Below are 82,207 nucleotides of genomic sequence, written 5' to 3'. Positions count from 1 at the left end.
GAAACACCCGGTCCCATCCCGAACCCGGAAGTTAAGCCCTTCAGCGCCGATGGTACTGCATGGGAGACCGTGTGGGAGAGTAGGACGCCGCCGGACACATATTGTAGAAAGGCCCCGCCGTTACCGGCGGGGCCTTTCTCATTTCAGCAGATGATGACACTCGGACCTTTTGGCGGTGCGGTCATCGACCGGGGGCGCGTGCACGCGATGCCGCAGTCGCGAGGTTATGGCCGCGCGCACGGGCGGCTCGCCGGCTGTCACGCCGTCGGGGCCCGGCGGCGCTGGAGCGAGTTGCGAACCATGTCCTGTCGCAAGTGCCTTCCGCTGCACGGGTCGCGTTGTTATGCCGTGCCGTTTGGCTAGCCCTGGGCCGGGCCAGTCCTGTGGTCTGGGGGTAGGACAGCAAACCGCACTGGGATGGGCCTACGTCCGCTTCTAGACCAGCGACACCGACGCGCCGCGGACCTGGCTTTCTGCGTGGTTGCAGCCACCATCGCGGGCGCACCGCCTAGAGCGGCCAATCGTCCGGCGTCCGCGTCGACAGAACTGCGGGATGCGACGCCTAGCTGGTGGGGTCGTCCTGGGTCAGGGCCTTCGCGTAGTTGGAGAGGGAGCGGTTGTAGCGGGGGAGGTGGTGGGACAGGGCGCCCAACGCCTGGCCCGCCGCCTCGCGTTCGCGGCCGACGTCGGTGAGCGCGAGTGCGAGGAACGCGGTGACGGCGTCGTCGAGCTCGTCCGAGCCGGCCTCGCGCTCCGCGGTCAGGAGGGCGACGCTCTCCTCGGCCCGGCCGAGATTGCGGAGCGTGCTGGCGTACTGGATCACGGCCTGCCTGCGCCGCGCTTCGGGGAGGCCGGCGGCGAAGGCCCGCTGGTAGTGGTCGGCGGCCTCCGCCTCGTTGCCGGTCGAGTCGTGCGCGGACGCCAGCTCGTACTCGCCGACGGCGTCGCCGGGCGGAAGCTCGGCGGTCAGGGCTTGGACCTTCCGGAGGAAGTCGGCGGGCTCGTGGTCGTCGAAGGCGCCCCAGAGGCCGGCCATGCGCTGTTCCCAATCGGGCGCTGGATCGATCATGGTGGCCAGGATAGGTCACCCGTCCCGTTCCGGCGGCTCCAGGTCGAGCCAGAGCTCCGCCGGATGGCGGATCAACGTGACGGTGTTCCAGACGACCTCGTGCGGTGCGTGATGCAGCCGGGCATCCGGGAAGCGGCGGGTCAGTTCGCGCAGGACGGTGGTCAGCTCCAGGCGGGCCAGCGGCGCGCCCAGGCACACGTGGGGGCCGGCTCCGAAGGCGAGGTGGGGGTTCCGGGCGCGCCCAAGGTCGATGCGCTCGGGGTCTTCGAACACGGCCGGATCGCGGTTGGCGCGGTCGGTCGCCGGAATCACCAGGTCGCCCTCGCGCAGCCGGACGCCCCCGAGTTCCACCTCGCGGACGGCCCGACGCGGCTGCGCGGATTCGAACGCGGTGCCGGGGGTGGTGCGCAGCAGTTCCTCGACCGCGCCGGGGATGCGATCGGGATGGGCCGCGAGAAGGCGGTAGAGGGTCTCGCCACCGTCCTGCCGGGTGGTGAGCAGCCGGAAGAGGAAGCCCGCGATCGCGGCGGCCGTCGTCTCCCATCCCGCGATGACGACGCTCGCCGCCAGGAGCGCCGCCTCCTCCAGGGCCGTCCGCCGGCCGACGGCGTTGGCGGCGATCACGGAGAGGAGGCCGCCCTCCTCGGAGCCGGGTTCCGCGTCCGCCATGAGTCCGCCGAGGCGCTCGGCCATGTAGCCGCTCATCTCCAGCACCGCGCGCTCGTTCTCGGCGGCGCGGTCCTCGCCCGTGGACAGGAACATGTCGCCCCACCTCCTGAACAGCGGCAGGTCGTCGTCCGGCAGATTCATCACGCTGCCGATGACGCCGAGAGTGAGGGGCAGGGCGAGTTGCTCGTTGACCTCGACCGGGCCGCCCGCCCGGGCGAGCGAGTCGAGCAGCCCGGTGGTGAGCCGGTCGACGGTGGGCCGGTACCGGTCGATCCGGGCGGGTGCGAAGGCGTTGCCGACCAGGTCCCGGTGCACGCGATGCTCCCGACCGTCCCGTGCCAGCATCGTCGGGGAGGTGGGCGGGTAAGGCGGGATCGCGTCGGCGCCCGCGCGGCGGAACGTGTCCTGCTCGCGCAGGACGCGCACGCACTCCCTGTGCCCCGTGACCAGGAACGCCTCGTGCCCCTCCGGAAGGCGGACCCGCGTGACGGGCGCGAGCCCCTCGTAGAGAGGGGACAGCCCCATCGGATCGTCGGGGCGACGACCGTCGACCGGGACGTCCTGGCACGGGAACGGGTAGCGCGGGTGATCGGTCGACGTCACGTGGCTCCTCGCGGCTGTCGCTGGGATGATCGCCTGTCCGCCTCGAAACTCCGCGACCTGCCCAGGCCCGTCAACCCCGCGGCGAGGTTCCTGTGGCGTCGGCGACACCTGGTGGCGGCGCAACCCCTGTGCAACCTGGGATGCGGCAGAATTGGACCGCTCGACCGCGGTCGGGATCATGGTCGCGCCGGTGCCAACCCACACACTCGCACCGGCGCGGCCGCCCCGCAGGTCAGACGTTCGCCCCGCGGCCCTCGGCGGCGCCGAGCCCGCCGTCCGGGACGGGTTCGGATGCGCCGCGCTGAGCCAGTCCGAAAAGGCCCAACGCTCCCAGCGAGCAGGCCGCCGCGGCGAGCGGCAGCGAGCCCGACCCCAGAGTGCCGAGCAGCCAGCCGCCGAGGCCCGCTCCGAGCGCGGCGCCCGCGTAGACGGCGCTGCTGCTGAGCGCCAGCACTTGCGGGCCGGTCTTCGCACCGGCCAGCGCCAGAAGGCGCGTCTGGACGGGCGGGGGCACCGCCCAGGCCGCCGCCGACCACACCAGGAGCGGGACGAGGACGAATGCCAGGTGCGCCGGGCGCAGCGACCAGGCCAGCGCCAGTCCCGCCATCGCCGCGGTGAAGGCGGCGACGGCGATGGCGAACGTCCTCACCGGGCCGAAGCGGTCGACCAGGGCGCCGCTGAGACGACCGCCCGCGATGCCCGCGACGCCGGTGAGCACCAGGAGACCGCCGAGGCCGGACGGGGTCACGCCCGCGACGTCGTCCAGGAACGGCGCCAGGTACGTCTGGAGCATCAGGTTGCCGAGCACCGCGGCGACGGCGGCGAGCAGCACGTACAGGATCGCTGGGCGGGCCAGGGGCCGCAGTCGTTCGCCCAGGCCCGCCGCGGGCGGCGGTGCCGTCTCCGGCACGGCGGCGCGCAGGAAGGCCAGGGCGGCGAGGCCGAGGAGCCCGCCCGTCACGAACGTGGCCCGCCAGCCGAGCGCCGCGCCGACCCACGTTCCGAGCGGGACGCCGGCGACGACCGCGCCGGTCAGCCCGGCCATGACGGTGGCCAGGTCGCGGCCCCGGCGTTCCGGTGCGGAGAGAGCGGCGGTGACCGCGAAGACGGCGGGCAGGACGACCGCGGCGGCGAGCGCGGCCAGCACCCGCAGCGCCATCAGCGCCGGATACGACGCGGCGAGCGGGACGGCGAGGTTGGCGGCGCAGAACACCAGCATTCCGCCGGTCAGCAGGCGCCGCCGCGACCAGGACGCCGTGGCCACGGCCGCCACCGGCGCGATCACCGCGCAGATGACGGAGAAGACGGTCACGAGCTGCCCGGCCGAGGCCTCGCCGACCGACAGGCCGTGCGCGATGGACGGCAGCACGCCGACGATCACGAAGTCGTCGGTCTGGAGGGCGAAGGCGGTCAGCGCGAGCGCGGCGATCGGGAGCCGGCCGCCGGGGCGTCGGATGAGGGGCATGCAGTTAAGGTAACAGTCGTTACCCTATAGGCTGGACGCCCGACCACGGAAGGGAACCCGCCAGTGCCGAGGCCGCGCGACCCCCACCGGCGCACCGAGATCCTCGACGCGGTGCTCGACCACCTCGCCGAGCACGGGATGTCCGGCCTGTCGATGCGTCCGATCGCCCAGGCGCTCGGGCAGAGCACGCGCGTCCTGACCCACCACTTCGCCGACAAGGACGCGCTCCTCGCCGGCCTGCTGAAGCGCCTGGACGAGGTCCAGCACGAGCAGCTCCACGCGACCGAGGGCTGGGACGACACCGCGCGCGGAATCGGCGCCATCGTCCGTGACTCCTGGGACCGCCACCTGGCCCCGGAGAACATCGCGCGGACCCGGCTCGTGCTCGAGATCGAAGGGCTCGCGGCGGCCGGCCGCATCGGCGACAGGGTTCCGGCGTTCCTGGCGGAACGCGCCGATTTCGTCGCCGGGGCTCTGGCCGCCCGCGGCCTCGCCCCTGGTCCCGCCCGCGTCAAGGCGACGTTCCTCAACGGCGCCTACTCCGGTCTGCAGACCGACTTCCTCACCACCGGCGACCGGGAGCGCGTGGAGGCGGCGCTCGAGGAGCTGTGCGCGCTCGCCGACTCCTGGACGGAGAGCGCCGCCTCGACGTCCTGACCGCCGTCGTGCCTGGAACGCCGTGCTACTCCCGCCCTCGGTGCGGGCACCAGCACAAACGTCGCCAGTGTTCGGGACCGCCAACGGGCGATGCCAGACAGACTTGGACCCGGCGCGGATTGGACCTGTCCCCCTGCGGGGCCTGGCCGTACCGTCCGCCCATGCGTAACACACGACGTTTCGCCCTGGCGGCCGTGGCCGCGTTTCCCCTCATGGCCGCGCTGCCGGCGGCGTCCGCCGCGGACTTCGATGCGACCGCCACCGGGACCGCCTTCTCCCCCAACCCCGTCCAGCAACTCGGCGACCAGTCCCTCACCGACGCGAAGGACGCCGACTACGCCGCCCTCGCGCCCGCCTACCGGCAGGTGACCCTCACCGACCTCGACGGGTCCGGCTCGCTCACCGGCCGGTACGTGCGCGTCAAGAGCGAGACCGGCAGCGCCGCCCGGATCGACGGCGGCGCGCTGCCCGCCTATCACCGCGACTCCGACCAGTTCGAGCAGGTGATGGGCTATTACTGGGTGACGACCGCGCAGCGCTACCTGCAGCACCTCGGGTTCGGGTCCGGTCTGCGCCCGGTGAACCAGCGGCAGATCGAGATGCGGATCAACCAGTACGGCGGCGACAACTCCTTCTTCCGCCCCGACAAGGCGAACATCACGCTCGGCAAGGGCGGGGTGGACGACGCCGAGGACGCCGAGGTGATCGTCCACGAGTACGGCCACTCCGTGCAGGACGGCCAGGTCACCGGGTTCGGCACGAACCTGGAGTCGGGCGCGATCGGGGAGGCGTTCGGCGACTACCTGGCGGTGGCGGTCACCAGCTGGGCGACCGGCACACCGACCAGAACCCCGGAGCCGTGCGTCGCCGACTGGGACTCGGTCTCCTACACGTCCGGGCCCACGCACTGCCTGCGGAGGCTGGACGGGACGAAGCACTACCCCGAGGACGTTCGCGGTGAGGTCCACGCCGACGGTGAGATCTGGTCGCGCGCCCTCTGGGACATCCGCCGGTCGCTCGGCGACACCAAGGCGAGCACGCTGATCGTCGAGGCGCAGTTCGCGTTCGCGCCGGACACCTCGTTCAAGGCCGCCGCCGAGGCGACCGTCGCGGCGGCCCAGCGCCTCTACGGCGCGGCGGCCGCGCGGTCCGCGCGGGAGGCGTTCGCCGCGCGGGGCATCCTGTGACCCCGTGAGTCCGGGGGCGTGGTGCGGCCGTCAGGGGCGTCGTAGCATTCGCTCATGATCACGGCCGCACTCGCCTTCGCCGTCGCAGCGGTGATCGTCAACGTGGTGCCGGGGCTCGACACGTTCCTGGTGCTGCGGACCTCCGCCGCGCATGGACGCGGCTGCGGGCTGGCCGCGGCGCTCGGCATCATGACCGGCTGCGCGGTGTGGGGGCTCGCGACCGCGGCCGGATTGACCGCTTTGCTGACCGCCTCGCATGTCGCCTATACCGCGGTGCGGGTCTGCGGCGCCGCCTACCTGGTCTGGCTCGGAGCGAGGGCGCTCTGGGGTGTCAGGCGGAGGGGCGAGGACGAGGCTCCGGAGCCCGTCGTGGCCGCAGGACGGCGTGCGGCCTTCCGCGCAGGGATCGGGACCAACCTGCTGAACCCCAAGGCGGGCGTCTTCTACATGAGCCTCGTCCCACAGTTCATGCCGGACGGGGCGCCGGTGTTCGGCATGACGGTCCTGTTCACCGCGATCGACGTGGCCGAGCTGGCGGTCTGGTTCTGGCTCGTGTCGGGCGCGGCCGCGGCGATGGGGGAGCGGCTGCGGCGCCCGTCGCTGCGGCGGCGGTTGGAGCGGCTCAGCGGGGCGGCCTTCCTCGGCTTCGCCGCCGACCTGCTGGTCGACCGGCCCTGACCCGGTGATCCGCGTCACCCGGCGGACCGCCGGGGTTGCGACGAAATCGGTGGGCGGCCGCCCTGGACGCCGTAGGCTGCTCGGGTGACTGAGAAGGTGTGGCACATCGAGCCGTCGGGGCCGCTTCGCGGGGACGTCACCGTGCGCGGGGCGAAGAACGCGGTCAGCAAGCACATGGTCGCCGCGATGCTCGGGGACGGGCCGAGCACGATCGGCAACGCGCCGGACGTCGGCGAGGTCGGCATCACCGCGGGGATGCTGGAGCACGTCGGGATGACCGTGGAGAGGTCCGGCGGCGACGTGACCGTCGTGCCGGGGCCGGTGTCGGACCCGAGCGTCGGCAAGGCGTTCACCGGGCTGAACCGTATCCCGATCCTGATGCTGGGCCCGCTGCTGCACCTGGCCGGAGAGGCGTTCGTGCCGCTGGTCGGGGGCGACCCCATCGGGCGGCGGCCGGTCGACTTCCACGTGGAGGCGCTGCGGGCGTTCGGGGCCGAGGTGTCGCACGCCTCCGACGGGATCCACGCGCACGCCACACGCCTCGTCGGGACGCGCATCGAACTGCCGTACCCGAGCGTCGGCGCCACCGAGACGGTGCTGCTGGCGGCGGTGCGGGCCGAGGGCAAGACCGTCATCCGCAACGCGGCGACCGAGCCGGAGATCACCGAGCTGGCGCTGTTCCTGCAGCGCATGGGCGCGCGGATCTCCTTCGCCCCCGACCGGCGCATCGTCGTGGAGGGCGTCGAGCGGCTGAGCGGCGCGCAGACGCGGCTGGGCGGCGACCGGATCGAGGCGTTCTCCTACCTGGTCGCGGGCCTGGTGACGGGGGGCGAGGTGCGGGTGCACGGGTGCCAGCAGGACCGGCTCGTCACCGCCATCACGACGCTGACCAGGATGGGCGCCGAGTTCGAGATCACCGACGAATGGATCATGGCGTCGGCTCCCGGCGGCCTGCGTCCCGCGGCGGTGCAGACCGACACCCACCCCGGGTTCGCGACGGACTGGCAGACGCCGCTGATGGTGCTGTTCACCCAGGCCGACGGCATGTCGGTGCTGCACGAGACCGTGTACGAGAACCGGCTCGCCTACGTCCCGGCGCTGCAGAGCATGGGCGCGGAGATCGAGGTCTACGACACGTGCCTGGGCGGCCCCGCCTGCCGGTACCACGACACGGCGGCGCTGCACTCGGCGGTGGTGCGCGGGGTGACCAAGCTCCGCGGCGGCGACGTGACCATGCCCGACATCCGGGCCGGGTTCTCGGCGGTCCTGGCGGCAGCGGTCGCGGAGGGGCCGTCCACGCTCCGCGGCGTGCACCACATCGAGCGCGGCTACCACCGTCCGGTCGAGCAGTTCAAGACGCTGGGCCTGTCGCTGCGGGCGGGCTAGGACGGAAGGCCGGTGGACGGGGTCGTCCGGGGCCAGGCGAAGGTGAGCGACCCGCCGACGGGCAGGTCGCGCCAGAGCGGCGACAGCTCGTCCAGCCGGGCCAGCACGCGGTCGACCGCGGGCCTGTCCTCGGGCGGGATCGGCCGGCGCTCGGCCCACGCGGGGGTCCGGGCGCCGGCGCGGCGGCGCCAGGCGAGGTCGCACAGGCCCGCCAGGTGCTCCGACCTTCCCATGTCGCCGGGGTCGGACCGGTTGAGGAAGGCCTCCCGCTTCTTCAGCCGCCGCTGCTCCCTGGCCCGCCGCCGCGCGTCACCGGACGCCTCGACCGTCTCGTTGAAGCCCTCGCCGCCGCCCGCCGCGGCGCGTCCGAACACGCCGGACGTGAGGCCCAGCTCCGCCTCCACCAGGTAGTGGACGAGGTCGTGCGGGATCTGGTCGTCGTAGCCGGGGGCGGGATCCATCCGGCGCGGGTGCCGGCCGGGGAGCCTGACGACGGTGGCGTACCGGCGTTCACCCGTCCGCTCGAAACTCACGTCCACCCGGCCAGGCTAGGCCGGAGCCTTCCCGCGCCGCATTTCCTTTTCCTACGGTGGTGATCAGACGCTGGAGGGGGCGCCGTGGAGTTCGACCGGACCGATCCGTACCCGTTCTACGCCCGGGCTCGCGAGACCGAGGGGCTGACCTTCGTGCCCGAGCTGGACGCCTGGCTCGTCGCCCGGCACGCCGACGCGCGGGCGGTGCTGCGCGACCCGGAGACGTTCTCCTCGGCGAACGCGCTGCGGCCGGACGTGGTGCCGGGACCCGAAGCGGTCGCCGTGCTGCGGTCGCTGCCGCAGGGCCGCCCCGTCGTGCTCACGGCGGACGGCGCCGACCACCGCCGGGTGCGCGAGCCTCTGACGCGCGGGCTGTCGCCGAAGCGCGTCGCCGCGGCGCTCCCGTTCATCACCCGCCGGGCCCGGGAACTCGTCGCATCCTTCGCCGGGGACCGCCGCGTCGAACTGATGGGACGGTACGCGCGCGTCCTGCCGGGCGAGGTGATCGGGCACATGCTCGGCATCGACCCGGACGAGGTGCCGGCTCTCATCGAGGGCAGCTACCGGGCGGAGGACCTGATCTTCCGGCCGATGAGCACGGACGAGCAGGTCGCCGCCGCCGAACGGGTCGCGGACATGAAGCGGGTGCTGGACGCGCACGTGAAGAGCCGGGAGCCGGGCGACGACCTGTGCGGCGAGATGGTGCGCGCGATCGAGCCGCACGGCACGCTCGTCTCCAACCTGCAGAACATCCTGCTGGCCGGGCACCTGACGACGACGGCGCTCATCGGGACGGCGGTGCTGCACCTGCTGCGGAACCGGGAGCAGTGGGAGCTGCTGTGCGCCCGGCCCGAGCTGATCCCCGCGGCCGTCGAGGAGGCCGCGCGCTACGACACCGCCATCCAGGGGTTCCGCCGGGTCACGACCCGGCCGGTGCGGGTGGCGGGCACCGACCTGCCCGCGGGCGCCGAGGTCTTCGTCGCGTTCGCGGCCGCCGGACGCGACGCCGGGGCCCACGACCGCCCCGACGAGTTCGACATCGCCCGCGAGCCGGCGCGGCACCTGGCGTTCGGGCACGGAGTCCATGCCTGCCCGGGCTCGCAGCTGGCCCGCGAGCAGGTCCGCGTCACGCTGGAGGAGCTGACCGCCCGGCTGCCGGGCCTGCGTGTGGAGGAGCCGGTGGAGATGCTGCCGAGCCTGATCCACCGCTCGCCCAAGGAGCTGTTCCTTACCTGGTGATGGCCGAAACCTACAAGACGGGCGAGCCTGCGGCGGCCAGGCTTGAGGCATGGATCTGACCAAGGCGTCCGACTTCATGGCCATGCACGCGCGTCCCCTGGACCGCCGCCGCTTCGACCTGCTGACCGGGGAGGGCGACCGGGACGCGCTGCTCGCCGCGCTCAACACCTACCGGAACCCCGACGGTGGATACGGCCACGGCCTCGAGCCGGACCTGCGGTCGCGGACGAGCCAGCCGGGCCCCGCGCTGCACGCGTTCGAGGTCTTCGAGGAGCTCGCGCCGGTGACGGCGCCGGAGGCGGCCGCGCTCTGCGACTGGCTGGAATCCGTGACGCTGCCCGACGGCGGCCTGCCGTTCGCTCTGCACATCCCCGACCCCGCTGGGTGTGCGCCGTTCTGGGTGGAGGCGGACCCCGGGACCTCCTCCCTGCAGATCACCTCCGTGGTCGCGGCCATGGCGCAGCGCGTCGCCGTCCACGACTCGGCGGTGGCAGGGCACCCCTGGCTCGACCGCGCCACCCGCTACTGCCTCGACACCGTCCGCGCCAAGGACACGTTGCACGCCCTGGAGGCGGAGTTCGCCATGTGGCTGGCCGACGCCGTCGAGGACACCGAGGCCGTCGCCCTGCTCGGCGAGCACATCCCGGACGACGGCCTCGTCCACGTGGAGGGCGGCCTTGAGGACGAGACGCTGCGCCCGCTCGACTTCGCGCCCTTCCCGGGACGCCCCGCCCGGTCCCTGTTCAAGCCGGACGTCGTGGCCGCCGAGCTTCGACGGCTCGACGGCATGCAGGAGGACGACGGCGGATGGCGCGTCGACTTCGCGTCCTACTCGCCCGCCGCCGAACTGGAGTGGCGCGGGTACACCACCGTCAGGGCGGTCTCCGTCCTGACCCGCAACGCCGAGCGCTAGCCGCCGTCCGGGTGCGGGACGGGTGCGCGTGGGATCCTGGAGGCGCAGGCCAATCCGACGGCACCGGAGGCTTCCGATGGACAACGGCCCGGGTCACACGGCGCTCACCCCGCTCGCGTTCCTCGAACGGTCGGCGCAGGTGTTCCCCGGCAAGACCGCCTACGCCCACGGGGGCCGGCGCGCCACCTACGCGGAGTTCGCCGCCGAGACGACCCGGCTGGCGAACGCGCTGCGCGCCTCGGGGGTCGGGCCCGGGGACCGGGTCGCCTACCTGGCGCCCAACATCCCCGAGCTCCTCGTCGCGCACTTCGCCGTGCCGCTCGCCGGGGCCGTGCTCGTCGCGATCAACACGCGGCTCGCGCCGGACGAGATCCGCTACATCCTCGACCATTCCGGGGCGAAGGCGCTGGTCGTGGACGCGGGGCTGCATCCGTCGGTGGCGCCGCTCGCGGGCGGCCTGCCCCTGACGGTCACCATCCCCGCGGCCGGCGCCGACCCCGACCCGGCGGTCGGAGGCATCGGCTACGAGGAGCTGACGGCGCGCGGCTCGGACGATCCGCTGCCCTGGGCCGTCCGGGACGAGAACGCCGCCATCTCGATCAACTACACGTCCGGCACCACGGGACGGCCCAAGGGCGTCGTCTACACGCACCGCGGCGCCTACCTCAACGCGCTCGGCGAGGTCGTGCACTCGCGGCACACGCCCGAGAGCGTCTACCTGTGGACGCTGCCGATGTTCCACTGCAACGGCTGGTGCACGCCCTGGGCGCTCGCCGCGATCGGCGGGACGCAGGTGTGCCTGCGCGCCGTCGTCGCCGAGGAGATCTGGCGGCTCATCGACACCGAGGGCGTCACCCATCTCAACGGCGCCCCGACCGTCCTCGTGACGATCGCGAACGCGGCGCAGGCGCACCCGCTGGAGCGGCCGCTGACCGTCACGACGGCGGGCGCGCCGCCCAGCCCGACGATCATCGGGCAGATGGAGGGGCTCGGGGCCGACATCGTGCACGTGTACGGGCTGACCGAGACCTACGGGCCCTACTCGGTGTGCGAGCCGCAGCCCGGCTGGGCGGGGCTTGCCGCCGGGGACCGGGCCCGGCTGCTGGCCAGGCAGGGCGTCGGCATGATCCAGACCGACGGGCTGCGCGTCGTCGACGACGACATGAACGACGTCCCGGCCGACGGGACGACGCTCGGCGAGATCGTCATGCGCGGCAACAACGTCATGAAGGGCTACCACCGGGACGAGCGGGCCACCGCGCACGCCTTCCGCGGCGGCTGGTTCCACTCCGGCGACCTCGGCGTCCGGCACCCCGACGGCTACGTCGAACTGCGCGACCGGTCCAAGGACATCATCGTCTCCGGCGGCGAGAACATCTCCACGGTCGAGGTCGAGCGGGCGATCGACTCGCATCCGGCCGTGCTGGAGGTCGCCGTCGTCGCGGTCCCGGACGACAGGTGGGGAGAGCGCCCCAAGGCGTTCGTGGTCCTGCGCGACGGGCGCACCGCCACCGAGGCCGAACTCGTCGAGCACGTCCGGGGGAGCCTCGCCCGCTACAAGGCGCCGGACACGGTGGAGTTCGTCGCCGAGCTGCCCAAGACGTCCACCGGGAAGATCCAGAAGTTCCAGCTCCGCGAGCGGGAGTGGGCGGGGCGCGACCGCCGCGTCCAGGGCTGAGAACCCCGCCGCCGCAAGGGCTGCCGCCATGTGAGGCGCGGCGGTTCGCGGGAAGTGTCCTGTGCGCCGGGCATCCGGGCCGCCGGGTGCGAGCGAGAGGGGAGCATGATGCCGCCCACCGACGGTTCGACCGGGAACGTGCTGATCGTGGGGGCGGGCCCCACGGGGCTCCTGCTGGCGGGAGACCTGGCCGCGGCCGGGATCGGCTGCACGGTGCTGGAGTGCCGCGCCGAGGAGACGACCGGTCTGACGCGGGCGTTCGCCGTGCACGCCCGCACCCTGGAGATGCTGGACGTGCGCGGCATCGCCGACGAGTTGGTCGCGACGGGGACGCGCGCCGGGCGGCTGCGGCTGCTCGGCTCCACCGACCTCGACATGTCCCGGCTGCCGGGCCGCTTCCCCTACGTCCTCGTCACGCCGCAGTACGAGACCGAGCGCGTCCTGAAGGAGCGGGCCGTGGCCGCCGGCGCGGAGATCGTGCACGGCGCCGAGGCCGTCGGGCTCCGCCAGGACGCGGCGGGCGTGGACGTCGACGCGCGGACCGCCGACGGCGCGACGCGGACGTTCCGCGCGTCCTACGCCGTCGGCGCCGACGGCGTCCGCAGCACCGTCCGGCGGGCGCTCGGGCTGCCGTTCCCGGGCCGCGCGGTAGTGCGGTCGGTGATGCTCGCCGACGTCCGGCTGGACGAGGCGCCCGCGGACGCGCTCACCGCGGGAGCCGTCGGCGACGCGTTCGCGTTCGTCGCCCCCTTCGGGGAGGGCTGGTACCGGGTGATCGCGTGGAACCGCCGCCACCAGGCGCCCGACTCCGAACCGGTCGACATGGAGGAGCTCCGCGCGGTGGTCCGGCGCGCCCTCGGCACCGACCACGGCATGCGGGACGCGCGCTGGACGTCCCGGTTCCACAGCGACGAGCGGCAGGTCCCGCGCTACCGCGTGGGACGGGTGTTCCTCGCCGGGGACGCCGCGCACGTCCACTCGCCGGCGGGAGGCCAGGGCATGAACACCGGGATGCAGGACGCGGCGAACCTCGGGTGGAAGCTGGCCGCCGAACTGCACGGGTGGGCGCCGTCATGGCTGCTCGACAGCTACCACGAGGAGCGGCATCCCGTCGGGAGGGTCGTCCTGCGCAGGAGCGGCGCGCTGCTGCGGTTCACGCTCGCCGAGCCTCGCTGGGCGCGGGCCGCCCGCGCCGCGGCGGCGTTCGCGGCGACCCGCGTCCCGCCCGCCGCGCGGAGGGTCGCCGCCGCGGTCTCCGGCATCGACATCGCCTACCCGGCGCCGCGCGGCTCGCATCCCCTGACCGGGAGGCGGGCCCCGGACGTCCCGCTCGCGGGCGGCGCCGGCAGCCTGTTCCGGCTGCTAAGGGACGGGCGGTTCGTCCTGGTCGTCGCCGCCAACGACCCCGCGGTGACCTACCTGGCGACGAAGCGGTGGGCCGGGCGCGTGCACTGCGCCGTCGCCGGCGGCGCCACGCGCACGACCGCACTGGTGCGCCCGGACGGCTACATCGCCTGGGCGACCGACGAGACGGCCCCGGACCGCCGCGCCGCGGCGATCCGGGACGCGCTGGGCCGGTGGTGCGGGCGCGGCGCCGAGATCAGCAGTGCCGCTCAGTAGTGGCCGGTCAGTCCGGTCAGTAGCGCCGCTCCTCGCGGCCGTAGCCGAGCTGCTCCGCCACGTCGGCGATGTTCTCGTACTCGCGTTTCGGCAGCGTCCGCAGCTGGTCGAGGGCCCCGTCCGGAGCTCCGCCCTCGGCCGCGTGCCGGACCAGCTCGTTCGGGCGGGCCGGGTAGCGGACGCCGCTGAGCATCCGGGCCAGGGCGCTGCGGCCCTCCACGTCCTGGGCGCTCATCCCGGGCGGGGAGCCTTCGCGGTCCCCGGCGGTGGCCGCGGCCGGGTCGGCGGGGTAGTCGTTCGAGAACGGCTCGGTCTCCTTGAACTCCTCGGCGTGCGTGGGGTGGCCGCCCCTGACCATTCCCTGGGTCTCGCGGCCGATCTCCTCGTCGAGCTTCGCGCCGTGCTTGTCGCTCTTGTCTGGCATCTCTTCCTCCCTGCCGTCTACCGGACGGAACGTTCCCGGGCGCGCGTGTCCAAACATGCGGGCGGTCTCGCGGCGGCGGCGCGGTACGGTGTGGCGCATGCTGGCGGAAGAGGGCGTGAACGCGGTCCGGGTCGTGGTCGGGCTGCTGGTCCGCGGCGACTACGAGGAGCTTGAGACCCTCACCGAGGGGCGCAGGCTGAGCGCCGCGCAGATGGCCGACGCGGTGACCGCGTCCGGGCGCGAACTGATCAGCCCGCCCGACGACGCCTTCGCGGACCTGGAGGTGACCGGGGTCGAGCAGGTGTCGGGCGGGGAGCGCGCCTACCGCGTGGCGCTCCCGCTGTGGACCGCGGCGGAGGGACGCTCCGCGCTGGTGCTGCGGCTCACCCTGACCGAGGTCATGGACGGCGTGTGGACCGTCGAGGTGGACGGCATCGGGGAGCCCGCCGCCGGGTGACCCGGCGCGTTCCGCGGTGGACGAGGCCGGTCAGGACTGCGACAGCCGCATCATCCGCAGGACGCGCCGCACCAGCGAGGCCTGCCCTCCCTCGTCCGGCGCCTCCTGCTCGGCCGCCTCCTCGGCGGCGGGGGCGGGCCGCGGCTCGGGCGGGTTTCCGGCCAGCTCGTAGGTGACCGGCAGCGACCGCAGGCCGCGCATCAGCGGGGAGGAGCGCCACGCGAGCTGGTCGGCGGGCAGCGCGAGCCGCAGCCCGGAGAACCGCTCGAACAGCCGCTCCACCGCGATCGTGGTGATGGTGGTGGCGAGGTCGCGGCCGAGGCAGGCGTGCGGGCCGGCGCTCCACGCCAGATGGGCGCGCGAACTGTAGATCGAGTCGGGCGCGCCGCCCGCCGCGAACGCCGGGTCCTGGTGCGCGGCGGCGGGCGAGACCATGACCGGGTCGCCCGCCGCGATCTGGAACCGGCCGAGCCGCACGTCGGCCTTGGCCCACCGGAACGCCAGGTTCGCCATCGGCGGGTTGGCGGCCGCGGCCCGGTTGATCGCCTCCTGGAGCATCCCGGCCGACAGGCTGTCGCGGGCGCCGGTCTCGCCGATCAGCACCTCGGTGATGGTGTTGCAGATGAGCGTTCCCGTCACGTCGCCGACGAGGCCGGTCATCATCGCCATCTCGCCGGTCAGCTCCTCGGCGGTCAGGTCGGGCACGGCGGCGAGCATGAAGGACGGCAGGTCCTCGGCGGGGGCGGCGACCCGGGCCGCGCACAGGTCCGCGACCCGTGCGATCAGCCGGGCCGACGCCTCCTGGGCGTCCGGGCCCGCGTCCATCACCCGCCACAGGTCGAGGATCAGCTCGTCGCCGTCGTCGGCCTCCGAGCCGAGCAGCCGGCCGATCACCATCAGCGGCAGCGGCCGCGCGTACTGCGCCGACAGGTCCGCCGAACCGGACCGGCCGCCGCTCTCGGAGATCACGGTGAGCAGCTCGTCGGCGTACCGGCGGACCGCCAGCTCCAGCGCCTTCGCCTCCGGCCGGCTCCGGTCCTGGAACGGCCGCAGCCCCTCGCTCCAGGCGCCGCGCAGCCGGGTGGAGTCGGCGCCGTCGCGGAACCCGCAGTTGTCGGACTCGACCACCGGCAGCATCGGCCAGCCGGCCGGGACCGCGCCCTCCCGGTACGCGCGCCAGGCGCCGACCCGCCGGCTCCAGTTCCCGCGGTGGTCGCGCAGGATGTCGAGCGTCTGGCTGTAGCCGACCACGAGCCAGACCGGCACCCCGAGGACGTCGACCGGAGCGACGGGACCGTACTCCGCCCGCAGCCGCTCGTAGAACGCCGCGGGCCGGGACTCGTAGTCGGGGTTCAGCAGCGGCTGGACGGCGAGCGCCTCCAGCGGCGGATGGGCGGGGACGGGCTCGGCCTGCGGCGTCTGGGGCTCCACGTGCACAAACCCTAGGAGAGAACGTTTGCCGATGGCCGGTTTATGCTGGAATCTCCCACGGCGATCTTTCGGCGTGCACGGGCCCGCGTCCACCGCGGGGTGTGTGACGCTAGGGGTGCCCATACAAGAGCTGGAGGTCCGCATGGCCGACTCCGAAGGAGCGCCCGAAGACGGCGAGGACGAGGTGAAGCGCAGGTTCCGGGAGGCGCTGGAGCGCAAGCGCGGCGCGGAGAGCAAGAACGCCGGCTCCGGCGGCCGGAGCGGCTCGAAGGTGCGCGGCACCCACGAGCGCGCCGACCACCAGCGGCAGTTCCGCCGCAAGAGCGGCTGACCGGGCCGCACCGCCGAAGGACCCCCGCGCGGAACGCGCGGGGGTCGTTCCGTCTCCTCAGCCGCCCCGGCCGTGTCAGGCCTGGTAGAGCTTCTTGCTGTAGTTCGCCTCGCTGTAGTACTCCCGGAGCTCCTCGACGCTCTCCTCGGTGTACTGGACGTCCTTGACGATCCGGGCGTGCGGCGGCAGCGCCTCCGGATCCCACGACTCCGCCTTCCACAGCCGTGAGCGCATGAGCGCCTTCGCGCAGTGGAAGAAGATCTGCTCGATGTCCACGACGAGCGCGAGCGCCGGCCGGTGCCCCTTGACGACCATCTCGCCGAAGAACGGCGCGTCCCTGACGAGCGTGGCCCGGCCGTTGATCCGCAGCGTCTCGCCGCGCCCCGGCACGAGGAAGATCAGGCCGACGTGGGGGTTGCTCAGCACGTTCATGAACCCGTCCGCGCGGCGGTTGCCGGGGCGGTCCGGGATGGCGATCGTCGTGTCGTCGATCACGTGCACGAAGCCCGGAGGGTCGCCCTTGGGGGAGACGTCGCAGTTCCCCGCGGCGTCGCTGGTGGCGATCAGGCAGAGCGGGGACCGGGCGAGCCACCGGCGGTCCCATTCGTGCAGCGCGACCCGCTCCTTGTCGACCGCCCGCCGCATCGGCGCGCCGAGAAGCTCGCGCAGCTCCGCCGCGGAGGTGATCGCAGTGAACTCGGGGGCGACCGTCATCGCCGCTCCTTCCGCCGGGGAATCGAAGATCAGCCTAACCCGGGCGTCTCCGGGCGCCCGGCCCGGGGAGTCAGCGCCGCGCGGCGTAGCGGCGGACGCCGCCCTCCTCGTGGGCGTCCAGAACGCCCCGGTCGGCGAGGACGTCCAGATGCGCCTCGATCTCCAGCACGGCCAGCATCCGGCTGAACGCGTCCAGGTCGCCGAGGCTGCGCTTGCGGCGCGTCCACGGCATCGCGGTCGCCACCTCGAAGGCCGTGGCGCGCCCGGCGCGCACCTGCGCGGCTGCGGCGTCCAGCCGCTCGGCGTGGTGCTCCAGCAGCTCGTCGATCCGGCTGTGCACGCTCGGCCGCACGGGGCCGTGCGCGGGCAGCAGCACGGTGTCGGGCATGTCCCGGACCAGCCGCAGCGACTCCAGGTAGCTGCGCAGCGGCTTCGGCTCCGGCTCGGTCTCCAGCCCGATCGACGGCGTGATGTGCGGCAGGATGTGGTCGCCCGCGAACAGCAGCCCGGCCGCCGCGTCCCGCAGGACGACGTGGCCGCGCGTGTGCCCGGGGGTGGCGAACACGTCCAGGCCCCGTCCGGTCAGGGCGACGCGCTCCCCGTCGTCCAGCCACGCGTCCGGCATGGTGTGCGGGACGTCCCGTTCGGAACGCTCCACAGGCCTGCCGGCGATCTCGTCGGCCACCTCGTCCGCGCCGCACCGGCGCAGCAGCTCGACCTGCCGGGGGTGCAGCCCCCGGCGAGCGTCGAACGCCTCGATCGACGGCCGCTCGCCCCGCCCGATCCGCACGCGCGTCCCGAACGACTCGCGCAGCGCCAGCGCCTGCGAGTAGTGGTCCCAGTGGGCGTGGGTGACGAGGAACTGCGCCACGTCGTCCAGCCGGTGCCCGAGGGTGGCGAGGGCGCCTTCGAGCGAGGCCTCCGTGTCGGGCATGGCCCAGCCGGAGTCCACGACCACGAGGCCTTCGGGGTCCTCGATGACGTACACGTTGACGGCGTGCAGCGACGGGATCGGCAGGCCCAGGGGGATCCGGTGCACCCCCGGCGCCACCGGATGAGCGCCCGGCTCGGTCCAGTCAGTCGGCTGCTCCACGACCGGTGCCGCCACCGCGTGCCCCCTCTATTGTCGAATCGCGTTCGGGAAGAACCTACTTCATCCCGGAGATCCCTTTTATCCTCGCCCCGCCTTCGGGGCGGGGCGTGCGGAGTGGGGATCGCGGTCGGCGGCGCGGCGCGCCTCGGCGGCGGCCTCGCGGGCCTCGCGCGCGGCCTCCTCCGCGCGGGCGCGGTTCTCCTCGGCGCGGTCCGCCCTCCTGGACGCGGCGTCCCGCTCGGCGATCGCCCGTTCCAGTTCGTGCCGGAGATGCCCCACCCTGGCGGACGCCTCCCGCGCCTCGCGCCGGGCGGCGTCGGCGCGCTCCTCACGTTCGGCCAGCTTGTCCTCGGCCTGCTCGGCGCGCTTGCGCAGCGTTTCTGCCCGCTTGGCGCGGGCGGCGCTCGTGCGCGTGACGTTCGACCTCTCCGGCTCGGCCTTCTTCTGCGGTTCGGCCTTGCTCTCCGGCTCGGCCTTCTTCTCGGGCGGCGGCTTCTGCCGGGCGGGCCTGTCCGCGGGCTTCGCCTTCGCGCCCTCCTCCCGGTCCGCGGGTGCCGTGGAGAACCCTGCGGGGACGAACCCGGAGTGGCTGCGGGGCTGCGACAGCCGCCCCTCGCGGACCTCCTCGGCGACGGCGGCGTCCACGGTGGCCGCCTGGAGCGTGTCCTCCACCTCGCGGACCGCCTGCTCGCGCAGCGCGTTGCCCGCGTCCGCGGCGAGCCGGCCGGCGGTCCGCACGAGCGCCGCGACGAGCCCGGCACGCCGCCGCTCCAGGTCCCCGAGGCCGCGGCCCGAGCCCCAGGCCGCCCGCATCTCCTCGCCGACGTCCAGCAGCCCGGCGATCTCGTCCGCGGCCGAGCGCGCGAGGAGGTTCACCGCCCATGCCGAGAGCGTGGGGCGCCGCAGTGCCCCGATCCGCTTGGCGAGCGCGGCGTCGCCCTCCTTCCTGGCCTCCTGCGCCAGGCGCTTCCGGGTCTCCACGAAGTCGGCGGGCAGGACGCCGTACAGGTCGTCGGCCGCACTGGAGAAGTCCACATCCGATCTCTACCCGCGCCGGGTGCGCGTGCATCGGGGGTGGACGGAGGCGGCCGCGGATGCAATACTCGTGCACGAATACTCGTTCACGAGGAGGCGGGGATGGCCAAGCGGCGCAAGGTGAGCAACCTGCTGGGGCTCGCCGTGCTGTCGACCGTCTCCGCCAGGCCGATGCACCCGTACGAGATGGCGTCCCTGATGCGCGCCCGCGGCAAGGACCGCGACATGGACATCAAGTGGGGCTCGCTCTACACCGTGGTCGGCAACCTGGAGAAGCACGGGTTCCTGGCCGTCGAGGGCAGCGCCAGGGAAGGCGCGAGGCCCGAGCGCACCGTCTACGGCATCACCGACGCGGGACGCGACGAGCTGGCCGACTGGGTCCGGGAGCTGATCGGCGTCCCCGAGCGCGAGCGGCCGCGGTTCGAGGCGGGGCTCTCGGTCCTCGGCGCGCTCGGCCCGGACGAGGTGGCGGCGCTGCTGCGCGGCCGCCTCGACGCCATGGAGCGGGAGATCGCCGCCGACCAGGCCGCCCTGGACGGCGAGAAGGAGGTGCCGCGCCTCTTCCTGCTGGAAACCGAGTACGACCTGGCGATGCGGCGCGCCGAGGCCGCGTGGGTGCGCGGCTTCCTCGCCGAGATCGAGGACGGCACGCTGCCGCACCTCGATCTGTGGCGCTCCTTCCACGCGACCGGCGAGATGCCGCCCGAGATCGCCGAGCTGGCGGAGAGGGGAGCCCCCGAGGACTAGCGAGCGGAAGGCCCGGCGGCGGTGCTGCAACACCGCCGCCGGGCCCGGACCCACCACCGAGAACCCGCGCGAGGCGGGCCCTGGCGGCGTGACGCGACACCAGCCTATCCGGGGCCCTTCGTGCGGCACGTTTCCTGGCACGGAGGAGAACATGGCGCATGCCATCGAGGCCGAGGGCCTCGTGAAGAACTACCCCGGCGACGTCCGGGCCCTGGACGGCCTGTCGATCACGGTCGGGCCGGGCGAGATCCTCGGGCTGCTCGGCCCCAACGGGGCGGGCAAGTCCACCACCGTCAAGATCCTCACCACGCTCGTCCGGCCGGACGCGGGTTCCGCGGCCGTGGCCGGGCACGACGTGCTGCGCAGGCCCGACAGGGTCCGCCACGTCATCGGCGTGGTGTCCCAGCGGTCCGGCGCCGACCCCGATGCCAGCGGCCGCGACAACCTCGTCCTGCAGGGCCGCCTCCACGGGATGGGCGGGGCGCGGGTGCGCGGCCGCGCGGCCGAGCTGCTCGCCCGGTTCGGGCTGGACGACGCGGCGGACAGGCCGGTGAAGACCTACTCCGGCGGGATGCGGCGGCGCCTCGACGTCGCGCTCGGCCTCGTTCACCGGCCGCGGGTGCTGTTCCTGGACGAGCCCACCACCGGCCTCGACCCGGAGGCCCGCGCGTCGATGTGGGCCGAGATCGCGCGGCTGGCGGGCGACGACGCGCTCGCGATCCTGCTGACCACCCACTACCTGGAGGAGGCCGACCGGCTCGCGCGGCGGCTGGCGATCGTCGACCGCGGCCGCGTCGTGGTGGAGGGCACCCCCGACTCCCTCAAGGGCGAGCTGCGCGGCGACGCCGTCCACGTGGAGTGGCGGGAGGCGCCGCCCGAGCCGCCGGTGCGGGAGGCCCTCGGCCGCCTGCCCGGCGTGCGCGAGATCGTCCTGGACGGGCCGCGCCTGAGCGCCCGCGCCGACGACGGCGCGTCGACCGTGCCCGCCGTCCTCGCCGCCCTCGACCAGGCGGGCGTCCCCGCGGCGGCGGCGACCGTCGCGCGGCCCTCGCTGGACGACGTGTACCTGCGCTACGCCGGACGGCGGTTCGCGCGGGCCGACGCACCCGACCCCGCCGAGACCGCTGCCGGAGGCGTCCGATGACCGCGCTCGTGACCGGGACCTGGTGGATGACGCACCGCCGGCTGACCGCGCTGGTGCGCAGTCCCGCCGTCGTCGTCATGACGCTGGCGCAGCCGATGATCTGGCTGTTCCTCTTCGGCCAGCTGTTCAGGAAGGTGGCGGAGCTGCCCGGGTTCGGCGCGCAGTCCTACCTCGACTACATCGTCCCCGGCGTGGTGGTCATGAACGCGGTCTCGCTGAACTCGTTCGCCGGGATGGCGACCATGGACGAGATCGAGCGCGGCACCCTCGACCGGTTCCTCGTCGCGCCGGTGCGGCGCGGCGCGATCGCGAACGCCGGCGTCATCGAGCAGGCTCTCAGCACGGCGTTCCAGTCGTTCGTGATCATCGCGCTGGGCCGGGCGGCGGGCGCGCACTACCCCGGCGGTCCCGGCGGCGTCGCCGTGCTGGTCGCGGCGGCGGTGCTGATCGGCGTGGTCCTCGCCGCGCTGTCCAACACGCTCGCGCTGCTCGTGCGCGACCGCAACACGATCATCGGCCTGAACGTGATGCTGCTGCTCCCGCTGACGTTCCTGTCGTCGGCGTTCATGGCGAAGAGCCTGATGCCGGCCTGGATGCGGCACGTCGCGGCGGGCAACCCGGTGAGCTGGGCCCTGGACGCGTCGCGCGGCGCGCTCGCCGAGGATCCCGACTGGTCCGCCGTCGCGGCGCACGGCGGATGGCTGCTCGTGCTGACCGCGGCCGCGGTCGGGCTCGCGGTCCACTCGCTCCGGAGCTATCAGAAGTCCCGGTGACGGGGGAGAGGCCCGGGGGGTTCCGGTGGCCGCGCGCGCCGGGACCCCCTGCCTTCTCTAACGGGTGTCGAGGAAGCGGTCCAGGACGCGGGTCCCGAAGGCGAGGCCGTCCAGCGGGACCCGCTCGTCCACGCCGTGGAACATCCCGAAGTAGTCGAGCTCGGGGCCGAGCAGCAGGGGCGCGAAGCCGAAGCTCGTGATGCCGATGCGGTGGAACGACTTCGCGTCGGTGCCCCCGGCCATCACGTACGGGACGGGACGCGCGAGCGGGTCCTCGGCGCGGAGCGCGCCCGCGAGCGCGGCGAACGTCGGGCCCGCCGGGTCGGCGGCGGGGGCCTCCTCGTAGTTGATGAACTCGCGGGTCACCTTCGGGCCGAGCAGCCGGTCGACCGTGGCGAGGAACTCCTCGCCCGTGCCGGGCAGGTAGCGGCCGTCGACCTGCGCGGTCGCCGTGCCCGGCACGACGTTGACCTTGTAGCCGGCGTCGAGCCGGGTCGGGTTCGCCGAGTTGCGGATCGTCCCGGCGAACAGGTGCCCGGCGCGGCCGAGCCGGGCCGCCTCCGCGTCGAGGCGGTCGTGGTCGATGGACGTGCCGAGGGCGTCCGCGAGCCCGTCCAGCAGCGCCCGCACGCCCGGCGTCAGCCGGACCGGCCACTGGTGGGAGGCCAGCCGGGAGACCGCGTGCGCGATCTCGGCGACCGGGTTGTCGGGCGCGGGCTTGGACCCGTGCCCGGCGGTCCCGCGCGCCGTCAGCCGCATCCAGGTCGTGCCGCGCTCGCCGGTCGCGATCGGGTAGATCCGCGCCCCGCCGGCGTCCACGCTGAACCCGCCGGACTCGCTGATCGCCTCCGTGCAGCCCTCGAAGAACCCGCGGTGCTCCCGCGCCACGTACCGGGACCCGTGCTCGCCGGTGCACTCCTCGTCGGCCAGGAAGGCCAGGACCAGGTCGCCGCGCGTGCGCCGCCCCTCGCGCAGCCGCGCCCGCACGGTCGCGAGCGTCATCGCGAGGCTGCCCTTCATGTCGACGGCGCCGCGCCCCCACACGCATCCGTCGCGCACCTCGCCCGAGAACGGCGGAACGGTCCAGTCGGCCGGATCGGCGGGGACCACGTCCAGGTGCCCGTGGATCAGGAACGTCGGATGGGACGGGTCGGTGCCCGGGACGCGGGCGAGCACGCTCGCGCGGCCCGGCGCCGACTCCACGATCGTCGTCTCGACGCCCGCCTCGTCCAGCAGCCCGGCCACGTGCTCGGCGGCCGGGCGCTCCGGCTCGGCCACCCCCTCGCCCCGGTTCACGGTGGCGAACCTGATGAGGTCGGCGCAGATCGCGGCCGCCTCGGCGCCGACCCGATCGCCTCCGGTGCCGTCCGCCGTGCCGCCCTCCGTCGTGCCGTCCACCGTGCCGCCGGCCGTCCGGCCCGTCTGCTCGAAGCCCACCGCTGCCCCCGATTCCTTCCCGCGATGAGGCCTCATTCTGCTCCCTCGCCGACCCGTGTCAACGAATGATCAAGTTCGTCTCGATCCGGTTTCGACTCCGTCAGCGCCGTATCCGAACTGCCAGGCTGAGTACGACGCTGCGAGCGTTCCAAGGACCGCGGGCGGCCAAGCGCCCGTGCGCCGAACGACACGGCCGAGGAGGAGCATGACCAGCCTGAGGGGTGCCGGAAGGGGTCTCCGCTTGAACGTCGCGGGTCTCGCGGCGGTGGCGCTGGCCGCGTCGCTCGGCCTGTCGGCCTGCGGCGGGGACGACGCCAAGGCGAGCGACGGTACGTTCACCGTGGGCCACTCCGAGCCGGACCACCTGATGCCCGCCAACACGACCGGCAGCTACGCCTTCGACGTGATCACCGAGCTGTTCGACAACCTGATGGACCTGACCCGGGACGGCAAGGCCGTCCCGCTGGCGGCCGAGTCGGTCACCTCCGCCGACCAGAAGGTCTGGACGATCAAGGTCAGGGCGGGCCAGAAGTTCCACAACGGCGAGCCGGTGACGGCGCAGAGCTTCGCCGACGCGTGGAACTACGCCGCCTACGGGCCGAACGCGATGGGCGCCAACGACTACTTCTCGTACATCAAGGGGTACGCGGACCTGAACCCCGAGGACGAGAACGCGAAGCCGAAGGCCGACAAGCTCTCCGGCATCGAGGTCGTCGACCAGAACACGCTCAAGGTCACGCTGAACGACCCGTTCAGCCAGTTCCCCCTGCTGCTGACCTACCCGGCGTACGCGCCGATGCCGAAGGCCGGGCTCAAGGACCCCAAGGCGTTCGACGACCACCCGGTCGGCAACGGCCCGTACATGATGGACGGGAACTGGGAGCGCAACAAGCAGGTCAAGCTCGTCGCGTTCCCCGGCTACACCGGCACGCGCAAGCCGAAGAACAAGGGCGTGACCTGGAAGAGCTACTCCAGCGCGGACACCGCCTACACCGACCTGCGGGCGGGCCGGATCGACGTGCTGCAGACCATCCCGTCGGCCAAGGTCCCCGAGGCCAAGCGGCTCCTCGGCGACCGGTTCCTGGCCCGGAAGATGAGCACCACCGACTACCTCGGACTCCCGGTGTTCGACAAGCGGTTCGCCAACCCCGACCTGCGCAAGGCCATCTCGATGGCCATCGACCGCCAGGGCGTCAACAAGGCGGTCTTCAACGGCAGCTACTTCCCGGCCGACTCGCTGATCCCGTCGATCATTCCCGGGCACCGCGCCAACGCCTGCGGCGAGCTGTGCACCTATGACCCGGCCAAGGCTCGGCAGCTGTTCGACAAGGCCGGCGGATTCTCCGGGACGCTGGAGCTGTACTTCTCCAACGCGCAGCCGACCTACGCCCAGTGGATGCGGATCGTCGCCAACTCCCTGCGCGACAACCTCGGCATCAAGGACATCCAGTTCCGGCAGGTCCCCGCGTCCGACTACTTCTCCCTGCTGAGCGACCGCAAGGAGAAGGGCCCCTACCGGCAGAACTGGGAGGCCGACTACCCGAGCCCGCAGAACTACCTGGAGAACATGTGGGGCTCGGCGGGCAACCGCATGGGCTGGAAGAGCACGGAGTTCGACGACCTCATCGCCAAGGCCAACAAGGCGCCGGACCCGCAGCAGGCCAACGCGCTCTACAACCAGGCCGAGGACGTCGCCATCCGCGAGATGCCGATGATCCCGCTGTGGACGTGGGCGGGCGAGGGCGGCCGCTCCAAGCGGGTGGACAACGTCACGATCACCCCGTTCTCGACGGGTCTGATCGCCACCGAAGTGACGGTGAAGTAGCCGGCGATGTGGCGCTACGTCCTCCGGCGGCTCCTACAGGCGATCCCCGTCTTCATCGGCACCACGCTGCTCATCTACGCGATGGTGTTCGCGCTGCCGGGAGATCCGATCCAGGCGCTCGCCGGAGACAAGCCGGTCCCGGAGAACGTCCTGGAGGTCCTCCGGGACCGCTACAACCTGAACGACCCGCTGCTGGTGCAGTACGCGAAGTACATGTGGGGTCTCGTCCAGGGCGACCTGGGCGAGAACTACACCGGCCAGAGCGTGTCGGAGATGCTCAGCGGGCGCTGGGCGGTGACGGCGCAGCTCGCCCTCACCGCCTGGGTCTTCGAGCTGGTCGTCGGGATCCTGCTCGGCATCTGGGCTGGGCTGCGCCGCGGCCGGTTCGCCGACACCCTCGTCCTCAGCGGGACCACGCTGGTGATCGCGGTGCCGGTGTTCGTGCTCGGCTACGTCGCGCAGCTCCTGTTCGGGCTGCACTGGCAGATCTTCCCCACGGCGGGGACGGACGACGGCTGGCCGATGTCCTACCTGCTGCCCGGGATGGTGCTCGGCTCCCTCGGCCTGTCGTACGTGGCGCGGCTGACCCGCACGAGCCTGTCGGAGAACCTGCGGGCCGACTACGTGCGGACGGCGAACGCCAAGGGGCTGTCGCGGGCGCGGGTGGTCGGCCGGCACGCCCTGCGCAACTCGCTGATCCCGGTGGTGACCTATCTCGGCGTCGACTTCGGGAACATGATGGCCGGCGCGGTCGTGACCGAGGGCATCTTCAACCTGCCGGGCATCGGCGGGCAGGTGTTCGAGTCGATCCAGCTGAAGGAGGGGCCCGTCGTGGTCGGCGCGGTCACCCTGCTGGTGCTGATCTTCCTGCTGGTCAACCTGGTCGTGGACCTGCTGTACGGGGTGCTCGACCCGCGGATCAGGTACGAGTGAGGGGCGCATGACCATCAAGCAGCCGGACGCGGGGCCGCCGGGCGCGGAGCCGGCGCCCGGTCCTGGGGCCCCGGGGACGAGCGCCGCCGCGGTCGCCGTCGCCGGCGGGGCCATCGGCCGGGCCTCGCTGTGGGACGACGCGTGGCACGAGCTGCGGCGCCGCTGGCTCTTCTGGGGATCGGCGGCGGTCCTCGCGCTCGTGACGGTCATGGCCGTGGCGCCGCGGCTGTTCACCTCCACGGGCGTCAACGAGGGCTGCGACGCCAACGACGCCAAGCTCGGGCCGTCCGGCGACCACTGGTTCGGCACCGACCTCGCGGGCTGCGACTACTACGCGCACGTCGTGCACGGGGCCCGCCCGACGCTGCTGATCGGCGTCGCCGTCACCGTCTTCGCGCTGCTGATCGCGCTGCTGTTCGGGCTGCTCGCCGGGTACTACGGCGGCATCATCGACGCGCTGATCGCCCGGCTGACCGACGTCTTCTTCGGGCTGCCGTTCGTGCTCGGCGCCACCGTGATCCTGGTGGCGTTCCCCTCGCACGGCGTGTGGGCGATGACGCTGGTGCTGGTCCTGCTCGGCTGGACGACGATGATCCGCATCATGCGGGGGCAGGTCATCTCCGTCCGCGACGCCGACTACGTGCAGGCGGCGCGGCTGCTCGGCGCGTCCGACCGGCGGATCATGCTCCGGCACATCCTGCCGAACGCGATCGCCCCGGTGATCGTGGTGGCCACCCTCAACGTGGGGCACGTGATCGTCGGCGAGGCGACGCTGGACTTCCTCGGCGTCGGCCTGCAGTACCCCGAGGTCTCCTGGGGCCTCCAGCTCAACCAGGCGAAGGACTCCTTCGTCGACCACCCGCACCTGCTGATCTTCCCCGCGCTGTTCCTGTCGGCGACGGTGCTGAGCTTCCTGATGCTCGGCGACGCCGTCCGCGACGCCCTCGACCCCAAGCTGCGGTGAGCCGAGACATGACCACGGACCTGAAGGACGACCCGGTTCCCGCCCCGGAGCCGGTGGCGCCGCTCCTGAGCGTCGAGGACCTGCACGTCCGGTTCCGCGTGCGGGACCAGGACGTGCACGCGGTGAACGGGCTGTCGTACACCCTCGCCGAGGGGGAGACGCTCGCGATCCTCGGCGAGTCGGGATCGGGCAAGAGCGTCGCGGCGCAGGCCGTGATGGGCATCCTGGACGTCCCGCCCGCCCGCGTCGAGCGCGGCTCGGTCCGGCTGCGCGGCGAGGAGCTGCTCGGGCTGCCCGAGCGGCGGCGCCGCGCCTACCGCGGCGACCGCATCTCGATGATCTTCCAGGACGCGCTGACCGCGCTGAACCCGGTCTTCACGGTCGGCGACCAGCTCCGCGAGATGTTCCGGGTGCACCGGGGGCTCGGCCGCCGGGAGTCCACGGCCAAGGCCGTGGAGCTGATGGAGCGGGTGCGGATCCCCTCGGCCGCCAGGCGGCTCGGCGACTACCCGCACCAGTTCTCCGGCGGCATGCGGCAGCGCATCATGATCGCGATGGCGCTGGCGCTGGAGCCGGACGTGCTGATCGCCGACGAGCCGACCACCGCGCTCGACGTCACCGTGCAGGCGCAGATCATGCGGCTGCTGGCCGGGCTGCAGGACGAGCTGCGCATGGGCATGGTGCTGATCACCCACGACCTCGGCGTCGTCGCCGGCGTCGCCGACCGGATCGTCGTCATGTACGCGGGGTCGGTCGCCGAGCAGGCGCCCGCCCGGGAGCTGTACGCGCGGCCCGCCCACCCCTACACGAGGGGCCTGCTGGCCTCGGTGCCGCGGCTCGACCGGCGCGGCGGCCCGCTCGTCCCGATCAAGGGGGCGCCGCCGAACCCGGCCGCGCTCCCGCCGGGCTGCCCGTTCCAGCCGCGCTGCCCCCGCGCCGAGGCGCTCTGCGCGGCGGAGCGGCCGCCGCTCGTCACCGTCGCCCCCGGGCACGAGGCCGCCTGCCACTTCGCCGAGGAGGTGCACCGTGCCGGAGCCGAGTGAGGACCCGATCCTGCGGGTCGAGGGACTCGTCAAGCACTACCCCGTGACCCGCGGCGTCGTGGTCAAGCGCGCGGTCGGCCAGATCAAGGCCGTGGACGGGGTCGACCTGGAGCTGCGGCGCGGCGAGACCCTCGGCGTCGTCGGCGAGTCCGGATGCGGGAAGTCGACGCTGGCCAAACTGCTGCTCGCCGCCGAGCGCCCCACCGCGGGGACGGTCCGCTTCGACGGCCGCGACATCTTCGCGCTGCCGAAGGCGGAGCTGCGGGCGCTGCGCCGCCGCGTGCAGATGGTCATGCAGGACCCCTACTCCTCGCTGAACCCGCGGATGACGGTCGGCGACATCGTGGGGGAGCCGTTCGCCGTCCATCCGGAGGTCGCGCCGAAGGGCGAGCGGCGCGGGCGCGTGCAGGAGCTGCTGGAGCTCGTCGGCCTCGACCCCGGGCACGTCAACCGCTACCCGCACCAGTTCTCCGGCGGGCAGCGCCAGCGCGTCGGCATCGCCCGCGCCCTGGCGCTGCGGCCCGACGTCATCGTGTGCGACGAGCCGGTGTCGGCGCTGGACGTGTCCGTCCAGGCGCAGGTGATGAACCTGCTCGCCGAGCTGCAGCGCGAGCTCGGGCTGGCGTACGTGTTCATCGCGCACGACCTGGCCGCCGTCCGCCACATCTCCGACCGGATCGCCGTGATGTACCTGGGCAAGGTCGTCGAGACCGGCGACGAGGCCCAGATCTACGAGCACCCCACCCACCCGTACACGCAGGCGCTGCTGTCGGCCGTCCCGGTGCCCGACCCGGACGCGCCCGGCTGGACGGAGCAGATCCGGCTGGAGGGCGAGCCGCCGTCGCCGCTGGACCCGCCGTCCGGCTGCCGGTTCCGCACCCGCTGCTGGAAGGCGCGCGACATCTGCGCGGAGCAGGTGCCGGCCCTGGAGGAGCGGGACGGCGCCGCCCACCCCAGCGCCTGCCACTTCGCGGCGGAGACCGCCCTGACCGACCTGACGGAGCAGACCTGAGGTGTGGCGGGCCGCGCGGGCCGCGGTCCGTAGGGTGGGGGCATGGCACGCAAGGGCAGGCACGCCCCCCGTCCGCGAACCTACGAGATCGCCGGCGGGGAGGCGGAGCTGTTGCGCGACGCCGACCGCGACGGCGGCTGGATGCTGCTCGTCGACGGCGTCCCCCAGTCGTACGTGGACCTGTCCGACCCCACCTACCTCGACTTCGAGTACATGCGCCTGATGGGCGACGTGGTCGACTCGCTCGGCCTCTCCGGGGAGGCGTTCGACGCGGTCCACGTCGGCGGCGCCGGGTGCACGCTGCCCCGCTACATCGCCGCGACCCGGCCGGGCTCTCGGCAGGTGGTGCTGGAACCGGACGCGGAGCTGGTGCAGGTCGTCCGGGAGCAGCTGCCGGTCAAGGGCGTCCCCGGCCTGCGGATCCGGATCACCGACGGGCGCTCGGGGATCGCGGCCCTGGCCGACGAGGCCGACGACCTGGTCGTGATGGACGCCTTCGCCGGGGCGTCGATGCCGCCGGAACTCGCGACCCGCGAGTTCGTCCTGGACGCCGCGCGCGTGCTGCGCCCCGGGGGCGTCTACCTGGCCAACGTCGCCGACGGTTTCCGGCTGCCGTTCGCCCGCCGGGTGACCGCGACGGTCCGGTCGGTGTTCCGGCACGCGCTGCTGATGGGCGACCCGGGCGTGCTGCGGGGCCGCCGCTTCGGGAACCTGATCGTGGCCGCGTCCCGGGAGCCGCTGCCCGTGGCGGAGCTGACGCGCCGCGCCGCGGGCGGCGTCGCGCGCGCCCGCCTGCTGGAGGGCGGCGACCTCGCGGCGTTCTGCGCGGGCGCCGCGCCGCTGCTCGACGGCGAGGAGATCGTCGCGCCCGTCCCGCCGCCGCAGGTCTTCGGGAAGTCCTGACCGCGGGACCCGCATGCCGCGCGGACCCCGATCGGGGAACCGGGCCCGCCGCACGGCCCCGCGCGGAAGCGGACCCGGTATCAGTTCCCGCCCGAGACCCATGCGCTTCGGTAAGGGACGGACTCCCCGCGCGTATCGGCCTCATCGAGCCCCGCCATGTCCCATAATCGAGCGATGGAGTCGTCCACCCGAATTCTCATTCTCGGCATGGATTCGTCGGGGATAATTCTCCAGTTCGACCGCAACGCCGCTGCGGTTCTGTGCCCGAATGGGGACGCCCTCCTGGGTTCCCGGCTGGACGAGGTCATTCCCGGCGCGCGCAGGCCGCTGCTGGAGGCGCTGAGGGCCGGGCGGGAGCGCACGGCCATGCTCGCCGTGGAGTCCCCGGTCGGCGGCATGCTCGACGCCGTCGTCACCGTCCACCCGATGAGCGGCGGCGCGCCCGAGATCGCGGCGCTGGCCGTGGTGAAGGTGCCGGTGCCGCTCGCGGACCGGTTCGTCGACCCGGCCGTCATCCGCCGCGCCCTGCTGGACGACGCGCTCCCGCGGATCGGCTCCACGCTCGACCTCGAATTGCTGGCGCGCGGACTCATGGACGTGCTCGTCCCGCACTTCTGCAATTCCGGCGCGCTGCTGCTGCTGGAGAACCATATCGACGCCGACGAGGGGCCGCAGGGCCCCGACGGCCCGCAGCTGCGCCGGATGGCGATCGGGTTCGACGACCAGGACCCGGTCTGGGACGCGACGTTCCCGACCGGGGAGTCCCTCGCCTACCCGGAGGGGACGCCGCACGCGCTGTGCCTGGCGTCCGGCGAGCCGGTGCTGCGCGTGCTCGGCGGGGAGGGCGCGGCGAGCCTCGCCTCCTCCTGGCGCCGCCCGCCTGTCGCCGAACTGCTCAAGGGCGCGTCGATGCTGCTTCTGCCGATCACTTCGGCGGCGGGCGTGCTCGGCTTCTTCGTCTGCACGCGCAACGTCGCGCACCGGCCCTTCGACGCCTACGACGTCGAGATCGGGATGGAGTTCGCCACCCGGGCGGCCATCTTCGTCGAGAGCGCCCGGCAGTACTCGCGGGAGCGGGCGACCGCGCTGACCCTGCAGCGCAGCCTCCTGCCGACCGGGCTGTCGGCGCCGTCGCCGGTGGAGGTGCACCACCGGTACCTGCCGGGCAGCCGGCTGATCGAGGTCGGCGGCGACTGGTACGAGTCGATCGCGCTGCCGGGCGCGCGGGTCGCGCTGGTGGTGGGGGACGTGGCCGGGCACGGCGTGAAGGCCGCTGTCACCATGGGGCGGCTCCGCACCGCGATCCACACCCTCGCCGGGCTGGAGCTGCCGCCCGCCGAGGCGCTGGAGCGGCTCGACTCCCTGATGCGGACGCTCGGCGAGCGCGAACCCCACTTCGCCACCTGCGCCTACGTCGTGTACGACGCGGTCAGCGGCCAGTGCGAGGTGGCCAGCGCCGGGCACCTGCCGCCGCTGCTGGTCCCGCCCGGCAGGGCCTCGGAGTACCTGCCGGTCCCGCCCGCGCCGCCGCTCGGCGTGGGCGGCGAGGGGCCCATCGTCAGCCGCGAGTTCACCGTCGAGGACGGGACGCTGCTGTTCCTGTACACCGACGGCCTGGTGGAGAACCGGGCGCGCGACATCGACGACGGCCTGGCCCGGCTGCGCGCCACGTTCGGGCCGGGCGCCGCCGCCCGCCCTCTGGAGGACCTGTGCCAGGCGGCCCTCGACGGCGTCTACGACGACCAGCACCGCGACGACATCGCCATGCTGGTGGCGCGGCTGGCGCGGATCCCGGCCGACCGGCACGCCTCCTGGGAGCTGCCCGCCGAGCCGGCCGCCGTGCGCCGGGCGCGCGGCCTCATCCGCGACCGGCTCGCCCGCTGGGGCCTGGAGGACATGGCCTACACCACCACCCTGCTGGCCTCGGAGCTGGTCACCAACGCGATCCGGCACGCGGGCGGCCGCATCGGGCTGCGGCTGGTGCGGGAGGGCGGGCTGGTCTGCGAGGTGTTCGACTCCTCCGACGGGCACCCCCGGATCCGCCACCACGACGAGGACGACGAGGCGAGCGAGTCGGGCCGGGGCCTGCACGTGGTGGGGCGGCTGGCGCAGCGCTGGGGGGTGCGCCGCACCCGGGACGGCAAGGTGGTGTGGTGCGAGCAGCCGCTTCCCTGAAGGGCGGCTAGCGCAGCACCGAGATGTGGACGTGGTCGTAGTGGTTCTGGGTGATGCTCCCCCGGTCCTCCATCGGCCGCCATCCGCCGCCGCGCACGTTCCAGATGTGCTGCCTCCAGATGACGTAGGAGATGCCGAGCCGCCGCGCGTTCGCGACGGCGTACCGGGCGACCTCGTCGCCGTGCCGCTGGGCGCCGGCGGTCGGCGGCCGGCCGCCGGTGCTCTCCATGAAGTCGCAGGCGCGGCCGTCGCCGTGGTCCTGCGGATCGCCGGTGGAGCGGTGGCAGCCGATCACGGGGAAGGGGCCGAACATCCCGGCGATCTCCAGCAGGACGGTCCGCATCGTGGGCGTCATCGCGTTGCCGGTGATGGGGGAGCGGCCGCCGGACGCCCCGTCGGGCCGCCCGGTCACCCGCGGGGGGCTCTTGGGCCGCGTGCGGCCGGTGCTCTTCGGCGCGGCCAGCGTCGCCACCTTCGTGCCGCGCGGGAGCACCTTCTTCAGGCGTTTCACCAGCGCCGCGGTGTCGGCCCTCGGTGCGCTGATGACGAGGCCGTTCCCGTCCGGCAGTCCCAGCGCGCGGGCCTGGTCGCGGGACACCACGGCGCCGACGTCGCCGATGCCCATCGAGGCGTAGGCGCCGACGCGGACCCGCGCCGGGGCGGTGCTGCGGCCCGCCGGGACCACCGCGCCGAGGGGCAGCGCCCCGTCGCGGCTCTGCTCGAACGACACCGCCAGGCCGCCGGACGCGACGGTCTGCCACAGCTGGTCGGATCCGGCGGTGGGCTCGGGCGCGAACGCGCGGAAGACCGACGGGTCGACGCCGAGCAGGCCCATGCGGCGGTCGCCGACCATGGCCCGCGCGGCGTCCACGACCGCGACCCCGGCGACGCCGTCGAGCCGCTTCGCCCGCTCGACGGCCTGGGGCGGCAGCGTGGCCGTCCCGGCGACCAGCAGGTGCGGCGTGTAGCGGCGGGTCAGCGGCGCGACGGCCGGCGTCCGCGGCGCTTCGGTGACCGACACCAGGTTCCCGGGCCGGCGGGGCCCGCCGCCCGTCCGGTCCCGCGCGAGCACGGTGACGTCGGCCGCGAGGGTGAGCGCGATCCCGGCCGCGATGACCGCGGAGAGCGCCCTGCCACTGCGTCGCATCCGTTCCCGCCCCCGTCTCCGTCGCCGGTCAGTCCCACCAGAACGACCAGTTGGTCTTGCCGCGGATCTCCTCGGCGTACCCGGCGAGGGTGCCGGGCCCCTGGAAGAGGATGTCGGGGCAGAACGCCCAGTGCTCGGCCGCGACGTGCACGGCGTGCCGGGTGCTCACGGGAGGCGCGGCCACGCTGAGCTCCAGGGTGTTGAAGCCGAGCGCGACGACGCGGGCGCCGAAGCGGTCCTCCCAGCTTCGCAGGACGGCCGAGAGCGGCGCCGTCCACTCGTTGTGGTTCAGCGCGCCCTGCCAGCCGACGGCGGCGAGCGCGTCGGCGCCGCGGTCCACCGCGACCAGGCCGAGCGACATGCCGCGTGAGGCCAGGGCACGGGCGTGCCGGTCGGCCATGGCGTCCGGGTCGTCGAGCGGCACGCCGGCGGGCGCCGGGCCGGGGCACTGCCGCCCGTAGGGGGCGAGGTCGTCGTGGTCGTCGTCGGCGGCCTGCTCGGCCCAGTCCGCCCACACCTCGTACATGAACGCGTGGGGGTGGTAGTTGCCGACCTCGGCGACCGGCTCGGGGGCGATCTGGCCGGCCGCCCACGGCTGGTCGGACTCGTCCATGAGCAGCGGCCACAGGCCCGAGCGGGCGTGCTCGGCGCGGAACCGGGCCCACAGGTCGCCGCCGGCGGGCTCGTCGCTCAGCCAGAACGCGGGCCGCAGGAGGAGCTGCCGTTGCGGGTACCCGGGATCGGGCCAGACCAGGTCCCCGTCGGGCAGCGGAACCGACAGCGTCCGGGCGGGCGCGCCGTCCCCGGCGCCGCCGTCGAACAGCTGCGGCAGGTCGCCCGGCAGGTGCCGGACCTCCACATCATCCATTTCACGCCGTTCCGGTACAGAGCATGCCAGTGGCGATCGTAACGGCGGTGGGGGCCGCCCGGGGGACGAGCCGTGCGGTTCGGTCGTCCGGCCGGGCGGCCCGGTCGGGCTCAGGGCTCGCGGCGGCCGCGGAGCAGCAGGTCGATCAGGACGGCCGCGGCGGCGAGGCCGGTGACGGCGCTGACGGCGATCTGGATCAGGCCGTCTCCGAGGACCGCGTTCGACAGGACGTTCACCCCGATGAGGATGCAGATCAGGGTCCAGCGGGTGGAGTTGCTCATGGCAGTGCCTTTCAGGAGAGGGAGGGAGGGGTGCGCCGGCGCAGCACGGCGCGCGCCGGGAGGAGGATCGCGGCGGCGCCGGATCCGGCCACGCCGAGAAGGATCGCGGCGCATGCCAGGGGCGGGATCGAGGGAAGGGGAAGGCCGGTCACGCGGGCCGCGAACGCCGTCAGGGTCACCGCCGCGATGAGGGCGCCCACCGCGATGCCGGTGCCGAGCACGATCGCGGCCTCGAAGCGGAGCATCCGGAGGACCTGGCGGCGGGTGGCGCCCACCAGCCGCAGCAGCGCGAACTCGCGGCGGCGCGCCGCCGTCGCCAGCGCCAGCGTCGTGACGAGGCCGATGAGGATGAAACCCGTGATCGCGGCGACCACCAGCAGGCTGACGAAGCCCTGGAGCCTCATCTCCTGCGAGAGGCTCGTCTGGTAGGCCTCGGGGCTGAGCACCCGTGCCCCGGTATAGGCGGCGGTGGCCGCGCTCAGGTCGGCCCGCCCGCGGACGAGGACGCGGTCGTCGAGCGGCGAGGCGGAGTGTGCGGCCACGACGCCGTGGGGGAGCAGCACGTCGCCGAAACCGAGGCCGCGGTCGTAGACCGCCACGACGCGTGCCCGGATCCGCGTCCCGTCCGCGAGCCACAGCGGCGCCGTCGAGCCGACGCGCAGGCCGCCGGCGACGTCCCGGCTGAGCGCGACGGTGTCGCCCCGCAGATCGTCCAGGTGGCCGGACGACACCCCCGGGTCCAGCGTGGCGGCCGCGTCCGCGCCGACGCCGCTGCCGTTGAGCGAGCGCAGGTTCTTCTCGCCCAGCTCCTTGACCGCCATGACGACGGTGGTGTCCCTGACCGGCGTCGCGGCCGTCACGCCCGGGACGCGGCGCACCGACCCGGCGGCGCCGGACGGGAGCCCGGGGCCCGCCGCCACGACGATCCGGTCGGCGCGGTTCCCGTCCTCCGCCTGGGTCCGCGCCGCGTGGGCGACGGTGGACTGCGCGAAGAGCTGGACGCCCGCGAACGCGACCGCCAGGGCGACCGGGGTGATCAGCGACCCGGCGCGCAGGGCGGCGGCGCCGGCCGCCTGCTGGGCCATCCGCCCGGCCACCGGCGAGGCGGCCCGGGCGGCGCGGCCCAGCACCCGGTTCCCGGCCCGCGCCACCAGCGGCCCGAGGAAGGCCGTGGCGATGATCAGCGAGACGACCAGGCCGCCGATCGAGGCGTTCGCGGCGGCCCCCGTGGCGCCCGCCGAGAAACCGAGGGCGTTCAGGCCGGCGACGAGGAAGGCGGCGCCCGTGACGACGCGCCAGCGGGGCAGGCGCGGGTTCTCGGCGGCGGCCTCGCCCAGCGCCTCCACGGGCCGGATCCGCGACGGCCGCAGCGAGGCGAGGAACGCGGTCGCGGTGGCGGCGAGCAGTGTGATCGCGACCGCCGCGAGGACGGGCAGCGGGCCGAGCGCCAGGCCGAAGCCGTCCGGCAGGACGCCCTCGCGGACCATCGCCGCGTGCAGCGCGGCGCCCGCCGCGAGGGACAGCGCGCCGCCGGTCAGCGCGGCCGGAGCCCCCACCCGCAGCGTCTCGCGCAGGAGCCGTCCCCGCACCTGGCCCGGCGTCGCCCCGACCGCCCGCAGCAGCGCGAACTCGCGTGCCCGCTCCCGCACCGACAGCACGATCAGGCCGCCGACGACCACGAGGGCGGTCATCACGCCGACCCCGCCGAGCGAGGCGGACAGCTCCACGATGTCGGGGCGCGCGGAGGCGACGGCCGGGTCCTCGGCGTCGCCGCGCGCCGCGCCGAAGGAGACGGCGAGCCCGGGAGCGGCCCCGCGGAGCGCGTCCTCGTCGGGGTCGCCGAGCACCGCGAGGGCGTCGGCGAGGCCCGGGCGCCCGTCGAGGGCCGCGGCCGTCGCCGCGGTGAAGAACGCCGCCGCGGGGCCCTCGGCGACGAGCCCGGACACCCGGTAGGGGCGGGGCGGTCCGTTTACCTGGATCCGGACCACGGCCCCGGGCGCCAGGCCCGAGGACCGGCTCAGCACGACCTCGTCCGGCGCCCGCGGTGCCCGGCCCGCGCTCAGCCGGTAGGGCCGCAGCGCGGCCGACTCCCAGCCGTGTCCGGTCACCGGCCGCCCCGAGGAGAGCACGGCGGGGAAGGACACGTCCGCGACCACGGCCCGCACGCCCGGTACGGCCCGCAGCCGGGCCGCGGCCGAGACCGGGACGGGGGCGGGCTCGGTCAGCGGCCGGCTCTGCTTCTCCGGCTCGTCCGCGAACCTCCCCATCCGGTCCGTGACGCTCCGCGGGCCGGTCACGACCGCGGCGGCGGCGCCGAACCGCTCGACCGGCGCGTGCGCCCGCAGCGCCGACTCCAGCAGCACCCCGCACGCCCCGACGAGCGTCGCCGCGAACGTCAGCGCGACGAAGACCCCGGCGAACGCCCCCCTGCCCTTCACGGCTCCGCGCTTCACAGCGTCTCCCAGCGGGACAGGACGGCCGACGGGGTCGGGGACGCCAGCTCGTCGACGATGCGGCCGCGGCTGAGGAACAGCACCGAGTCGGCCCACGCGGCGGCCGCCGGGTCGTGGGTGACCAGGACGACCGTCTGGCCGGTCAGGTCGACGGCCTCGCGCAGCATCCGCAGGACGTCGCGGGCCGTGCGCGGGTCGAGGGCGCCGGTCGGCTCGTCGGCGAAGACGACCTCGGGGCGGGTGATCAGGGCGCGGGCGAGGGCGGCGCGCTGCTGCTGCCCGCCCGACAGCTCGGCGGGGCGGTGCCGCAGCCGGTCCGCGAGGCCCACCCGCCGGACGATCTCCTCCAGCCGGGCCGGGTCGGGCTCCGTGCCGCCCAGCCGCAGGGGGAGCGTGATGTTCTGCTCGACGTCCATGGCCGGGACCAGGTTGAACGCCTGGAACACGAACCCGATCCGCTCCCGGCGCAGCCGCGTCCGCTTCGCCTCGCTGAGCCCGCCGATGTCCACGCCGCCGATCCGGACCGTGCCGCCGCTCGGGCGGTCGAGCCCGGACGCGCAGTGCAGGAACGTGCTCTTGCCGGACCCGGACGGCCCCATCACCGCGGTGAACCCGCCGCGGCGGAACGTCCAGGTGACGCCGTCCAGGGCCCGCACGTCCCCGTAGGTCTTGGTGACCGTGTCCAGGCGCACCGCCTCCGCGGTCGCCTCGGCCGTCATCGTGGTCATGGTGCCTCTCCGTGGATTGCCGCCTCTCACCTGGACGAACCTAGGTTTCGCGGGGGTCCGGGCACATGGGCGCGCACTCCCGAAACGGTGGTGTAGCGGGCTACACCATCGGCCTGGGGGCAGACCTGGGTGCGGGGGTCGCCGGCGTCGCCTACGGTGTGCTGCGAGGTGACATGAACCGAGCCCTGAGACGCAGCGCGGAGGCGACCGGCGAGCTGGTCGGCGCCCTGCGCACCGGCCTGCCCGCGATGGCCGGGCTCGTCCCGCTCGTGGCGGCGCTGGCCCTGTCGTTCCTCGTGCTGCCGTGGCTCCCGACGGCCGTCAAGCCCCTGCGTGCGCTCGCGAACGCCGAACGGCGACGGGCCGGGCGCGTCCTCGGCCGCGAGATCCCCGAGCCGTACCGGCCGCCCTCCGGCGAGGGGCTCGGCGGGGCGGGGCGCCTGCTGCGATCGCCCTCCACGTGGCGGGACGCGGCCTGGATGGCGGCGCACGGGCTCACCGCTCTGGCCGCCGCCGCGGTCGCGGTCGCGGTGTGGCCGGCGATCCCGTTCACGCTCTCGCTGCCGCTGTGGTGGTGGGCGGCGCCCGAGGGCTCCCAGGCGGCGTTCATCACCTTGGACAGCTGGCCCAAGGCGCTGACGATGCCGTTCCTGCAGGGCGCCTTCGACCTGGGCATCCTGCTGTGGCTGGTGCCGCGGATCCGTTGGTGGCAGGCCAGGCTCGCCGAGGTGCTGCTGTCGCCCACCCGGCGCACCAGCCTCGCCGAGCGGGTCGAGGAGCTGGCCGAGACCCGCGCCGAGGCCCTGGAAGCGCACGGCGCCGAGCTGCGCCGCATCGAGCGCGACCTGCACGACGGGACGCAGGCCCAGCTCGTCGCCGCCGCCCTGCGGCTCGGCCTCGCCGACCGCCGCTTCGACGCCGATCCCGACGCGGCCCGGACGCTGTTCCTGGAGGCCCGGGAGGGCGTCGAGGAGGCGCTCGCGCAGCTGCGGACGGTGATCCGCGGCATCTACCCGCCGATCCTGTCCGACCGCGGCCTGGCCGGGGCGCTGCTGGCCCTCGCCGCCGGGCAGCCGATCCCCGTCGAGCTGGACGTCGAGGACGGCAGGGCGCCCGCCGCCGTCGAGGCCGCCGCCTACTTCGTCGTGGCCGAGGCGCTCACCAACATCGCCAGGCACAGCGGCGCCCGGCACGGATGGGTCGCGCTCCGGCGCGAACCCGCCCGCCTCACGATCACCGTGCGGGATGATGGCAAGGGCGGGGCCGACCCGGACCGGGGCAGCGGGCTCGCGGGCGTCCGCCGCCGGGTGGCGGCGCTCGACGGGACGACCCGCCTCGACAGCCCCGACGGGGGAGGGACGACGCTTCAGGTGGAGCTGCCGTGCGGATCGTGATCGCGGAGGACAGCGTCCTGCTCCGCGAGGGCCTGGCCATGCTGCTGGACGCGGGCGGCCACGAGGTGGTCGCCGCCGCGGGCAGCGGCCCCGACGTGCTGCCCGCCCTGCTGGAGCACCGCCCGGACGCCGCCGTCCTGGACGTGCGGCTGCCGCCGGGGTTCCGCGACGAGGGGCTGCGCGCGGCGATCGAGGCGCGCAGGCGGCTGCCGGGCCTGCCGGTGCTGGTTCTGTCGCAGTACGTCGAGCAGACCTACGCCGCCGAGCTGCTCGCCGGCGGCGCCGGGGGCGTCGGCTACCTGCTCAAGGACCGGGTCGGCCGCGTCGACGAGTTCCTCGACGCCCTCGACCGCGTCGCCGCCGGCGGCACCGCCCTCGACCCCGAGGTCGTGTCCCAGCTGATGACGTCCCGGCACGACCCCCTCCAGGAGCTCACACCGCGCGAGCGCGAGGTCCTCGGGCTGATGGCGCAGGGCCTCGACAACGCCACGATCGCCGCGACCCTCGTCATCACCGAGCGGTCGGTGAGCAAGCACATCGGCGCCGTGTTCGCCAAGCTCGGCCTGCCGCCCACCGACGGCGGGCACCGCCGCGTGCTCGCCGTCCTGGCCTACCTGAACTCGTGAGGCTGCGCCGGGCCGCCCGCGCCCTCCTGCTGGACGGCGACGCGCTCGTCCTGCTGCGCCGCACCGTGCCCGGCCGTCCCGTCTACTGGACGACCCCGGGCGGCGGGATCGAGCCGGCCGACGCCTCGCCCGAGGCCGCCCTGCGCCGCGAGCTGGACGAGGAACTCGGCGCGACCGCCGGACCCGTCCGGCAGGTCTTCGCGTGCGCGGAGCAGGCCCCCGAGCTGCACCGCCTCACCGCCTTCTACGTCTGCCGCCTGGTGACGATGGACCTCTCGCGCCGGCACGGCCCCGAGTTCGACGACCCCTCGAAGGGCCGCTACGACGTCGACCTCGTCCCGTGCACTCCCGCCGTCCTCGGGCACCTGAACCTCGTCCCCGAGGTGCTCACCGCCTACCTGCGCCACCACGCCGGCGACCTCCCCGAGCTCGTTCCCTAGCGGGGCCGGGCGGCCAGCGCGATCAGGTCGGCCAGCTCCGGGAGCGGGAACGGCGTGTCGTGCAGGCGGCTCGTCGCGATCCGCAGGTGCGGGCCGGACGGGACGATCTGGTAGCGGCTGCCGGGCGCCGCGGCGACGCCGTGCGCGGCCAGCGTGACCAGGGCGCCGGACTCGTCGGCGACCGGGACCCACAGCATCAGGCCGTCGCGGTTGCCCGTCGGCACGCCCCGCTCGGCGAGCGCGGCGGCCAGCCCGTCGCGGCGCTCGGCGTAGGCCAGGCGCGCCCGTGCCACGATCTCGTCGGCGGCGGGGTCGGTCAGCAGGTGCGCCAGGGCGTCCTGGAGGACGCGGCTCGTCCAGCCGGTGCCGAAGCTGCGCAGGACCCGGACCCGCTCCACCGGTTCGGCCGCGCCGCCGATCACGGCGATGCGCAGGTCGGGGCCGTGCGACTTGGAGTAGGAGCGCACGAGGACGGTGCGGTCCGGCAGGTGGGCCCCGACGCTGACGGCCGGTGAGGCGGACGCCTCGCCGGTGCCGTCGTCCTCGATCACGAGGGTGCTGACGGGCGCGAGGAGCGCGGCGAGCGCGGCGGCCCGCGCGGGGGTGAGCGCGTGGCCCCGGGGCGTGTGGGCGCGCGGCTGGTACACGAACGCGGCCGGCGCCTCCGCCAGGGCCTCGGCGAGGGATTCCGGCTCCGGGCCCTCGGCGTCGCAGGCCACCGGGACGACCTCAGCCCCCTGCGCCTCCAGGATGTCCAGCAGCCGGGCGCCGGTCGGGTCCTCCACGGCGATCCGGTCGCCCGGGACGGCGACGGTCTGGCAGACGAGCTGGACGCCCTCGTAGCCGCCGCCCGCGGTGAGCATGGCGGCGGCGGGGAAGGGCCAGCCCGGCTCGACGGCGGCGCGCAGCGCGGGAGTGATGGTCTCGCGGGTGTAGTCGTTCAGGTGCGGGGTCCGCGCTCCGACCGCGAGCGCCGCGTCCAGGGGCGGCAGCAGCGCCGGGTCGGGCGCGGCGACGGCGAGGTCGATCGCGAGCCGGGTGCCGAACTCCCCGATTCGCTCGTACCGCGCGGGGTGCGGGACGTTCGGCGGGCCGATCACCACGGTGCCGCGCCGCCGCTGGGCGCTGACGACGCGGTGCCGGCGCAGCGTCGCCCAGGCGTCGGCGACGGTGCCGGGGCTCACCCCGAGCTCCGCCGCGAGGCCGCGGACGGTCGGCAGCCGGGTGCCCGCCGGGATCTCACCGCCGCGGATCAGGCCGGTCATCGCCGCGGCGATGCCCCGGGCCGTGCGGTCGCCGATGCGCTCGGCCAGCCACGCCGCGTCGGTCACGCTACCTCCGGACAAGTTATGTGCAGTAACAAAACGCCCATTGTACTGGCTACAAACAGACCCTAAAGTCGGATCCCATCGCGCCCCGATGTGCGGGCAAACCCCCTTCTACGTGCAGAGATGGAGTGCTGTGCCGATTCCACGGATACGTCTGGCGGTGCGGGACTGGGACCATCTGGTCCCGCTGCTGACCGGCCGGACCGGCGCCCGGGGGGCGGCCCTGGAGGTCGAGACCCGCGACGCCACCCCCGACGTCCTCGCCGAGCCGGGCCTGGACGGCGGCGAGACGTCCTTCAGCCGCTACGCCCTCGCGCGCGCGGCCGGCGACGACCGGCTCGTGGGCCTGCCGGTGTTCCTCATGCGAGGCTTCCGGCACCGCTGCGTGCTCGTCCGCTGGAGCAGCGGCCTCTCCTCCCCGCGGGACCTGGCGGGCGCCACGATCGGGCTCACCGGCTGGCCCGACTCCGGCAACACCTGGACGCGGGCGCTGCTGCGGGCCGAGGGCGTCGACCTGTCCGGCATCCAGTGGCGCGTCGGGTCGCTCGCGGCCGGCGAGACCGGCAAGGACCGCGTCGGCCCCCGCCCGCTGCCCGGCAACGTGCGGGTCACGGGCACGCCCCTCGTCGAGGGGCTCGCCGACGGGAGCCTCGACGCGATCTTCACCCCGTTCATGCCCCCGGAGATGTTCACCGCCGGCGGCCGCTTCCGCCACCTCTACGGCGACTACCGCGCCGCCGAGACGGCCTACTACGCCGGGACCGGTTTCGTCCCCGGCATCCACCTCCTCGCCCTCAAGCGCGAGGTCGTGAACGCCCACCCCTGGCTCCCCGAGGCCGTCCAGGAGGCCTTCGCGGCGTCCAAGCGCCTCTGGCTGGAGCGCCGCCGGCTGCTCGCCGACACCACGCCCTGGCTGCTGGACGAGCTGGAGGCGCAGGCGCGGATCTTCGGACCCGACTGGATGCCCTACGGGACCGAGGCCAACGCCGCCATGACCGCCGCGTTCTGCGCGGAACTGTACGAGCAGGGCATCGCGCCCCGCCCGATCAAGGCCGAGGAGCTCTTCGGATGAGGATCGCCGTGGGCCAGTTCGCCTCCACCGAGGACTGGCAGACCAACCTCAAGACCTGCATGACGCTGATCGACGAGGCCGTCCAGGGCGGCGCCGGCCTGCTGGTGCTGCCCGAGGACTCCCTCGCCCTGTTCATCGACGAGCCCGCCCGCATCACCGGCGCGGCGCAGCCGCTGGACGGCCCCTTCGTCACCGGCCTGCGCGCCCACAGCGAAGGCTCGCGCACCACGATCGTCGCGGGCGTCCACGAACCGGCCGGGGACGGCAAGGTCCACAACACCCTCGTCGCCGTCCGCGACGGCGAGCTCGTCGCCGCCTACCGCAAGGTCCACCTGTACGACGCGTTCGGCGCGCGGGAGTCCGACCGGGTGGCGCCCGGCGACGGAGAGCCCGTGGTCGTCGACTGCGACGGCTGGAAGGTGGGCCTCATGACCTGCTACGACGTAAGATTCCCGGAAATGGCCAGGCTGCTGGTCGACGCGGGCGCCGACGTGCTCGCGCTGCCGGCCGCCTGGGTGCGCGGCCCCGCGAAGGAGCGGCACTGGGAGGTCATGGTGACCGCCCGGGCGCTGGAGAACACCTGCTACGTCGCGGCGTCGGGGGAGTGCGGCCGCCGCAACATCGGATCGAGCATGGTCGTCGACCCGCTCGGCACCGTCCGCGACCGGCTGGGCGACCGGCCCGGCCTCCTGTGGGCCATCGCCGACCAGGAGGAACTGGCCGAGGCCCGCCGCGCGCTGCCCGTGCTCGCCAACCGCCGCTTCCGCGTCGACCCGTCCATCCGCCCCCTGAAGGAGACCGCATGAGACGCGCCATCGCCGCCCTGGCGGCGGCGGCCCTGCTCGCGGGGACCGCCGCGTGCGGGGCGAACCCGCCCGAGGCCGAGGGGATCCTCAACGGCGAGTCCTCGCAGGGCGTCGGCGCCGCCGACCTGCGCCAGACGCTCGACCACGGGCTGCACGACCGGCTCCCCGCCAAGAACAAGGCGTCCGGAACGCTGATCTCGGCCAACAACGGCTCGTTCCCGCCCTACGAGATCGCGGGCTCGGACGGCCGGTCGCTGAGCGGCGCCTCCGCCGACCTGTCCACCGCGCTCAGCCAGCTGCTCGGCGTCAAGATCGAGCACGTGACCGTGGACGGGCTGCCCAGCCTGCTCACCGGCATCAAGGCCGACCGGTACGACTTCGCGATGGGCCCGGTCGGCGACTTCCCCGAGCGCGAGAGCGCCAACGACTTCGTCGACTGGGTCCGCGAGTTCGTCGTCTTCGCCGTCCCGAAGGGCAACCCCAGGCACATCGGGTCCATCGCCGACACGTGCGGGATGAAGATCTCGGTGATGGCGGGCGGGTCGGCCGAGGACGTCGTCAAGTCTCAGTCGGCCACGTGCGTCCAGCAGGGCAAGCCCGCGGTGCAGGTGCAGTCCTACAAGGACCAGCCGACCGCGATTCTCGCCGTCAGGTCCCACCGGGCCGACGGCTTCTTCTCCTCGCAGGCGCCGCTCAGCTACTTCGTGAAGCAGTCGGGCGACGACCTGGAGCTCGCCGGGACGGGCAAGGCCAACGGGTTCGACGACCTCTACCAGGGCTCGGTCGTCGCCAAGGACTCGCCGCTGCGGGACGTCCTGCTCGACGGGTTCCGCAAGCTGATCGAGAACGGCACGTACAAGAAGGTCATGACCAAGTGGGGCCTGACCGCCAACATGCTCGACAAGCCGGGCGTGAACCTGGCGCCGAGGAAGGGGTGAGCCGAGGTGACCATGACCAAGGAGCATCCGCGCGGCACCGTCGGCGACGTCGACGTGACGGGCGCGGCGCACGTGCGGCACCCGCTGCGGTGGCTCGCCTCGCTCGTCGTGCTCGTGCTGGCCGCCCAGTTCGCCCACCTGCTGTGGACCAACGACAACTTCCAGTGGGACGTCGTCGGCCGCTACATGAACGCCTCCATCATCGGAGACGGCATCGCCATCACGCTCGAGCTGACCGTCATCGCGATGGCGGTCGGCATCGCGGGCGGTGTCATGCTCGCGGTGGGGCGGCTCTCGGACAACCCGCTGCTGCGCGCCGCGTGCGGCCTGTACGTGTGGTTCTTCCGCGGCGTGCCCGTGCTGGTGCAGCTCGTGCTCTGGTACAACCTGTCGGCGCTGCTGCCGCGGCTGTCGGTCGGCGTCCCGTTCGGGCCGGAGTTCCTGCACGGCGACACCAACCACCTCATCACCCCGCTGATCGCCGCCATCCTCGGGCTCGGCCTCAACGAGGCGGCCTACATGGCGGAGATCATCCGCGGCGGGCTGCTCGCCGTGGACCCCGGCCAGACCGAGGCCGCCCAGGCGCTCGGCATGGGCGGCGCCCGCACCTTCCGGCGGATCGTGCTGCCGCAGGCGATGCGGTTCATCGTCCCGCCGACCGGCAGCCAGGTGATCAACATGCTCAAGGCCACCTCGCTGGTCAGCGTGATCGCCCTCGCCGACCTGCTCTACACCGTCCAGTCCATCTACAACCGGACGTTCCAGACCATCCCGCTGCTGCTCGTCGCCTGCCTCTGGTACCTGGTGATCACCTCGATCCTGTACGTCGGGCAGTCGTTCATCGAGCACCACTACTCGCGCGGCGCCACCCGCGACGCCCGGCAGGGCTTCTGGGACTTCGTCCTCATGCGGCGCCGCCGTCCCGCCCCGGAGGTGTCGCCGTGACCGCGCTGGAGAAGGAACCGCCGACGGCCGTCGTCCCGATGGTGCGGGCGCGCGGCGTCCGCAAGAGGTTCGGACACCTGGAGGTACTGAAGGGCGTCGACCTGGACGTGGGCACCGGCGAGGTCGTCGTGATCCTCGGGCCGTCCGGTTCGGGCAAGTCGACGTTCCTGCGGTGCGTGAACCACCTGGAGACCATCGACGGCGGCTCGGTCCACGTGGACGGCGAGCTGATCGGGTTCAGCGTGTCCGGCGGGAAGCCCCGGCACCTGCGCAAGCGCGAGGTCACGCGGCAGCGCCGCGAGATCGGCATGGTGTTCCAGCAGTTCAACCTGTTCCCGCACCTCACCGTCCTGCAGAACGTCATGGAGGCGCCGACCGGCGTGCGCGGCGACTCCCGCGCCGAGGCCCGGGCGCGCGCCGGCGAGCTGCTGGCCAAGGTCGGCCTCGCCGACAAGGCGGGCGGCTACCCCCGCCATCTGTCCGGCGGGCAGCAGCAGCGCGTCGCGATCGCCCGCGCGCTGGCGATGCGGCCGAAGCTGATGCTGTTCGACGAGCCGACCTCCGCACTGGACCCCGAGCTGGTCGGGGACGTGCTGGACACCATGAAGACCCTCGCCGAGGAGGGCCTCACCATGATCGTCGTCACGCACGAGATCGGCTTCGCGCGCGAGGTCGCCGATCGCGTCGTCTTCATGGACGGCGGTGTCATCGTGGAGTCCGGCAGCCCCTCGGAGGTCCTGGACCACCCGCGCAACGAGCGCACGAAGGCCTTCCTCAGCAAGGTGCTCTGACCGGCCGCCGCCCGGCCGGCGCGGCGGGGGCCGCCGGCCGGGTATGGCGAAGGCGTGATACCGCGAGGCCGGGAAGGGTATTTGATCGTCTCCCGGGCGGACGGGAGGCTGGTCCTGGAGCGGAGGTGCGTTCGTGGACGATCTGGGCGACTGGCCGGGCAGTCAGCTGAGCGACGAGGAACTGGACGTCGCCTACAACGTGCGCAGGAAGGCCGGTCCCGAGCTGTTCGACCGGCACATGGCCCGGTACCGGGCCATGTCGGAGGCGGCGGTCGAGGGGCTGCCCGGGCGCCCGGGGATCGTCTACGACGAGGCGAGCGGGGAGCGGCTCGACGTCTGGGGCGCCGGCGAAGGGCTGCGGCCGGTGTTCGTGTTCCTGCACGGCGGCTACTGGATGGCCCTGTCGCGGGACGTGTCGTCGTTCATGGCGAGGATGCTGCACGAGCAGGGCGTCGCGACCGTGGTGCCCGACTACACGCTGGCGCCGAAGGCGACGCTGGAGGAGATCGTCCGGCAGGTGCGGGCGGCCGTGGCCTGGGTGCACCGGCACGGGCGCGAGCACGGACTCGACCCCGACCGCATCGTGGTGGGCGGCAGCTCGGCGGGCGGGCACCTGACCGGGATGACGATGGTCGGCGGCTGGCAGGAGCCGCTCGGGCTGCCCGCCGACGTCGTCAAGGCCGCGATGCCGTTCAGCGGGCTGTTCGACATCCGCCCGATCACCCGCGTCTACGTCAACGAGGCCGTGCGGCTGGACCTGCCGCGGGCCGCGGCGCTGAGCCCGGCGCTGCTGCCGGCGCCGTACCGCTGCCCGGCCGTCCTCGTCGTCGCCCAGGACGACGGGGAGGGCTTCCTCGCGCAGTCCCGGCTGTTCCATCCGCACTGGGACGCCGGAGACCTGATGGTCGTGCCGGGCCGCGACCACTTCGACGTGGTCCTCGACCTGGCGGATCCGGACTCCGCGGTGGGCCGGGCGCTCGTCGACCTGGTCCGCGCGGTGTGATCAGCCTGCGGTGATCTCGGCGGCGGCGCGGCGGAGATGGTCGAGCATCAGCCGGGCCGACGGAGTCGGGGCGCGGTGCGCGGGCAGCGTGACGCCCACCTGGCGGCGGACGGTCTCCAGCGGCACGGGCAGCGGCGCGATGTCGGCGTCGGTCCGCGCGACCAGCTCGGGAAGGGCGGCGATCATGTCGGTGTCGCGGACGAGGGTGCGGACGGTCAGCACCGACGTGCACTCGACCAGGTTGCCGGGCGGGTCCAGGCCTTCGGCGCGGAAGACCTGTTCCAGCTCCGACCGCAGCGCCGTCTGCTCCAGGGGCAGCACCCAGGGGTAGGCGAGCAGGTCGGCCAGGCCGAGGCCCGCGACGGAGCGCGCGGGATGGCCCCGGCGGGCGACGAGGCGGACGGGTTCGCCGTAGAGGGTGATCTGGCGCAGGCCGCGCAGGTCCCCGATCGGGTTGAGGCGGCCGAGGATCAGGTCGATCTCGCCGTCCAGCAGGCGGGGGACCTGCGCGTCGAAGGTGGCCTCCTGGACGATCACGGTGACGCCGGGACGGTCCCGCTTCAGCGCGGCGATCGCGCGGGGGAGCAGGACGCTGGAGCCCGCGAGCAGCGTGCCGATCGTGACCGTGCCGACCTCGCCGTCGGCCAGGCCGCTGATGCGCTCGCCGGCGCGGCGGAGCTCGGCCAGGACGGCGCGGGCGTGCTCGACGAACGCGTCGCCGAACATCGTCGGGGTCATGCCGCGCGGGCCGCGGGTGAACAGCTCGACGCCGAGGATGCCCTCCACCTCGCGCAGGCTGCGCGTCACGGCGGGCTGCGCGAGCCGCAGGTGCTCGGCGGCCCGCAGGACGCTGCCCTGGTCGGCGACGGCGACGACGAGCACCAGGTGCCGCAGCTTGAGCCGTCCGTTGAGCAGGTCGATCGCGCGCATGCCGACTTGTTATCACAGTTCTGTCATATCCGGTGGCTCCGGGGTCACCGCCCGGGTATGGCGGCGGGGTCGAGGTATCCCTCGGCCTGGAGGGCGAAGAGCTCGGCGTAGCGCCCGCCGGCCGCCATCAGCGAGGCGTGGGTGCCGTGCTCGGCGATCCGGCCGCCGGCGAGCACGTAGATGTGGTCGGCCGTCCGGACGGTCGAGAAGCGGTGCGAGATGAGCAGCACGGTGCGTCCGGCGAGCAGGCCCCTGAGGCGCTCGAACAGGTCGTGCTCGGCGCGGGCGTCGAGGGTGGCGGTCGGCTCGTCCAGGATGACGAACGGCGCGTCGCGGAAGAACGCCCGGGCGAGCGCCACCCGCTGCCACTGGCCGCCGGACAGGTCGACGCCTCCGGCGAACTGCGGTCCGAGCAGCGTCCCGTAGCCGTCCGGCAGCCCGCGCAGGAACCGGTCCGCCCCGGCGGCGAGCGCGGCCCGCTCGACGGCCCGCCGGTCGCCGGCGCGCTCGGGCCTGCCGAGGGCGATGTTGTCGGACGCCGGCAGCAGGTAGCGCTCGAAGTCCTGGAAGAGCACGGCGACGGAGGCGCGCAGCTCCTCCGGGTCGGCGCCCGCGACGTCGACCCCGTCGTAGAGGATCCGCCCCGACTCCGGCCGGTACAGGTGCGACAGCAGCTTCGCCAGGGTCGTCTTGCCGGAGCCGTTCTCGCCCACCAGCGCGACGACCTGGCCCGCCCTGATCGTGAGGTCGACGCCGTCCAGCGCGGGGCGGGACGCCGCGGGGTAGCCGAATCCGAGGTTCTCGGCCGTCAGCACCTGGAAGGGCGGCGGCGCGGGCTCGGCGTGCGCGCGCTCCGGCGGGCTGAGGAACGACCTGAGGTCGCGGACGAACGGCGCCGCCTCGAAGAGCTGGTCGGTGCCCGCCGCGGCGGCGCGGAGGCGGGAGGCCAGCAGCAGGACGGCGGTGGCGGAGGCGGCCGCGTCGGCCGCCGGCATGGCGCCGGTCGCCGCGCGCGCCAGCAGCGGGCCGAGCACCGCCGCGACCGCGAGGCCGCTGACCGCCCGCGCCAGCAGCGTGATGCGCAGCCGGCGGCGGACGGTCCGGCGGATCTCGCCGAGCCGCTCGCGGGTGCGGGCCTCCCAGCGGGCCCGCAGGTGCGGGGCCAGCCCGAAGGCGCGGACCTCCGCGGCCGCGCGGCGGCTGGTCAGCACGTCCAGCAGGTAGCTGCGCTCGCGTTCCGCGGGCGTCAGCCGGAACAGCGCGCCGTACAGCACCTGCCCGCTCTTCAGCCCCGCCAGCCACAGCGGCGCCCCCGCCGCCACGGTCGCCGGGACGAGCAGCGGCTCGATCGCGGCGAGGGCGAGCGCCACCCCGGCCGTGGCCATCAGCGCGCCGGTGAGGGCCCCGAGGCCCTGGACGACCTGGTGCGGGCGGATCCGCGCGCTCATCGAGGCCCGCTCCAGCCGGTTGTGGAACGCGGGCCGTTCGAACTCCTCGAGGTCGACGGCGCAGGCGACGTCCAGGATCCGGCCCATCGCGTACCGGTTGAGCTGCTCGCTCAGCACCTCGTCGCGGGACGAGGCGACCGAGACCGCCACGGCGACGAGGGCGGTCAGGGCGAGCACGACCGCGCCCTGCGCCAGGACGGCCGCCAGGTCGGCGCCGCCGAGCGCCCGGTCGAGCAGCCGCCGCCCGCCGAGGACGGGCAGCACCAGGCCGAGGCCTCCGGCCGCCTGCAGCGCGGTGACGAGCGCGAACTCCCGGGGCGCCGCCGCCACCGCGAGGCGGACGGCCCCGAGGACCAGGCCCGGGAGCCGCCGCAGGCCGGCCTGCGGCGGCTCCGTCCACTCGGCCGCGGTGACCGGCGGCGGATCGTCCATCAGTAGCCGACCTGCTCCACCTCACCGCGCCGGAACGGACCGCCCCGCATCAGCAGGTCCGCGATGCGGTCGCCGAGCGGCAGGCCGAGGTCATTCTGCATCCACATGAACTGGCCGTTCGGGTTGGACTCCAGGAAGACGTGCTCGCCGTCCGGGGTGACGATGAAGTCGACCGCGGCGTAGACGAGCCCGAGCCGGTCCATCAGCGCCTGCGTGCGCCGCACGACGTCCTCCGGCAGCGGCCGGTAGTCGCCGTAGCGCAGCTCGGTGTCGGCGCGCCAGTCGATCCGCGTCCGCTCCGCGCCCTGCGAGTCGATCACGACGGGGAAGTAGGCGTCGCCGATGATCGTGAGCCGGACCTCGTAGGCCTTCTCGATGTACTCCTGGAACTGGCAGAGGGTGTGCCGCACCCGGGGGAGGTGGTCGTGGATCTCCTCGCCGAGCACGGCGGTGTAGAGGCCGGAGGGGAACGCGCCGGGATAGTGGACCACCCCGCCGCTGAGCGACTTGTAGACGAGCGACCCCTCGCCCTCCTGCTTCACCAGCCGGGCGACCTCGTCGGGGTCGTTGGTCAGCAGCGTCCGCGGGACGCGGAGCCCGGCCTCCTTCGCGAGCTTGAGCTGGTACGGCTTGAGGTCGGCGACCGCGTCCAGGTCGGGGCGGTTCATCCAGAGGCAGTCGGTCGAGCGCAGGATGCCGCCGATGCCGTGCAGGGCCTCGTGGCGGGCGAACTCGCGTTCGGCCTCGCCCATCTCCTCGCCGAAGTCGAAGGCGGTGGGCCGCCGGTACCAGACGCCCGCCAGGGCGCGAAGGTCGACCTCCCGGTCGATCTCGCCGTCGTGGTGGCGCATCACCGCCCGGTCGGCGCCGTCGAAGTCGGACGTGGTGAAGCTCAGGCTGCGCGGGAAGTAGCTGGTGTCCACCCGGACGACCCGGGCGCCCTTCGCCGTGAGGCTCCGGACGACCGGGTCGACCGTGGGGTCGAAGTCCTGCGTGAGGACGAGGACCTCGGCCTGGCCGCCCACCGTCAGGCGCACACGTCGTCGAGGATCTTGTCGCCCCAGGGCGGCACGCCTGATCCCGTGGTCGTGTAGGAGCTGTAGCCGGCGGTGACGTCCTCGCCGTCCGGGCCGACCCAGGTCTGGGTCACGGGGTCGTAGTGGCCCGCCTGCGGGTCGGCCGCCGGGGCGCCGTCGTCGGGCGTGCCCCACGGGGTGGAGTAGGCGTAGCCGAACGGCCGCTCGTCACCGTCCGGGGTGGGGACCGCCGCCGGGTCGAACCCGGCGTGGTCGGGGGAGATGAAGGCGCGCGTGGTGCGGAGCGCGGGCCTGGTCAGTGTTCCGGGCATGGGCGTGCCTTTCTGCTGGGCGGACATGCGGGTCCGACATTCGGGCGTGCGGGGACGACGCGGGAGCGCGCGAGGGGGAGCGAGGAGGGCGGGGGAGGACCCGTGGGCGCCGCTAGGGGGAGGTCGGCTCGGTGATCCCGATGATCCCCGGGATGTCGCCGGAGAAGGTCCAGGTCAGGCTGGTGCGGTCGTAGTGGCCCGCCGCGAGTCTCGTCGTCCGCTCCGGTTCGTGCTCGTCGGGGCGCTCGTAGAGGTAGGCCAGCGGGGCGCGGGGGCTGGTGCGGGTTCGGGCCCGGGACTCGGTCGGCCTGGCGCGGACGACCAGGTCACCGCCGTCGAGCTCGGGCGGGTCGAGACGGAGGAAGGGGGGCGGGTCCAGCGGGCCGGTGCCGCGGGTCATGACAGCGGGCCTCCCGGAGATCACCGGCGATCACAAGATCAAAGTGACATGGATCACCGGCCTCGGCAAGGCGCGGTCATGTCCGTATCCGGCCAGCGGACGGGGAGGGCCGGGCATAGCCGTTCGGTCATAGCCGCAGGGGGATTTGGTATTTGCCAGGCATAGCTTCGCGGGCGAGTATCGGGGAGTCGAGCCACGCGGGAGGGGACGGATGAAGGCTGAGCACTACGTCGGCGGGGTGTTCCGTTCGGACGGTCCGGCCTTCCCCCTCATCGCGCCCGCGGACGGCACCGAGCTCGGCTCCGTCCCCGAGGCCACGCGGGAGGTCGTCGACGACGCCGTGGCCGCGGCCCGTTCCGCGCTGAAGGGCCCCTGGGGCGCGATGGCCGCCGAGGAGCGGGCCGCGGCGCTGCGGCGCGTCGCCGACGGCATCCAGGCGCGGTTCGAGGAGTTCGTGGACGCCGAGGTCGCCGACACCGGCCGGCCCCGCGCGTTCGCCGAGACCGTCGACGTGCCCCGCGCCGTCGGCAACTTCCGCGCCTACGCCGACCTGCTGTACGGGCGCCCGGAGCGCGCCTACACCACGCGCGTCCCGGGGTGGAGCTCCGGGACGGGCGAGGCGCTCAACTACACGGTGCGGCGGCCGCTCGGGGTCGTGGCGGTCGTCTCGCCGTGGAACCTGCCGCTGCTGCTGTCGACCTGGAAGATCGCGCCCGCGCTCGCGTGCGGGAACGCCGTGGTGGCCAAGCCCTCGGAGGAGACGCCCTCGACCGCGACGCTGCTCGCCCGGGTGATCGACGAGGCGGGCCTGCCCGGCGGGGTGTTCAACCTGGTGCACGGGCACGGCCCCGGCGCGGCCGGTGAGTTCCTCACCGGGCACCCCGGGGTGGACGCGATCGCGTTCACCGGCGAGTCGGCCACCGGCGCCGCGATCATGCGGAACGCCGCCGACCACGTCACCCCCGTCTCGTTCGAGCTGGGCGGCAAGAACCCCGCGCTCGTCTTCGCCGACGCCGACCTGGACGCCGCCGTCGACGGGACGGTCCGCTCCTCCTTCACCCACTCCGGGCAGATCTGCCTGTGCACCGAGCGCGTCTACGTGGAGCGCCCCGTCTTCGAGGAGTTCGTCGCGAGGCTCGGCGAGCGGGCCCGCGCGCTGGACGGCTACGGCCCGATGATCTCGGCCGGGCACCGCGACAAGGTCCTGTCGTACCTCCGGCTCGCCCGCGAGGAGGGCGCCACGGTCGTCGCCGGCGGCGGCGCCCCGCGGTTCGGGGACGCCCGGGACGGCGGCTTCCACGTCGAGCCGACCGTCCTCACCGGGCTCCCCGAGACCGCCCGGGCGGTGCGGGAGGAGATCTTCGGGCCGGTCTGCCACGTCGCGCCGTTCGACACCGAGGACGAGGCCCTCGCGCTCGCCAACGACAGCCCCTACGGGCTCGCCGCCACGGTGTGGACGCGGGACCTGTCGCGCGCGCACCGGGTCGCGCCGCGCGTCGAGACCGGGATCGTCTGGGTGAACTGCTGGAACCTGCGCGACCTGCGCACCCCGTTCGGCGGCGTGAAGGCCTCCGGGATCGGCAGGGAGGGGGGAGAGTACTCCCTGGACTTCTTCTCCGAACCCGTCAACGTCTGCGTCCAGATCTGAGAGCGAGCCCAGTGACCACGAACATCGAGGCCGCCGCCGAGCGGCTCCTCGGCGCCCACGCCGGCGGCACGCCGTGCGCGCCCGTCCGCGACCTGATCACCACGGCGGACGACGCCTACGCCGTCCAGGACCGGCTGACCGACCGCTGGCTGGGGGAGGGGCGCCGCCTCGTCGGCCGCAAGATCGGCCTGACGTCGCGCGCCGTCCAGGCGCAGATCGGGGTGGACAGCCCCGACTTCGGGATGCTGTTCGCCGACATGGCCGTCCCGGACGGGGAGGAGATCCCCGCCGGCGCCGTGCTGCAGCCGCGCGCCGAGGCGGAGGTCGCCCTCGTGCTGGAGCGCGACCTGACCCACGAGCGGCACACCGCCGCCGACGTCATCCGCGCGACGGCGTTCGCGCTGCCCGCCATCGAGGTGGTCGGCAGCCGCGTCCGCGACTGGGACATCACGCTCGCCGACACGGTCGCCGACAACGCCTCCTCCGGCATGTACGCGCTCGGCAACCGCCCCGTCCCGCTCGCGGACGTCGACCTGCGCCTGTGCGGGATGGTGATGGAGCGGCGCGGCGAGCAGGTCTCGACCGGCAACGGCGCCGCCTGCCTCGGGCACCCGCTGAACGCCGCGCTCTGGCTCGCCGACACCCTCGTCCGCGTCGGCCGCCCCCTGCGCGCCGGCGACACCGTCCTGACCGGCGCGCTCGGCCCCGTGGTCCCGGCCGGTCCGGGCGACGTGTTCGAGGCGCGCATCGACGGACTCGGCGACGTCCGCGTCGCCTTCGGCAAGGAGGAGTCCTGATGGCGGACGTGCACGCGCTCGCGGCGGCGCTCGACGAGGCCGCCCGGGACGTCCGGGCGATCCCGAAGCTGACCGCCCGGACGCCGCTGGACGTGGCGACGGCGTACGCGGTGCAGCGCGCCGGGATCGAGCGGCGGCGCCGCCGGGGCGAGCGGCTCGCCGGGGTGAAGATGGGGTTCACCAGCCGCGCCAAGATGGTCCAGATGGGCGTGGACGACGTCATCTGGGGCCTGCTGACCGACGGCATGGCGGCCGAGTCCTCGGTGGACGTGTCCCGCCTCATCCACCCGCGGATCGAGCCCGAGATCGCCTATCTGATCGGCCGGGAGGTCCGCTCCGCGGCCGAGGTCGAGTCCGCCGTGGCGGGCGTCGCCGTCGGGTTCGAGGTGCTCGACTCCCGCTACGAGGACTTCGCGTTCACGCTCCCGGACGTCATCGCCGACAACGCCTCGGCGGCGCGGTTCGGCGTCGGCGCCTGGCACGCGCCCCGCGACCTGTCGAACGCCGGGCTGCTGCTGGAGATCGACGGCCGGCCGGTGCAGACGGGCTCGTCCGCCGCGATCCTCGGGGACCCGGCGCGGTCGCTGCGGGCGGCGGCCCGGCTCGCGCTCGGCGCCGGAATGACGCTGGAGCCGGGCTGGATCGTCCTCGCCGGCGCCGCGACGGCCGCGGTCCCGCTGCCGAAGGACGCCCACGTCCGGGTCGTCGGCGCGGGCCTCGGCGCCGTGGAGGTGACGACCTGATGGACGACGCGATCCTCGTCGAGGGCAAGGCCCCGCCGCGCGGCCGGTTCCCGCACCTGCGTCGGGCCGGCGACCTGGTCTTCGTGTCCGGGACGAGCTCGCGCCGCCCGGACGGGACGTTCGCCGGGGCGAGCGCCGACGCGATGGGCGTCACCGACCTCGACGTCCGGGAGCAGACCCGCGCCGTCATCGAGAACATCCGCGACCTGCTGGAGGCGGCCGGCGGCGGCCTGTCCGACGTCGTCAGCGTCACCACCTACCTGGTGAGCATGAACGACTTCGGCGGCTACAACGAGGTCTACGGCGAGTACTTCGACGAGACCGGGCCCGCCCGCACGACCGTCGCCGTCCACCAGCTCCCGCACCCGCACCTGCTCATCGAGATCTCGTGCGTCGCGCACATCCCGCAGGCGACGCGGACCGGAAAGGAGGGCGGAGCATGACCCTGCCCCAGCTGTCGTTCGGACGGCCGTTCAACTTCGACGCCTGGATCGAGGAGCACCGGGACCTGCTGAAGCCGCCGGTCGGCAACGTCCAGGTCTTCGACGACGCCGGGCTGATCATCATGGTGGTCGGCGGGCCCAACCAGCGCACCGACTTCCACGACGACCCGACCGAGGAGTTCTTCTACCAGCTCAAGGGCAACATGGTGCTGCGGGTCATGGAGGAGGAGGGCCGTCCGCCCACCGACCTGCAGATCAACGAGGGCGACGTCTTCCTGCTGCCCCCGCACGTCCGGCACTCGCCGCAGCGGCCCGAGCCCGGGTCGATCGGCCTGGTCGTGGAGATCCCGCGCCCGGAGGGCCTCACGGAGGCGTTCGAGTGGTACTGCACCGAGTGCCACCACCTCGTCCACCGCGCCGAGCTCCAGGTCCGCTCGATCGTGGACGACCTGCCGCCCGCCTTCGAGCGCTTCTACGGCGGCGACCGCAAGTGCCCGAACTGCGGCGCGGTGCACCCGGGCCGCCAGTGGCCGCGGTCCATGACTCCGACGACGGCGCCCCGTGTCTGACGGGGCCTCGGTGACGGTCTTCGACGTCCACACGCACGTCTTCCCGGTGATCGGCCGCGACGAGGGGCGGATGCTCGCCGACGAGGGCCAGCCGTGGCTGCGGGTCGACGGCGGAGGCGCCGGCATGATGATGTGCGGCGACGCGGAGTACCGCCCCGTCGGGGAGGCGCTCTGGGACGCCGCGCGCCGCGTGGCCGACATGGACGCCGCGGGCGTCGACCGGCAGGCCGTCTCGTCCACGCCGCTGATGTTCGGGTACGCGGCCGAGCCGTCCCGCGCCGCCGACTGGTGCGACTTCGTGAACGACCGCATCCTGGCGTTCTGCTCGGACGCCCCCGACCGGCTCCTGCCGCTGTGCCAGGTGCCGCTCCAGGATCCTGAGCTCGCCTGCGCGGTCGCCGAGCGGGCGGCCGCCGCCGGGCACCGCGGCGTCCACATCGGCAACCATGTCGGCGACCGCAACCTCGACGACGAGGGGATCACGGCGTTCCTCGCGTACTGCGCGGAACTCGGCCTGCCCGTCCTCGCGCACCCGTGGGACATGCTCGGCGCCGACCGGATGCGCGGCCACATGCTGCCGTGGCTGGCGGGCATGCCCGCCGAGACGCAGCTGAGCATCCTCGGGCTGATGCTGTCGGGCGCGTTCGAACGGCTCCCCGAGTCCCTGCGGCTGTGCTTCTGCCATGGCGGCGGCAGCTTCGCGTTCCTGCTCGGGCGGGCCGACAACGCCTGGCACCGCCGCGACATCGTGCGCGCCGACTCGCCGCGCCCCCCGTCGGAGTACGTCGGCCGGTTCCACGTCGACTCGGCCGTGTTCGACCCTCGCGCGCTCCGCCTGCTGGTGGACGTGATGGGCCCCGAACGGGTCATGCTCGGCACCGACTACCCGTTCCCGCTCGGCGAGAAGGACCCCGGCGCGACGATCCGCGCGTGCCCCGGTCTGGACGACGCCGAGCGCGCCCTGCTGCTCGGCGGCAACGCGGAGGCGTTCTTCGCGCCCGCCCTCGACCTGGTGACCACCGAAGGAATGGCGCAGTGACCCTGGAGGACGAGGCGCGGCGCCTCGACGAGACCGATCCGCTGCCCACGCTGCGCGGGGAGTTCCTCATCCCGCCCGCGCCGGGCGGGCCGCACGCGGAGGCCGCCTACTTCGCGGGCAACTCGCTCGGGCTCCAGCCGAAGAGCGCGGCCGGGCTGCTCCGCGAGGAGCTGGACGACTGGGCGCGGCTCGCCGTCGAGGCCCACACGCAGGGCCGCCGCCCCTGGGTGGCGTACCACGAGCTGCTCCGCGAGCCCGCCGCCCGCCTCGTGGGCGCGCTTGCGCACGAGGTCGTCGCGATGAACTCGCTGACGGTCAACCTGCACCTGATGATGGCGAGCTTCTACCGGCCCGCCGGGACGCGCACCCGCATCGTCATCGAGGACGCGGCGTTCCCGTCCGACTCCTACGCGGTGGCGAGCCAGGCCGTCCACCACGGGCTCGACCCGGCCGCGACGGTCGTGCGGCTCAGGCCCCGCGACGGCGAGGACGCGCTGCGCACCGAGGACGTCCTCGCGTTCCTCGACCGCGAGGGCGACACGGTCGCGCTCGTCCTGCTCGGCGGGGTCAACTACCTGACCGGCCAGCTCATGGACATGGCGGCGATCACCAAGGCGGGCCGGGCCGCCGGCGCCGTCGTCGGCTGGGACCTCGCCCACGCCGCCGGGAACGTCCCCCTGCGGCTGCACGACTGGGACGTGGACTTCGCCGCCTGGTGCACCTACAAGTACCTCAACGGCGGACCCGGCGCCGTCGCGGGATGCTTCGTCCACGAGCGGCACGTGCGGGACGCCTCCGTGCCGAAGCTGGCGGGCTGGTGGGGCACCGACCCCGCCGTCCGGTTCCGGATGGACCCCGACATCGCGCCGCCCGCCTCCGCCGACGCCTGGCAGCTGTCCAACCCGCCGATCATGGCGCTGGCGCCGGTGCTGGCCTCCCTGGAGATCTTCGACCGGGTGGGAATGGACGCGCTGCGCGCCAAGAGCAGGCGCCTGACCGGCTACCTGGCGGACCGGCTCGCCGGGATCGGCGCCGAGGTCGTCACGCCTTCCGACCCGTCGGCGCGCGGCGCGCAGCTGTCGGTGCGGGGGGCGGACGCGGGCGGGCTCGTCCGGCGGCTCGCCGAGGCCCACGGCGTCGTCGCCGACGCGCGCGAGCCCGATGTCGTCCGCCTCGCGCCCGTCCCGCTGTACTGCACGTTCCACGACTGCCACCGCGCCGCCGCGGCCCTCGCGGATCTTCTTTAGGTGTGTCGGTGCATGGGCTCGCCCCGCATCGGGTAAGTTCGTCTGCGTTGCACGATGGCGTCGGCCCGGCCGGCCGGCGCCAAGCAGTCTCGAAGCGTTTTCTCCGGGTGACCGGCGGGCGTGAGTGAGTCCGCTTGCAGCCCGGCCCCGTCGACCGGCGGGCCGGAGACGTTTTACCCGGAAGGGAAAGACCATGGCCGAAGGCACCGTGAAGTGGTTCAACGCTGAGAAGGGCTTCGGGTTCATCGCGCCCGACGGCGGCGGCCCCGACGTGTTCGTCCACTACTCGGCGATCACGACCAACGGCTACCGCAGCCTCGACGAGAACCAGCGCGTCGGGTTCGAGATCACCCAGGGCCAGAAGGGCCCGCAGGCCGAGGGCGTCTACCCGCTCTAAGGTCCCGCCGGATCTCAGCTGAGGCCGGGAGCGCTCGCGCGTTCCCGGCCTTTCGCACGTCCACCGGCCGTGCGCCCGCCTAGGGCACCGCCTTCTCGGCGCGGCCGGAGGCCGCGGCCGCGGGTCGCCCGGCCGCACCGCCGCCGGGCGGGTTCAGGGCCCCGGCCGTCACGGTCATCACCGCGACCACGCAGGTGATGAGAGCGAACGCGGCCGGGTAGGACAGCGCCCCGGCCGTCCAGCCGGTGATGGCGGGCGCGGTCAGCCCCGACAGGTAGGTGATCGTCGCGACGCCCGCGACGCCCTCGCCCGGGGTGGCGCCGGCGGCGCCCGCCGCCGCGAACACCAGCGGCACCACGGTCGCCACGCCGACGCCGAGCAGCGCGAACCCCGCGATGGCCGGCCAGGGCTCGCGGGACGCCACCACGAGCGCGCCGCCGAGGACGGCCACCACGCCTCCGCACCGGACGACCCGGGCCGGGCCGAGGCGCCGCACCAGCCGGTCGCCGAGAAGCCGCGTCCCCGCCATGCACGACATGAAGACCGTGTACGCGGCGGCGGCCAGTCCGGGGCCCGCGTCCGCCACCTCGGTCAGGTAGACGGCCGTCCAGTCGGCGCTGGCGCCCTCGGCGAACGTGGCGCAGAAGCCGACGACGCCGATGGCCAGAACGGCCCGGGTCGGCAGCGCGAAGCGGCGCGGCGCCGGGGCGCCGGGGGAGGGCCGGACGTGCAGCAGCCCGCGGCCCGCCGGCGCGCCCACCGCCAGCAGCACGGCCGCGACCAGGCCGAGGTGCAGCCGGGCGTCGACGCCCGCGTGCGCGGCCAGGATCCCGATGCCGCCCGCGACGAGGCTGCCGACGCACCACAGGCCGTGCAGCCCGGACATGACCGGCCGCCCCAGGTGCCGCTCCACCGACACCGCGTGCGCGTTCATCACCACGTCGGACATGCCGGCGGTGGCCCCGAACAGCAGCATCGCCGCGAACAGGAAGGCGGGGGCGGGAGCGAGCGCGGGCAGCGCCCCGGCGGCGCACCAGGCCGCGATCAGCAGGCGGGTGGCGCGGCGCTCGCCGATCCGGTGCGCGATGCGGCTCGCGGTCGGCATCCCGATGAACGCGCCCACGGACGGGCAGAGCAGCGCCGCGCCGAGCAGGGTGGGGGACAGGTCGAGCCGGTCCTGGATCCAGGGGATGCGGGTGGCGAGGGTGCCGGCGACGGCGCCGTGCAGGGCGAACACGACCGCGATGGCGCGGTGGGGGGAGTTCATGATCTCAAAAACTAACAGGCAGCCTTCCTGATGAAAAGCGGATCGGGCAGGTTCCCTGCCTACTAGCATGGGGGCCGTGAAGACCGCCGACCCGACGATGGCCCGCGCGATCAACGACCGGCTGGCCCTCGACCTGCTGCTGGAGCGCGGGCCGCTGACCGCGCCGCAGCTGCGGACCCTGACCGGGCTGTCGCGGCCGACGGTGTCCGACCTGATCGAGCGGCTGCGGGCCGGCGGGCTGATCGAGGCGGCGGGGGAGACCGGCGCCGACCGGCGCGGCCCGAACGCCCGCCTCTACGGGCTGGTCGCCGACCGCGCCCACGTCGCCGGGGTCGACCTGCGCCGCGACGCCGTGCACGTCAGCGTCTCCGACATCGCGGGGAACCCGGCGGGATCGGCCTCGCGCCCGCTGCCCTCGTCCCCCGACCTCTGCGCCCTCGTCGCCGACGCGGTGACCGAGGCGGCCGGCGGCCGCGCCCTGCACACGGTCGTGCTGGGGACCCCCGGGCTGATCGACCCGCGCACCGGGCGCGCCACCGACAGCGGCGTCCCCGGCGGCCGGCCCGACCTCGGCGCGGCCCTGCGCGACCGGCTGGGCGCCCCGGTGCTGGTGGAGAACGAGGTCAACCTCGGCGCCATCGCCGAACACCGGGAGGGCGCGGCGGCCGGCCGCGACGACTTCGCGCTGCTCTGGCTGGACGACGGCGTCGGCGGGGCGCTCTTCCTCGACGGGCGGCTGCGGCGCGGCGCGTCGGGCGGCGCGGGCGAGGTGGGCCTGCTGAAGGTCGGCGGCACCGACTTCTGCGCCCTGCTCGACGAGAAGGCCGTCGCGGGTCTCGGCGACGAGGCCATCGCCGGGCGCATCGCCGAGGCGGTGTTCGTGCTCGTCGCCGTCCTGGACCCGGGGCTCGTGGTGCTCGGCGGGGCGCTCGGCCGAGCGGGCGGCGACCGGCTCGCGGGCCTGGTCGCCGCGCACCTGGGCCTCCTCAGCCCGGCCGCCACCGACGTGCGGCCGAGCCGCGTCGAGGGCGACGCCGTGCTGCGCGGCGCGGTGCTCACCGCCCTCGACCTCGTCCGCGACGACGTCTTCGGCTAGGCCGGCCGGGCGCCGCCGGGCCCCGGGCCGCTCACTCCTTCGGCAGGCGCTCGCCCGCCCGGAGCCGGTCCAGGCCGAGCCAGATGAACTCCACGGCCATCTGCTCGGCGCGCTCGCGCGGCGTGTCGGGATGCTCCAGCCACCACGACACCATCGACAGCATCGACCCGTACATCAGCGGGACGAGCAGCCGCGCCCGCCGCTCGTTCACCGCGAGCGCCGCCGGCGACAGCGCCGGGTCGGCGCGGCGGCGGCGCAGCAGCAGGTCGGCGAACGCGGTGCCGAGCCGGTCCCGCAGCTCCCGCAGCTCCAGGCCCACCTCGGGCTTGTCGAGGTGCCGGACCACGAGGGCCCACGCGTCCGGCTCCTCGGTGGCGTAGTCGAACAGCACCCGGATCATCGCCCGGATGCCGTCCGCCGAACCGTGCGCGGCGAGCACGGCCCGGTTCAGCCGGCCGGTGAGCTCGGCCACGATCGCCTCGGTGACCTCGGCGAACAGCTCCTCCTTGGAGGTGAAGTGCTGGTACAGCAGCGCCTTGGACACCTGCGCCTCCGACGCCACGTGCTCCATCTGGGTCAGGTGGTAGCCGCGCCGTCCGAACTCCGCCAGCGCCGCCTGGAGCAGCTGCTCGCGCCGCCGGGCGTGCGGCATGCGCCGCCGCGCGCCCGGCGCCGCCTCCCCCGTGCCGTCCGTCATGTGCCGAGGTACCGTCCGAGCTCGGCGCGGGCCACGCTCCGCACGTGGACCTCGTCCGGGCCGTCCGCGAGGCGCAGCGTGCGCAGCCCGGCCCACATCGCGGCGAGCGGGGTGTCGTCGCTGACGCCGGCGCCGCCGTGCACCTGGATCGCCCGGTCCACCACGTCCAGCGCGACGCGCGGGGCGATCACCTTGATCGCGGCGACCTCGGACCGGGCGGCCTGAACGCCGTGCTCGTCGATCAGCCAGGCTGTCTTGAGGGTGAGCAGCCGGGCCTGCTCGATCGCCATCCGCGACTCGGCGATCTGCTGGCGCACCACGCCCTGCTTGGCCAGCGGCCCGCCGAAGGCGACGCGCGACACCGCGCGCTCGCACATCAGCTCCAGCGCCCGCTCGGCCATCCCGATCGCGCGCATGCAGTGGTGGATGCGGCCGGGGCCGAGGCGGGCCTGCGCGATGGCGAAGCCGCCGCCCTCCTCGCCGACCAGGTTCTCCACCGGGACGCGGACGTCGGTGAAGGTGATCTCGCAGTGGCCGTGCTGGTCCTGGTAGCCGAACACGGGCAGCGGCCGGACGACCTCCACCCCGGGCGCGTCGAGCGGCACGAGCACCATCGACTGCTGCCGGTAGGGGTGGCCCTCGGGGTCCGTCTTGCCCATCACGATCATGATCTTGCAGCGCGGGTCGGCGGAGCCGCTTATCCACCACTTGCGGCCGTTGACGACGTAGTGGTCGCCGTCGCGCTCGATGCGGGTGGAGATGTTGGTGGCGTCCGAGCTCGCCACGTCCGGCTCCGTCATCGCGAACGCGCTGCGGATCTCGCCCCTCAGCAGCGGCGCGAGCCAGCGCTCCTTCTGCTCGGGCGTGCCGAACAGGTGCAGGACCTCCATGTTGCCGGTGTCGGGCGCCGCGCAGTTGATGGCCTCCGGCGCCAGGCTGGGGGAGCGGCCCGTCAGCTCGGCGAGCGAGGCGTAGTCGGTGACCGAGAGGCCGTGCGCGGGGTCCTCGCTGTCGGGAAGGAACAGGTTCCAGAGGCCGCGCCCGCGCGCCTCGGCCTTGAGGTCCTCGACCACCTGCGGGACGTGGTGCTCGCGGCCCGCCGCGCGCAGCTCCGCCCGCTGGGCCGCGTAGACCGGCTCGGCCGGGTAGACGTGGGAGTCCATGAAGTCCTGGAGGCGGCCGAGGTGGTCTCGGGCCCGCTCGCTCAAACCGAAGTCCATTCCGCTAGAGTAACTGACGAGTCAGTTACTTCGGGAGGAGTCCCCCATGGCACCCTTCGACGGCACCGGCAAGGTCGCACTGGTCACGGGCGGGTCCAACGGAATCGGGGCCGCGGTGGCGCGCCGCCTCGCCCGCGAGGGCGCGCGGGTCGTGCTCGCCGACGTCGACGTGGAGGCCGGGGACGCGCTCGCGGAGGAGCTGGACGGCGCTTTCGTCCGCTGCGACGTGCGCGACCCCGCCGACAGCGAGGCTGCCGTCGCGACCGCCGTCGACCGCTTCGGGGGTCTGGACGTGGCGTTCCTCAACGCCGGGGTGGCGGGCGGCGGGGGCGTCGGCGACGACTTCGACCTCGCGGCGTACCGGCGGGCCATGGGGATCAACCTCGACGGCGTCGTGTTCGGCGCGCACGCCGCGCTGCCCGCGCTGCGCGCCCGGGGCGGCGGCGACATCGTGGCCACCGCGAGCATGGCCGCGCTCACGGCGACGCCGTTCGACCCGGTCTACGGCGCGAACAAGGCGGCCGTGGTCGGACTGGTCCGCGCCCTCGGCCCCGCGTTCGCCGAGGAGGGCGTCCGCGTGAACGCGCTGTGCCCCTCCTTCGCCGACACGGACATCCTGACCCCGATGAAGGGGCACCTCCAGAAGACGGGCTTCCCGATCCTGGAGGTGGGGGACGTGGTCGAGGCGTTCATGCGGATCCTGGACGCCGGCGGCGCCGGCGAGGCGTGGTACGTGGTGCCGGGCCGCCCGTCCGAGCCGTTCCGCTTCCGCGGCGTCCCCGGCCCCCGCTGAGCATCCGAGAGCTTCCGAGGAGAGTCATGCGCGCGATACAGATCACCGAGTTCGGCGGTCCCGAGGTCCTGACCGTCGCCGAGCTTCCCGAGCCGGCCGCCGGGCCGGGGCACCTGCTCATCGACGTCTCCCGGGCCGGCGTCAACTACGCCGACACCCACCAGGCCGAGAACAGCTACCTCTCGGAGTCCACACTGCCGATGGTGCCGGGCGGCGAGGTCGTGGGCGCCACGCCCGACGGCCGCCGCGTCGTCGCGCTCGTCGGCAGCGGCGGCTACGCGGAGAAGGCCGTCGCGCCCGAGGCGCTGGCCTGGGACGTCCCGGACGAGATCGACGACGTCACCGCCCTCGGCATGATCGTCCAGGGGGCGTCGGCGTGGGTGCTGCTGCGCCGCAGCGTCCACCTGGAGCCCGGCGAGTCCGTCGTCGTGCACGCCGCCGCGGGCGGGGTCGGGACGATCGCCGTGCAGCTCGCCAAGGCGTGGGGCGCCGGGCGGGTCATCGCGACCGCCTCGTCGGAGCGCAAGCGGCAGCTCGCCCTCGACCTCGGAGCCGACGTCGCGATCGACGCGGGCGTGCCCGACCTCACCCGGGCGCTGATCGAGGCCAACGAGGGCAGGCGCGTCGACACCGTCCTGGAGATGACCGGCGGGACGGTGACCGACCAGAGCCTGCGCGCCCTGGCCCCGTTCGGCCGCCTCGCCTTCTACGGCATGGCGTCGCGCACGGAGCCCTCGCCCGTCCGGCCCGCCACGCTCATGTCGCACTCCACCACGATCTCCGGCATGTGGCTGGCGCACGTCTTCCAGCTCCCCGGCAACGTGATGCGCCAGGCGCTGGACGAGCTGTTCGCCCTCGCCGCGGACGGCGTGGTCCGCGTCGTCGCCGGCGGCGAGTACGGGCTGACCGGGGCGCGGCAGGCCCACGAGGACCTGCGCGCCCGCCGCACCACCGGCAAGCTCGTCCTCGACCCGTCGCGCTGAGCCGCGCCCGCCGCTAGCCGACGAGCCCGTTCTCGTAGGCGTAGACGACGGCCTGGGTGCGGTCGCGCAGCCCGAGCTTGGTCAGCACGTGCCCGACGTGCGTCTTCACCGTCTGCTCGGCCAGCACCAGCTCGGCGGCGATCTCGGCGTTGGACAGGCCGCGGGCCATGAGCCGCAGCACGTCCAGCTCGCGCGGCGTCAGGCCCGCGGTCGCCTTCGGGCTCGGCCGCTGGTGGCGGCGCCGGCGCGCGAAGTCGCCGATCAGCCGGCGGGTGATGGACGGGGCGAGCAGCGCGTCGCCCGCCGCCACCACCCGCACGCCGTTCACCAGGTCCGCCGCCGAGGCGTCCTTCAGCAGGAAGCCGCTGGCCCCCGCGCCGAGCGCCTCGTAGACGTACTCGTCGAGGTCGAAGGTGGTCAGCATGAGCACCTTCGGCCGGGCGCCGGCCGGGTCCGCGTCCGGGTCGGGGGAGCCGGCCAGCTCGGCGGTGGCGGCCAGGCCGTCCATCTCGGGCATCCGGATGTCCATGACGACCACGTCCGGGTCGAGCCGGCGGGCCATTTCCACCGCCTCGCGGCCGTTGCCCGCCTGCCCGATCACCTCGATCCCGGGATCGGAGGACAGCAGCGCCGCGAGCCCGTCGCGGATCATCACCTGGTCGTCGGCGATCAGCACCCGAATCGTCACGGCACAACCCTACGGCCGGGATGCTCCGGCCCGCCCCGGCTAGTCCGGATCGCCATAGGGGAGCTCGGCGACGACCGACCAGCCGGCGTCCTCGCGCGGCCCGGCGTCGAGGCTGCCGCCGAGCATCGTGGCGCGCTCGCGCATGCCGACCAGCCCGTGGCCGCCGCCGTGCGACTCCTCCGGCGTGCTGCGGGCGCCGTCGTCGGTGACCGTCACCGTCAGGGTGTCGTTGCCGTACCGCACCTCGACGTGGACCCGGGAGCCCGGCGCGTACCGGGAGGCGTTGCTCAGCGACTCCTGGACGATCCGGTACGCCGACAGGTCGACCCCGGCGTGCAGGGGGCGCGGCATCCCGACGACGGTGCTCGCGACCGACAGTCCCGAGCGGCGGGCCGCGCCGATCAGGTCGTCCAGCCGTTCCAGGCCGGGCTGGGGGGCGCGCTCGGCGCCCTCGTCGTCGGCGCGCAGGAGCCCGACGACCCGGCGCGTCTCGGTCAGCGCCTCGCGGGCCGCGTCCCGGACGACCTCGAAGGTCTGCCGCGCCGCGTCCGGCAGCTCGGGGATCTTGTAGGGGGCGGCCTCCGCCTGCATCGCGATCACCGACATGTGGTGGGCGACGACGTCGTGCAGCTCGCGGGCGATGCGGGCCCGCTCCTCCAGCACCGCCTGCCGGGCGAGGTCGCGCCGGTGCTGCTCCTCGCGCCACCGCAGCTCCTCCACGGCCGAGTGCCGCCCGCCGACCGCGTCGCCGAAGGTCAGCGTGACCGCCGCGATGCCGGCGAGGATCATGCCGAACCAGCCGGGCATCCCGATCAGCACGGCGGGCGCCAGCACGCCGGCGATGGTCACCGCGCCGACGCCGACGGTGGTCTGCCGGGCGGCGCCGACGCCGACGAAGAACAGGATGATGATGAGGGCGAGGATCGCCGTCACCGGCCACGGCATGAAGCCCTCGCCGTGCCGGACGAAGACCGTCAGCAGCAGCCCGGTCGCCGCGACCCGCCAGGCGGCCAGGGGCCAGCGGGCCGCGAACAGCAGGGGCAACGCCTGCAGCGCGCCGAGGGGCCAGGCCAGCTGGGCGTTGACGTGGTACTGCGTGATGGAGATGGCGATGTCCCCGGCGGTGAAGCCGACGGCCAGCAGCGTCAGGACGATCAGGATCGGGATGCGCAGCGCCGGGTGGGCGGGCAGCAGCGTGACGGCCGGTTCGTCGTGGCCGGGCACGAGGGCGGCGCGGACGCCGGCGGCCAGCCGGGTGCGGCCCGCGGTCGCGGGGCGGTCTGGATCGTTCATTTGGCTGCGAGCCTAGAACGCCCGGCTCCCCGGAGGCCTGACCCGGTGGAGGGAGATCCGATCCAGCCCCTGGGTATCAGGCCCGGGCGGCGCCCGCGGCGGCGGGGAGGGACGGTAAACAGCTATTTCCGATTGACTTTATATGGAATCTGGGCCACGCTGGTGCCCGTGCCGATCACCGGACTCCGCCACGAGCGCCTCCATGTCGACCTGCGCCGCCAGGCCAGCGCGCTGTGTCGCCGCCCGTCCCGCCCAGCGCGACGAGGAATGGCAGCACACCGCTAGGAGAGCGACCGCATGACCGTCACCACGACCGGCCTCACCGTGCCCGCGCCCGAGGGCGCCCCCTTCACGCCCCGGAGCCTCGCCGAACGGGCGCGCGGGCTCGCCGCCGACCCGGGGGAGTGGCTGCTCCGGGTCCGGCTCGACCCGAGAGGGCGCTGGTACGAGCGCGTCCACCAGGACGCCGACCACGAGATCTGGCTGATCAGCTGGCTTCCCGGCCAGTCGACCGGCTTCCACGACCACGGCGACTCCGCGGGCGCGTTCGCGGTCGCCCTCGGGACCCTGGAGGAACAGCGCGTCACCGCCGCGCGGCGGATCGGGACCGCCCGCGGCGTCGGAGCCGGGCAGGCCCACTCCTTCGGGCCGGGCTACGTCCACGACGTGCGCAACACCTCGGACGCGCCCGCCGTCAGCGTCCACGTCTACTCGCCGCCGCTCAGCGCGATGCGCCGGTACGACGTCGACTCGGGCGGCGGCCTGGTCCGGCTCGCCGACGAGTCCGCCGCCGACTGGTGAGGCCGGCGAGCCCGGGGCCGCCGATCTTGCGGTGATCGCCGGGGCGGCGGAGACTGCGGGAATGACCGACCTGAGCCATCCGATCTTCGCCCGCCTCTATCCGCGGCTGGACGCCGGCTGCGCCAAGGCGGGCGGCGACGCGTGCCGCGCGGAGCTGCTGGCCGGGGTGTCCGGCCGCGTGGTGGAGGTGGGCGCCGGATACGGGGCCAACTTCCCGCACTACCCGCCCGAGGTCACCGAGGTCGTCGCCGTCGAGCCCGAGCCGCGGCTGCGCGCGAAGGCCGCCCACGCGGCCGGCCGCGCGCCGGTCCCGATCACGGTGCGCCCCGGCCTCGCCGAGGACCTCGACCTCGACGACGCGTCGTTCGACGTGGCGGTGGCGTCGCTCGTGCTGTGCTCGGTCCGGGACCCCATCCGGGCGCTGGCCGAGCTGCGGCGCGTCCTCAAGCCGGGCGGCGAGCTGCGCTACTACGAACACGTGCGGGGCGGCACGCCCGGCAAGGTGCGGTTCCAGCGCTACGCCGACCTGCTGTGGCCGTTCTTCGCCGCCGGCTGCCACGTCACGCGCCCGACGGGCGAGTGGATCGCCGGCAGCGGCTTCACCGTGCGCGCCGAGCGGCGGTTCGAGTTCCCCGAGCCGAGCCGGGCCAACCCGGCCTCGCCGCACGTGCTCGGAATCGCCGTGCGCGACTGACCGGACGCCGCCCGCATAAGGTCCGGCTCCCGGGGAAGATCGGGCTCCATGACGGCAGCGGGCAGCGGACCGAGGCAGGCGGACGAGCACCGCGAGGACGGGACCTCGCACTCCGCGGCGGTGGCGGCGCTGCTGGCGGGAGCGGCGGCCCTCGGCGGATTCCTGTTCGGCTACGACTCCTCAGTGATCAACGGGACGGTCGACGCGCTCAAGAAGGAGTTCGGCCTCGGCGGCTTCGCGGTCGGCTTCGTGGTCTCCGCCGCGCTGCTCGGCTGCGCCGCCGGGGCCTGGTTCGCGGGGCCGCTGAGCGACCGGATCGGCCGGGTGCGGGTGATGCTCATCGCCGCCGGGCTGTTCGTGGTCAGCTCGCTCGGCTCCGCGCTGGCCTTCAGCGCCGTGGACCTCACCGCCTGGCGGCTGGTCGGCGGCCTCGCCATCGGCGCCGCGTCGGTGATCGCGCCCGCCTACATCGCCGAGATCGCCCCGGCCGCGCTGCGCGGCCGGCTCGGCTCGCTGCAGCAGATGGCGATCGTGCTCGGCATCTTCGCCGCCCTCGTGGTCGACTACGTCATCGCGCGGGTGTCCGACGGCGGCGCCACCGGAACGTTCCCCTGGGGCGGCGGCGCGTGGCGGTGGATGTTCGCCAGCGCCATCGTCCCGGCCGTGTTGTACGGCGTGATCGCCACCACGATCCCCGAGTCGCCCCGCTACCTGGTCAAGAAGCACGAGACGGCCCGCGCGCGGCAGGTGCTGCGGCGCGTGATGGGCCGCGGCGACGTGGACGTGAAGATCAGCGAGATCGTCCGCTCCATCGCCGCGGACCGGCCCGTCCGGCTCGGCGACCTGCGCGGCGGCCGGTTCGGCCTGATGCCGATCGTGTGGGCCGGGATCCTGCTGTCGGTGTTCCAGCAGTTCGTCGGCATCAACGTGATCTTCTACTACTCCTCCTCGCTGTGGCAGGCCGTCGGGTTCTCCGAGAACGACGCGATGCTCACCTCGGTGATCAACTCGGTCGTCAACGTCGCGTTCACGCTGGTCGCGATCGCGCTCGTCGACCGGATCGGGCGGCGCCCGCTGCTGCTGGCCGGAGCCGCCGGCATGGCGGTCTCCCTCGGCACCCTCACGCTCTGCTTCGCGACCGCCCCCGTGGTGGACGGCGCGCCCGACCTCCGCGGCGTCGCCGGTCCCGTGGCGCTCGTCGCGGCCAACGTGTTCGTCGCCTCCTTCGCGGCGACGTGGGGGCCGGTCGTGTGGGTGATGCTCGGCGAGATGTTCAACAACTTCATCCGGGCCTCCGCCCTGGCCGTCGCCGCCGCCTCGCAGTGGCTGGCCAACTGGGTGGTCACCACGACGTTCCCCGGCATCTCCGGCTTCTCCCTGGGCCTCGCCTACGGCCTCTACACCCTGTTCTCGATCCTGGCGTTCCTGTTCGTGTTCCGCGCGGTCCCCGAGACCAAGGGGCGCGAACTGGAGGACATGGACGACCTCGCCGCCCCGCGGGCCCGCGCGTAAAGGCCGGGCCGCCCGCCCGCCCATCGGTTAGAGTGGATCCATGCCGTACGTGTCCGCAGAGACGACGACGCCGGGTTCCTCCCGGCGCGACGGCGGCATGTCCTGACATTGCACGCGGAAGGGCCCCGGGAGCGATCCCCGGGGCCCTTCCGCCGTCCGGGGACGCCGCGGGCCCTCCGCCGACCGAGAGGAGCGGCCGATGGAACCGCACGCGTCCGGGGGACCCCCCGAGTCGATAGCATCGAACCCCGTTGACCCCGACCCATCATCGCGAGGAGTACCCGTGTCCACCGTGTCTGAGCTGCGCATCACCCTCGACGGCAGCGAGCGGGCGGTGCCGGCGGGCACCACCGCGGGCCAGGCGCTGGAGGCCGACGGCCGCACCGTGATCGCCGCCCGCGTCAACGGCGAGCTGCGCGACCTCGCGGGCGAGCTGCGCGACGGCGACGCCGTCGAGCCGGTGCGGATCGGCTCGGACGACGGCCGGGCGATCATGCGCCACTCCGCCGCCCACGTGATGGCGCAGGCCGTCCAGGAGCTGTTCCCCGAGGCGAAGCTGGGCATCGGCCCGCCGGTGGAGAACGGCTTCTACTACGACTTCGACGTCCCCGAGCCGTTCACCCCCGACGACCTCAAGCGCATCGAGAAGCGGATGCGCGAGATCGTCAAGCAGGGGCAGCGGTTCGCCCGCCGCCCCGTCTCCGAGGAGGACGCGCGCGCCGAGCTGGCCGCCGAGCCCTACAAGCTGGAGCTGATCGGGCTGAAGGGGTCCGGCCCGGTCGCGGACGCCGCCGACGGCGCCGAGGTCGAGGTGGGCGGCGGCGAGCTGACCATCTACGACAACCTGGACGCCAAGTCCGGCGAGCTGCGCTGGAAGGACCTGTGCCGCGGCCCGCACCTGCCGTCCACCCGGGTCATCCCCGCGTTCAAGCTGATGCGCTCGGGCGGCGCCTACTGGCGCGGCAGCGAGAAGAACCCGCAGCTCCAGCGGATCTACGGCACCGCCTGGGAGTCCCGCGACAAGCAGGACGAGTACCTGAAGTTCCTGGAGGAGGCCGAGAAGCGCGACCACCGCCGCCTCGGCGCCGAGCTCGACCTGTTCTCCTTCCCGAACGAGATCGGCAGCGGCCTCGCCGTCTTCCACCCGAAGGGCGGCGCCGTCCGCAAGGTGATGGAGGACTACTCGCGCCGCCGGCACGAGGAGGAGGGGTACGAGTTCGTCAACACCCCGCACATCACCAAGGGCCACCTGTTCGAGACCTCCGGGCACCTCGGCTGGTACAAGGACGACATGTTCCCCGCCATGGAGGTCGACGGCGGCGACTACTACCTCAAGCCGATGAACTGCCCGATGCACAACCTGATCTTCCGGGCGCGCGGCCGGTCCTACCGGGAGCTGCCGCTGCGGCTGTTCGAGTTCGGGTCGGTGTACCGGTACGAGAAGTCGGGCGTCGTGCACGGCCTCACCCGCGTCCGGGGCATGACCCAGGACGACGCGCACATCTACTGCACCGAGGACCAGATGGGCGAGGAGATCAAGCGCCTCCTCGACTTCGTCCTCGGCCTGCTGCGCGACTACGGGCTGAACGAGTTCTACCTGGAGCTGTCCACCCGCGACGAGTCCGACAAGTTCATCGGCTCGGACGAGATGTGGGAGAAGGCCACCGCCGCCCTGCGCGGCGCCGCCGAGTCCACCGGGCTCGACCTCGTCCCCGACCCGGGCGGCGCGGCGTTCTACGGCCCCAAGATCTCCGTGCAGGCCAAGGACGCGATCGGGCGCACCTGGCAGCTGTCGACCATCCAGGTCGACCCCAACCAGCCCGAGCGCTTCGGCCTGGAGTACCAGGCGGCCGACGGCACCCGGCAGCGGCCCATGATGCTGCACCGGGCGCTGTTCGGGTCGATCGAGCGGTTCTTCGGCGTCCTGCTGGAGCACTACGCGGGCGCGATGCCGCCGTGGCTGGCGCCGGTGCAGGCGGTCGGCATCCCGATCGGCGACGCCCACGTCCCGCACCTGGACAAGGTCGCCGCGCGGCTGCGCGAGCACGGCCTGCGCGTCGAGGTGGACGCCTCCTCCGACCGGATGCAGAAGAAGATCCGCAACGCCCAGAAGCAGAAGGTGCCGTACATGCTGCTGGCGGGCGACGACGACGTCGCCAAGGACGCGGTGTCGTTCCGGTACCGCAACGGCGAGCAGAAGAACGGCGTCCCGATCGACGAGGCGGTCGAGGAGATCGTCGAGGCCGTGCGGACCCGCGTGCAGGTCTGAGCCGGTAGCCTCATCGATCACGTTCGAGGACCGGGGAGTCAGCGGAGATGAAGTCCAGGAGGCCGGGGCGGCGGGGGCGGTCGCTCTGGCTCCGGATCGCCGGTTACACCGGCACCCTGGCGCTCGTCGCGGCCGCCGTCATCGTGCTCCTCATGCCCCTGATGGACGAGGGCACGAAGGGGGCCGCCGGCTCCGGCGGGACGGCGGACCCGTCCGCGCCGGAGGCGGGGACGGGCCTCCCCGGAGGCGAGGGCCTGCCCGTCACCCCGACCGGTCCCGCACCGCAGCAGACCGGAGGCGACCGGCCCTATCCCGGCGGCGGGTCCGGCGGCCCTGGCGGCGGACCGCAGATCCCTTCCCAGAACGGATCGAGCGGCGGCGTCGGCGCCTGCCCGAAGGGGACGGCGTCCTACCGGGCCACTCCCACGGGCGTGGACGTCGTCATCGCGGTCTCCGCCAGCGGCGCGATCCGGGCGGAGCTGTCACTGCGCGGACGGGAGCCCACCGCCCAGCAGAGGACCGTGCGCACCGGCGGGCCGCAGACGTTCCACTTCACGGGCGTCGCGCCGCAGCTGGTCGAGCGCGTCAAGGTCACCACGATCTCGGTGGGGGGCGGGATGGAGAACTGCTACGCCCGTCCCGCCTGACGGACGTCCTCGACCGACACGTTGACGGCGGCGACCCGCGTCCCGAGCATCATGCCCGCCACCCGCGCCACGTTCGCCTTGACCTTCGTCGCCACGTCCTTGATCACGAGGCCGTACTCGACGGCGATGGCGACGTCCAGCGTGACCTCGTCGTCGTTCTGGACGACGCGAACGCCCGTGGCGGCGGGCTCCTCCCGGACGCTGAGGCCGGCGACGCCCTCCACCTCCAGCGCGGCGAACGCGGCGATCTTCCCGATCACCGCGTTGCCGATCGTGATGCGGCCGTCCACCGGCGCGCTGAGGTCGCCGGACGAGCCGTGCATGGTCATCGGCACCGCGTTCGGCCCCGACGACAGCACGCCCCGCGGGGGCGGGACCGGCTGCTGCGTCGCGGTCGCGGGTGGCGCGGACAGCGGTGCCCCCTGCGGCATCCCCGGAAGCGGCGCACCCGGGGACGAGATGTTCGGGGAGGGCACGCTCTGGGACGGCATGCCAGAGGACGGCACGCCAGGGGAAGGTGCGGCCGGGGAACCAGGGCCCTGCGACGGCGTGACGGGGGGAGGATCGGTCTCCGGGCGGCCGGCGGGCGCCCCGGGGAACCGCGGTCCGGGCCCGGCCCCCGGCCCCTGCTCGGCGTTCCCGGTCTGGCGCTTGTCGAGCCCGGTCATGATCGCTCCCTGCGGTTCGGTCGGGTGACCATGGTGTCGGAGCGACGCGCGGAACGTCACGCAGGCACCGGATCGCGGGCGCGTCCGAAGACCCGCCGACGGGCCATGCTAGGGGATCCCGGCTACAGGCCCGAGGGCGTCTCTCTCTATGCTGCTGGTCAGGCCGTGAACAAAAGGAGACCGCCGCCTTGAGCGCAGAGCCGGAGGAGTCCGTGGTGCAGCAGGGGCGCGAGGACGCGCCCGGGGCAGGCGCCGGGAACGAGCGCACGCCCCGCTTCGAGGAGGAGAGGGGCGGCGCCGGCACGCCCGACAACTTCCAGCGGCTGTGGACCCCGCACCGGATGGCCTACATCAAGGGCGAGAACAAGCCCACGGGCGCGGGCTCGGGCGACGGCTGCCCGTTCTGCGAGATCCCGAAGATGAGCGACGAGGACGGGCTCATCGTCGCGCGCGGGACGTCGGTGTTCACGGTGCTGAACCTCTACCCCTACAACTCCGGGCACCTGATGGTGGTCCCGTACCGGCACGTCGCCGACTACGCCGACCTCGAAGAGCCGGAGTACGTGGAGCTGGCGACGTTCACGCAGCGGTCCCTGACGGCGCTGCGCAAGGCCAGCGGCGCGCAGGGCTTCAACGTCGGCATGAACCTCGGTCTCGTCGCCGGCGCCGGCATCGCGGCCCACCTGCACCAGCACGTCGTCCCGCGCTGGGGCGGCGACACCAACTTCATGCCGGTCGTCGGGCACACCAAGGTGCTCCCGCAGCTCCTGCGCGACACCCGGCAGATGCTGGCCGACGCCTGGCCGCACGACTGACCTTCCGGCGTCCGCGCGCCGGCCGTCCTAGGCGGGGGGCACGGCGCGCCGCAGGCCCCCGTCGCCCGGCGCGCGGGAGGGGGCCTGCGAGACGCTCATCAGCTCCGAGACCGTGACGAACTCGAAGCCCTTGGCGCGCAGGCCGCGGATCATGGGGACGAGGTTGCGCAGCGCGACCAGGCGGTCGTGGTTGCCGGTGTCGTGGGCGAGCAGGATCGTGCCGGGCCCGGTGTTGCCGACGATGTAGTCCACCAGTGCCGGCGGGTCGTCCTCGTAGGTCTTCTCCAGCATCTTGATCGACCACAGCGCGATGTCGTAGTCGAACCGGCACGCGGCGCTCAGCGTGGTCCCGCCCAGGTGGCCGAACGGGGGCCGCAGGAACCGCGGCTCCTTCCCGACGATCCGCCCGATGGCGTTGTGGGCGCGCCGCAACTGCTCCAGGGCCCGCTCGTCGGAGAGGCGCGACAGGTCCTGGTGCTGCCAGGTGTGGTTGCCGGCCTCGTGCCGGTCCATCCGCCCGTGCACGAGCCGCGCGTGCCGGACGAGCCGCTCCCCGACGAGGAAGAACGTGGCCTTGACCCGCTCGGCGTCCAGGATGTCGTGCACCATGGGCGTCCAGTTGGGCATCGGCCCGTCGTCGAAGGTGAGGGCGACGAGCTTCTGGGCGGTGTCGACGCCCCAGACCACGTCGACATGCGCGCTCCCGGGCCGCCACGGGCCGGCGATGGGCACCGCCATCGCCGACGACGGCGGGTTCCCGGACCCGACCACGGCGCCGACCGCCTCCGCCCCCGCGCCCAGCGTGACCGCTCCGGCGGCCGCCAGGCCGAACCCCTTGATGAACGCCCGGCGACCGGGGGCGGCCGGGACTCGGGGGTCGTCCACGTTTTCCATTGTGCGACCACGATGCCACCGCGGACCGGCCCTGATCATCGGTCCTGCGGCCGAATCGCGGGTCACCCTGCGGGATGAGCCCGGCTCCCCCCGAGGTCGCGTCCGCGGGCGCCGCGCGTCACCGCGGCGGAGGGGACGGGCGGGGCCCGGCCCGCGCCGGACCCCGTCCGCGGGCGTGCGGTCAGCCGTCCTTGCCGTCGGCGGCGACCTTGTCGGCGAGATGCGACGGGAGCGGCTCGTACCGCAGGAAGCCGCGGGTGAACGTGCCGGTGCCCTGCGACATCGACCGCAGGTCGATCGCGTACCGGACGATCTCCAGCTGCGGCACCTCCGCCTTGATCATCGTGCGTCCGCCGGGCACCGCCTGGGAGCCGAGCACCCGGCCGCGCCGCGAGGTGAGGTCGGACATGATCTGTCCCACGTACTCGTCGGCGATCAGCACCTCGACCTCGTCGACCGGCTCCAGCAGCAGGATCGGCACCCGGCCCGCCGCGTCCTTCAGCGCGAGCGCCCCGGCGGCCTGGAACGCCATGTCCGAGGAGTCGACCGAGTGGGCCTTGCCGTCGTGCAGCGTGACCCTGATGTCGACCATCGGGTACCCGGCGGACACGCCGCGCTCCATCTGCTGCCGGACGCCCTTCTCGACCGACGGGATGAACTGGCGCGGGACGACCCCGCCGACGATCTTGTCGACGAACTCGAAGCCCTCGCCGGAGGGCAGCGGCTCGACGTCGATGTGGCAGATGCCGTACTGGCCGTGCCCGCCGCTCTGCTTGACGTGCCGGCCGAGGCCCTTCGCCGCCCCGCCGAACGTCTCCCGCAGCGGGACGCGCAGGTCCACCCGCTCGACCTCGACGCCGTACCGGGCCCGCAGCCGTTCGATCAGCACGTCGGCGTGGGCCTCGCCCATGCACCACAGCACCAGCTGCCGCGTCTCGGCGTTGTTCTCCAGCCGCAGCGTCGGGTCCTCGGCGACGAGCCGGCCGAGCGCCTGGCTCAGCTTGTCCTCGTCGGCCTTGGACTTCGCGCGGATCGCGACCGGCAGCAGCGGGTCCGGCATGGACCAGGGAGCCATCACCAGGGGAGTGCCCGGATCCGACAGCGTGTCGCCGGTCTCGGCGCGCCCGAGCTTCGCCACCGCGCAGATGTCGCCCGCCCCGCACGACGCCACGGTGCGCTGCGTCTTGCCCAGCGGCGAGGTGAGCGCGCCGACGCGCTCGTCGACGTCGTGGTCCTCGTGGCCGCGGTCCTCCATGCCGTGCCCGGAGACGTGCACGGTCGTGTCGGGGCGCAGCGTCCCGGAGAAGACGCGGACCAGCGAGATCCGCCCGACGTAGGGGTCGGACGTGGTCTTGACGACCTCGGCGACCAGCGGCCCGTCCGGATCGCAGGAGATCTCCTTCGGGGGCCCGCCCGCCACGGGGGTCACCGGCGGGATGCCGTGTTCGAGGGGGGAGGGGAACGCCTGGGTGATGACCTCCAGGAGCTCCAGCATGCCGACGACCGGGCCGGGGTGGTCGCCGTGCGGCACCGACGTCGCGAGGACGGGGTAGAAGCTGCCGCGCGCCACCGCGGTCTCCAGGTCCTCGATGAGCGCCTTGACGTCGATCTCCTCACCGGACAGGTAGCGGTCCATGAGGGTCTCGTCCTCGCTCTCCTGGATGATCCCCTCGATGAGCGAGGCACGCTGCTCGGAGATCTGGTCCAGGTACCGGGGATCGGGGTCGCACTCGGTGCGCTTCCCGGTCGAGTAGTCGAGGCAGCGCTGCGACAGCAGCCCGATCAGGCCCTTGAAGCCGTCGTCGCCCTGGGCCGGGAAGTACAGCGGCGCGACGCCCTCGCCGAAGACGTCCTGGCAGGTCATGACCACGTCGTCGTAGTCGCCGCGCTGCTGGTCGATCTTGGTGATGACGACCGCGCGGGGCATCCGCACCGCCGCGCACTCCTCCCAGATCATCCGGGTGAGCCCGTCGATGCCGTCCACCGCCGAGATCACGAACAGGGCCGCGTCGGCGGCGCGCAGCCCGGCCCGCAGGTCGCCGACGAAGTCGGCGTAGCCGGGGGTGTCGATGAGATTGACCTTGATGTCGCCGTGCGTCAGCGGCGCGAGCGCGAGGTTGACCGAGCGCTGCTGGCGCACCTCGACCTCGTCGAAGTCGCTGACGGTGGTGCCGTCCTCGACCTTCCCCGCCCGCTGCAGCGTGCCCGTGGCGGCGAGCAGCGCCTCGACGAGCGTGGTCTTGCCGGCCCCCGAATGGCCGACCAGCGCGACATTGCGCACCCTGTCGCACCCGTCGGCCTCCGGTGCCCTGCCGGGGGCTCCCGGGTGGCCTCCCTTGTCCGCCATGACTACCTCCTCGGACGGGCCTCTCGCGGAGGCCCGCGTGCGGCTGGGGCCCGGCCCCGCGGGCCCGGCCCTGACGTCCGAGTGCGGCGTCCGACCTCGTCCATCGCGCGTGACCGACGTCACACCCGTGTCAACAGCCTTTCCCGTGAGGGCCGGGATCACAAGGGGTGAACGGCAAACAACCGCGATCGGTCCGGGCCGCGGGGCGGCGGCCCGGGCGACCGGCCGCGCGTCCGCGGCGTGCGCACTACGATGGGCGCGCCGCGCGAGCGCCGGTCGCCCGCGGCGGGGCCGCTCCGGTGAGCACGACTCCCGGTGGCCGCGACTCCCGATGATCACGAGAACGGACGTCGATGCTCAACAAGATCAGGCCCGCGCTGGGGCGAGTCCTCACCCCCGTCGGACAGGCGGTCGCGCGGACCGGGGTCTCGCCGAACGCCATCACCGTCATCGGGACGATCGGCGTCGCCGCCGGCGCGCTCGTGCTGTTCCCCCGCGGGGAGTTCTTCTGGGGGACGATGGTCATCACCGCGTTCGTGCTGTTCGACATGCTCGACGGCGCGGTCGCCCGGGTCACCGGGAAGATCTCCGCGTTCGGCGCGTTCCTGGACTCCACCATGGACCGCGTCGCCGACGCCGCGATCTTCGCCGGGCTGATGATCGGGCTGTACCGGGCCGGGCAGGAGCCCCTCGCCGGGGTCGCCCTGTACTGCCTGGTCGCCGGGGTCGTGGTCTCCTACGCCAAGGCCCGCGCCGAGGGCCTCGGCTACACCTGCAACGTCGGCATCGCCGAGCGCGCCGAGCGCCTCATCGTCGTCCTGGTCGCGGCCGGGTTCGACGGGCTCGGCGTCCCCTACATCCTCGCCGTCGCCCTCTGGGGCCTCGCCGTGCTCAGCACCATCACCGTCGGGCAGCGGTTCGCGGCGGTGTACGCCCAGGCGAGGCCCGGCGCGGGCGCGGGGGCCGGGAACGGCGCGCAGAACGGAGCCGAGAAGACGCCGGAGCCGCGTCCATGACCACGCCCCGCCGCGCGGAGGCGCCGTCGCTTCGGGACGAGGTGACCGACGCCGTCTACGCCCTGGGCTGGACGGTCGTCCGCAAGATGCCGGAGAGCGCGGCGCGCCTGCTGTTCGCCGCGCTCGCCGACCGCACCTGGCACCGCTACGGCGGCGGCGTGCGGCAGCTGGAGAAGAACCTGTGCCGCGTCCTCGGCAAGGACGCCGTCGACGACGAGGTCCGCGTCCTCAGCAAGAAGGTCCTGCGCTCCTACTTCCGCTACTGGCTGGAGGTCTTCCGCCTGCCCGAGTACGACCGGGCGCGGATCCTCGGCCGGATGCGGGTCACCGGCGAGAAGAAGATCTTCACCAACCTCGACTCCGGGCGCGGGGTCATCCTGGCACTGCCCCACATGGGCAACTACGAGCACGCGGGCGCGTGGCTGGTGCACAACGGCTACCCCTTCACCACCGTCGCCGAGCGGCTCGAACCCGCGTCGCTGTTCGACCGGTTCGTCGAGTTCCGCGAGGGCCTCGGGATGGAGGTGCTCGCGCACAAGGGCGCCTCCGCCTACGGGCGGATGGCGCAGCGGCTGCGCGCCGGGCGGCCGGTGTGCCTGGTCGTCGACCGCGACCTGACCGAGAGCGGCATCGACGTGGAGTTCTTCGGCGCCACCGCCCGGATGCCCGCCGTGTCGGCCGCGCTGGCCCTCCAGACGGGCGCCGCCCTCATTCCCGTGACACTCTGGTACGAGGGCGAGTACTGGGCGGCGCGGGTCCACGAGGAGGTCCCCGTGCCGGACGAGGGCGGCAGACAGGAGAAGATCCAGGCCATGACCCAGGACCTCGCGCGCGCCTTCGAGGAGGGCATCGCGGCCCACCCCGAGGACTGGCACATGCTGCAGAAGGTCTGGGTGGACGACCTCGCGGACGGCCGAAGATGAGGGCCGGCCGATGAAGGTGGGACTCGTCTGCCCCTACACCTGGGACGTGCCGGGCGGTGTCCAGCAGCACATCGGCGACCTCACCGAGGCGCTGATCGCGCTCGGTCACGAGGTGTCGGTCATCACGCCCGCCGACGACGACGCGGACCTGCCGCCCTACGTCGCGTCCGCCGGACGCGCCGTCCCCGTCCCGTACAACGGTTCGGTCGCGCGGCTGGCGTTCGGATTCCTGTCGGCCGGGCGGGTCCGGCGCTGGATCCGCGAGGGAGGGTTCGACGTCCTGCACGTCCACGAGCCCGCCGCGCCCTCGCTCGGGCTGCTCGCCTGCTGGGCGGCCGACGGGCCCATCGTCGGCACGTTCCACGCGTCCTACGAGAGGTCGCGGGCGCTGTCGGTCACCGCGCCGATCCTGCAGAGCGCCCTGGAGAAGATCACCGGCCGGATCGCGGTGTCGGAGGCCGCCCGCACCACCCTCGTCGAGCATCTCGGCGGTGACGCCGTGCTGATCCCGAACGGCGTCGCGACCGAGCGCTACGCGATGGCGGAGCCGCTGGCCGGCTGGCGCGGCCGCACCGGCACGCCGCCCGGGGGCGGCGACGGGGGAGCGCTCGGCTTCCTCGGCCGGATGGACGAGCCGCGCAAGGGCCTGCAGGTGCTGCTGCGCGCCTTCGAGGTCCTCGCCCGGGCGCGGCCCGGGCTGCGGCTGCTGCTCGCCGGCCCCGGCGACGCCGGCGACGTGCTGGCCCGGGTCCCGGCCGACCTCCGCGACCGCGTCGTCGTGCTCGGCTTGGTGAGCGAGGCCGACAAGGTCCGCGCCTACCACTCGGTGGACGTGTTCGTCGCGCCCAACCTCGGCGGCGAGAGCTTCGGCATCGTCCTCGCCGAGGCCATGGCGGCGGGCGCGCCCATCATCGCCAGCGACATCGAGGCGTTCGACCGCGTCCTGCGCGGGGGCCGGGCCGGGGTGCTGTTCCCGGTCGGCGACCACGAGGCGCTCGCCGCGGCGGCCGGGGCGCTGCTCGACGACCCGGCCCGCCGCAAGCAGCTGTCGGCCGAGGCGCGCGCGGCCGTGCGGACCTACGACTGGTCGTCGGTGGCCCGCGACGTGGTGCGGGTCTACGAGACCGTCACCGGCGGCCGCGTCCGCGTGGTCGAGTCCGGGCTCGGGGCGTAGGGGCGGCATGTCCTACGACTGGGTCATCGACGTCCTGTTCTGGATCGCCGTCGTCTTCCTGATCGCGGTGTACGTGTCGTGGCGCGCCACCCGTCTCGACCGGCTGCACGTGCGGGTCGAGACCGCCCGCGCCGCGCTCGACGCCGCGCTCGTCAGGCGGGCCGCCGCCACGCTGGAGCTGGCCGCGTCCCGGCTCCTGGACCCCGCCACCAGCCTGGTGCTGGCCACCGCCGCCCACGAGGCCCGCACCGCCGACGCCGAGGGCCGCGAGTTCGCCGAGAGCGACCTGTCGCGGGCCCTGCGCGCCGCCGTCGACCAGCCCGGGTTCGTCGACGCGCTCGACGCCCGGGGCGGCGGCGACGGCAGGGCGGTCCTGGAGGAGCTGTCGTCCGCCGCCGCGAAGGTCGCCTACGCCCGCCGCTTCTACAACGACGCCGTCTCCCAGGCCCGGATCGCGCGCCGCAAGCTGCTCATCCGCGTGCTCCCGCTCGCCGGGAGGGCCCCGCTCCCGGACTTCTTCGAGATCGACGACGACCCGCCCGGGATCTGACGGCCCGCGATCCGCCGGAGCCGCATTGATCGGGGGAGCCCCGCGCGGCCGTACCACCGGACGGGCGAGCGCACGGGATCACGTTCGCTACCCTCTGGCAGATCGTCCAAAGGAGGGGTAGATCGTGCGATCTGTCTGGGACACCACCGTCCGGGGGCGCGCGGCCGCGGCATTGGGCGTCCTCGTCCTCGGCGCCGGGCTGTCGGCCTGCTCGGGCTCGGACGGCGCGAAGCCGGCGCCGCCGCCGACGCCGAGCGCCACGGACGCGCCCCAGGCCGGCGGGACGCCGACCCCCGCGACGCATCCGTTCACCGGCGGCGCCAAGGGGCTGGGCAACCCCGTCCTCGCGGTCAAGATCGAGAACACCCGGCCCGCGCTCCCGCAGAGCGGCGTCTCGGCCGCCGACATCGTCTACGTCGAGCAGGTCGAGGGCGGCGAGACCCGGCTGATGGCGGTCTACTCCTCCAAGCTGCCGAAGAAGGTCGGGCCCGTCCGCAGCGCCCGCATCTCCGACCTGCACATCCTTCCGCAGTTCGGCCGTCCCGCCTTCGCGTTCTCCGGCGTCCAGAGCAAGATGAAGAAGTACATCCGCAAGGCGCCCGTGTACGACATCTCCCAGGAGAACGCGGGCGGCGCGTACTTCCGCTCCGGCGACAGGCGTATCCCCTACAACCTCTACGCCGATCCGAGGAACCTGCTGAAGCAGGCGCCGAAGGCCGCGAAGCCGCGCGACATCGGCTTCACCTTCGGGGACGCCCCCGAGGGCGGCAAGCCCACCCGGTCGTTCACCGCCCGGTGGCCCACCGCCACGATGGGCTTCACGTGGTCGGCCAAGCAGAAGCGGTGGCTCGCCAGCTGGGGCGGCACCCCCGACCGCGCCGCCGAGGGCGGGGTGCTCGGGGGTAAGACCGTCGTCGTCCAGTACGCCAAGACGACCCGCTCGAAGTTCCACGACTTCCTCGGCAGCTACACGCCGCTGATCCACACCACCGGCACCGGGCGCGCGGTCGTCCTGCGCGACGGCAAGGCCTACGGCGCCAAGTGGTCGCGTCCCTCCGAGGACAAGGGCACCACCTACACCACCGCCGACGGCAAGCCGATGAACTTCGCCCGCGGCCAGGTCTGGGTCGTGCTCGTCAACGAAGGAAAGCCCTACATCCCCTAGCCCGCCGCGCCTGGCGGCCCCCGCCCGTCACTCCGTAAGCGGCCGGCGCGCTCCGCTGACACTCTGCCGGGTCGAGAGGTCATGCGAGCAGGCAATAACATGGGAAAAAGACTTGTCGTCCGTCCACGTGAGGAATGCCCGTGTCCACTTCCACTCCCGCCCCTGACAACGCCGCGCCAGAGACCGGGACCGCCCGCGTCAAGCGCGGCATGGCGGAGATGCTCAAGGGCGGCGTGATCATGGATGTCGTCACGCCCGAGCAGGCGAAGATCGCCGAAGACGCGGGCGCGGTCGCC

81 protein-coding genes and 1 rRNA gene (1 of these 82 cut by a window edge) are annotated in these 82,207 nt (G+C 74.0%); 53 read left to right on the top strand and 29 right to left on the bottom strand.

What is annotated here, in order from left to right; translation table 11 throughout:
* Window positions 1-96 (top strand): 5S ribosomal RNA (gene rrf, locus ABD944_RS21770); the annotation flags it as partial.
* Between the two features lie 466 nt (window positions 97-562).
* Here rrf and ABD944_RS21765 read toward each other — a convergent pair.
* The 3 genes from ABD944_RS21765 to ABD944_RS21755 all read right to left on the bottom strand — a co-directional run bounded on the left by ABD944_RS21765 (window position 563) and on the right by ABD944_RS21755 (window position 3,806).
* Window positions 563-1,069, bottom strand: a complete 507-nt coding sequence (locus ABD944_RS21765) for a tetratricopeptide repeat protein (RefSeq protein ID WP_345179204.1) — start codon at window positions 1,067-1,069, stop codon at window positions 563-565.
* Between the two features lie 15 nt (window positions 1,070-1,084).
* Window positions 1,085-2,341: a cytochrome P450 gene (locus tag ABD944_RS21760; RefSeq protein ID WP_345179202.1), complete on the bottom strand. Its 1,257-nt coding sequence runs from the start codon at window positions 2,339-2,341 to the stop codon at window positions 1,085-1,087.
* A 232-nt stretch (window positions 2,342-2,573) separates the two neighbouring features.
* Window positions 2,574-3,806: an MFS transporter gene (locus tag ABD944_RS21755; protein ID WP_345179199.1), complete on the bottom strand. Its 1,233-nt coding sequence runs from the start codon at window positions 3,804-3,806 to the stop codon at window positions 2,574-2,576.
* 63 nt (window positions 3,807-3,869) lie between these two features.
* On the opposite strand from ABD944_RS21755, the gene ABD944_RS21750 reads away from it, so the two are divergent.
* The 4 genes from ABD944_RS21750 (at window position 3,870) to murA (ending at window position 7,714) form a co-directional block, all read left to right on the top strand.
* The gene (locus tag ABD944_RS21750) at window positions 3,870-4,463 is read left to right on the top strand and encodes a TetR/AcrR family transcriptional regulator (RefSeq protein WP_345179197.1); all 594 of its coding nucleotides are present in this window, start codon (window positions 3,870-3,872) and stop codon (window positions 4,461-4,463) included.
* A 161-nt stretch (window positions 4,464-4,624) separates the two neighbouring features.
* Window positions 4,625-5,650: a M4 family metallopeptidase gene (locus ABD944_RS21745; RefSeq protein WP_345179195.1), complete on the top strand. Its 1,026-nt coding sequence runs from the start codon at window positions 4,625-4,627 to the stop codon at window positions 5,648-5,650.
* Window positions 5,651-5,704: 54 nt separating this feature from the next.
* Complete coding sequence (locus ABD944_RS21740) at window positions 5,705-6,328, top strand: LysE family translocator (protein WP_345179193.1); 624 nt, start codon at window positions 5,705-5,707, stop codon at window positions 6,326-6,328.
* Between the two features lie 84 nt (window positions 6,329-6,412).
* A complete protein-coding gene (gene murA / locus ABD944_RS21735) occupies window positions 6,413-7,714 on the top strand; it encodes a UDP-N-acetylglucosamine 1-carboxyvinyltransferase (RefSeq protein ID WP_345179191.1) in 1,302 nt (433 codons plus the stop codon).
* On the opposite strand, the gene ABD944_RS21730 is transcribed toward murA, so the two are convergent.
* Window positions 7,711-8,253 carry a hypothetical protein gene (locus ABD944_RS21730; RefSeq protein ID WP_345179189.1) on the bottom strand — a complete coding sequence of 181 codons (543 nt, stop codon included), beginning with the start codon at window positions 8,251-8,253 and terminating at the stop codon, window positions 7,711-7,713. The two genes, murA and ABD944_RS21730, sit on opposite strands and share 4 nt — an antisense overlap.
* A gap of 78 nt (window positions 8,254-8,331) precedes the next feature.
* Between ABD944_RS21730 and ABD944_RS21725 the strand changes: the two genes are divergently transcribed.
* From ABD944_RS21725 to ABD944_RS21710, 4 genes are all read left to right on the top strand, one after another.
* The gene (locus tag ABD944_RS21725; protein WP_345179187.1) at window positions 8,332-9,486 is read left to right on the top strand and encodes a cytochrome P450; all 1,155 of its coding nucleotides are present in this window, start codon (window positions 8,332-8,334) and stop codon (window positions 9,484-9,486) included.
* Window positions 9,487-9,535: 49 nt separating this feature from the next.
* A complete protein-coding gene (locus tag ABD944_RS21720) occupies window positions 9,536-10,399 on the top strand; it encodes a hypothetical protein (RefSeq protein ID WP_345179185.1) in 864 nt (287 codons plus the stop codon).
* A 76-nt stretch (window positions 10,400-10,475) separates the two neighbouring features.
* Window positions 10,476-12,077, top strand: a complete 1,602-nt coding sequence (locus ABD944_RS21715) for an acyl--CoA ligase family protein (RefSeq protein WP_345179184.1) — start codon at window positions 10,476-10,478, stop codon at window positions 12,075-12,077.
* 105 nt (window positions 12,078-12,182) lie between these two features.
* Entirely contained in the window at window positions 12,183-13,697 is a 1,515-nt protein-coding gene (locus tag ABD944_RS21710; RefSeq protein ID WP_345179181.1) for an FAD-dependent monooxygenase, read from the top strand.
* A 16-nt stretch (window positions 13,698-13,713) separates the two neighbouring features.
* Here the strand turns inward: ABD944_RS21710 and ABD944_RS21705 are convergent, their stop codons facing one another.
* Window positions 13,714-14,121 carry a DUF2795 domain-containing protein gene (locus ABD944_RS21705; protein ID WP_345179180.1) on the bottom strand — a complete coding sequence of 136 codons (408 nt, stop codon included), beginning with the start codon at window positions 14,119-14,121 and terminating at the stop codon, window positions 13,714-13,716.
* Window positions 14,122-14,218: 97 nt separating this feature from the next.
* On the opposite strand from ABD944_RS21705, the gene ABD944_RS21700 reads away from it, so the two are divergent.
* The gene (locus ABD944_RS21700) at window positions 14,219-14,578 is read left to right on the top strand and encodes a DUF7668 domain-containing protein (protein WP_345179179.1); all 360 of its coding nucleotides are present in this window, start codon (window positions 14,219-14,221) and stop codon (window positions 14,576-14,578) included.
* Between the two features lie 30 nt (window positions 14,579-14,608).
* On the opposite strand, the gene ABD944_RS21695 is transcribed toward ABD944_RS21700, so the two are convergent.
* Window positions 14,609-16,009 (bottom strand): cytochrome P450 family protein, encoded by a 1,401-nt coding sequence (locus tag ABD944_RS21695; RefSeq protein ID WP_345179177.1) that lies wholly within the window; start codon window positions 16,007-16,009, stop codon window positions 14,609-14,611.
* Between the two features lie 142 nt (window positions 16,010-16,151).
* On the opposite strand from ABD944_RS21695, the gene ABD944_RS21690 reads away from it, so the two are divergent.
* Window positions 16,152-16,340, top strand: a complete 189-nt coding sequence (locus ABD944_RS21690) for a DUF5302 domain-containing protein (RefSeq protein WP_345179176.1) — start codon at window positions 16,152-16,154, stop codon at window positions 16,338-16,340.
* Window positions 16,341-16,415: 75 nt separating this feature from the next.
* On the opposite strand, the gene ABD944_RS21685 is transcribed toward ABD944_RS21690, so the two are convergent.
* From ABD944_RS21685 to ABD944_RS21675, 3 genes are all read right to left on the bottom strand, one after another.
* Window positions 16,416-17,054: a pyridoxamine 5'-phosphate oxidase family protein gene (locus ABD944_RS21685; protein ID WP_345179174.1), complete on the bottom strand. Its 639-nt coding sequence runs from the start codon at window positions 17,052-17,054 to the stop codon at window positions 16,416-16,418.
* Window positions 17,055-17,124: 70 nt separating this feature from the next.
* On the bottom strand, window positions 17,125-18,162 hold the full coding sequence (locus ABD944_RS21680) for an MBL fold metallo-hydrolase (RefSeq protein ID WP_345179172.1): 1,038 nt from the start codon (window positions 18,160-18,162) through the stop codon (window positions 17,125-17,127).
* 63 nt (window positions 18,163-18,225) lie between these two features.
* Window positions 18,226-19,182, bottom strand: coding sequence for a hypothetical protein (locus ABD944_RS21675; protein WP_345179170.1), 957 nt, complete (start codon window positions 19,180-19,182; stop codon window positions 18,226-18,228).
* A 102-nt stretch (window positions 19,183-19,284) separates the two neighbouring features.
* On the opposite strand from ABD944_RS21675, the gene ABD944_RS21670 reads away from it, so the two are divergent.
* From ABD944_RS21670 to ABD944_RS21660, 3 genes are all read left to right on the top strand, one after another.
* The gene (locus ABD944_RS21670; RefSeq protein ID WP_345179167.1) at window positions 19,285-19,929 is read left to right on the top strand and encodes a PadR family transcriptional regulator; all 645 of its coding nucleotides are present in this window, start codon (window positions 19,285-19,287) and stop codon (window positions 19,927-19,929) included.
* A 151-nt stretch (window positions 19,930-20,080) separates the two neighbouring features.
* On the top strand, window positions 20,081-21,073 hold the full coding sequence (locus ABD944_RS21665; protein ID WP_345179165.1) for an ATP-binding cassette domain-containing protein: 993 nt from the start codon (window positions 20,081-20,083) through the stop codon (window positions 21,071-21,073).
* Window positions 21,070-21,846 (top strand): ABC transporter permease, encoded by a 777-nt coding sequence (locus ABD944_RS21660; RefSeq protein ID WP_345179163.1) that lies wholly within the window; start codon window positions 21,070-21,072, stop codon window positions 21,844-21,846. Before ABD944_RS21665 ends, ABD944_RS21660 begins: the two co-directional genes overlap by 4 nt.
* A 57-nt stretch (window positions 21,847-21,903) precedes the next feature.
* On the opposite strand, the gene ABD944_RS21655 is transcribed toward ABD944_RS21660, so the two are convergent.
* Window positions 21,904-23,244, bottom strand: coding sequence for a M20/M25/M40 family metallo-hydrolase (locus ABD944_RS21655; protein WP_378187804.1), 1,341 nt, complete (start codon window positions 23,242-23,244; stop codon window positions 21,904-21,906).
* A 280-nt stretch (window positions 23,245-23,524) separates the two neighbouring features.
* On the opposite strand from ABD944_RS21655, the gene ABD944_RS21650 reads away from it, so the two are divergent.
* The 7 genes from ABD944_RS21650 to ABD944_RS21620 all read left to right on the top strand — a co-directional run bounded on the left by ABD944_RS21650 (window position 23,525) and on the right by ABD944_RS21620 (window position 32,138).
* On the top strand, window positions 23,525-25,108 hold the full coding sequence (locus tag ABD944_RS21650; protein WP_345179159.1) for a peptide ABC transporter substrate-binding protein: 1,584 nt from the start codon (window positions 23,525-23,527) through the stop codon (window positions 25,106-25,108).
* 6 nt (window positions 25,109-25,114) lie between these two features.
* Window positions 25,115-26,041 carry an ABC transporter permease gene (locus tag ABD944_RS21645; RefSeq protein WP_345179157.1) on the top strand — a complete coding sequence of 309 codons (927 nt, stop codon included), beginning with the start codon at window positions 25,115-25,117 and terminating at the stop codon, window positions 26,039-26,041.
* A 7-nt stretch (window positions 26,042-26,048) separates the two neighbouring features.
* Window positions 26,049-27,005, top strand: a complete 957-nt coding sequence (locus tag ABD944_RS21640) for an ABC transporter permease (protein ID WP_345179156.1) — start codon at window positions 26,049-26,051, stop codon at window positions 27,003-27,005.
* Window positions 27,006-27,013: 8 nt separating this feature from the next.
* The gene (locus ABD944_RS21635) at window positions 27,014-28,048 is read left to right on the top strand and encodes an ABC transporter ATP-binding protein (protein WP_345179154.1); all 1,035 of its coding nucleotides are present in this window, start codon (window positions 27,014-27,016) and stop codon (window positions 28,046-28,048) included.
* Window positions 28,032-29,060: an ABC transporter ATP-binding protein gene (locus tag ABD944_RS21630; RefSeq protein WP_345179153.1), complete on the top strand. Its 1,029-nt coding sequence runs from the start codon at window positions 28,032-28,034 to the stop codon at window positions 29,058-29,060. The genes ABD944_RS21635 and ABD944_RS21630 overlap by 17 nt, the downstream gene beginning before the upstream one ends.
* A 42-nt stretch (window positions 29,061-29,102) precedes the next feature.
* Window positions 29,103-29,963, top strand: a complete 861-nt coding sequence (locus ABD944_RS21625) for a spermidine synthase (protein ID WP_345179149.1) — start codon at window positions 29,103-29,105, stop codon at window positions 29,961-29,963.
* Between the two features lie 174 nt (window positions 29,964-30,137).
* Window positions 30,138-32,138, top strand: a complete 2,001-nt coding sequence (locus tag ABD944_RS21620) for an ATP-binding SpoIIE family protein phosphatase (protein WP_345179148.1) — start codon at window positions 30,138-30,140, stop codon at window positions 32,136-32,138.
* Between the two features lie 7 nt (window positions 32,139-32,145).
* Here ABD944_RS21620 and ABD944_RS21615 read toward each other — a convergent pair whose 3' ends face one another.
* From ABD944_RS21615 to ABD944_RS21595, 5 genes are all read right to left on the bottom strand, one after another.
* Window positions 32,146-33,285 (bottom strand): VldE C-terminal domain-containing protein, encoded by a 1,140-nt coding sequence (locus tag ABD944_RS21615; RefSeq protein WP_345179145.1) that lies wholly within the window; start codon window positions 33,283-33,285, stop codon window positions 32,146-32,148.
* A 28-nt stretch (window positions 33,286-33,313) separates the two neighbouring features.
* On the bottom strand, window positions 33,314-34,153 hold the full coding sequence (locus tag ABD944_RS21610; protein ID WP_345179142.1) for a DUF4253 domain-containing protein: 840 nt from the start codon (window positions 34,151-34,153) through the stop codon (window positions 33,314-33,316).
* Between the two features lie 110 nt (window positions 34,154-34,263).
* Window positions 34,264-34,434 carry a hypothetical protein gene (locus ABD944_RS21605; RefSeq protein ID WP_345179141.1) on the bottom strand — a complete coding sequence of 57 codons (171 nt, stop codon included), beginning with the start codon at window positions 34,432-34,434 and terminating at the stop codon, window positions 34,264-34,266.
* A gap of 11 nt (window positions 34,435-34,445) precedes the next feature.
* Window positions 34,446-36,887, bottom strand: coding sequence for an FtsX-like permease family protein (locus ABD944_RS21600; RefSeq protein WP_345179138.1), 2,442 nt, complete (start codon window positions 36,885-36,887; stop codon window positions 34,446-34,448).
* Window positions 36,884-37,615, bottom strand: a complete 732-nt coding sequence (locus tag ABD944_RS21595; protein ID WP_345179135.1) for an ABC transporter ATP-binding protein — start codon at window positions 37,613-37,615, stop codon at window positions 36,884-36,886. The genes ABD944_RS21600 and ABD944_RS21595 overlap by 4 nt, the downstream gene beginning before the upstream one ends.
* A gap of 173 nt (window positions 37,616-37,788) precedes the next feature.
* Here ABD944_RS21595 and ABD944_RS21590 point away from each other — a divergent pair, with 173 nt between their 5' ends.
* The 3 genes from ABD944_RS21590 to ABD944_RS21580 are packed head-to-tail and all read left to right on the top strand — an operon-like array spanning window position 37,789 to window position 40,075.
* Complete coding sequence (locus ABD944_RS21590; protein WP_345179133.1) at window positions 37,789-39,009, top strand: sensor histidine kinase; 1,221 nt, start codon at window positions 37,789-37,791, stop codon at window positions 39,007-39,009.
* On the top strand, window positions 38,997-39,635 hold the full coding sequence (locus tag ABD944_RS21585) for a response regulator transcription factor (protein ID WP_345179131.1): 639 nt from the start codon (window positions 38,997-38,999) through the stop codon (window positions 39,633-39,635). The genes ABD944_RS21590 and ABD944_RS21585 overlap by 13 nt, the downstream gene beginning before the upstream one ends.
* The gene (locus ABD944_RS21580) at window positions 39,632-40,075 is read left to right on the top strand and encodes an NUDIX domain-containing protein (protein WP_345179130.1); all 444 of its coding nucleotides are present in this window, start codon (window positions 39,632-39,634) and stop codon (window positions 40,073-40,075) included. The genes ABD944_RS21585 and ABD944_RS21580 overlap by 4 nt, the downstream gene beginning before the upstream one ends.
* On the opposite strand, the gene ABD944_RS21575 is transcribed toward ABD944_RS21580, so the two are convergent.
* Complete coding sequence (locus tag ABD944_RS21575; RefSeq protein ID WP_345179127.1) at window positions 40,072-41,406, bottom strand: aminotransferase class I/II-fold pyridoxal phosphate-dependent enzyme; 1,335 nt, start codon at window positions 41,404-41,406, stop codon at window positions 40,072-40,074. The two genes, ABD944_RS21580 and ABD944_RS21575, sit on opposite strands and share 4 nt — an antisense overlap.
* Window positions 41,407-41,536: 130 nt before the next feature.
* On the opposite strand from ABD944_RS21575, the gene ABD944_RS21570 reads away from it, so the two are divergent.
* From ABD944_RS21570 to ABD944_RS21545, 6 genes are all read left to right on the top strand, one after another.
* The gene (locus ABD944_RS21570) at window positions 41,537-42,475 is read left to right on the top strand and encodes a substrate-binding domain-containing protein (protein WP_345179126.1); all 939 of its coding nucleotides are present in this window, start codon (window positions 41,537-41,539) and stop codon (window positions 42,473-42,475) included.
* Window positions 42,472-43,281 carry a deaminated glutathione amidase gene (locus ABD944_RS21565; RefSeq protein WP_345179125.1) on the top strand — a complete coding sequence of 270 codons (810 nt, stop codon included), beginning with the start codon at window positions 42,472-42,474 and terminating at the stop codon, window positions 43,279-43,281. The genes ABD944_RS21570 and ABD944_RS21565 overlap by 4 nt, the downstream gene beginning before the upstream one ends.
* Window positions 43,278-44,219 (top strand): ABC transporter substrate-binding protein, encoded by a 942-nt coding sequence (locus ABD944_RS21560; RefSeq protein ID WP_345179123.1) that lies wholly within the window; start codon window positions 43,278-43,280, stop codon window positions 44,217-44,219. Before ABD944_RS21565 ends, ABD944_RS21560 begins: the two co-directional genes overlap by 4 nt.
* Before the next feature lie 12 nt (window positions 44,220-44,231).
* The gene (locus ABD944_RS21555; RefSeq protein ID WP_345179221.1) at window positions 44,232-45,164 is read left to right on the top strand and encodes an amino acid ABC transporter permease; all 933 of its coding nucleotides are present in this window, start codon (window positions 44,232-44,234) and stop codon (window positions 45,162-45,164) included.
* A gap of 38 nt (window positions 45,165-45,202) precedes the next feature.
* Window positions 45,203-45,955 (top strand): amino acid ABC transporter ATP-binding protein, encoded by a 753-nt coding sequence (locus ABD944_RS21550; RefSeq protein ID WP_345179220.1) that lies wholly within the window; start codon window positions 45,203-45,205, stop codon window positions 45,953-45,955.
* Window positions 45,956-46,088: 133 nt separating this feature from the next.
* Window positions 46,089-46,958, top strand: coding sequence for an alpha/beta hydrolase (locus ABD944_RS21545; protein WP_345179121.1), 870 nt, complete (start codon window positions 46,089-46,091; stop codon window positions 46,956-46,958).
* On the opposite strand, the gene ABD944_RS21540 is transcribed toward ABD944_RS21545, so the two are convergent.
* The 5 genes from ABD944_RS21540 to ABD944_RS21520 form a co-directional block, all read right to left on the bottom strand.
* A complete protein-coding gene (locus ABD944_RS21540) occupies window positions 46,959-47,888 on the bottom strand; it encodes a LysR substrate-binding domain-containing protein (protein ID WP_345179119.1) in 930 nt (309 codons plus the stop codon).
* 44 nt (window positions 47,889-47,932) lie between these two features.
* Window positions 47,933-49,768 (bottom strand): ABC transporter ATP-binding protein, encoded by a 1,836-nt coding sequence (locus ABD944_RS21535; RefSeq protein ID WP_345179118.1) that lies wholly within the window; start codon window positions 49,766-49,768, stop codon window positions 47,933-47,935.
* Window positions 49,768-50,805, bottom strand: a complete 1,038-nt coding sequence (locus ABD944_RS21530) for an MvdC/MvdD family ATP grasp protein (RefSeq protein WP_345179117.1) — start codon at window positions 50,803-50,805, stop codon at window positions 49,768-49,770. Before ABD944_RS21530 ends, ABD944_RS21535 begins: the two co-directional genes overlap by 1 nt.
* On the bottom strand, window positions 50,796-51,116 hold the full coding sequence (locus ABD944_RS21525) for a hypothetical protein (RefSeq protein ID WP_345179113.1): 321 nt from the start codon (window positions 51,114-51,116) through the stop codon (window positions 50,796-50,798). Before ABD944_RS21525 ends, ABD944_RS21530 begins: the two co-directional genes overlap by 10 nt.
* Window positions 51,117-51,228: 112 nt before the next feature.
* Entirely contained in the window at window positions 51,229-51,516 is a 288-nt protein-coding gene (locus ABD944_RS21520; RefSeq protein ID WP_345179112.1) for a hypothetical protein, read from the bottom strand.
* A gap of 211 nt (window positions 51,517-51,727) precedes the next feature.
* Between ABD944_RS21520 and ABD944_RS21515 the strand changes: the two genes are divergently transcribed.
* From ABD944_RS21515 to ABD944_RS21480, 8 genes are all read left to right on the top strand, one after another.
* Complete coding sequence (locus ABD944_RS21515) at window positions 51,728-53,164, top strand: 2-hydroxymuconic semialdehyde dehydrogenase (protein ID WP_345179110.1); 1,437 nt, start codon at window positions 51,728-51,730, stop codon at window positions 53,162-53,164.
* A gap of 11 nt (window positions 53,165-53,175) precedes the next feature.
* The gene (locus ABD944_RS21510) at window positions 53,176-53,961 is read left to right on the top strand and encodes a 2-keto-4-pentenoate hydratase (RefSeq protein WP_345179108.1); all 786 of its coding nucleotides are present in this window, start codon (window positions 53,176-53,178) and stop codon (window positions 53,959-53,961) included.
* Window positions 53,961-54,704, top strand: a complete 744-nt coding sequence (locus ABD944_RS21505; RefSeq protein ID WP_345179106.1) for a 2-keto-4-pentenoate hydratase — start codon at window positions 53,961-53,963, stop codon at window positions 54,702-54,704. The genes ABD944_RS21510 and ABD944_RS21505 overlap by 1 nt, the downstream gene beginning before the upstream one ends.
* Window positions 54,704-55,147, top strand: coding sequence for a RidA family protein (locus ABD944_RS21500; RefSeq protein ID WP_179848452.1), 444 nt, complete (start codon window positions 54,704-54,706; stop codon window positions 55,145-55,147). The genes ABD944_RS21505 and ABD944_RS21500 overlap by 1 nt, the downstream gene beginning before the upstream one ends.
* The gene (locus ABD944_RS21495) at window positions 55,144-55,716 is read left to right on the top strand and encodes a 3-hydroxyanthranilate 3,4-dioxygenase (protein ID WP_345179103.1); all 573 of its coding nucleotides are present in this window, start codon (window positions 55,144-55,146) and stop codon (window positions 55,714-55,716) included. The genes ABD944_RS21500 and ABD944_RS21495 overlap by 4 nt, the downstream gene beginning before the upstream one ends.
* Window positions 55,709-56,755, top strand: coding sequence for an amidohydrolase family protein (locus ABD944_RS21490; protein ID WP_345179101.1), 1,047 nt, complete (start codon window positions 55,709-55,711; stop codon window positions 56,753-56,755). The genes ABD944_RS21495 and ABD944_RS21490 overlap by 8 nt, the downstream gene beginning before the upstream one ends.
* The gene (gene kynU / locus ABD944_RS21485; RefSeq protein ID WP_345179100.1) at window positions 56,752-58,002 is read left to right on the top strand and encodes a kynureninase; all 1,251 of its coding nucleotides are present in this window, start codon (window positions 56,752-56,754) and stop codon (window positions 58,000-58,002) included. Before ABD944_RS21490 ends, kynU begins: the two co-directional genes overlap by 4 nt.
* Before the next feature lie 193 nt (window positions 58,003-58,195).
* Window positions 58,196-58,399: a cold-shock protein gene (locus tag ABD944_RS21480; protein ID WP_067639228.1), complete on the top strand. Its 204-nt coding sequence runs from the start codon at window positions 58,196-58,198 to the stop codon at window positions 58,397-58,399.
* A 79-nt stretch (window positions 58,400-58,478) separates the two neighbouring features.
* On the opposite strand, the gene ABD944_RS21475 is transcribed toward ABD944_RS21480, so the two are convergent.
* On the bottom strand, window positions 58,479-59,666 hold the full coding sequence (locus ABD944_RS21475; protein ID WP_345179099.1) for an MFS transporter: 1,188 nt from the start codon (window positions 59,664-59,666) through the stop codon (window positions 58,479-58,481).
* Window positions 59,667-59,742: 76 nt separating this feature from the next.
* Between ABD944_RS21475 and ABD944_RS21470 the strand changes: the two genes are divergently transcribed.
* On the top strand, window positions 59,743-60,762 hold the full coding sequence (locus tag ABD944_RS21470) for an ROK family transcriptional regulator (RefSeq protein WP_345179096.1): 1,020 nt from the start codon (window positions 59,743-59,745) through the stop codon (window positions 60,760-60,762).
* A 31-nt stretch (window positions 60,763-60,793) separates the two neighbouring features.
* Here ABD944_RS21470 and ABD944_RS21465 read toward each other — a convergent pair whose 3' ends face one another.
* Together ABD944_RS21465 and ABD944_RS21460 are read right to left on the bottom strand one after the other, a co-directional pair.
* A complete protein-coding gene (locus ABD944_RS21465) occupies window positions 60,794-61,459 on the bottom strand; it encodes a TetR/AcrR family transcriptional regulator (protein ID WP_345179095.1) in 666 nt (221 codons plus the stop codon).
* Window positions 61,456-62,679, bottom strand: a complete 1,224-nt coding sequence (locus ABD944_RS21460) for an acyl-CoA dehydrogenase family protein (RefSeq protein WP_345179093.1) — start codon at window positions 62,677-62,679, stop codon at window positions 61,456-61,458. The genes ABD944_RS21465 and ABD944_RS21460 overlap by 4 nt, the downstream gene beginning before the upstream one ends.
* 46 nt (window positions 62,680-62,725) lie before the next feature.
* Between ABD944_RS21460 and ABD944_RS21455 the strand changes: the two genes are divergently transcribed.
* Together ABD944_RS21455 and ABD944_RS21450 are read left to right on the top strand one after the other, a co-directional pair.
* A complete protein-coding gene (locus ABD944_RS21455; RefSeq protein WP_345179092.1) occupies window positions 62,726-63,472 on the top strand; it encodes an SDR family oxidoreductase in 747 nt (248 codons plus the stop codon).
* Between the two features lie 26 nt (window positions 63,473-63,498).
* Window positions 63,499-64,455, top strand: a complete 957-nt coding sequence (locus ABD944_RS21450; RefSeq protein WP_345179090.1) for a quinone oxidoreductase family protein — start codon at window positions 63,499-63,501, stop codon at window positions 64,453-64,455.
* 13 nt (window positions 64,456-64,468) lie between these two features.
* Here ABD944_RS21450 and ABD944_RS21445 read toward each other — a convergent pair whose 3' ends face one another.
* The gene (locus tag ABD944_RS21445; protein WP_179834470.1) at window positions 64,469-65,143 is read right to left on the bottom strand and encodes a response regulator; all 675 of its coding nucleotides are present in this window, start codon (window positions 65,141-65,143) and stop codon (window positions 64,469-64,471) included.
* A gap of 39 nt (window positions 65,144-65,182) precedes the next feature.
* A complete protein-coding gene (locus ABD944_RS21440; RefSeq protein ID WP_345179089.1) occupies window positions 65,183-66,436 on the bottom strand; it encodes a sensor histidine kinase in 1,254 nt (417 codons plus the stop codon).
* A 297-nt stretch (window positions 66,437-66,733) separates the two neighbouring features.
* Between ABD944_RS21440 and ABD944_RS21435 the strand changes: the two genes are divergently transcribed.
* The 5 genes from ABD944_RS21435 (at window position 66,734) to ABD944_RS21415 (ending at window position 72,359) form a co-directional block, all read left to right on the top strand.
* Window positions 66,734-67,237 carry a cysteine dioxygenase gene (locus ABD944_RS21435; protein WP_345179088.1) on the top strand — a complete coding sequence of 168 codons (504 nt, stop codon included), beginning with the start codon at window positions 66,734-66,736 and terminating at the stop codon, window positions 67,235-67,237.
* Window positions 67,238-67,298: 61 nt separating this feature from the next.
* Entirely contained in the window at window positions 67,299-67,931 is a 633-nt protein-coding gene (locus ABD944_RS21430) for a class I SAM-dependent methyltransferase (RefSeq protein WP_345179086.1), read from the top strand.
* Between the two features lie 48 nt (window positions 67,932-67,979).
* Window positions 67,980-69,443, top strand: a complete 1,464-nt coding sequence (locus ABD944_RS21425; RefSeq protein WP_345179085.1) for a sugar porter family MFS transporter — start codon at window positions 67,980-67,982, stop codon at window positions 69,441-69,443.
* Between the two features lie 283 nt (window positions 69,444-69,726).
* Window positions 69,727-71,712 (top strand): threonine--tRNA ligase, encoded by a 1,986-nt coding sequence (thrS, locus tag ABD944_RS21420; protein WP_345179084.1) that lies wholly within the window; start codon window positions 69,727-69,729, stop codon window positions 71,710-71,712.
* Between the two features lie 47 nt (window positions 71,713-71,759).
* Window positions 71,760-72,359 (top strand): hypothetical protein, encoded by a 600-nt coding sequence (locus tag ABD944_RS21415; RefSeq protein ID WP_345179083.1) that lies wholly within the window; start codon window positions 71,760-71,762, stop codon window positions 72,357-72,359.
* Here the strand turns inward: ABD944_RS21415 and ABD944_RS21410 are convergent.
* Window positions 72,341-73,027 carry an Asp23/Gls24 family envelope stress response protein gene (locus ABD944_RS21410; RefSeq protein WP_345179082.1) on the bottom strand — a complete coding sequence of 229 codons (687 nt, stop codon included), beginning with the start codon at window positions 73,025-73,027 and terminating at the stop codon, window positions 72,341-72,343. The genes ABD944_RS21415 and ABD944_RS21410 overlap by 19 nt on opposite strands.
* Before the next feature lie 188 nt (window positions 73,028-73,215).
* Here ABD944_RS21410 and ABD944_RS21405 point away from each other — a divergent pair, with 188 nt between their 5' ends.
* Window positions 73,216-73,842, top strand: a complete 627-nt coding sequence (locus ABD944_RS21405) for an HIT family protein (RefSeq protein ID WP_378187775.1) — start codon at window positions 73,216-73,218, stop codon at window positions 73,840-73,842.
* A 27-nt stretch (window positions 73,843-73,869) separates the two neighbouring features.
* On the opposite strand, the gene ABD944_RS21400 is transcribed toward ABD944_RS21405, so the two are convergent.
* Together ABD944_RS21400 and ABD944_RS21395 are read right to left on the bottom strand one after the other, a co-directional pair.
* Window positions 73,870-74,727 (bottom strand): polysaccharide deacetylase family protein, encoded by an 858-nt coding sequence (locus ABD944_RS21400; protein WP_345179081.1) that lies wholly within the window; start codon window positions 74,725-74,727, stop codon window positions 73,870-73,872.
* A 190-nt stretch (window positions 74,728-74,917) separates the two neighbouring features.
* Window positions 74,918-77,083 carry an elongation factor G-like protein EF-G2 gene (locus ABD944_RS21395; RefSeq protein WP_345179080.1) on the bottom strand — a complete coding sequence of 722 codons (2,166 nt, stop codon included), beginning with the start codon at window positions 77,081-77,083 and terminating at the stop codon, window positions 74,918-74,920.
* A gap of 353 nt (window positions 77,084-77,436) precedes the next feature.
* Between ABD944_RS21395 and pgsA the strand changes: the two genes are divergently transcribed.
* The 6 genes from pgsA to pdxS form a co-directional block, all read left to right on the top strand.
* Entirely contained in the window at window positions 77,437-78,099 is a 663-nt protein-coding gene (gene pgsA, locus ABD944_RS21390) for a phosphatidylinositol phosphate synthase (RefSeq protein ID WP_345179078.1), read from the top strand.
* Window positions 78,096-79,022: a phosphatidylinositol mannoside acyltransferase gene (locus tag ABD944_RS21385; protein WP_345179077.1), complete on the top strand. Its 927-nt coding sequence runs from the start codon at window positions 78,096-78,098 to the stop codon at window positions 79,020-79,022. Before pgsA ends, ABD944_RS21385 begins: the two co-directional genes overlap by 4 nt.
* 10 nt (window positions 79,023-79,032) lie before the next feature.
* On the top strand, window positions 79,033-80,196 hold the full coding sequence (locus ABD944_RS21380) for a glycosyltransferase family 4 protein (protein ID WP_345179075.1): 1,164 nt from the start codon (window positions 79,033-79,035) through the stop codon (window positions 80,194-80,196).
* Between the two features lie 7 nt (window positions 80,197-80,203).
* Window positions 80,204-80,746, top strand: coding sequence for a LemA family protein (locus ABD944_RS21375; protein ID WP_345179071.1), 543 nt, complete (start codon window positions 80,204-80,206; stop codon window positions 80,744-80,746).
* Window positions 80,747-80,870: 124 nt separating this feature from the next.
* Window positions 80,871-81,911: a DUF3048 domain-containing protein gene (locus tag ABD944_RS21370; RefSeq protein ID WP_345179070.1), complete on the top strand. Its 1,041-nt coding sequence runs from the start codon at window positions 80,871-80,873 to the stop codon at window positions 81,909-81,911.
* Window positions 81,912-82,045: 134 nt separating this feature from the next.
* Window positions 82,046-82,207: the 5' portion of a pyridoxal 5'-phosphate synthase lyase subunit PdxS gene (gene pdxS, locus ABD944_RS21365; RefSeq protein WP_345179069.1), read on the top strand. It continues 762 nt past the right edge of the window; only the first 162 of its 924 coding nucleotides appear in the window; it begins with the start codon at window positions 82,046-82,048; its stop codon lies off the right edge, out of view.

Origin of the sequence: Actinomadura verrucosospora, assembly GCF_039540335.1 — a bacterium.
Lineage (GTDB): Bacteria > Actinomycetota > Actinomycetes > Streptosporangiales > Streptosporangiaceae > Spirillospora > Spirillospora verrucosospora.
This window is presented reverse-complemented; position numbering and strand designations above follow the sequence as displayed.

What these genes read in the sequence shown, in the direction of transcription:
- ABD944_RS21765 (WP_345179204.1), bottom strand. Translation starts at nt 1,069, where the DNA reads ATGATCGATCCAGCGCCCGATTGGGAACAGCGCATGGCCGGCCTCTGG.
- ABD944_RS21755 (WP_345179199.1), bottom strand. Translation starts at nt 3,806, where the DNA reads ATGCCCCTCATCCGACGCCCCGGCGGCCGGCTCCCGATCGCCGCGCTC.
- ABD944_RS21745 (WP_345179195.1), top strand. Translation starts at nt 4,625, where the DNA reads ATGCGTAACACACGACGTTTCGCCCTGGCGGCCGTGGCCGCGTTTCCC.
- ABD944_RS21740 (WP_345179193.1), top strand. Translation starts at nt 5,705, where the DNA reads ATGATCACGGCCGCACTCGCCTTCGCCGTCGCAGCGGTGATCGTCAAC.
- ABD944_RS21720 (WP_345179185.1), top strand. Translation starts at nt 9,536, where the DNA reads ATGGATCTGACCAAGGCGTCCGACTTCATGGCCATGCACGCGCGTCCC.
- ABD944_RS21715 (WP_345179184.1), top strand. Translation starts at nt 10,476, where the DNA reads ATGGACAACGGCCCGGGTCACACGGCGCTCACCCCGCTCGCGTTCCTC.
- ABD944_RS21710 (WP_345179181.1), top strand. Translation starts at nt 12,183, where the DNA reads ATGATGCCGCCCACCGACGGTTCGACCGGGAACGTGCTGATCGTGGGG.
- ABD944_RS21705 (WP_345179180.1), bottom strand. Translation starts at nt 14,121, where the DNA reads ATGCCAGACAAGAGCGACAAGCACGGCGCGAAGCTCGACGAGGAGATC.
- ABD944_RS21700 (WP_345179179.1), top strand. Translation starts at nt 14,219, where the DNA reads ATGCTGGCGGAAGAGGGCGTGAACGCGGTCCGGGTCGTGGTCGGGCTG.
- ABD944_RS21690 (WP_345179176.1), top strand. Translation starts at nt 16,152, where the DNA reads ATGGCCGACTCCGAAGGAGCGCCCGAAGACGGCGAGGACGAGGTGAAG.
- ABD944_RS21685 (WP_345179174.1), bottom strand. Translation starts at nt 17,054, where the DNA reads ATGACGGTCGCCCCCGAGTTCACTGCGATCACCTCCGCGGCGGAGCTG.
- ABD944_RS21670 (WP_345179167.1), top strand. Translation starts at nt 19,285, where the DNA reads ATGGCCAAGCGGCGCAAGGTGAGCAACCTGCTGGGGCTCGCCGTGCTG.
- ABD944_RS21665 (WP_345179165.1), top strand. Translation starts at nt 20,081, where the DNA reads ATGGCGCATGCCATCGAGGCCGAGGGCCTCGTGAAGAACTACCCCGGC.
- ABD944_RS21660 (WP_345179163.1), top strand. Translation starts at nt 21,070, where the DNA reads ATGACCGCGCTCGTGACCGGGACCTGGTGGATGACGCACCGCCGGCTG.
- ABD944_RS21645 (WP_345179157.1), top strand. Translation starts at nt 25,115, where the DNA reads ATGTGGCGCTACGTCCTCCGGCGGCTCCTACAGGCGATCCCCGTCTTC.
- ABD944_RS21640 (WP_345179156.1), top strand. Translation starts at nt 26,049, where the DNA reads ATGACCATCAAGCAGCCGGACGCGGGGCCGCCGGGCGCGGAGCCGGCG.
- ABD944_RS21635 (WP_345179154.1), top strand. Translation starts at nt 27,014, where the DNA reads ATGACCACGGACCTGAAGGACGACCCGGTTCCCGCCCCGGAGCCGGTG.
- ABD944_RS21625 (WP_345179149.1), top strand. Translation starts at nt 29,103, where the DNA reads ATGGCACGCAAGGGCAGGCACGCCCCCCGTCCGCGAACCTACGAGATC.
- ABD944_RS21620 (WP_345179148.1), top strand. Translation starts at nt 30,138, where the DNA reads ATGGAGTCGTCCACCCGAATTCTCATTCTCGGCATGGATTCGTCGGGG.
- ABD944_RS21615 (WP_345179145.1), bottom strand. Translation starts at nt 33,285, where the DNA reads ATGCGACGCAGTGGCAGGGCGCTCTCCGCGGTCATCGCGGCCGGGATC.
- ABD944_RS21610 (WP_345179142.1), bottom strand. Translation starts at nt 34,153, where the DNA reads ATGGATGATGTGGAGGTCCGGCACCTGCCGGGCGACCTGCCGCAGCTG.
- ABD944_RS21605 (WP_345179141.1), bottom strand. Translation starts at nt 34,434, where the DNA reads ATGAGCAACTCCACCCGCTGGACCCTGATCTGCATCCTCATCGGGGTG.
- ABD944_RS21595 (WP_345179135.1), bottom strand. Translation starts at nt 37,615, where the DNA reads ATGACCACGATGACGGCCGAGGCGACCGCGGAGGCGGTGCGCCTGGAC.
- ABD944_RS21590 (WP_345179133.1), top strand. Translation starts at nt 37,789, where the DNA reads ATGAACCGAGCCCTGAGACGCAGCGCGGAGGCGACCGGCGAGCTGGTC.
- ABD944_RS21565 (WP_345179125.1), top strand. Translation starts at nt 42,472, where the DNA reads ATGAGGATCGCCGTGGGCCAGTTCGCCTCCACCGAGGACTGGCAGACC.
- ABD944_RS21560 (WP_345179123.1), top strand. Translation starts at nt 43,278, where the DNA reads ATGAGACGCGCCATCGCCGCCCTGGCGGCGGCGGCCCTGCTCGCGGGG.
- ABD944_RS21555 (WP_345179221.1), top strand. Translation starts at nt 44,232, where the DNA reads ATGACCAAGGAGCATCCGCGCGGCACCGTCGGCGACGTCGACGTGACG.
- ABD944_RS21550 (WP_345179220.1), top strand. Translation starts at nt 45,203, where the DNA reads ATGGTGCGGGCGCGCGGCGTCCGCAAGAGGTTCGGACACCTGGAGGTA.
- ABD944_RS21540 (WP_345179119.1), bottom strand. Translation starts at nt 47,888, where the DNA reads ATGCGCGCGATCGACCTGCTCAACGGACGGCTCAAGCTGCGGCACCTG.
- ABD944_RS21535 (WP_345179118.1), bottom strand. Translation starts at nt 49,768, where the DNA reads ATGGACGATCCGCCGCCGGTCACCGCGGCCGAGTGGACGGAGCCGCCG.
- ABD944_RS21525 (WP_345179113.1), bottom strand. Translation starts at nt 51,116, where the DNA reads ATGCCCGGAACACTGACCAGGCCCGCGCTCCGCACCACGCGCGCCTTC.
- ABD944_RS21520 (WP_345179112.1), bottom strand. Translation starts at nt 51,516, where the DNA reads ATGACCCGCGGCACCGGCCCGCTGGACCCGCCCCCCTTCCTCCGTCTC.
- ABD944_RS21515 (WP_345179110.1), top strand. Translation starts at nt 51,728, where the DNA reads ATGAAGGCTGAGCACTACGTCGGCGGGGTGTTCCGTTCGGACGGTCCG.
- ABD944_RS21505 (WP_345179106.1), top strand. Translation starts at nt 53,961, where the DNA reads ATGGCGGACGTGCACGCGCTCGCGGCGGCGCTCGACGAGGCCGCCCGG.
- ABD944_RS21500 (WP_179848452.1), top strand. Translation starts at nt 54,704, where the DNA reads ATGGACGACGCGATCCTCGTCGAGGGCAAGGCCCCGCCGCGCGGCCGG.
- ABD944_RS21495 (WP_345179103.1), top strand. Translation starts at nt 55,144, where the DNA reads ATGACCCTGCCCCAGCTGTCGTTCGGACGGCCGTTCAACTTCGACGCC.
- ABD944_RS21480 (WP_067639228.1), top strand. Translation starts at nt 58,196, where the DNA reads ATGGCCGAAGGCACCGTGAAGTGGTTCAACGCTGAGAAGGGCTTCGGG.
- ABD944_RS21475 (WP_345179099.1), bottom strand. Translation starts at nt 59,666, where the DNA reads ATGAACTCCCCCCACCGCGCCATCGCGGTCGTGTTCGCCCTGCACGGC.
- ABD944_RS21465 (WP_345179095.1), bottom strand. Translation starts at nt 61,459, where the DNA reads ATGACGGACGGCACGGGGGAGGCGGCGCCGGGCGCGCGGCGGCGCATG.
- ABD944_RS21460 (WP_345179093.1), bottom strand. Translation starts at nt 62,679, where the DNA reads ATGGACTTCGGTTTGAGCGAGCGGGCCCGAGACCACCTCGGCCGCCTC.
- ABD944_RS21455 (WP_345179092.1), top strand. Translation starts at nt 62,726, where the DNA reads ATGGCACCCTTCGACGGCACCGGCAAGGTCGCACTGGTCACGGGCGGG.
- ABD944_RS21450 (WP_345179090.1), top strand. Translation starts at nt 63,499, where the DNA reads ATGCGCGCGATACAGATCACCGAGTTCGGCGGTCCCGAGGTCCTGACC.
- ABD944_RS21440 (WP_345179089.1), bottom strand. Translation starts at nt 66,436, where the DNA reads ATGAACGATCCAGACCGCCCCGCGACCGCGGGCCGCACCCGGCTGGCC.
- ABD944_RS21435 (WP_345179088.1), top strand. Translation starts at nt 66,734, where the DNA reads ATGACCGTCACCACGACCGGCCTCACCGTGCCCGCGCCCGAGGGCGCC.
- ABD944_RS21430 (WP_345179086.1), top strand. Translation starts at nt 67,299, where the DNA reads ATGACCGACCTGAGCCATCCGATCTTCGCCCGCCTCTATCCGCGGCTG.
- ABD944_RS21425 (WP_345179085.1), top strand. Translation starts at nt 67,980, where the DNA reads ATGACGGCAGCGGGCAGCGGACCGAGGCAGGCGGACGAGCACCGCGAG.
- ABD944_RS21415 (WP_345179083.1), top strand. Translation starts at nt 71,760, where the DNA reads ATGAAGTCCAGGAGGCCGGGGCGGCGGGGGCGGTCGCTCTGGCTCCGG.
- ABD944_RS21410 (WP_345179082.1), bottom strand. Translation starts at nt 73,027, where the DNA reads ATGACCGGGCTCGACAAGCGCCAGACCGGGAACGCCGAGCAGGGGCCG.
- ABD944_RS21395 (WP_345179080.1), bottom strand. Translation starts at nt 77,083, where the DNA reads ATGGCGGACAAGGGAGGCCACCCGGGAGCCCCCGGCAGGGCACCGGAG.
- pgsA (WP_345179078.1), top strand. Translation starts at nt 77,437, where the DNA reads ATGCTCAACAAGATCAGGCCCGCGCTGGGGCGAGTCCTCACCCCCGTC.
- ABD944_RS21385 (WP_345179077.1), top strand. Translation starts at nt 78,096, where the DNA reads ATGACCACGCCCCGCCGCGCGGAGGCGCCGTCGCTTCGGGACGAGGTG.
- ABD944_RS21380 (WP_345179075.1), top strand. Translation starts at nt 79,033, where the DNA reads ATGAAGGTGGGACTCGTCTGCCCCTACACCTGGGACGTGCCGGGCGGT.
- ABD944_RS21375 (WP_345179071.1), top strand. Translation starts at nt 80,204, where the DNA reads ATGTCCTACGACTGGGTCATCGACGTCCTGTTCTGGATCGCCGTCGTC.